This window comes from Lederbergia graminis (assembly GCF_042655485.1).
Classification (GTDB): Bacteria; Bacillota; Bacilli; order Bacillales; family Bacillaceae_C; genus Lederbergia; species Lederbergia graminis.
Window position 1 is genome coordinate 1 of sequence record NZ_JBHSMC010000014.1, and the last position, 115343, is coordinate 115343.

The 115343-nt window shown below is 36.3% G+C and carries 104 protein-coding genes, 8 tRNA genes, 1 rRNA gene and 1 pseudogene (1 of these 114 running past the window's edge); 86 read left to right on the forward strand and 28 right to left on the reverse strand.

Annotated features, from left to right (window positions below):
* Window positions 1-742: 742 nt before the first annotated feature.
* The 4 genes from ACFPM4_RS10165 to ACFPM4_RS10180 all read right to left on the reverse strand — a co-directional run bounded on the left by ACFPM4_RS10165 (window position 743) and on the right by ACFPM4_RS10180 (window position 5545).
* On the reverse strand, window positions 743-2137 hold the full coding sequence (locus ACFPM4_RS10165; RefSeq protein WP_382351002.1) for an amidase: 1395 nt from the start codon (window positions 2135-2137) through the stop codon (window positions 743-745).
* Window positions 2134-2319 carry a hypothetical protein gene (locus tag ACFPM4_RS10170; RefSeq protein WP_144924403.1) on the reverse strand — a complete coding sequence of 62 codons (186 nt, stop codon included), beginning with the start codon at window positions 2317-2319 and terminating at the stop codon, window positions 2134-2136. Before ACFPM4_RS10170 ends, ACFPM4_RS10165 begins: the two co-directional genes overlap by 4 nt.
* 71 nt (window positions 2320-2390) lie before the next feature.
* A complete protein-coding gene (locus ACFPM4_RS10175) occupies window positions 2391-4448 on the reverse strand; it encodes a catalase (protein WP_382351005.1) in 2058 nt (685 codons plus the stop codon).
* Between the two features lie 113 nt (window positions 4449-4561).
* The gene (locus ACFPM4_RS10180; protein ID WP_382351008.1) at window positions 4562-5545 is read right to left on the reverse strand and encodes an aldo/keto reductase; all 984 of its coding nucleotides are present in this window, start codon (window positions 5543-5545) and stop codon (window positions 4562-4564) included.
* Window positions 5546-5686: 141 nt separating this feature from the next.
* Here ACFPM4_RS10180 and ACFPM4_RS10185 point away from each other — a divergent pair, with 141 nt between their 5' ends.
* From ACFPM4_RS10185 to ACFPM4_RS10230, 10 genes are all read left to right on the forward strand, one after another.
* Window positions 5687-7750: a catalase gene (locus ACFPM4_RS10185; protein ID WP_382351011.1), complete on the forward strand. Its 2064-nt coding sequence runs from the start codon at window positions 5687-5689 to the stop codon at window positions 7748-7750.
* A 147-nt stretch (window positions 7751-7897) separates the two neighbouring features.
* Window positions 7898-9034 carry a betaine/proline/choline family ABC transporter ATP-binding protein gene (locus ACFPM4_RS10190; RefSeq protein ID WP_382351014.1) on the forward strand — a complete coding sequence of 379 codons (1137 nt, stop codon included), beginning with the start codon at window positions 7898-7900 and terminating at the stop codon, window positions 9032-9034.
* Window positions 9027-9680, forward strand: a complete 654-nt coding sequence (locus tag ACFPM4_RS10195; protein WP_382351017.1) for an ABC transporter permease — start codon at window positions 9027-9029, stop codon at window positions 9678-9680. The genes ACFPM4_RS10190 and ACFPM4_RS10195 overlap by 8 nt, the downstream gene beginning before the upstream one ends.
* Complete coding sequence (locus ACFPM4_RS10200; RefSeq protein WP_382351020.1) at window positions 9681-10577, forward strand: glycine betaine ABC transporter substrate-binding protein; 897 nt, start codon at window positions 9681-9683, stop codon at window positions 10575-10577.
* Window positions 10578-10756: 179 nt separating this feature from the next.
* Complete coding sequence (locus ACFPM4_RS10205; RefSeq protein WP_382352035.1) at window positions 10757-11626, forward strand: AEC family transporter; 870 nt, start codon at window positions 10757-10759, stop codon at window positions 11624-11626.
* A 130-nt stretch (window positions 11627-11756) separates the two neighbouring features.
* Entirely contained in the window at window positions 11757-13433 is a 1677-nt protein-coding gene (locus ACFPM4_RS10210; protein ID WP_382351023.1) for an ankyrin repeat domain-containing protein, read from the forward strand.
* A gap of 264 nt (window positions 13434-13697) precedes the next feature.
* Window positions 13698-15134 carry a PTS system trehalose-specific EIIBC component gene (gene treP / locus ACFPM4_RS10215; RefSeq protein ID WP_382351026.1) on the forward strand — a complete coding sequence of 479 codons (1437 nt, stop codon included), beginning with the start codon at window positions 13698-13700 and terminating at the stop codon, window positions 15132-15134.
* A gap of 111 nt (window positions 15135-15245) precedes the next feature.
* Window positions 15246-16928 (forward strand): alpha,alpha-phosphotrehalase, encoded by a 1683-nt coding sequence (gene treC / locus ACFPM4_RS10220; protein WP_382351029.1) that lies wholly within the window; start codon window positions 15246-15248, stop codon window positions 16926-16928.
* A gap of 14 nt (window positions 16929-16942) precedes the next feature.
* Window positions 16943-17659: a trehalose operon repressor gene (gene treR / locus ACFPM4_RS10225; RefSeq protein ID WP_144922928.1), complete on the forward strand. Its 717-nt coding sequence runs from the start codon at window positions 16943-16945 to the stop codon at window positions 17657-17659.
* Between the two features lie 39 nt (window positions 17660-17698).
* On the forward strand, window positions 17699-19420 hold the full coding sequence (locus tag ACFPM4_RS10230) for a putative bifunctional diguanylate cyclase/phosphodiesterase (RefSeq protein ID WP_382351032.1): 1722 nt from the start codon (window positions 17699-17701) through the stop codon (window positions 19418-19420).
* 67 nt (window positions 19421-19487) lie between these two features.
* Here ACFPM4_RS10230 and pflA read toward each other — a convergent pair whose 3' ends face one another.
* The 3 genes from pflA to ACFPM4_RS10245 form a co-directional block, all read right to left on the reverse strand.
* Window positions 19488-20237 (reverse strand): pyruvate formate-lyase-activating protein, encoded by a 750-nt coding sequence (pflA, locus tag ACFPM4_RS10235; RefSeq protein WP_382351035.1) that lies wholly within the window; start codon window positions 20235-20237, stop codon window positions 19488-19490.
* Between the two features lie 328 nt (window positions 20238-20565).
* Window positions 20566-22794, reverse strand: coding sequence for a formate C-acetyltransferase (pflB, locus tag ACFPM4_RS10240; RefSeq protein WP_382351038.1), 2229 nt, complete (start codon window positions 22792-22794; stop codon window positions 20566-20568).
* A gap of 210 nt (window positions 22795-23004) precedes the next feature.
* A complete protein-coding gene (locus ACFPM4_RS10245) occupies window positions 23005-23691 on the reverse strand; it encodes a hypothetical protein (RefSeq protein ID WP_382351041.1) in 687 nt (228 codons plus the stop codon).
* 137 nt (window positions 23692-23828) lie between these two features.
* Here ACFPM4_RS10245 and ACFPM4_RS10250 point away from each other — a divergent pair, with 137 nt between their 5' ends.
* The 3 genes from ACFPM4_RS10250 to ACFPM4_RS10260 all read left to right on the forward strand — a co-directional run bounded on the left by ACFPM4_RS10250 (window position 23829) and on the right by ACFPM4_RS10260 (window position 26267).
* Window positions 23829-24272 (forward strand): DUF2521 family protein, encoded by a 444-nt coding sequence (locus ACFPM4_RS10250; protein WP_382351044.1) that lies wholly within the window; start codon window positions 23829-23831, stop codon window positions 24270-24272.
* A 93-nt stretch (window positions 24273-24365) separates the two neighbouring features.
* Window positions 24366-25076, forward strand: coding sequence for an N-acetylmuramoyl-L-alanine amidase CwlD (cwlD, locus tag ACFPM4_RS10255; RefSeq protein WP_144922906.1), 711 nt, complete (start codon window positions 24366-24368; stop codon window positions 25074-25076).
* A 135-nt stretch (window positions 25077-25211) separates the two neighbouring features.
* On the forward strand, window positions 25212-26267 hold the full coding sequence (locus ACFPM4_RS10260; protein WP_382351048.1) for a P-loop NTPase: 1056 nt from the start codon (window positions 25212-25214) through the stop codon (window positions 26265-26267).
* A 54-nt stretch (window positions 26268-26321) separates the two neighbouring features.
* Here the strand turns inward: ACFPM4_RS10260 and gerD are convergent, their stop codons facing one another.
* Entirely contained in the window at window positions 26322-26960 is a 639-nt protein-coding gene (gerD, locus tag ACFPM4_RS10265; RefSeq protein ID WP_382351051.1) for a spore germination lipoprotein GerD, read from the reverse strand.
* 210 nt (window positions 26961-27170) lie between these two features.
* On the opposite strand from gerD, the gene ACFPM4_RS10270 reads away from it, so the two are divergent.
* A complete protein-coding gene (locus tag ACFPM4_RS10270) occupies window positions 27171-27869 on the forward strand; it encodes a KinB-signaling pathway activation protein (protein WP_382351054.1) in 699 nt (232 codons plus the stop codon).
* Between the two features lie 43 nt (window positions 27870-27912).
* On the opposite strand, the gene ACFPM4_RS10275 is transcribed toward ACFPM4_RS10270, so the two are convergent.
* A complete protein-coding gene (locus ACFPM4_RS10275) occupies window positions 27913-28662 on the reverse strand; it encodes a polysaccharide deacetylase family protein (RefSeq protein WP_144922894.1) in 750 nt (249 codons plus the stop codon).
* A gap of 159 nt (window positions 28663-28821) precedes the next feature.
* Between ACFPM4_RS10275 and ACFPM4_RS10280 the strand changes: the two genes are divergently transcribed.
* From ACFPM4_RS10280 to ACFPM4_RS10325, 10 genes are all read left to right on the forward strand, one after another.
* Complete coding sequence (locus tag ACFPM4_RS10280) at window positions 28822-29073, forward strand: hypothetical protein (protein WP_144922891.1); 252 nt, start codon at window positions 28822-28824, stop codon at window positions 29071-29073.
* A gap of 120 nt (window positions 29074-29193) precedes the next feature.
* Window positions 29194-29308: ribosomal RNA gene (rrf, locus tag ACFPM4_RS10285) — 5S ribosomal RNA — on the forward strand.
* A gap of 31 nt (window positions 29309-29339) precedes the next feature.
* A tRNA-Asn gene (locus ACFPM4_RS10290) sits at window positions 29340-29414 on the forward strand.
* 1 nt (window position 29415) lies between these two features.
* A tRNA-Thr gene (locus ACFPM4_RS10295) sits at window positions 29416-29488 on the forward strand.
* A 24-nt stretch (window positions 29489-29512) separates the two neighbouring features.
* Window positions 29513-29587, forward strand: a tRNA-Glu gene (locus ACFPM4_RS10300).
* A gap of 231 nt (window positions 29588-29818) precedes the next feature.
* Window positions 29819-29891, forward strand: a tRNA-Val gene (locus tag ACFPM4_RS10305).
* 23 nt (window positions 29892-29914) lie between these two features.
* A tRNA-Thr gene (locus tag ACFPM4_RS10310) sits at window positions 29915-29990 on the forward strand.
* A 13-nt stretch (window positions 29991-30003) separates the two neighbouring features.
* Window positions 30004-30088 (forward strand) — tRNA-Tyr (locus ACFPM4_RS10315).
* A 127-nt stretch (window positions 30089-30215) separates the two neighbouring features.
* Window positions 30216-30290: transfer RNA gene (locus ACFPM4_RS10320), tRNA-Gln, on the forward strand.
* A gap of 1 nt (window position 30291) precedes the next feature.
* Window positions 30292-30364: transfer RNA gene (locus ACFPM4_RS10325), tRNA-Lys, on the forward strand.
* A gap of 115 nt (window positions 30365-30479) precedes the next feature.
* Here the strand turns inward: ACFPM4_RS10325 and ACFPM4_RS10330 are convergent.
* Window positions 30480-30659 (reverse strand): aspartyl-phosphate phosphatase Spo0E family protein, encoded by a 180-nt coding sequence (locus ACFPM4_RS10330; RefSeq protein ID WP_144922887.1) that lies wholly within the window; start codon window positions 30657-30659, stop codon window positions 30480-30482.
* A gap of 197 nt (window positions 30660-30856) precedes the next feature.
* Between ACFPM4_RS10330 and sigW the strand changes: the two genes are divergently transcribed.
* The 17 genes from sigW to speG all read left to right on the forward strand — a co-directional run bounded on the left by sigW (window position 30857) and on the right by speG (window position 50658).
* Window positions 30857-31420, forward strand: coding sequence for an RNA polymerase sigma factor SigW (gene sigW, locus ACFPM4_RS10335; RefSeq protein WP_144922884.1), 564 nt, complete (start codon window positions 30857-30859; stop codon window positions 31418-31420).
* Between the two features lie 17 nt (window positions 31421-31437).
* On the forward strand, window positions 31438-32055 hold the full coding sequence (locus ACFPM4_RS10340) for a zf-HC2 domain-containing protein (RefSeq protein ID WP_382351059.1): 618 nt from the start codon (window positions 31438-31440) through the stop codon (window positions 32053-32055).
* Window positions 32056-32312: 257 nt separating this feature from the next.
* The gene (gene cdaA, locus ACFPM4_RS10345; RefSeq protein ID WP_144922878.1) at window positions 32313-33146 is read left to right on the forward strand and encodes a diadenylate cyclase CdaA; all 834 of its coding nucleotides are present in this window, start codon (window positions 32313-32315) and stop codon (window positions 33144-33146) included.
* Window positions 33136-34398, forward strand: coding sequence for a CdaR family protein (locus tag ACFPM4_RS10350; RefSeq protein ID WP_382351063.1), 1263 nt, complete (start codon window positions 33136-33138; stop codon window positions 34396-34398). The genes cdaA and ACFPM4_RS10350 overlap by 11 nt, the downstream gene beginning before the upstream one ends.
* Window positions 34399-34429: 31 nt before the next feature.
* Window positions 34430-35782, forward strand: coding sequence for a phosphoglucosamine mutase (glmM, locus tag ACFPM4_RS10355; protein ID WP_382351066.1), 1353 nt, complete (start codon window positions 34430-34432; stop codon window positions 35780-35782).
* Window positions 35783-36726: 944 nt separating this feature from the next.
* Window positions 36727-38529 (forward strand): glutamine--fructose-6-phosphate transaminase (isomerizing), encoded by a 1803-nt coding sequence (gene glmS, locus ACFPM4_RS10360; RefSeq protein WP_382351069.1) that lies wholly within the window; start codon window positions 36727-36729, stop codon window positions 38527-38529.
* Between the two features lie 138 nt (window positions 38530-38667).
* A complete protein-coding gene (locus ACFPM4_RS10365; RefSeq protein ID WP_382351072.1) occupies window positions 38668-39045 on the forward strand; it encodes a hypothetical protein in 378 nt (125 codons plus the stop codon).
* Between the two features lie 322 nt (window positions 39046-39367).
* Window positions 39368-40177, forward strand: coding sequence for a pyrroline-5-carboxylate reductase (gene proC, locus ACFPM4_RS10370; RefSeq protein WP_382351075.1), 810 nt, complete (start codon window positions 39368-39370; stop codon window positions 40175-40177).
* Window positions 40178-40387: 210 nt separating this feature from the next.
* Complete coding sequence (gene licT, locus ACFPM4_RS10375) at window positions 40388-41236, forward strand: BglG family transcription antiterminator LicT (protein WP_382351078.1); 849 nt, start codon at window positions 40388-40390, stop codon at window positions 41234-41236.
* Window positions 41237-41557: 321 nt separating this feature from the next.
* Window positions 41558-43483, forward strand: a complete 1926-nt coding sequence (locus ACFPM4_RS10380; RefSeq protein ID WP_382351081.1) for a beta-glucoside-specific PTS transporter subunit IIABC — start codon at window positions 41558-41560, stop codon at window positions 43481-43483.
* A gap of 86 nt (window positions 43484-43569) precedes the next feature.
* Entirely contained in the window at window positions 43570-45003 is a 1434-nt protein-coding gene (locus ACFPM4_RS10385) for a glycoside hydrolase family 1 protein (RefSeq protein ID WP_382351083.1), read from the forward strand.
* An 82-nt stretch (window positions 45004-45085) separates the two neighbouring features.
* Window positions 45086-45898, forward strand: a complete 813-nt coding sequence (locus ACFPM4_RS10390) for an HAD family hydrolase (protein ID WP_382351085.1) — start codon at window positions 45086-45088, stop codon at window positions 45896-45898.
* A gap of 226 nt (window positions 45899-46124) precedes the next feature.
* Window positions 46125-46391: a phosphocarrier protein HPr gene (locus tag ACFPM4_RS10395; RefSeq protein WP_382351088.1), complete on the forward strand. Its 267-nt coding sequence runs from the start codon at window positions 46125-46127 to the stop codon at window positions 46389-46391.
* On the forward strand, window positions 46391-48106 hold the full coding sequence (ptsP, locus tag ACFPM4_RS10400; RefSeq protein WP_382351091.1) for a phosphoenolpyruvate--protein phosphotransferase: 1716 nt from the start codon (window positions 46391-46393) through the stop codon (window positions 48104-48106). The genes ACFPM4_RS10395 and ptsP overlap by 1 nt, the downstream gene beginning before the upstream one ends.
* A 259-nt stretch (window positions 48107-48365) precedes the next feature.
* Window positions 48366-48875, forward strand: coding sequence for a YfiT family bacillithiol transferase (locus ACFPM4_RS10405; RefSeq protein ID WP_382351094.1), 510 nt, complete (start codon window positions 48366-48368; stop codon window positions 48873-48875).
* 661 nt (window positions 48876-49536) lie between these two features.
* Window positions 49537-49983 (forward strand): protein-tyrosine phosphatase family protein, encoded by a 447-nt coding sequence (locus tag ACFPM4_RS10410; RefSeq protein ID WP_382351097.1) that lies wholly within the window; start codon window positions 49537-49539, stop codon window positions 49981-49983.
* A 159-nt stretch (window positions 49984-50142) separates the two neighbouring features.
* The gene (gene speG, locus ACFPM4_RS10415) at window positions 50143-50658 is read left to right on the forward strand and encodes a spermidine N1-acetyltransferase (protein WP_382352038.1); all 516 of its coding nucleotides are present in this window, start codon (window positions 50143-50145) and stop codon (window positions 50656-50658) included.
* A gap of 818 nt (window positions 50659-51476) precedes the next feature.
* Here the strand turns inward: speG and ACFPM4_RS10420 are convergent.
* The gene (locus ACFPM4_RS10420; RefSeq protein WP_382351100.1) at window positions 51477-52289 is read right to left on the reverse strand and encodes a cytochrome c oxidase assembly protein; all 813 of its coding nucleotides are present in this window, start codon (window positions 52287-52289) and stop codon (window positions 51477-51479) included.
* Window positions 52286-52759 carry a DUF2243 domain-containing protein gene (locus ACFPM4_RS10425; protein ID WP_382351103.1) on the reverse strand — a complete coding sequence of 158 codons (474 nt, stop codon included), beginning with the start codon at window positions 52757-52759 and terminating at the stop codon, window positions 52286-52288. The genes ACFPM4_RS10420 and ACFPM4_RS10425 overlap by 4 nt, the downstream gene beginning before the upstream one ends.
* Window positions 52760-53164: 405 nt before the next feature.
* Here ACFPM4_RS10425 and ACFPM4_RS10430 point away from each other — a divergent pair, with 405 nt between their 5' ends.
* The 7 genes from ACFPM4_RS10430 to ACFPM4_RS10460 all read left to right on the forward strand — a co-directional run bounded on the left by ACFPM4_RS10430 (window position 53165) and on the right by ACFPM4_RS10460 (window position 59637).
* Window positions 53165-54406 (forward strand): MFS transporter, encoded by a 1242-nt coding sequence (locus tag ACFPM4_RS10430; protein WP_382351106.1) that lies wholly within the window; start codon window positions 53165-53167, stop codon window positions 54404-54406.
* A 158-nt stretch (window positions 54407-54564) separates the two neighbouring features.
* The gene (locus ACFPM4_RS10435; protein ID WP_382351109.1) at window positions 54565-55149 is read left to right on the forward strand and encodes a hypothetical protein; all 585 of its coding nucleotides are present in this window, start codon (window positions 54565-54567) and stop codon (window positions 55147-55149) included.
* 24 nt (window positions 55150-55173) lie between these two features.
* The gene (locus tag ACFPM4_RS10440; RefSeq protein ID WP_382351112.1) at window positions 55174-55863 is read left to right on the forward strand and encodes a response regulator transcription factor; all 690 of its coding nucleotides are present in this window, start codon (window positions 55174-55176) and stop codon (window positions 55861-55863) included.
* A gap of 81 nt (window positions 55864-55944) precedes the next feature.
* Entirely contained in the window at window positions 55945-56871 is a 927-nt protein-coding gene (locus ACFPM4_RS10445) for an ABC transporter ATP-binding protein (RefSeq protein ID WP_382351115.1), read from the forward strand.
* Window positions 56864-57631, forward strand: coding sequence for an ABC transporter permease (locus tag ACFPM4_RS10450; RefSeq protein ID WP_382351118.1), 768 nt, complete (start codon window positions 56864-56866; stop codon window positions 57629-57631). The genes ACFPM4_RS10445 and ACFPM4_RS10450 overlap by 8 nt, the downstream gene beginning before the upstream one ends.
* A 17-nt stretch (window positions 57632-57648) precedes the next feature.
* A complete protein-coding gene (locus ACFPM4_RS10455) occupies window positions 57649-58551 on the forward strand; it encodes a sensor histidine kinase (RefSeq protein WP_144922817.1) in 903 nt (300 codons plus the stop codon).
* A 120-nt stretch (window positions 58552-58671) separates the two neighbouring features.
* Window positions 58672-59637, forward strand: a complete 966-nt coding sequence (locus tag ACFPM4_RS10460; RefSeq protein ID WP_382351122.1) for a DUF3994 domain-containing protein — start codon at window positions 58672-58674, stop codon at window positions 59635-59637.
* A 30-nt stretch (window positions 59638-59667) separates the two neighbouring features.
* Here ACFPM4_RS10460 and ACFPM4_RS10465 read toward each other — a convergent pair whose 3' ends face one another.
* From ACFPM4_RS10465 to ACFPM4_RS10475, 3 genes are all read right to left on the reverse strand, one after another.
* Window positions 59668-60930 (reverse strand): MFS transporter, encoded by a 1263-nt coding sequence (locus ACFPM4_RS10465; protein ID WP_144922811.1) that lies wholly within the window; start codon window positions 60928-60930, stop codon window positions 59668-59670.
* 121 nt (window positions 60931-61051) lie between these two features.
* Window positions 61052-62284, reverse strand: a complete 1233-nt coding sequence (locus ACFPM4_RS10470) for a peptidase U32 family protein (protein WP_382351126.1) — start codon at window positions 62282-62284, stop codon at window positions 61052-61054.
* Window positions 62285-62297: 13 nt separating this feature from the next.
* Entirely contained in the window at window positions 62298-63209 is a 912-nt protein-coding gene (locus tag ACFPM4_RS10475; protein ID WP_382351129.1) for a peptidase U32 family protein, read from the reverse strand.
* Between the two features lie 518 nt (window positions 63210-63727).
* On the opposite strand from ACFPM4_RS10475, the gene ACFPM4_RS10480 reads away from it, so the two are divergent.
* On the forward strand, window positions 63728-64495 hold the full coding sequence (locus tag ACFPM4_RS10480) for a TerC family protein (RefSeq protein ID WP_382351132.1): 768 nt from the start codon (window positions 63728-63730) through the stop codon (window positions 64493-64495).
* On the opposite strand, the gene ACFPM4_RS10485 is transcribed toward ACFPM4_RS10480, so the two are convergent.
* Both ACFPM4_RS10485 and ACFPM4_RS10490 read right to left on the reverse strand, forming a co-directional pair.
* A complete protein-coding gene (locus tag ACFPM4_RS10485) occupies window positions 64485-65330 on the reverse strand; it encodes a hypothetical protein (protein ID WP_382351135.1) in 846 nt (281 codons plus the stop codon). The two genes, ACFPM4_RS10480 and ACFPM4_RS10485, sit on opposite strands and share 11 nt — an antisense overlap.
* Window positions 65331-65434: 104 nt before the next feature.
* The gene (locus ACFPM4_RS10490; protein ID WP_382352041.1) at window positions 65435-66277 is read right to left on the reverse strand and encodes an aldo/keto reductase; all 843 of its coding nucleotides are present in this window, start codon (window positions 66275-66277) and stop codon (window positions 65435-65437) included.
* A gap of 191 nt (window positions 66278-66468) precedes the next feature.
* Between ACFPM4_RS10490 and ACFPM4_RS10495 the strand changes: the two genes are divergently transcribed.
* From ACFPM4_RS10495 to ACFPM4_RS10510, 4 genes are all read left to right on the forward strand, one after another.
* Window positions 66469-67539, forward strand: coding sequence for a sensor histidine kinase (locus ACFPM4_RS10495; RefSeq protein WP_382351138.1), 1071 nt, complete (start codon window positions 66469-66471; stop codon window positions 67537-67539).
* On the forward strand, window positions 67536-68219 hold the full coding sequence (locus tag ACFPM4_RS10500; RefSeq protein WP_382351141.1) for a response regulator transcription factor: 684 nt from the start codon (window positions 67536-67538) through the stop codon (window positions 68217-68219). Before ACFPM4_RS10495 ends, ACFPM4_RS10500 begins: the two co-directional genes overlap by 4 nt.
* Before the next feature lie 325 nt (window positions 68220-68544).
* Window positions 68545-68958: a DUF6220 domain-containing protein gene (locus ACFPM4_RS10505; protein WP_382351144.1), complete on the forward strand. Its 414-nt coding sequence runs from the start codon at window positions 68545-68547 to the stop codon at window positions 68956-68958.
* Between the two features lies 1 nt (window position 68959).
* On the forward strand, window positions 68960-69166 hold the full coding sequence (locus ACFPM4_RS10510) for a DUF5957 family protein (RefSeq protein WP_382351147.1): 207 nt from the start codon (window positions 68960-68962) through the stop codon (window positions 69164-69166).
* A 51-nt stretch (window positions 69167-69217) separates the two neighbouring features.
* Here ACFPM4_RS10510 and ACFPM4_RS10515 read toward each other — a convergent pair whose 3' ends face one another.
* Window positions 69218-70480 carry an alpha-galactosidase gene (locus tag ACFPM4_RS10515; protein WP_382351150.1) on the reverse strand — a complete coding sequence of 421 codons (1263 nt, stop codon included), beginning with the start codon at window positions 70478-70480 and terminating at the stop codon, window positions 69218-69220.
* Between the two features lie 141 nt (window positions 70481-70621).
* Between ACFPM4_RS10515 and ACFPM4_RS10520 the strand changes: the two genes are divergently transcribed.
* Window positions 70622-71488, forward strand: coding sequence for a helix-turn-helix domain-containing protein (locus ACFPM4_RS10520; RefSeq protein WP_382351153.1), 867 nt, complete (start codon window positions 70622-70624; stop codon window positions 71486-71488).
* Window positions 71489-71686: 198 nt separating this feature from the next.
* Window positions 71687-73651, forward strand: a complete 1965-nt coding sequence (locus ACFPM4_RS10525; RefSeq protein ID WP_382351156.1) for a hypothetical protein — start codon at window positions 71687-71689, stop codon at window positions 73649-73651.
* Window positions 73652-73678: 27 nt separating this feature from the next.
* Here the strand turns inward: ACFPM4_RS10525 and ACFPM4_RS10530 are convergent, their stop codons facing one another.
* Window positions 73679-74227 carry a hypothetical protein gene (locus ACFPM4_RS10530; protein WP_382351159.1) on the reverse strand — a complete coding sequence of 183 codons (549 nt, stop codon included), beginning with the start codon at window positions 74225-74227 and terminating at the stop codon, window positions 73679-73681.
* Between the two features lie 221 nt (window positions 74228-74448).
* Entirely contained in the window at window positions 74449-75282 is an 834-nt protein-coding gene (locus ACFPM4_RS10535; protein ID WP_382351162.1) for a TetR/AcrR family transcriptional regulator, read from the reverse strand.
* Window positions 75283-75377: 95 nt separating this feature from the next.
* On the opposite strand from ACFPM4_RS10535, the gene ACFPM4_RS10540 reads away from it, so the two are divergent.
* Window positions 75378-78467 (forward strand): efflux RND transporter permease subunit, encoded by a 3090-nt coding sequence (locus ACFPM4_RS10540; RefSeq protein ID WP_382352044.1) that lies wholly within the window; start codon window positions 75378-75380, stop codon window positions 78465-78467.
* A 154-nt stretch (window positions 78468-78621) separates the two neighbouring features.
* Here the strand turns inward: ACFPM4_RS10540 and ACFPM4_RS10545 are convergent, their stop codons facing one another.
* Complete coding sequence (locus ACFPM4_RS10545) at window positions 78622-79569, reverse strand: aldo/keto reductase family protein (protein ID WP_382351165.1); 948 nt, start codon at window positions 79567-79569, stop codon at window positions 78622-78624.
* A gap of 150 nt (window positions 79570-79719) precedes the next feature.
* Here ACFPM4_RS10545 and ACFPM4_RS10550 point away from each other — a divergent pair, with 150 nt between their 5' ends.
* Entirely contained in the window at window positions 79720-80412 is a 693-nt protein-coding gene (locus ACFPM4_RS10550; RefSeq protein WP_382351168.1) for an AIM24 family protein, read from the forward strand.
* A 42-nt stretch (window positions 80413-80454) separates the two neighbouring features.
* Here the strand turns inward: ACFPM4_RS10550 and ACFPM4_RS10555 are convergent, their stop codons facing one another.
* A complete protein-coding gene (locus ACFPM4_RS10555; protein ID WP_382351171.1) occupies window positions 80455-80940 on the reverse strand; it encodes a hypothetical protein in 486 nt (161 codons plus the stop codon).
* Between the two features lie 444 nt (window positions 80941-81384).
* On the opposite strand from ACFPM4_RS10555, the gene ACFPM4_RS10560 reads away from it, so the two are divergent.
* Window positions 81385-82233: a DUF72 domain-containing protein gene (locus ACFPM4_RS10560; protein ID WP_382351174.1), complete on the forward strand. Its 849-nt coding sequence runs from the start codon at window positions 81385-81387 to the stop codon at window positions 82231-82233.
* A gap of 71 nt (window positions 82234-82304) precedes the next feature.
* Here ACFPM4_RS10560 and ACFPM4_RS10565 read toward each other — a convergent pair whose 3' ends face one another.
* Window positions 82305-83465, reverse strand: a complete 1161-nt coding sequence (locus ACFPM4_RS10565) for a serine hydrolase domain-containing protein (RefSeq protein ID WP_382351177.1) — start codon at window positions 83463-83465, stop codon at window positions 82305-82307.
* A gap of 227 nt (window positions 83466-83692) precedes the next feature.
* Here ACFPM4_RS10565 and ACFPM4_RS10570 point away from each other — a divergent pair, with 227 nt between their 5' ends.
* The 6 genes from ACFPM4_RS10570 to yicI all read left to right on the forward strand — a co-directional run bounded on the left by ACFPM4_RS10570 (window position 83693) and on the right by yicI (window position 91698).
* On the forward strand, window positions 83693-84226 hold the full coding sequence (locus ACFPM4_RS10570) for a sigma-70 family RNA polymerase sigma factor (RefSeq protein ID WP_382351180.1): 534 nt from the start codon (window positions 83693-83695) through the stop codon (window positions 84224-84226).
* Window positions 84219-85505, forward strand: a complete 1287-nt coding sequence (locus ACFPM4_RS10575) for a DUF4179 domain-containing protein (RefSeq protein ID WP_382351183.1) — start codon at window positions 84219-84221, stop codon at window positions 85503-85505. The genes ACFPM4_RS10570 and ACFPM4_RS10575 overlap by 8 nt, the downstream gene beginning before the upstream one ends.
* 248 nt (window positions 85506-85753) lie before the next feature.
* Window positions 85754-86689: an ABC transporter permease gene (locus ACFPM4_RS10580; protein ID WP_382352047.1), complete on the forward strand. Its 936-nt coding sequence runs from the start codon at window positions 85754-85756 to the stop codon at window positions 86687-86689.
* Between the two features lie 12 nt (window positions 86690-86701).
* The gene (locus tag ACFPM4_RS10585; protein ID WP_318281153.1) at window positions 86702-87607 is read left to right on the forward strand and encodes a carbohydrate ABC transporter permease; all 906 of its coding nucleotides are present in this window, start codon (window positions 86702-86704) and stop codon (window positions 87605-87607) included.
* A 33-nt stretch (window positions 87608-87640) separates the two neighbouring features.
* Window positions 87641-89296 carry an ABC transporter substrate-binding protein gene (locus ACFPM4_RS10590; protein ID WP_382351187.1) on the forward strand — a complete coding sequence of 552 codons (1656 nt, stop codon included), beginning with the start codon at window positions 87641-87643 and terminating at the stop codon, window positions 89294-89296.
* Window positions 89297-89376: 80 nt separating this feature from the next.
* A complete protein-coding gene (yicI, locus tag ACFPM4_RS10595; protein ID WP_382351190.1) occupies window positions 89377-91698 on the forward strand; it encodes an alpha-xylosidase in 2322 nt (773 codons plus the stop codon).
* Window positions 91699-91743: 45 nt separating this feature from the next.
* Here the strand turns inward: yicI and ACFPM4_RS10600 are convergent, their stop codons facing one another.
* Window positions 91744-92436 (reverse strand): YesL family protein, encoded by a 693-nt coding sequence (locus ACFPM4_RS10600; protein ID WP_382351195.1) that lies wholly within the window; start codon window positions 92434-92436, stop codon window positions 91744-91746.
* Between the two features lie 429 nt (window positions 92437-92865).
* Between ACFPM4_RS10600 and ACFPM4_RS10605 the strand changes: the two genes are divergently transcribed.
* The 3 genes from ACFPM4_RS10605 (at window position 92866) to ACFPM4_RS10615 (ending at window position 97539) form a co-directional block, all read left to right on the forward strand.
* Entirely contained in the window at window positions 92866-94644 is a 1779-nt protein-coding gene (locus tag ACFPM4_RS10605) for a cache domain-containing sensor histidine kinase (RefSeq protein WP_382351197.1), read from the forward strand.
* The gene (locus tag ACFPM4_RS10610) at window positions 94637-96190 is read left to right on the forward strand and encodes a response regulator transcription factor (RefSeq protein ID WP_382351200.1); all 1554 of its coding nucleotides are present in this window, start codon (window positions 94637-94639) and stop codon (window positions 96188-96190) included. The genes ACFPM4_RS10605 and ACFPM4_RS10610 overlap by 8 nt, the downstream gene beginning before the upstream one ends.
* A gap of 260 nt (window positions 96191-96450) precedes the next feature.
* Complete coding sequence (locus tag ACFPM4_RS10615; RefSeq protein WP_382351203.1) at window positions 96451-97539, forward strand: 5-methyltetrahydropteroyltriglutamate--homocysteine S-methyltransferase; 1089 nt, start codon at window positions 96451-96453, stop codon at window positions 97537-97539.
* A gap of 65 nt (window positions 97540-97604) precedes the next feature.
* Here ACFPM4_RS10615 and ACFPM4_RS10620 read toward each other — a convergent pair whose 3' ends face one another.
* The gene (locus ACFPM4_RS10620) at window positions 97605-99581 is read right to left on the reverse strand and encodes a DUF2207 domain-containing protein (protein ID WP_382351205.1); all 1977 of its coding nucleotides are present in this window, start codon (window positions 99579-99581) and stop codon (window positions 97605-97607) included.
* Window positions 99582-99756: 175 nt separating this feature from the next.
* Between ACFPM4_RS10620 and ACFPM4_RS10625 the strand changes: the two genes are divergently transcribed.
* From ACFPM4_RS10625 to ACFPM4_RS10715, 19 genes and pseudogenes are all read left to right on the forward strand, one after another.
* Window positions 99757-100095: a zinc ribbon domain-containing protein YjdM gene (locus ACFPM4_RS10625; protein WP_144928573.1), complete on the forward strand. Its 339-nt coding sequence runs from the start codon at window positions 99757-99759 to the stop codon at window positions 100093-100095.
* Between the two features lie 154 nt (window positions 100096-100249).
* Window positions 100250-101398 carry a PrsW family glutamic-type intramembrane protease gene (locus ACFPM4_RS10630; RefSeq protein WP_186324889.1) on the forward strand — a complete coding sequence of 383 codons (1149 nt, stop codon included), beginning with the start codon at window positions 100250-100252 and terminating at the stop codon, window positions 101396-101398.
* A gap of 117 nt (window positions 101399-101515) precedes the next feature.
* A complete protein-coding gene (locus ACFPM4_RS10635) occupies window positions 101516-102778 on the forward strand; it encodes a hypothetical protein (RefSeq protein WP_382351209.1) in 1263 nt (420 codons plus the stop codon).
* A gap of 17 nt (window positions 102779-102795) precedes the next feature.
* The gene (locus ACFPM4_RS10640; RefSeq protein ID WP_382351212.1) at window positions 102796-103440 is read left to right on the forward strand and encodes a rhamnogalacturonan acetylesterase; all 645 of its coding nucleotides are present in this window, start codon (window positions 102796-102798) and stop codon (window positions 103438-103440) included.
* A 283-nt stretch (window positions 103441-103723) separates the two neighbouring features.
* Window positions 103724-104356, forward strand: coding sequence for an SAM-dependent methyltransferase (locus ACFPM4_RS10645; RefSeq protein WP_382352050.1), 633 nt, complete (start codon window positions 103724-103726; stop codon window positions 104354-104356).
* Between the two features lie 13 nt (window positions 104357-104369).
* Window positions 104370-104723, forward strand: a complete 354-nt coding sequence (locus tag ACFPM4_RS10650; RefSeq protein WP_382351215.1) for a VOC family protein — start codon at window positions 104370-104372, stop codon at window positions 104721-104723.
* A gap of 22 nt (window positions 104724-104745) precedes the next feature.
* Complete coding sequence (locus ACFPM4_RS10655) at window positions 104746-105291, forward strand: GNAT family N-acetyltransferase (protein ID WP_382352053.1); 546 nt, start codon at window positions 104746-104748, stop codon at window positions 105289-105291.
* Window positions 105292-105305: 14 nt separating this feature from the next.
* Complete coding sequence (locus tag ACFPM4_RS10660; protein ID WP_382351218.1) at window positions 105306-105797, forward strand: DinB family protein; 492 nt, start codon at window positions 105306-105308, stop codon at window positions 105795-105797.
* Between the two features lie 89 nt (window positions 105798-105886).
* Window positions 105887-106513: an HAD family hydrolase gene (locus ACFPM4_RS10665; RefSeq protein WP_382351221.1), complete on the forward strand. Its 627-nt coding sequence runs from the start codon at window positions 105887-105889 to the stop codon at window positions 106511-106513.
* Window positions 106491-107072: a histidine phosphatase family protein gene (locus ACFPM4_RS10670; protein WP_382352056.1), complete on the forward strand. Its 582-nt coding sequence runs from the start codon at window positions 106491-106493 to the stop codon at window positions 107070-107072. Before ACFPM4_RS10665 ends, ACFPM4_RS10670 begins: the two co-directional genes overlap by 23 nt.
* A gap of 35 nt (window positions 107073-107107) precedes the next feature.
* A complete protein-coding gene (locus ACFPM4_RS10675) occupies window positions 107108-107560 on the forward strand; it encodes an NUDIX hydrolase (protein ID WP_382351224.1) in 453 nt (150 codons plus the stop codon).
* A 51-nt stretch (window positions 107561-107611) separates the two neighbouring features.
* Window positions 107612-108169 (forward strand): DEAD/DEAH box helicase family protein, encoded by a 558-nt coding sequence (locus tag ACFPM4_RS10680; protein WP_382351227.1) that lies wholly within the window; start codon window positions 107612-107614, stop codon window positions 108167-108169.
* A 62-nt stretch (window positions 108170-108231) separates the two neighbouring features.
* The gene (locus ACFPM4_RS10685; RefSeq protein WP_382352059.1) at window positions 108232-108804 is read left to right on the forward strand and encodes a histidine phosphatase family protein; all 573 of its coding nucleotides are present in this window, start codon (window positions 108232-108234) and stop codon (window positions 108802-108804) included.
* Window positions 108805-108836: 32 nt separating this feature from the next.
* Window positions 108837-109913, forward strand: a complete 1077-nt coding sequence (locus tag ACFPM4_RS10690; protein WP_382351230.1) for a metallophosphoesterase family protein — start codon at window positions 108837-108839, stop codon at window positions 109911-109913.
* Window positions 109910-110575: a ribose-5-phosphate isomerase RpiA gene (rpiA, locus tag ACFPM4_RS10695; RefSeq protein WP_382351233.1), complete on the forward strand. Its 666-nt coding sequence runs from the start codon at window positions 109910-109912 to the stop codon at window positions 110573-110575. The genes ACFPM4_RS10690 and rpiA overlap by 4 nt, the downstream gene beginning before the upstream one ends.
* Before the next feature lie 230 nt (window positions 110576-110805).
* On the forward strand, window positions 110806-111873 hold the full coding sequence (gene desA / locus ACFPM4_RS10700) for a Delta(5) desaturase DesA (RefSeq protein ID WP_144928656.1): 1068 nt from the start codon (window positions 110806-110808) through the stop codon (window positions 111871-111873).
* 27 nt (window positions 111874-111900) lie between these two features.
* A pseudogene (locus ACFPM4_RS10705) lies at window positions 111901-112323 on the forward strand (response regulator); the annotation flags it as partial.
* Between the two features lie 235 nt (window positions 112324-112558).
* The gene (locus ACFPM4_RS10710) at window positions 112559-112729 is read left to right on the forward strand and encodes a hypothetical protein (protein ID WP_382351237.1); all 171 of its coding nucleotides are present in this window, start codon (window positions 112559-112561) and stop codon (window positions 112727-112729) included.
* A gap of 226 nt (window positions 112730-112955) precedes the next feature.
* Window positions 112956-113576, forward strand: a complete 621-nt coding sequence (locus ACFPM4_RS10715) for an SGNH/GDSL hydrolase family protein (protein WP_382351240.1) — start codon at window positions 112956-112958, stop codon at window positions 113574-113576.
* Window positions 113577-113688: 112 nt separating this feature from the next.
* Here ACFPM4_RS10715 and ACFPM4_RS10720 read toward each other — a convergent pair whose 3' ends face one another.
* The 3 genes from ACFPM4_RS10720 to ACFPM4_RS10730 form a co-directional block, all read right to left on the reverse strand.
* Window positions 113689-114096, reverse strand: coding sequence for a GNAT family N-acetyltransferase (locus ACFPM4_RS10720; RefSeq protein WP_382351243.1), 408 nt, complete (start codon window positions 114094-114096; stop codon window positions 113689-113691).
* A gap of 115 nt (window positions 114097-114211) precedes the next feature.
* Window positions 114212-114631, reverse strand: a complete 420-nt coding sequence (locus ACFPM4_RS10725) for a universal stress protein (RefSeq protein WP_144928646.1) — start codon at window positions 114629-114631, stop codon at window positions 114212-114214.
* Window positions 114632-114653: 22 nt separating this feature from the next.
* Window positions 114654-115343, reverse strand: partial view of a SulP family inorganic anion transporter gene (locus ACFPM4_RS10730; protein WP_382352062.1) — the end only. The gene runs 762 nt beyond the window's last position; only the last 690 of its 1452 coding nucleotides appear in the window; the start codon falls outside the window, past its right edge; the stop codon is at window positions 114654-114656.

A 115343-nucleotide genomic window follows, 5' to 3' on the forward strand; every position in this document is an offset into this window, starting at 1 on the left:
GCTCTGATTTGGTTTTTGTTTATTTAACCACTAAACATTCTTACCAAAATAACCTACGAATTTACGAGTAAGGAGCTAGTTTCGTTCATGATAACTCGGCGCTAATCGCCTGTCTAGCTTAGGCTCCTAGCGGCTAGCGAACGATCCAATCCTTTCCCTACGATAAGTCAACATCGGCTCGTTCCCTCGCCGTGTTTCCTTTATCTCAGTACAAGATTGGCTCCCGTTCGTAGGCCGCTGATCAGCCGCCTTCGCTTTTCTGTCTGCGGGGTCTCATCGAGGCCTTTATTCCCGCAGTCAACCATGAATCCAAAAATACACCACAGGGAATGGAAATGTGCTAGGGTAGGTCTATACGATGCATGTATAAGCTAGATTTAACTTTTTGGCTCTGTTAAAGTTCATTGTTGTTAACAACTTAGTTGATTGTAGCGGATGTACTCGAGACTCCTGCGGGAACAGCACGAGCCGAAGATCCACTTGGCAAAGCGGTTTTCTTTGCCAAGTTAGCTGAGGCCGTGCCCGCGGAAAGCGAGTGTACAGGAGCGAAAATCACAACAGAGTTTAACAGAGCTAACTTTTTAAAGCTTTATTTCCATGGCAGGAGTCTCCGTGTATTTCCTCCGCTGGTAACTATAAAATTTTTGTAATTGAAAAGGTGACCGAACTATCTTGTTTTGAAACAAGTTATAGTTCGGTTTTTATTTGCATCCATATACCTCTGTCCCAGCCCTTTTCGTAGCTATTGTGTCTTTATTTGAAACTGAAAAGGATTTACTTGTTCCCATGCATACCCTACTTGAAGTAGCTGATGTTCAGAAAGGTGATTTCCGATAAATTGCATCCCGACAGGCATACCTCTTTGATCTAATCCCATTGGTACAGCAAGACTTGGTGTCCCTGTTAAATTAACTGGAACAGTAAAAGGCATACAGCGTTTTATCAAATCTAAATTTTGTTCCACCCAATTCTGTGAAAATGCAGGTGTAGTAATCGGGATTGTTGGACCAAGTAATATATCAACATTCTTAAAGGCGAGGTCAAATGCTTCTACCATCATTCTTCGTGCTTGTTGTGATTTGTCATATTGAATCGCAGTTGTAAAAGTACCTGCTAAAAGAAATATACGATTGTCTGCTGCATAATCTTCAGGACGAGTTTGTAGCCAATTGAAATGGAAGGAAGAGGCTTCTCCTGTAACAATACTATAGCCTGCAAAGGTAGCCATCGTAAGTTCTGGAATGGAAATTTCTCTAACCTCCGCTCCTAGACCTCTTAGTGTTGCAAGGGCATTAACAAATAGCTTTTCAACTTCGGGATCCAATCCTTCTAAATAGTACGTAGGAATACCAATTCTTAATCCTTTTATTCCTATATTCAAATTCTCAACATAATTAGGAATAGGTACACGAAGACTTCCAGGATCATTTGGATCATATCCTGCCATCTCATTAAGCATCAATGCTAAATCAGAAACAGATCTTGCCATTGGCCCAGCATGATCTAATGATCTCGCAGAAGGAAACATTCCATAAGTGCTTATAAGTCCATATGTGGGCTTTAATCCATAAATCCCACACATAGCAGCAGGTAAACGAATAGAACCAAATGTGTCAGATCCTGTTGCAAGAGTAGTAAGCCCAGCTGCTAGAGCGGCACTGCTCCCACCACTGGAACCTCCAGGCATGTAAGAAGTGTTCCATGGATTCCGGGTAGTTCCAAAGGTAAGATCTGTCCCGCTAGAGCCTAGAGCAAGTTCATGCATATTGAGCTTACCTAACATAATCGTACCAGCAGCTAATAGTTTTTTGGCTGCTGTGGCTGTTTTTTTCGGAATGAAATTAGCAAAAAGCTTTGATCCATCTGTTGTTCGTATTCCTTTTGTATAGTAATTATCCTTAATTCCAGTTGGAATTCCGTGGAGCGGTCCTTTGTAATTCCCATGTAGAATACTATTTTCTGCTGCTTTTGCTTGTTTTAGAGCAAGGTCATGTAGAGGTGTAATATAAGATTTAATAGTGGGATCAATTGTATCGATGCGGTTTAACATATGTTTCGTCAGTTCTACGGGGGATAATTGCTTTGACTTAATTAATGGAGCTAGTTCAGAGGCAGTTAAAAATGCAAGATCTGTCATTGCATCAACCTCTTATCTACTATTGTAATTGGAACCTTTTTATTTAACTGTGGAAATAAATGTAGACTGCTACTAGCGTGGTTAATAGTAGAAAGAATGTTATAAATATGGGGAATATCTGCTTCATGGATAGGTAAACCTTGCATAGACAATTTTTGCTTGATAAAGCTATCATCGTTCATTACAATACCTCCCAGTATGAGAGTATAAGTTAATAGGGAAATAACAATTTGTTATTTCCCTATTATATTGATTACTGCCTATTCCAGAAACGTTGTTGGGCAATAGCAGAAACAAAATCCCTTCCAAAATTAGCATTATTTGCAGCAAAAACAACACCAGCTAAGTTATTCTTTTCGGTTGGCTGAATAAAGGATTGCCCAGTTGATGCAACACCAATTGGTTTATAATTCTTATAAGCCACATGTACAAAGTTTGTAATAGCCGTATTAAATTTCGGTTGTCTTTTTGCTTGCCCTCCAACGACATAAAGTGCATCGACTAAATAAGGGCTAGCTGTTAGAATTGTATGGTCTACCTTGAGTTGAGTACCATCATCACCTGTAACAGGAGCAAGTGTTTCACTAATAATCCAGTAAAATACTCCATTTTGATTAAGAGTATTAATGACACTCGTTACCTCTCTACTATTAAATCCATTTCCAACCAGAATCCCTACTTTTAGCGTTTGTGCGTAACGAGGTGTACTATATTGGCTAAGAGATGGATATTTTGTTTCAACAGATACTGGAGTAGTTGAAGGAGGGTTTACTCCAATATTTTCAGCAACAATGGTTGCAAGTTCCGTATCAATATTTCCTAACAACTCAACATTTTGCTGTCTTACAGAGGCGCTTTTCACTCTACCGAGCTGATAGCTAAACCCTTCAATAGTGTGCTCCTTCTCAATCGGTGTCAAGCTATTCCAAAAAATCCTTGGTTGTGTATAGAAATCGAAGAACGACTTACTTCGTGCACGAATAACATGACCTTCCACTTTCTTTGGATAATGCTCATAGCCACCTTCTTCTGGTGGAGTCGTGAAAGGGGTATTATTTGCAAGTGAATTATTATGGTAATTTACCTTATCAACGTCAATTCTATATCTCATTGGACCACGACGCGTATTGTTATGGAATGGACAAAGTGATTTATTGATAGGTAATTCCTGATGATTAACACCGATACGGTGGTATTGCGCACTCTGATATGCAATTAATCGTCCTTGTAATACCGGGTCATTGGAAAAATCTATTCCAGGTACAACATTTGCAGGGTTAAATGCTACTTGTTCAGATTCTGTATGATAATTATCAATATTTCTGTTTAAGGTCATCTTACCAATGATTTGAACGGGTACAAGTTCTTCCGGCCAAAACTTTGCGGGGTCGAGAATATCAAAATCAAATTTGAATTCATCTTCCAAAGGAATTAATTGAACACCTAACTCATATTCAGGATAGAATCCTTTGTCAATTGCCTCCCGTAAGTCACGGCGGTGAAAGTCAGGGTCTAATCCACCAATCTTTAAGGCCTCTTCCTGCAGCAATGAATGCGTTCCAAGTACTGCCTTCCACACAAAGCGAACAAAGGTAGCCACACCTTTTGCATTTACAAATAAATACGTGTTTATGGACCATGAATCCATCATGCGGTAACTTCTTACAATCCCTCGATCAGACATTACCCACATGACCATATGAATCGATTCCTGATTATTTGCTACATAATCCCAAAATCTGTCGTGTGCTCCAGTAGCAGTAGGAATATCATCTTCCTGTTTCGCCTGATACGCATGGATCATATCTGGAAACTTCATCGGGTCATTATTAATTAACACAGGCATATCAATAGTTGTTAAGTCATAATTACCCTCTTCTGTATAAAACTTTACACCTTGACAGCGTAGATCACGCGCCGTATCATAAGAGCCCCTAGGACCTTGTACGGTAGAAAAACGAATGGTTAAAGGAGTCTTCTTCCCAGGTTCTTGAAGGAATCCTGCTTTTGTTACATGGCTCATAGACTGGTAACATTCAAATTCTCCATGAGCACTATACCCTCGAGCATGTACAACCCTTTCTGGTTGTTCTTCTTTCACGAAGTGTGTCATTTTTTCAAAATACCAGTAATCCTGCAGTAACCCAGGTCCACGCACACCCGCTGTTAAGATTTCCTCATCATTTGCAATTTTAATTCCTTCATTCGTAGTCATTGGTTTTCCAGTGTTTTGTATACGATATTGGTCTAATTGTTGCTGTTTTTTATCAGTTGGAACAGGTTTTTTATTTCTTGGTGTTTTATCATCCATGTAATCACCTATCCTTCATTACTATTTTTTCCTCCATGATATAATACGTGTTAATTTAATAATTATTCATGAATTTAGAGGATATAGAAATAAAGTAGGTGTTGAATTAATGTTTAATATGGACCACGAATAAGATGTTGAACATTTTCTAAGTAAAAGGTTATTAATCTTTCTTTTTCCTCATTCGTAAAAGGTTTAGTAGACAATGCTTGTAAGTTACTATCTATTTGTTTTGTATTTTTGAACCCAGGAATAACACAGGATACTTCTTTTTGGTCGAGTATCCAACGAAGTGCAGCACTTGCCATGGAAGGCCTTTCATTAGCTATCCACTTTACTTGTTCAGCTAATTTCACTCCATTCTGAAAACCTAGTCCTGCAAAAGTTTCACCTACATTAAAAGCCTCACCATTCTCATTAAAATTACGGTGGTCTGATTCTTCAAACGTATGATCTTCTGTATATTTCCCTGTTAATAAACCACTAGCAAGTGGGACTCTTGCAAGGATACCAACACCATTTTCATATGCTTTTGGAAAGAGTTCATTTAAAGGTTTTTGTCTAAAAATATTAAAAATTACTTGTAGCGTTTTTACATTCGGATGTTCTAGACAGATCAGGCCCTCTTCCACTGTCTCCACACTAACACCGTAGTTTCTTATTTTTCCTTCTGCTTGTAATCGGTCTAAAACATCAAACACTTGGCCACTTCTTAGTATATCTGTAGCTGGGCAATGAATTTGATATAAGTCTATTGCATCGCGATTAAGACGTTTTAGGCTAGCTTCACAATAAGCACGTACAGATTCATATGAATATGTATTAGGATTATGAATATCTCCTTGGCGACAAAACTTTGTAGCAATAAAAACTTCATCCTCTAACCCTTTAGTCGCTTTTCCTAATAACTCCTCACTATGACCGCCTCCATACACATCAGCAGTATCGAAGAAGTTAACTCCATGATCAATTGCATGCTGAATCGACTTTAATGAATCATCATCGCGAACCGTTCCCCAGTCACCGCCGATTGCCCATGCACCAAAACTAACTTCACTTACTTTTATCCCAGTTTTTCCTAGATCACGATATTGCATAATTCCATCCCCTTTTATGATTGAATAGTAAAATAAAACGCTTACTTCTATATTAAGATTATTTTCTTAATTTTCATAGTAATAGATAGTTTCTATATGAGATCGGGATAAAAAATAATTTCCCTTCATATCTTTAAACGAATGGGGGGAAGGATTGTGAGCAAGAAGCGTAATGTAGATGGTAATAGCAAAAATGACCAATTAGAGCAATTTCGCGTCGATGATAAAGGGAAGGCGTTAACGACAAATCAAGGGTTGAAAATGTCCGAGGATGAATTTTCGTTAAAAGCTGGTGAGCGAGGTCCTACTTTGATGGAGGACTTTCACTTTCGGGAAAAATTGACCCATTTTGACCATGAACGTATTCCCGAACGTGTTGTCCATGCACGGGGCTTTGCTGCTCATGGAGAGTTCGAATTATATGAGAGTATGAAACCTTACACTAGAGCAAAATTTTTGAATGACACAACGAAAAAAACACCTGTATTTGTGCGGTTTTCAACAGTAGTAGGGTCACGCGGATCGGCAGATACTGTAAGGGATGTACGGGGATTTGCAACAAAGTTTTACACGGAGGAAGGAAATTATGATTTAGTTGCAAACAACATACCCGTCTTTTTTATTCAAGATGGAATCAAATTTCCTGATATTGTTCATGCGATAAAACCTGAGCCTCATAACGAAATGCCTCAAGCGTCATCAGCCCATGATACGTATTGGGATTTCGTAGCAAACAATCAAGAATCTGCACATATGACGATGTGGTTAATGTCGGATCGAGCGATACCAAGAAGCTTTCGGATGATGGAAGGTTTCGGCGTTCATACGTTTCGTTATGTGAATGAACAAGGGAAAGCGCACTTTGTAAAAATTCATTGGAAACCAAAGCTAGGAGTCCATTCGCTTGTATGGGATGAAGCACAAATAATTTCCGGAAAGGATCCTGACTTTCATCGTCGTGATTTATGGGAAAATATTGAAAAAGGGAATTATCCTGAATTTGAGCTAGGAGTGCAAATTATCGATGAATCAGATGAATTCAAATTTGATTTTGATATTTTAGATGCAACAAAGATATGGCCAGAAGAGGATGTACCAGTAAAAATTATTGGAAAAATGACCTTGAATCGCAATGTGGATAATGCCTTTGCAGAAATAGAACAAGTTGCTTTCCATCCAGGTCATGTCGTTCCAGGAATAGATTTTACGAATGATCCGTTGTTACAAGGGAGGCTGTTCTCTTACACAGATACTCAACTCATTCGTTTAGGTGGCCCTAATTTTCATGAAATCCCGATTAATCGACCAGTATGCCCTTTTCATAACAATCAACGGGAAGGATATCATAGGCAAACGATTAATGTGGGTAAAGTAAGTTATCATCGGAATTCCTTAGCTGGCAATACACCGGCCCCTGTAAGTGAGAGTGAAGGCGGATTTGCACACTACCAAGAGAAAGTAGAAGGACGGAAAGTACGGGCTAGAAGTGAAAGCTTTAAAGATCACTTCTCTCAGGCTACATTATTTTGGAACAGTATGAGTAAACCCGAAAGGCATCACATCATAGATGCCTTTAGTTTTGAGCTTGGTAAAGTACAGAGTGAATCTGTGAAACAGCAGGTTGTCGATATGTTCGCCCATGTGAATCTAGAATTAGCGAGAGTTATTGCGAAAAATATTGGCGTAAAACCACCTAAGAGCGGAGGTTCGACCATAACGAAATCATCTCCAGCCCTTAGCCAAGAAAATACGAAATTTAAACCCGATACTCGAAAAGTTGCTGTAATCATAACGGAAGGTTTTAACGGCGCAGACGTGGTATCTATATTGGATGGATTGAAGAATAGTGGTGTTCAACCAGAAATAATTAGTGAACAACTGGGGAAGATAAGAGGATTTGATGGAGTAGAGATAACGGTAGACCATACCTTCTTAACTACAGATTCAGTCCTGTTTGATGCTGTGTATGTTGTAAGAGGAAGTAGTAAAAGCAGAAAGTTTAACAAGCAAGCAGGTGACTTTGTATACGAAGCATTTTCTCACTATAAGCCGATTGGAGCGAGTCATGATGGGAAGGGCTGGTTGGATAGTGATGATATTGGCAAAAGCGCTGGTGTGATTTTAGAGGATGATTTAAACGAATTTGTGAATAAATTTGTAAATGCTATTTCTACCCATCGATTTTGGAATCGTAATGTACTGTAAATCCTTCATTAGAAAGCTCTTTTCACTTTTGTGGAAAGGGTTTTTTATCGTAGATAAGCAGTAATCACCAACCATAAAGTGTCAAAAAAGCATAAAAATTCAGAATATGTTATAATATAAAAGTCGTTAAAAAAATAGGAGGTACATATGATTAAGTTTGCAAATGTAACAAAAGAGTATGATGATGGATTTCAAGCTGTGAAGTCTCTTAGCTTTGAAATCGAGAAAGGAGAACTGCTAGTACTAATTGGGCCGAGTGGTTCAGGGAAATCAACCACAATGAAAATGATTAACCGCATCATTCCTCATTCGAGTGGAACAATCACAATAGGTGGTAAAGACATCAAATCTTATAAGGTTTCTGAACTAAGACGAAATATCGGTTATGTTATTCAGCAAATTGGTTTATTCCCACATTACACAATCGAAAAGAATATCGCGATTGTCCCGCAGCTTAAAGGTTGGGATAAAGAAGATATTAAAGTACGGGTAATAGAATTACTTGAAATGGTTGGGCTTGATCCGGAAGTTCATATGAATCGTTATCCGAAAGAACTCTCAGGTGGACAACAACAACGAGTCGGAATTGCAAGAGCACTTGCTTCAAATCCGGAAATCATTTTAATGGATGAACCATTCAGTGCCTTAGATCCACTTACACGCGAACAGCTACAAGCTGAACTAATCACATTACACAAAAAACTTAAAAAGACGATTGTATTTGTAACGCATGATATTGATGAAGCTTTAAAAATGGGTGACCGCATCGCAATAATGAAAGATGGTAAAATACTTCAATTGGACACACCAGAAAAATTACTTCATGATCCAGCTCATGGATTTGTGGAAGAATTTACGGGTAAACACCGCATTATTCAAAACCCCAACCTGATGCCAGTCACAGAGATAATGGCAGAAACAATTGTCACATCTCTCCCGCATCGTTCTCCGGAAAAAGCAATTTCACTTATTCGTCAACGTAAAATCACTAATCTTTTTATTCAAGATGATGAAAAAAAGTTGCTAGGTATCGTATCTGCATATGACCTAATCAAAAAGCTGAAGACGATCAAAACAATTGATGAAATTATGGAACCTGTAAATCAATACTTACTGGATACTGCAACCGCTGAGGATGCGATTGTCCTTATTGATGATGTTCCTTATGGAATGATTCCTGTTGTTGACAAAGAACATAAAATTGTGGGGCTTGTCACACGTGGTTCCTTGCTCTCTGCGATGTCTAGCAAGTGGATAGAGATGGAGGAAAATCTAGATGAATAATATGAATATATGGCAACAACTCGTTGAGCAAACACAGTTACGTTGGGGAGAAGTACTTGAATCCACGTTTGTTCATATTCAACTCGTATTCTTCTCCATGATAATAGCTACTATTCTAGCAGTTACACTTGGAATTGTAGTGACGCGCGTACCTTGGTTAAAGACAATAGTACTTGGTGGGACAGGCGTACTGCAGACTGTACCAAGTTTAGCGTTGCTTGGTTTTATGATTCCCATTTTTGGTATAGGTGTAAATACCGCTATAGCTGCTCTATTTCTATATTCCTTACTTCCTATAATGCGAAACACTTATACCGGCATAAAAGATGTGGATAGTGCAACAATTGAGGCTGCAAGAGGAGTCGGGATGACAAATATGCAAATCTTGTTTAAAGTGGAGCTCCCTCTCGCGATTCCTGTTATTATGGCTGGTATCCGTACTGCCGCTGTCATTAATGTGGGGAATGCCACCCTCGCCGCCTTTATTGGGGCAGGTGGTCTAGGAGACTTTATTTTCCTAGGTATTACTCGTGGAATTGATGGATTGATTTTGCTTGGTGCAATTCCAGCTACACTTCTAGCAATTATCCTTGAAACGTTCTTCAGTTCTATTGAACGCTGGACAACGCCGGAAGGATTGAAATAAATGAAGACGAAAAACAAATTTGTTCTACTAATTCACACTTTAATTATTACAAGCCTTTTATCTGGATGTATTTTCATCGAAAAAGATGCACTCCGGCTTGGCTCTAGAAACAATACGGAAAGTATTATTTTATCGCAAATCATGGGACAATTAATAGAGGATAAACTGGATATTGAAGTAATTTATAAAGAGAATCTTGGTGGTTCAAACGTGGTTTGGAACGCAATGACAAATGGACATATCGATGTAATCCCAGACTATACAGGAACAATAGTCGTTACTTATTACCATGAAGATCCGGGAACAGCGGATGAAACGTTAGAAACTACGAAAAAGCTTGTTGAAACAGACGGTATTGTTGCACTAGATCCATTTGGTTTTAACAACACTTATACACTTGCATTTGATGAGGAAAAAGCAGAAGAACTTGGTGTTGTAACGTTTAGCGACTTCACAAAACATTCCCAGGATTTCGTATTAGGAGCAGTATTTGAGTTTATTGATAGACCAGATGGGATGCCAGGATTCCAGAAGGAATATGATATTGAATTCAAAGATGTGAAGGGGATGGACCACGGTATGATGTATCGCTCTATTAGTGCAAATGAAGTAGATGTGATTAACTCATACACAACGGATGGACAGCTTCAAATATATGATTTGCGTGTACTAGAAGATGACAAATCTTACTTTCCACCGTACCATGCGCTTCCCCTTGTACGAGAAGAAATACTTAATGAATATCCAGAGCTTGCAGAGATATTAGGACTTCTAGAAGGAGCCATTGATGAAGAGGCAATGCAAATAATGAATGGAAAAGTCGATAATGATGGCATGATGGTTGAACGAGTTGCACAAGAATTCCTTATAGAATCGGGATTAATCGAAGCAAAATAACAGCAAAGCATGGGGCTACTAAAAGTCCCATGTTTTTAATTACTGTAAACAAACACCTTAGTATGAGACCATGTGATAAAATATTAAAAAACGATATATATACTAAATAAGTAAAGGTGGGATCATCTACGGAACTATTTATTATTTTAAAAGATATAATTTTACCGGTTTTTGTGATTATGGCGATTGGTTTTTGGATGGAGCGGAAATTCCAACTTAATGTACAAACGTTAGCAAAGTTAAATATATACTTCCTAGTCCCAGGCTTTATTTTTGTGAAGTTGTACAGTACTAGTTTCTCCTTTCGTTTATTTGGTAAGGTATTAATCTTCTTCATTATATATATTATAATTCTTTATCTATTAGCAGTTATTATTTCGAAAGTTAGAAAATCCGATAGAGGTGAAAAAACGGCATTTTCCAACAGTGTGATGTTCTTTAACTCTGGTAACTATGGTGTACCCGTGAATGACCTTGTTTTTAAAAGTGATCCATTTGCAATGTCTATTCAAGTAATCATGCTAACTCTGCAAAATATATTCCTATTTTCATATGGGATTTTTTCACTTCAATCGATTAATATAGGGAAACTACAGGCAGCACTTGCTTACTTTAAAATGCCAGTTTTATATGCATTATTATCAGGAATTATCTTAAATATTTTCAATGTACCTGTCCCTACATTCATATGGGTGCCAGCAAATTACATAGCAGAGGCAATGATTGCGATAGCTCTATTAACGTTAGGTGCACAAGTTGCCCAAATCAAGTTCACCAAAAATATGGGAACCGTTTATTTAAGCTTACTGATTCGACTTATCATAGGGCCGCTAGCAGCATTAGGAATGATATATGCCTTTGGCTTTGATGGCATAACAGCTCAAGCACTCTTAATTGCATCAGCAATGCCCACTTCCGTGAATAGTGCCGTGATTGCACAGGAATATAATAATCATCCTAACTTTGCAGCACAGACCGTACTATTCTCGACTATTTTAAGTGCTTTAACAGTGTCTATGGTCATTTACTTAGCTAGAATTTTATTTTGAAATTAGTAGAGTGTGGAAATAAATGTCCATGCTCTTTTTTTTGAAAGTAAATAAGGCTTGAAGTTAACCTTACGTCACCTCTTATAATCAAATTAGACGGAGCTTCATGATGGAAAGGAGGTAATAATTCTTGGGAAGAATTAAGTATTATCGAACTGGAGAATTTGCTAGAAAGGCAGGGGTTACAAAACGGGCATTAAGATACTATGACCGAATCGGACTTTTACATCCATCTTATCGTACGGAAACAGATCACCGTTTATATTCGGATGAAGACTTTATCAAGCTTCAACAAATAGTTACTTTAAAGTTTATTGGCTTTTCACTTGATCAAATTAAACACATCATTACAGCGAAGGATGTGGATGTCGAGTCCCTTCTACGCATGCAAAGAGAATGGTTAGAAGGTAAACTTCAAGATACTCAATTAGCTATCAGTGCCATTAAAGAGGCGGAAAGAGCTGTTCAGTTTGGAGAAAAGGATTATTTATTCGAAAAGATTCAAAATATTATAGGGGTGATTGAGATGCAAAGTAATCGCAATTGGTTAAATGAATTTCTAGAAGCTGCAGTATCAGGAAGAGTAGATAAAGCAAACACTATTTTACTTGCAAACCCTGAAATAGAAGATTTGAATATTTACTCAGCTGTTGTATTAGGAAAGGCAGATACAGTCCGTTCTATGTTGAAGACAGATCCTTCATTAGCAATTCAACAAGGGGGACCGAAGCAATGGGAGCCAATTCTTTATTTAGCATATTCAAGTTATTTAAGAGATATTGAGAATAGTGATCGCTTTGTTGAAACTGCAAGAATTCTTCTGGAAGCTGGCGCTAATCCAAACGCGTTTTATATAGTAAATGGACCATTCGAGCAACGATTCTCTGCATTATATGGTGTGATTGGAATTGCTAATAATGATGAAGTTGCTGAACTGCTTCTGGAAGCTGGAGCTAATCCAAACGATGGAGAATCATTTTATCATGCAGTTGAATTCCGTAATATCAAGTCTTTAGATTTGCTTTACAAATACGGAGTTGATATCAATGGGGGTAATGCCTTTTTTCATAAACTAGATTATGAGGATCCAGAAGGTATTTTGTGGTTTTTAGAGAATGGGGTAGATTTAAATATTACGATTGGAAATGGAAATACTCCACTCCATTGGGCGATTTATCGAAGAAGATCGATAAAAACGATTAAACTAATAATAGAATATGGTGCTAATATTAATGCGGAAAGATCCGACAATAAAACTCCATATGCAATAGCAATTAGATTTGGATATTTAGAAGCGGCTGAATTACTTCGTGAAAAAGGGGCAAATGTAGAAATTGATATAATAGATCAGTTTTTAGGTGCTTGCGCTACCGAGGATAAAGTGAAGGCAGATTTAATTTTCCAAGAGAATCCCAACTTACTATCGAACTTAACTCAAGCAGATAAGGAAATGTTAATTGAGTTTGCACAGCTAAATATGAAAGAAACAGTACGGATGTTACTACATTATGGTTTTGATAAACAAACAAAGATGTTTGGAGGAACAGCACTTCATTATGCTACATGGTTAGGGATGGCCGACATGGTTAATCTCTTATTAGAATATGGGTTCTCCGTTGAAGAAAAAAATGGATACGGAGGTACTGCGTTGGGAAGTGCTATCCATGGATCCATTCATAGTAATGCGGATGGTGATTTTGGTGCTGTAGTGAAGGCATTAATAGATGCTGGTGCAGAAGTCCCGGCAAAAGCAGATGGAAGCAAAGAGGTATTTAAAATACTTTTAGAGCATGGTGCAGAAGAATAAGGCTACAATTAAAAAAATAAAATCTTAAAGAGACCTCAACATTGTGATGATGTGAGGTCTTTTTTCATTATTTATAGGAATAGTTTCCCTTATAAAGGGTATTGATAAAATGGATAAATTATAGCCTTTGTAATGGTAAATTTTACATAAATAAATTGATTGACACACATGTATATACAAGATAGAATGAAACCGTAATCATAACTTGTATATACAAGAATAATATTAGAGTAGAAAGATAATTTCTATGAGGAGGAGAAACATATGAGTAAGTTTACCGAACCAGCAAAAGAGTTACTCGAGCATGTAGGCGGTAGCGATAATATTTCCGTTGTAACGCACTGTGTAACAAGAATGCGGTTTGTTTTAAAAGATCCGAAAAAAGCGGATGTGGAAGAGATTGAAAAGATTAATCTCGTGAAAGGAACATTTACACAGGCAGGACAATTCCAAGTAATTGTCGGAAATGATGTTTCTTCGTTTTATAACGAGTTCACCAAAATTGCTGGCGTTAATGATACATCTAAAGATGAAGCGAAGGAAGCAGCAAAGCAAAATATGAATCCTTTGCAAAGATTAATATCTCATTTAGCAGATATTTTTACTCCCCTTATTCCAGCACTTGTTGTCGGTGGTTTAATTCTCGGTTTTAGAAATGTAATTGGCGAAATAGAGATGCTGGACGGTGGCACAAAAACGCTCGTTGAAGTTTCTCAGTTTTGGAAAGGGACAAATGACTTCTTGTGGTTAATTGGTGAGGCTATATTCCACTTCTTACCGGTCGGGATAACATGGGCTGTTGCGAGGAAGATGGGAGCTACTCCGATATTGGGAATTGTTCTAGGGATAACCCTCGTTTCTCCACAGTTGCTTAATGCCTATGGTGTTGCTGAGGCGGATGCAATCCCATTTTGGGACTTTGGCTTTGCACAAGTAGATATGATTGGATATCAAGCACAAGTTATCCCAGCGATATTAGCAGGTCTTTTATTATCTTTCTTAGAAATAAATTTACGTAAAGTTGTTCCGAATGCAATATCGATGATTGTCGTTCCATTCTTTGCACTAGTTCCTACTGTTTTATTAGCACATATTGTTTTAGGTCCAATTGGTTGGGAAATAGGTTCTTGGATTTCTGATATTGTATATTCAGGACTAACATCTGGATTTGGTTGGTTGTTTGCAGCTATTTTTGGATTTGCCTATGCTCCACTAGTTATAACAGGTTTACACCATATGACTAATGCGATTGATCTTCAATTAATGAGTGAACTTGGAGGAACTAACCTCTGGCCAATGATTGCTTTATCTAACATTGCTCAAGGGTCAGCTGTTCTTGCGATGATCTATATTAATAGAAGAAATGAGCAAGAGAAACAAGTTTCTATTCCAGCTGCGATTTCCTGTTATTTAGGAGTAACAGAGCCAGCGATGTTTGGTATTAACTTAAAGTATGGATTCCCGTTTTTGGCGGCAATGATAGGGTCCTTAGTAGCAGCAGTTGTTTCTGTTGGTAGTAATGTAATGGCAAATTCAATTGGTGTTGGTGGACTGCCAGGAATACTCTCCATCCAGGCGAAGCATATGCCAATGTTTGCAATTGCTATGGTAGTTGCAATTGTAATACCTTTCCTATTAACGTTAGTCTTTTCGAAAATGAATATGGGAAAAGTTGCTTTTACAAGAAATCGTGCTAAATAAGGCACTGTAATACAAAAGGGGGACAATTATTTGTCCCCTTTTGTTCATCTTATGGAATGATTTAATGATTTGCATATACATCAAGAAATAACTACAGGTAGGTGTTCTGAAATGACGAAACAATGGTGGCAAAATGCAGTAGTATATCAAATATATCCAAAAAGTTTTAAAGATACGACCGGAAGTGGTACTGGTGATATTCAAGGAATTATTGAAAAACTTGATTATTTGCAGGAACTGGGTGTCGATGTATTGTGGTTAACTCCAATTTATAAATCCCCACAGCGCGATAATGGCTATGATATTAGTGATTATTATCAAATTTATAAAGAATATGGAACAATGGAAGATTTTGATCGATTATTGGCAGAAGCACATAAACGAAATCTGAAAATTATTATGGATATAGTGGTAAATCACACTTCTACAGAACATGAATGGTTTCAAGATGCACTAACTTCCAAAAACAGTCGTTACCGTGACTTTTACATTTGGAAAGATGGACAACCAGGACAGCCTCCAACTAATTGGCAGTCGAAATTTGGTGGTTCTGCATGGGAATATGATCAGAAGTCAGGACAATATTATTTACACTTATTCGATGTAACTCAGGCAGACTTGAATTGGGAGAATGAGGAAGTTCGCAATTCGGTTTATGAAATGATGAGATTCTGGTTAGATAAAGGTGTAGATGGATTTCGTCTCGATGTTATCAATCTCATTTCCAAGGATCAGCGCTTCTTAGATGATGATGGTTCTGTACCACCAGGTGATGGTCGTAAATTCTATACGGACGGTCCACGAGTGCATGAATTTATGCATGAGATGAATACAGAGGTGTTTTCTAAGTATGACATAATGACTGTTGGAGAAATGTCTTCCACCACCATTGATCATTGTATACTGTACACTCGCCCTGATCGCAAGGAATTGAGTATGACATTTAATTTTCATCATTTAAAGGTTGATTATCCAAATGGTGAAAAGTGGACGAAGGCGGACTTTGACTTCCTACAATTAAAGGAAATACTCTCGAAGTGGCAAGTGGAAATGACAAATGGTGGGGGATGGAATGCACTGTTTTGGTGTAATCATGACCAGCCACGTGTTGTTTCTAGATTTGGTGATGATGGGAAATATCATCGTGAATCTGCAAAAATGCTGGCAACAACAATTCATATGATGCGTGGAACACCTTATATATATCAAGGCGAAGAATTTGGCATGACAAATCCAAACTTCCAACATATATCAGATTACCGTGATGTTGAATCATTAAATATGTTTCAGATTATGAAAGATGAAGGTATGTCAGAGGAAGAAATTATAGATATATTGCAACAAAAATCAAGGGACAACTCTAGAACGCCTGTACAATGGGATGACAGCGAACATGCAGGGTTTACAACTGGAACTCCATGGATTAGCGAAGCGAACAATTATAAAGAGATTAACGCTAAAGCTGCATTACAGGACAAAAATTCGATTTTTTATCATTACCAAAAACTAAATCATTTAAGAAAAGAATTCGATATTATTGTTCACGGAAGTTATCAATTGATTTTAGCTAACCATGATGCTATTTTTGCTTATATACGAGAATATAAAGACGAAAAATTGTTAGTCATAAATAACTTCTATTCGAAAGAAACATTGTTTACTCTTCCTAAAGAATATAACTTTAGTGAATATAGCAGTAGAATTTTACTTTCGAACTATCAAGATTCCTCTAATGAGTTTCAGGAGATTCTGCTAAGACCATATGAGTCAGTCGTATATTATTTACAAAAATAGATGGAGTTTTTAGGATGATAAATAAGTATCTAATGATTCATAATGAAATAGCAACAAAAATCGAGGCAGGAGATTACACAACTAATTCTCTCCTGCCTTCTGAGCATGAGTTAAAAGAACAGTACGGTACATCTAGAGAAACCATTAGAAAAGCATTGAATTTGCTAGCTCAAAATGGCTATATTCAGAAGATTAGAGGGAAAGGCTCTGTTGTAATTAAAAATTCGAAACTCGATTTTCCTGTTTCAGGTCTAGTTAGTTTTCATGAATTAGCCGAGAAAATGAAGGAAAAACCAAGAACGATTGTACAGAAGTTCTCTTTAGAAAAGCCTAACGAATATATTAGGCAACAGCTGAATGTAAAAGCAAAAGATGCTGTTTGGCATGTGAACAGAATTCGAGAAATAAATGGAGAGCGGATTATATTAGATAAAGATTACCTCAATAAGAGCATTGTGCCTCACCTGACAAAAGAAATCTGTGAACATTCTATTTTTCATTATTTAGAGAACGAACTCAATTTGGTCATTAGTTTTGCCAAAAAAGAAATTGTTGTGGAAGAACCGACAGACGAGGATAAGGAACTCCTTGATTTAGAAGGATTTCACAGCATCGTTATTATCAAAAACTATGTATATCTGGAGGATGCTAGTCTCTTTCAATATACGGAATCGAGGCATCGCCCTGATAAATTTAGATTCGTCGATTTTGCTCGTAGAAATCAAACCTAATCGATTCAAGATGAATGGTAAATAGAGGTGCCCTTTCGCATGAGTAATAAACAAACAAACAATAGTTCAATACCACCATTAGTAAGTAAAGACGATTTAAACGAACTCAGGGATATTAAGTATGCTTTAGATCAGTCTGCAATTGTTGCTATTACCGATAGAACAGGGAAAATTATATATGTAAATGATTTATTATGTAATATTTCTCAATATGATCGAGATGAATTAATAGGACAAGATCACCGTATACTTAATTCAAGTTATCATCCAAAGGACTTCTTTAAACAAATGTGGAAACAAATTGGTACAGGTAACATATGGCGTGGCGAGATACGGAATAAGGCAAAGGATGGTTCTTATTATTGGGTAGACACTACAATTGTTCCATTTTTGAATGAGAAGGGAATACCTTATCAATATATTTCCATCCGTTATGATATTACGAGAAGAAAGCAGATGGAAGATAGAATATACTATTTGGCTTATCATGACGCACTTACTGACATTGCGAATCGGCCTTATTTTATGAATCGTCTGCGGGACGAAATTATACAAGCAATGGATACATCTTCATTGATTGTACTTATGTATATTGATATAGATTGTTTTAAGGATATTAATGATACATGGGGACATGATACAGGTGATCGAATTTTAATAGAAACTGCAAAACGTATAAACTCTGTTATAAAGCCAACCGATGTTGTTGCCAGGTTAAGTGGCGATGAGTTCGTCGTTATGGTAAACAATGTGGAGAATCAGAATGAAATCCGTAACCTTGCAGAAATGATGATTAATAGTATCCAGAAGCCTATTATACTGTTTGATCATTCTATCTCAATTTCATGCAGCATCGGTATATCCATCTTTCCAAACAACGGTAGTAATGCAGATAAGCTTCTAACTCGTGCAGATACAGCACTTTATCATGTGAAAAGTAACGGAAAGAATGGTTTTGCATTCTTTCAAAAAGATATGGAAAAACGTTCATTGGAGAGGATTCTACTTGAAAATGAATTAAGAAAGGCAATTGATTTGAATCAATTTGACCTCCATTACCAGCCAAAAATGGATTTACATCAATTGAAAATTGTAGGAATGGAAGCACTTATAAGATGGAAGCATCCTGAATTAGGGCTTGTGTCTCCGGGAGATTTTATTCCACTAGCAGAGGAAACAAAATTAATTATTAAAATTGGAGAATGGGTACTAAGATCAGCTTGTGAGAAAGTAAAGGAATGGCAAGATAAAGGTTTTGAACCGATATTGCTATCTGTAAATATTTCTGTTTATCAGCTAGAAGACGCTAATTTCATTCAAATGGTCAAATCAATATTAAAGGAAACAGGATTAGATCCATGTTGGTTAGAATTAGAAGTGACAGAAAGTGTATTTGTTGATATAGAGAATGCGATGCATATTTTACAAGAATTAAAGCAAATAGGAATAAAAGTTTCACTAGATGATTTTGGTACTGGATATAGTTCATTTAGTTATTTGAAGGATTTGCCAATCCATACATTGAAAGTAGATGCTGCATTTATTAAAGATATCCATACAAATCCTAATAGTAGGGCCATTGTTAATGCAATTATAACAGTTGCAAATACATTAGGGATGAATGTTATAGCAGAAGGTATTGAGTTAAAGGAACAACATGAAATTTTAAGTGAAGATGGATGTAATCAAGGACAAGGCTATTATTTTAGTAAGCCATTATCAGCAATAGAATTTGAGAAATTTTTAATTGAAAAGAGCTAGGAATCCCAAAAGGATCCTAGCTCTTTTATTTAATGATTTTACAAAATGTAGATATTGAAGAAGTATATCAGATACACACTGTTTGTGTTAAAAGGCTGTGTGCCCAATGGACTCTTTCTTCAGCAGGTGTTTTTACATTTTTTAAAGGGTATTCGATTCCTAAAGCTTCATATTTATAGACTCCTAACTGATGATAAGGGAGGACTTCAACTTTCTCAACATTTGATAGGGTACTTATATAAGCTCCTAATCTTTTTAAGTCCACCTCATTATCTGTGAAACCTGGAACAAGCACATGCCTTATCCAAACAGGTTTTTTCTTTTCTTCAAGGTATTTAGCGAAGTCAAGTATATGTCTATTGGAGACCGAAGTTAGTTCCCGGTGCTTTTTATCATCAATTTGTTTTAAATCAAGAAGTACTAGGTCGGTGAGCTCCATTAATTTATCTAACGATGTAATAAAACGCTCTTTCCGTGTAAAGCAACCACCAGAACTATCAATTGCTGTGTGGATACCTAACCTTTTGCATTCCGTAAAAAGCTCTATAAGAAAATCGAGATGTAATAAAGGTTCACCACCACTAACGGTTACTCCTCCATTTGAAGCTTGCAAAAATGGCAAATAGTCTTTAATATCCTTCATTAACTCAGAGACAGAGACTTCTTTTCCTTCCCCTTTTCCAAATGCCCAAGTATCTGGATTATGGCAATATAAGCAGCGCAGGAGACAGCCTTGTGTAAAAATAATATATCTTAGTCCTGGCCCATCCACAGTACCACATGACTCTACGGAATGAATCCTTGTTTGTATTTTCATCGCCTCAACTCCTTTCTTTGTCACAGAACATTTGCTTGTCGCAGGCCCGCACGATGCGGGTCAGGAAGACGTTGCAAAAGGATGTTGCGCTCTTAGTCTTCCTTCAATTACAACCGCCTTCCGCTTTTCTTTGTCTAGCTGCAGCTCCTAGCGACTAGCAAATTTACGATTTCTTCCTACGATAAGTCAACATCGCTAATAGGAACGTCGACTAAAATCGGCACGTCCTGTGCCAACGTCGACGTGACCTACATCCTGTAGGCCTCCTTTATCTCGTCAGAAATCTTTAAATTTGTACGTCGCTGAACAGTCGCTTCCGCTTTTCGTGTTACATAGTTTCGTGGAAGGTGCGGTTGATGACGTCGATTTGTTGTTCTCTTGTCAGTTTGATGAAGTTGACTGCGTATCCAGAAACTCGAATGGTCAGTTGTGGGTATTCTTCTGGACGTTCCATTGCATCTAGTAATGTCTCTCTATTGAAGACATTTATATTTAAATGATGTCCGTCTTTTTTCATATACCCATCAAGAATCGCTGCAAGGTTCGTAATCTGAGTTTCCTCTTCTCTTCCAAGTGCTTTTGGTACGATAGAGAATGTATTAGAGATTCCATCAAGGGCGTAGTCGTATGGAAGCTTTGCAACAGAGCTTAAAGATGCTATCGCTCCTTTTTGATCACGACCATGTAGTGGGTTAGCTCCTGGAGCGAAAGGTTCACCTTTTCTTCTACCATCAGGGGTGTTACCAGTCTTTTTACCATACACGACATTTGATGTTATCGTTAATACAGATAATGTTGGTGTTGCACCACGATAGGCAGGATGTTTTTGGAATTTATTCATAAACGTTTTTACAAGATCAACTGCTATCTTATCCACTCTGTCGTCATTATTACCGTATTTTGGAAAGTCCCCTTCTATTTCAAAATCAATTGCTATTCCATTTTCATCTCTAATCGGTTTTACTTTTGCATATTTAATTGCACTTAGGGAGTCTGCTACAACAGATAACCCAGCAATCCCTCCAGCCATTGTTCGTACTACGTTTCTATCATGTAGAGCCATCTCAATCCGTTCGTAGCTATATTTATCATGCATATAATGAATAACATTTAACGTATTCATATATAAACCTGCTAACCATTCCATCACTTGATCGAACTTTTCCATCACTTCTTCATACTTCAATACGTCTGAAGTAATTGGTGCAAATTTCGGTGCTACTTGGATCTTTTTCATTTCATCTACGCCTCCATTTATTGCGTAGAGTAATGCTTTAGCTAAATTTGCTCTCGCCCCAAAAAATTGCATTTGCTTTCCGATTTTCATTGCAGATACACAACAAGCTATTCCATAATCATCACCATAGATCGGGCGCATTAGATCGTCATTTTCATATTGAATAGAGCTTGTTTTGATAGACATATATGAACAATACTTTTTAAACTCCTCTGGCAATTGTGTGGACCAAAGGACAGTTAAGTTAGGCTCAGGAGAAGGACCAAGGTTATCTAAAGTATGCAAAAATCGAAAAGAATTCTTTGTAACTAGTGGTTTACCTTCTAAACTAATCCCAGCAATTGATTCTGTAACCCAAGTAGGATCTCCACTAAATAATTCATTGTACTCGGGAGTTCTAGCAAACTTAACAAGTCTTAATTTCATAACAAAATGATCGACGAGTTCTTGTGCTTCTTTTTCGGTCAAGATACCATTTTGTAGATCTCTTTCTATATAAATATCAAGGAATGTTGATACTCTACCCAAACTCATAGCAGCGCCATTTTGTTCTTTAATAGCTGCTAGATAGGCAAAGTATAACCATTGAAACGCTTCATTGGCATTACTTGCTGGTTTTGAAATATCAAATCCGTACATTTTACCAAGTTCTTTTAGTTCGTGCAGTGCACGTATTTGTTCTGCTATTTCTTCACGGTTACGAATGACATCTTCGGTCATTGTTCCGTTTCCGACAAGTTCTAAGTCTCTTTGCTTTTGCTGTATTAAGAAGTCAACTCCATACAGAGCAACACGACGATAGTCACCAATTATTCGTCCTCGACCATATGCATCAGGAAGACCAGTGATGATGCCCGCAGATCGTGCTAATCTCATTTCAGGGGTATATGCATCAAAGACACCTTGGTTATGCGTTTTTCGGTATTTCGTAAAAATCTCATTTACTTCATCCTCGACCTCATATCCATATGATTCTGCAGCAGCAGTAGCCATGCGAATACCACCATAAGGTTGTAATGACCTTTTAAAAGGTTTGTCCGTTTGAATACCTACGATTTTCTCTAAATCTTTATTTAAATAACCAGGACCGTGAGATGTAATGGAAGATACTATTCTTGTGTCCATATCCAGGACACCACCATTTTCACGCTCAGCTTGAGATAATTTCATTACTTGGGTCCAAAGCCTATTCGTTTCTGCTGTAGGACCTTCTAAAAAATCACCATTCCCATTGTATAATGTGAAATTATTCACAATAAAGTCCCGAACATTTACTTCCTCCTGCCAACTACCTTCTACGAAACCTTTCCAATGATTCATGATGGAAAAATCCCCCTTTACTATTTTCAATTAGTATGTCAACGATGAAGATATTGTGAAGTAATGAGCATAAGAGCGTATGATTTGTGAAATAGTGAGCAATATCTTCAGTTTTATTATATCATGGTCCTCGGTATTATAATAGCGATTTCATAAAAAATTATAAAAATATCCCTATTCAAATAAAGGGAACAGGGATAGTAGTACTTTTTATGATATATCGGTCATTAGATCTTCATTAATATCAAAAAATAAATTTAGTTCATCAGAAAATATATGAACATTATGTTGGTTCAAAAAATAACGCTCACCATCATAAAAAATTTTATATTTTCCAGCAAATGGTGTTGAAGTATATAAGATAATGAAAAAAGACTGTATGTCATCTTGCGAATAGCTCACCTGATCAGTGACATTTCCTAATTGAAAAACGCGAATTATTTCATTTAATACTTGAGAATCTGTTATTTCCTTTTTTATTTCATCATTATATAGTTCAATTTTTGATATTTTCCTTTTGGTAAAGACAGGGAAGTCAAGAAAGTCGGTACTCTCACGAGAAAAAATTTTATAGCCATTGATTGCGCTTTTATCTTTTACTGCGATTAAATGGGGATGATTAATTACGGAGTACAACTTAGTTCCAACTTCTAAATATGCTGCATCACCGTCTTTTGATTCATAATCTGGATCATGTATGTTTCCGTTAAGAGTATGCTTAATCACACCAATTACTTCTCCAATGAAAGCAGTATCTGATAGTTCTGCACGCAAGTCTGAGCTATATTTTCCTCCATTAAATTGAAGAAAATCATTCCATTCAATCTTGGTCTGCTCCATTTTATTACATCCACTTAATATAAAGACTAAACATGCAAGTGGTAACCAGATTCTCATGAAAACACCTCCCCATTTAATAGACGAAAAAATGAAGAAAATGTTTCACTTAGGAAATAAAACCAAGAGTCAAAATCTCCTATGCGTGCATGAGTTTTTCAACATAGTTGGAAACTAGATATAGGAGGTTGAAGCAAATGATGACTGTTTTAACATCTTTTGAAGACAGGAAAAAAGAAAAGCAATTAGCCTATGAACGCAAATTATTACGTGATTTGCCAGTTCAAGAATTGAAAAAAAGTGTTATGCTCCATTTTAATCAAATCAGAAAACAAATTGGTCCGATGGACGAGGATGTAGAAGAAGTATGCTTTGATGTGGCAGTTGAAGCTTTTTTAATAGGTGGGGAGTATAGTCGATTTTCAATGCATGGTGAAACCATTCATATGGCAAAGAAAAGATGTACACAATCTATTGATGAATTTATTGATACATTATTTCATTTTTGGCTTTATTGGAATTTAGATAAAGAAAGGATAAGAGAAGATAGTATATATAGCTCTTGTGAAAAATTTGTGGATTATTGGTGGAAGAAAGGTTTTCTGAAGGGGGAGCGTCGCTACAAGTTAAGGTTACATTAGAGTGATTGTATACAATTACATGAACCATTTTTGTTCTAAAATAGCTACTTGTCCCATATTCTTTTACGAGGATAGGGAGAAGGGGAAGATGCAATGAGGAAATATTGGAAATGGTTCATAGTTTTTGCTGGGGCAGTAGCACTGTTTCTTCTTTTTCAACAGCAGTTAAAAACGAAGGAAACATTTGAGGCATGGAATCTCCCGCTTTCAGGGAAGATTATTTATCTAGACCCTGGACATGGTGGTCCTGACGGAGGGGCAGGAGACTCAGATGCGCTCGAGAAGGATATTGCATTAGAAGTATCGAAAAAACTTCGTGATTATTTGCAGCAACAAGGTGCATTAGTGTTAATGACACGAGAAAAAGATACTGATTTAGCAGATCCAGAGACGAGTAAGTTACGCCATCGAAAGTCAGAAGATCTTAGGACAAGGTTAAAGCTTATTAATGAGTCAGAAGCGGATTTATTTCTTAGTATTCACTTAAATTCTATCCCTTCTCCTCGGTGGAGTGGGGCACAAACTTTTTTTGCACCACATAATGCAGATAACAAACGGATAGCCAAGTTTATCCAAGCTGAATTAGTGCGTAATCTGGAAAATACAGATAGGGAAGCAAAAATTATTAATAATGTTTTTCTCATGAAAAACGCTGAAAAAACAGGTGCATTAGTAGAAATTGGGTTTCTATCTAATCCTACTGAGCGCAACAATCTTAAACAAGACGAGTACCAAGAAAAAGTTGCAGCATCCATATATAAAGGTGTAATGCGCTTCTTCACAAACGAAGCTACAATAGAATAAAACATTTTTCATAGGACTGAGCCATTCGAGGCACGGTCCTAATTTCGTGATTGGAAGCGTATAACATTTTGATTTGTGCCTATTATGGTATACTGGGAAAGAAGGGTAAATCCATTTTGAGGAAGGTGTAATATTTTGATTACAGAGCAAAAAGCATTGGAAATTTTGAATAAGATGGAAGATCCATTATTACATAAACCTCTTGCAGATACGAACGGTGTTCTCGAGGTAAAAGTGAAAGAAGAAAAGGCACATATAAGTGTTAAAATTGCTGTTGCAAAAACAGGAACACCTGAACAAATGCAACTACAAACAAAGATTGTAGAGAAGCTAAAGGAAGCAGGAGCAGCCACAGTCGGTATCCGTTTTGCAACACTATCAGAAGAAGAACTTGCAAAACATCGTGCTTCAGGTGACCTCCCGAGTGAAGGTGGGTTACTTGCACCTGATAGTAAAACGACTTTTATTGCGATAGCAAGTGGGAAAGGTGGAGTTGGTAAATCTACTGTATCTGTTAACCTTGCAATTGCTTTAGCTCGACAAGGAAAAAAGGTAGGTCTCATAGATGCAGACATTTATGGATTCAGTGTACCGGATATGATGGGAATTATTAATCGTCCTCAAGTAAAAGGTAATCATATTATCCCTGTAGAGCGTTTTGGTGTAAAAGTTATATCAATGGGCTTCTTTGTAGAAGACAATTCTCCAGTTATTTGGCGCGGGCCAATGCTAGGAAAAATGCTCAATAACTTCTTCAAAGAAGTAGAATGGGGCGATTTAGATTATCTATTACTCGATTTACCACCAGGTACAGGCGATGTTGCCCTTGATGTACATACAATGCTACCAAGTTGCAAAGAAATAATTGTCACAACTCCGCATCCAACAGCTGCATTTGTTGCAGCACGTGCAGGTGCTATGGCACTTCGTACAAACCATGAAATCCTTGGTGTTATCGAGAATATGTCCTACTTTGAAAGCCAACTAACAGGCGAGAGAGAGTATGTCTTTGGTAAAGGTGGAGGGGACAAGCTAGCAGAAGAATTACGTACAGAATTATTAGGAAGACTTCCATTACAACAGCCAGACTGGAATGAAGAAGACTTTGCACCTTCTGTCTATGATGCAGACCATCGAATTGGGAGAATCTACACAGACATTGCAGGGAAAATAGTCGATTTATTATCATAAAATAAATACGGCCATATGCGTCACGAATACATGTGATTGCAAATGGCCGTATTTTTATTTAGGTTCTTCTCCGCCGCCTTCTTCTTTACTACCGCTATCTTCGCTTTTACCTTCTTCCTCACTTTTTCCTTGACTTCCACCACCGCCACTGCCCATTTCTTCTGCAGCTTTTAGTAACAAGTCTTGTATTTTTGCTTTGTATAAAGGACTTTCGAATGTTTCTGTCATTACCTTTTGTAAATGTTCACGAAACTCTTTGCTTTTAAGAGCTTTCGCGATATCCTTTTGTAATTCAGGATCATGGAAAATATCGATAAGCATGCCTTGATATTCTGGATCTTTCATTAAATCCTTTAATAATGCCTCATTTTCTGATTTCATACTTTTCGCTACTGATTCAGCGAATTTCGGATCCTCATACATCTTTTTCCAAAATTCTGTGCCTTTTTCAGAAGTGAGTGTTTGTTGAATCGTTTCCTTTACAATATCTTGATTCATAATTAATTTTTGCTTTATTTCTTCATCACTCATTAGGTCTTGAATTGCCTTTTTTCCTTCATCAGTCTTTAAAATATCAACAATCATTTTTTTGGTTTGCTCGTAATCTAGTGTGGATTCCTTTGATTCACCAGCAGAACAAGAAGCTAGGATGAAAATAGCCATAAATGGGAGCAAAAAAGTCCTTTTAAGCATGCATAAAGCTCCTTTCTTATGTAGTAATGAGTATCCAATAGATTTGTGGGAATAAGAACACATTACTTCACTTTCCTAATACAATTTCTCCTACCTTTAATATGAGAAATTGTGAAGAATTTATGCACAACACCTACAATCATAGATTTTTAATGAAAAGATTGTTAAAATTTGTGGATAGGTATATAAAAATGATGGAGGAATTTGTCGGTGACAATTAGAAATTTAATAAAATTTTTATTTAATTCACTCATGTTGGGTGGACTACTTACAGGAATATTGGGTTTTGTAATTCGATGGGATGAATTTCAACCATACTTTATAGATGTGAAAATTGGTGCGATTTTATCGACATTTATATGGCTTGTTGGAGTAGGATTTATTTTTGCAGTGGTAAGCCAAGTTGGTTTCTTTGCATATCTATTCATTCATCAATTTGGTTTAGGACTATTCCGTTCAAAATCATTATGGAATGCAGTACAAATTGTACTCGTAATATTTGTGCTATTCGACCTCATTTATTTCCGTTTTACGGCTTTTGCAGGTGAGGATGAAAGCATACTTCCTTATATTGGAATAGCGGTGTTTATCCTAGCTGTTGCGCTTGTGACAGCATATTTTAAGGCTAAGACTACTAATCGTAGTACATTCGTATCAGCTTTATTCTTCATGGTGGTTGTTACGATTTTAGAATGGTTACCAGTGTTACGACCAAATGATGAGAACTGGATCTACTTAATGATTTTTCCGTTACTAGCATGTAATGCATACCAACTATTAATGTTACCAAAATATAATAGGTTATCAGCTGAAGAAAGAGCAAAGAAACAACCAAAGCAGGAGCCAAAACAGGTATCAGAAAAAAAAGCAAATAAGAAAAATAGTACTAGCAAAAAAGCGAATCGATGACGATTCGCTTTTTGTTTTGCCGATAAGGGATGCATGTCTATATTTAGGGGACTAGTTTAGTATCCACCTTACCGTTTGAAATTAGTACAGAAATAGTGACGAGATCATGGTTTTCCCGCAGATTATTAATAATTGTTGGTAATGCATCAGCAGTTTGTACTGCAGAATCTGAAGCATGCAATAAAATAATATCACCTTTCTTTGCTTTATTAACTTGTTCTATTATTTTATCGACTCCTGGATTTTTCCAATCTTGAGAATTTAGGCTCCAATGTACCACTGTCAAGCCTAGTTGTTCCGCGATTTTGAGTGTCTTCTCATCAAAATGTCCTGTTGGTGAACGGAGCAGTTTAATATCTGTTACTCCTAACTTTTTAAAGACATCGATGGATCTTAAAATATCCCTTCTGACTTTCTTTTCATCGATTTCGGTGTAATCTTCGTATGCATAGCCTAAAGATCCGATTTCAAAACCAAGATCTTTAATACGTTTAACTGTATCTGGATGCTTTTCAGCCCAGGATCCGGATAAAAAGAATGTTGCAGAACGAACATCGCTTTCTTCAAGTACATCCAATATAGGTTCAGCTTGGATGTCGCCCCAACCGATATTAAATGTAAGACTAATTCCTTTTTCCCCCTTATAAATTGCTCTAGGACCATCATTTGAACTTAATACTGGAATGTGTAGAGTGGATTGGGAGAAAAAAAGTACTGCAGTAAAAAAAGAAACTAGAACTAAGAAAAATCCTTGTTTTACTTTACGTCCGTTTAATGTAATGAAAAAGTTCATTTAATCCCTCCTCCAAATGCCCGTCCGCTAATATACTATGCTTGACCGATAGCTTTATATGAATGAAAAAGTAAATTGTGGTTTTTTTTTCAAAAGACATTCATAAATATCTCAATTATTGGAAATAGCTATGTATACTGAAATAAGCGAGGTGCGCATATGCTAGGTTTATTATTAAAACATCAAGAGAAAGAAGAAATTATATATCTCTTGAAGAGAGAGATGGATGAAATTTTATTTGACCTAAATGATTCAAGAATTGAAACAATTGTCAAAATATCAATGGAAGAGAGATATAAAACACTTTTTTCACTATTTACAAGAATAGCTTCTACCCAGGATTGTATGAAATATATGCTCCCATCTAAAAAAAGAAACGGATCAAACGGAAAAAAAGAAAATTACCATTGACACTTACAAAGAATCTTGATATAGTATAAAACGTTGTTGAAAAAAACTTGATATAAAGAAAAAATATTTTTCTTAAAAAAACACTTGAAATTATTGCGAAATTGATTATAATAAAGTTTGTCTGGTGACGATGGCGAAGAGGTCACACCCGTTCCCATCCCGAACACGGAAGTTAAGCTCTTCAGCGCCGATGGTAGTGAGGGTTCGCCCTTGTGAGAGTAGGACGTTGCCAGGCAAGCAATATAAGCTTGATAGTGACATATCATTCCGCAGTAGCTCAGTGGTAGAGCTATCGGCTGTTAACCGATCGGTCGTAGGTTCGAATCCTACCTGCGGAGCCATGCTTCCATAGCTCAGTTGGTAGAGTGCTTCCATGGTAAGGAAGAGGTCACCGGTTCAAGCCCGGTTGGAAGCTTCCAATCGAGATAATAATAAAAAAGGCCCCTTGGTCAAGCGGTTAAGACACCGCCCTTTCACGGCGGTAACACGGGTTCGAATCCCGTAGGGGTCACCATTCTTAAAATGTACAAGCTGTACATGAAGGAGCGTACAAAAACGTACGTGACTAACTGTACGAGTGAAGCCTTATGCAGTAATGCGCCGCTCATCCAATTTTTAAAAAATTGGGAGGAGTAAGCAGAACAAGGAAGCGATGGAGAGAAGGAAGGAGCGTACAACGCGTACGTGACTGACTGAACGAGTGAAGCTGACGCAGTAATGCGCCGCTCATCACAATTTTTAATACGGAGGATTAGCTCAGCTGGGAGAGCATCTGCCTTACAAGCAGAGGGTCGGCGGTTCGATCCCGTCATCCTCCATTTTTTATTTCTATAAATAATATGCCGGCCTAGCTCAATTGGTAGAGCAACTGACTTGTAATCAGTAGGTTGGGGGTTCAAGTCCTCTGGCCGGCACCATTATTTTTACGATGGTGGGGTAGCGAAGTGGCTAAACGCGGCGGACTGTAAATCCGCTCCCTCCGGGTTCGGCGGTTCGAATCCGTCCCCCACCACCATTTAATATTTATTGCATATATTTCTGATTAAAGGGAATTATACATAATAACATTACTAGCTTCAGATGCCATCGACAAAGGGTATTGGTTGCTAAAAGGAATAGCTTTATGCTTTTCTTAATTTCGATGGGCTATAGCCAAGTGGTAAGGCAACGGACTTTGACTCCGTCATTCGTTGGTTCGAATCCAGCTAGCCCAGCCATGAGCCATTAGCTCAGTCGGTAGAGCATCTGACTTTTAATCAGAGGGTCGAAGGTTCGAATCCTTCATGGCTCATTTCATAACTCGTAACGGTAGTCTTGATGTTTCAAGGCTTCTTTTATTTGTAACAAGAAAAAAAGAGCGGTAGCTCCATATAGGGACTACGGCTCTTTTGTTTACTCCAATTTATTTATAATTGTTGAAGAGTTAATTCAGAGTTTGAAATTAACATTTGATATTTATTTAACAGTTTATCTAGCGTATCACTAATCATTACAACTCTTTCATCTACAAACGAAGAAGACATACCGAGTTCTATCATCATTTGACGCTTTTCTTCTATTTCTATTAATAAAAGATCTGGATTCATAACTAAATAAGTCCCCTTTCGTTTAAGGCTATTACTAATGTATTTCCCTTTTCATCAAATTTTAAACAAGAGAGAGGAAAACTTTGGTAAGATAGTGGTAATGTGAAAAAAATTATTGTTGAAAAAAATAAATTGAAACTTTTTTTCTTAAAGAACGTATGATTAGATAACCGCATAGAGCGGGGGGTAAAGAGAGAATGGATGCACTAGTTAATCAAAGAATTAAACAGGTACTTCGAGGCGATCAAGAAGCATTTGGTGAAATTGTAGAATTGTTTAAAGACAAAGTATTCCATTTGTGCTATCGAATGCTCGGGAACAGACATGAAGCAGAGGATATTGCACAAGAGGCTTTTGTTAGGGCATATGTGAATATTCATAGCTTTAATCAAAAGCGAAAATTTTCTACATGGCTCTATAGAATTGCGACTAATTTATGCATCGATCGAATTAGAAAGAAGAAACCTGACTATTTTTTAGATGCAGAGGTTGCGGGTACTGATGGGTTAACGATGTATTCACAAATTGCTGCAGAAGGAAAATCACCCGATTCTGAAGTGGAGACATTAGAACTTCAAGAAATTGTTCAACGCGAAATTTTGCGCTTACCTGATAAATACAGGGTAGTAATTATTTTAAGATATATCGACGATCTTTCATTAAACGAGATTAGTGAAGTTCTCGATATGCCTTTAGGAACAGTAAAAACACGCATACATCGTGGGAGAGAGGCGCTCCGAAAGCAACTGAGCAATTTGTAGGAAAGGTGAGAAGGAAATTGAAGGCTTGTCCAGAAGAGATTGTTCTTTACATGCAAGAACATTTAGATGGAGACTTGTCTTGGGAAAAGGAACAGGTATTAAAAGAGCACTTGCAAAAGTGTACGGCCTGTCAAGAATATTTTCAAGAATTAAAAAGAACAATTGCATATATACAAAGTACATCACATATCCAAACTCCAGAGAATTTTACTATGAATGTAATGGCGCGTTTGCCGAAAGAAAAAAGAAGTGAAGGGGTAAGAAGGTGGTTAAGACATCACCCACTTCTTGCAGCAGCATCTTTATTTATTATCCTCATGGGTGCAAGTTTGTTTAGTGGATGGAATGATGATAATCAATTCTCCGTAACGGCCCAACCTAACCTTGTCGTGGAAAACGGAGTAGTCGTTGTTCCTGAGGGAGAAGTTGTAGAGGGGGATATTACCGTGAAAAATGGTGATATCCGTATCGAAGGAGAAGTAAATGGTGATGTGACCGTAATTAATGGTGAAAAATATATGGCTTCTGCTGGTAATGTTACTGGTGATATTGAGGAAATAAACCAAATGTTTGAATGGCTATGGTTCGAAATTAAGAATTTAGGAAAGCAAGTAGTAAACTTCTTTGGTGAATAATATAAGGCTGTCTAAGGACAGTCTTTTTATTATGTCTTATAATGTGAGAATTGGCGATTTTTATCATTACCTGCTATTCTAAAATGCATGGCAGTAACTAATTTTGATGGATAACGAAATCTTCATTATAATAACGCTGATACTACAGTGCATTCTTGACAAGTAGAAGTATAATAATTATATGTGTTATAATGGATGAGTTATTATCCATAAAATAGAAATAAATGTTTTGTGAATAAATAGATGGAGGAAAGATAATGCCGTTTGCAGACTTTGCTATTTTGGACTATTTGTCCTACATAGTAGACATTTTCCTCGTTTGGTATGTTATATACAAACTAATAATGATCATTCGTGGCACAAAAGCTGTACAGTTATTAAAAGGTATCTTTGTTATTATAATTGTGTGGGTTTTGAGTGATTTCCTCAATTTACATACATTAAATAAGTTGATGGAAACAGTTATTTATTGGGGATTCCTTGCAATTATTATTATTTTCCAACCTGAACTAAGAAGAGCCCTAGAACAACTAGGTCGTGGTAAGTTCTTTACAAGAAGTGGAATTCATGAAGAAGAAGAACAAAAGCAACGAGTTGAGGCAATTGTTGATGCTGTTAACTATATGGCCAAACGGAGGATTGGAGCTCTTATTTCCATTGAACGAGAAACTGGAATGGGAGACTATATTGAAACTGGGATTCCTCTCCAATCGAAATTAACATACGAGCTATTGGTTAATATTTTTATTCCTAACACTCCATTACATGATGGTGCAGTAATCATACAAAAATCACAAATTGCCGCAGCGGCATGTTACTTACCATTGTCAGAAAGTCCATTTATTTCGAAGGAATTAGGAACAAGGCATCGTGCCGCATTAGGTATAAGTGAAGTTACAGATAGTTTAACAATTGTTGTATCAGAAGAAACAGGTAGTGTATCTGTAACGAAAAATGGCGAATTACTTCGTGACTTACCAATTGATAAATTTAAACAAGTTTTAGCTAAAGAACTTATGGATGATAGTAAAGAGAAGCAGTCTTCCTCATCACTATGGAAAAGAAGGGAGAAGACAAAGAATGGACAATAAAATGGATAAATTTATGGAGAACCCTTGGTTCGTCAGAATAATAGCCATGATTTTAACCGCCATACTATTCTTCTCGTTTAATGGGTTCTTTGATAAGGATAATGGAACAACGCCAAATGATATGGAAGATGAAAATGTAGAAACTCTTACAAATGTTCCTGTTGAAGTATATTATGATGCTGAAAACTTAGTGGTTAGTGGTGTTCCAAAAACAGTTACAGTACGTTTACAAGGTCAAAAACGATTTTTGGAAGCCGCAAAAAGACAACGTGATTTTACCATATTTGTTGACCTTTCGGATGTTGAAATAGGGAATCATCGCGTTCCTGTTCAACATAAGGATATTTCAAATAAACTGCAAGTTCGAATTGATCCAACCTATGTGGATATTTCTCTCCAAGAAAAAGTAACAGAGGAATTTAAAGTAGAAGCAGAATTTAATCGAAGTATTCTAGCTGAGGGATTTGAAGCACAGCAACCTGAAATAGAACCAAGAACGGTAAAAATTACTGGAGCTAAAGATATCGTTGACAAAATTACTTATGTAAAAGCAACAATTGATGCAAGTGGCTTAATCAGTGACACGATTGTACGTCAAGCAGCTGTCACTGTGCTTGACCGAGAATTGAACAAGCTTGATGTAGAGGTGGAGCCAAAAACGGTATCTGTAGAAATACCAGTTAAAAATCCAAGGAAAAATGTACCGATTAAAATAAATACAACGGGTACACCACCAGATGATATTGTCATCAAAACGGTAAGTACTACTACACCAGAAGTATTAATTTATGGTAGGACAACCGTTCTTCAGGATATTGATGAACTTAATGTCTCCGTGGATGTAAGTAATATTCGGGAGGATACGGAGCTAGAGGTTCCAATTCAATATCCAATAGGTGTCAATAAAATTTCACCGAATAAAGTGGTTGTAAAAATCACTGCCGAAAAGAAAGTAACAGAAAAAACTTTTGACAAGATTAAAATAGATACAAAGCAGTTAGAACCAAACTTGAATCTTGAATTCTTGTCACCTCCTTCAGGAGAGCTTTCCCTCAAACTATCTGGGGAAAAAGCGAAAATCGACAATGTAGAGGAATCTGACTTCGAGGTTTTTGTTAATCTAGAGAATCTAAATGCAGGGGAACATGAAGTACAAGTCGAAGTAGCTGGACCTGAAGATGTAGATTGGGAAACTTCTATTAAGACCGTTAAGGTGAGGTTAACAGAAGAACAAGAAGAGGAAACAACATAAAACAGAGATTTTTGAAGGAGTGAGCAATTCAATGGGTAAATACTTTGGAACTGATGGTGTGAGAGGTGTAGCAAATTCAGAACTTACACCTGAATTAGCATTTAGATTAGGTAGATTTGGTGGTTATATATTAACAAAAAATGCGGAACGGCCTAAAGTTTTAATAGGCCGTGACACACGTATTTCCGGTCATATGTTGGAGAGTGCACTTGTGGCAGGATTACTATCCATTGGAGCGGAAGTAATGCGTCTAGGAGTCATTTCAACACCTGGGGTTTCTTATTTAACAAAGGTTCTAGGCGCCCAAGCTGGTGTCATGATTTCCGCATCTCATAATCCGGTAGCAGATAATGGAATCAAATTCTTCGGTCCAGATGGTTATAAGCTGTCTGATGAACAAGAGGAAGAAATTGAGAGCTTACTCGATGCAGAAACGGATGACTTACCAAGACCAGTAGGTGGAGAACTTGGAACGTTAAATGATTATTTTGAGGGTGGACAAAAGTATTTGCAATTCCTTAAACAAACAGTGGATGAGGACTTCTCTGGAATTCATGTTGCACTTGATTGTGCTCACGGAGCAACCTCATCACTTGCAACGCACCTATTTGCTGACTTGGATGCAGATATTTCTACGATGGGTTCATCGCCAAATGGCTTAAATATTAACGAAGGTGTGGGCTCTACTCACCCTGAAGTACTAGCTGAATTTGTAAAAGAAAAAGGCGCTGATGTTGGACTAGCTTTTGATGGTGATGGTGACCGTTTAATTGCTATTGATGAGAATGGAAATATTGTGGATGGCGACCAAATTATGTACATATGTGGGAAGTTTATGAATGAAGAAGGACGTCTTGTTCAGTCTACTATCGTGTCCACAGTTATGAGTAATTTAGGCTTCTATAAAGCGTTAGAAGAAGCTGGCATAAAAAGTGCACAGACAGCTGTAGGAGACCGCTATGTAGTAGAAGAAATGAAAAAACACGGATATAACCTAGGTGGAGAACAATCTGGTCATATTATTTTCAGAGATTATAGTACTACTGGTGACGGACTACTTACAGGTGTACAGTTGTTAAATATTATGAAAATAACAGGTAAGCCACTTTCAGAACTTGCAAAAGGAATGAAAACTTACCCGCAAAAATTAGTGAACATACGAGTAACAGATAAACATCATGTAACCGAAAATGAGAAAGTGAAAGCTGTTATTCAAGAAGTAGAGGCAGAAATGAATGGTAACGGTCGTATTTTAGTGCGTCCTTCTGGTACAGAGCCACTTGTTCGTGTCATGGCAGAAGCTGTTACAGAGGAAGTATGTTCAGAATATGTGGATCGTATTGCGAATGTAGTCATTGAAGAAATGGGTTTAGATAAAGAATAATATAATTGGCAGCACAAATCAATTTAAGGTTTGTGCTGCTATTTTATTGGGAATGGAAAGGTAGTTATGGGGATGCCAGGGGTAAAGAAGGCTTCTAATCGACATATGGATGATGGAGCAAGGGGAATACCTCGAATAGTAGCGTTCTAATGACATTTGGATAGTGGTTCGTGCTAAAAATGTCTAATAGGGGTGATCTAATGGACATTTGGATAGTGGTTCGTGCTTAAAATGTCTAATAGGGATGATCTAATGGACATTTGAATGGTGGTTCGAGTTTGAAATGTCTAATAGAAGTGTTCTAATGGACATTTGGATAGTGGTTCGTGCTTAAAATGTCTAATAGACTTGCTCTAATGAACATTTCGCCTGTGATTTATGATCCAAATGTCGAATAAACACGTTCAAACCTACACTTCACTGCTGTTTTTTCCGCCAAAATGTCAAATAGAAAATCACAAATCATTATTTCACTAATCCTCACCTCTTCAAATTTCCACTTCTTTGAATGAAATCCAGGAAAATGTCGATTGGAAGGCCTCTATGAATGCTTTACCAAAGCTCGCTATAAAGTATAAAAATCAAATTTTATACACAGAAGTTTCTCTAATTGCATATTTTTTATTGACGGCATTTTTTATTATGTAGTATGATGGCAATGCTGTTATTTTTTTTTTTGAAAGGAGCATAGGAAGGTAGAATAACAACTAAAGCGCCAGAACTTATCTTGATCGAAACAAAGATAAGTTGACGAGGTGGAGGTTTATCGAATTGTTCGGCGGGTGCCTCCCGGCTATGTCACAGGTCGTAGCTCTTTCTCAAAACATTCGAGGTGACTCGATGGACAAAGGAAAGCGCATGTGCACATATAAAAATACAAACAGAGATAAGGGGGCAAGTAGGCCCCTGAGCTAGCTTGCCTCCTTATAAGGAGGAATTGGAATATGTGCGGAATAACTGGATATATTGGAATGAATGATGCGAAGGAAGTCTTGCTTAAAGGATTGGAAAAACTGGAATACAGAGGATATGACTCGGCAGGTATTGCTGTTAGAAATGAAGATGGCATTCATATCTTCAAAGAAAAAGGACGTATCGCTGATTTGAGAGCGGAAGTTGACAGAGATGTTGTTGCTTCTGTTGGGATTGGCCATACTAGATGGGCAACACATGGTGTTCCTAGTAAAAGCAATGCCCACCCTCATCAAAGTACTTCCGGTCGCTTTACAATCGTTCATAACGGGGTTATTGAGAACTATTCGTTACTAAAGCAGGAATTTCTGAATGACATTGCTTTTGAAAGTGACACAGATACGGAAGTAATTGTTCAACTAATAGAGAAATTTTCAAGAGACGGATTAGATGCAGAAGCTGCATTCATCAAAACTTTGAAATTATTAATTGGCTCATATGCAATTGCAATGCTTGATACAGAAACACCTGACACCATTTTCGTTGCGAAAAATAAAAGCCCGTTGCTTGTAGGTGTTGGGGATGATTTTAATGTTGTAGCAAGTGATGCAATGGCAATGATTCAAGTAACAGATTCTTTTGTTGAATTGATGGATAAAGAAATTGTAATAGTAAAAAAAGACAGTATTGTACTGAAGAATCTCCAAGGTACTATTATCAATAGAAAACCTTATGTAGCAGAGATTGATGCTAGTGATATTGAAAAAGGCACATATCCTCATTACATGCTAAAAGAAATTGATGAACAACCACTTGTTATGCGTAAAATCATTCAAGCATATCAAGATAAACAAGGAAATCTTGAAGTAGCTGCAGATATTACTGCAGCTGTGCGCGAAGCTGACCGTATTTATATTGTAGCGTGCGGAACAAGTTATCACGCTGGGCTTGTAGGTAAGCAATTTATTGAAACGATGGCTAAAGTTCCAGTAGAAGTTCATGTAGCAAGTGAATTTGTATATAACATGCCACTTCTATCGGAGAAACCATTATTTATCTTTATTTCTCAAAGTGGAGAAACTGCTGATAGCCGAGCAGTTCTCGTGAAAATAAAGGAAATGGGATATAAAGCACTGACAATTACCAATGTGCCAGGATCTACTCTTTCTAGAGAAGCAGATTATACATTGTTATTGCATGCTGGCCCAGAAATTGCAGTAGCATCTACAAAAGCTTATACAGCTCAAATTGCGGTTCTAGCAATTTTAGCAAATGTGACAGCACAATCAAAAGCGATTAAACTAAATTTCGACCTTATTCAGGAGCTTGGAATTGTTGCGAATGCAATGGAAGTACTATGTGACTCAAAAGAAGAGTTTGAAAAAATTGCTAGTCAGTACTTGCCGTTTACACGCAACTGCTTCTTCATTGGTCGTTCATTAGATTATTTTGTTTGTTTAGAAGGAGCTCTTAAATTAAAAGAAATCTCCTATATTCAAGCAGAAGGTTTTGCTGGTGGAGAATTGAAACATGGTACAATTGCTTTAATTGAAGAAGGTACACCTGTCATTGCATTAGCAACTCAAGAAAATGTCAACTGGAGTATTCGTGGCAATGTAAAAGAAGTTGCTGCACGTGGTGCAAACCCATGTATCATCTCTATGAATGGTCTTGACACAGACGAAGACAGATTTGTTTTACCTGAAGTACACGAATTATTAACACCACTTATCTCTGTAGTACCACTACAACTCATTGCTTACTACGCGTCTATACACCGTGGCTGTGACGTTGATAAGCCAAGAAACTTAGCAAAGAGTGTAACAGTAGAGTAACATCTTTTATCTAAAATTAAAATAAGATCTATGAAAGAAACTTCTCTTAATCCGAAGGTATACCAGTACTTCTCATGGTTCACCTTCGGGTTTTTTACTATATATTATTTTGGAGTTGTTGAAGGGAGAATGGATATTGTGATAAAGAGAAAAATATTATCTGCGATTATTAGTAGTTTATTATTTGCATTGTTTTTTTCGATACCTGAAATGGACACGAATTTACTATTAAATTTGTATTATATTAACTTTATGTTAGTAGTTACATATGGGGTTATTGTATCGTCTATCAGCGACTGGATTAGTAAGAAGATGTTTAAATCAACATATGCTCGAGAAATCACCTCTTTTTTATTTCATTGTTTGTTTGGTATAGTGTTTATGCTATTTAGTTTAGTGTCTGCCATTCTATTTTTCTGTACCGATCGTTTATTACAAAGAATAAAACTTAATTGGTGGGTAGTATTGCTAGGATTATTAATAGTAGTGGCAGTATTTTTTATTAATATAATATAAATTTTTTTTAAAAATAAGCTCTGTTAAACTCTGTTGTTGATTTTCGCTCCTGTACACTCTCTTTCTGCGGGCACGGCCTTAGCTAACTTGGCAAAGAAAACCGCTTTGCCAAGTGGATCTTCGGCTCGTGCTGTTCCAGCAGGAGTCTCGTGTACATCCGCTACAATCAACTAAGTTGTTAACAACAATGAACTTTAACAGAGCCTTAAAATAAAACGAATCGAATCATTTTTTATAATAAAATTCCCTCCCTTGTTTTGGTTTCCACAATAGAACTGATAAACTAGTATAGGTCAACATAATGTATTAGGATGTGTTTTATATGAGTAAACAAATAGGGTTTATTGGCTGCGGAAAAATGGGGCAGGCAATGGTGTTAGGAATGATTACTGCTGGAGTAGTAGCGGCTGATTCAATAATGGTAAGTACAAGAACAGAAGATACGTTACAAGTTGTGAAAGAAACGCTACATGTTCAAGGAACGTTAAATAATAAGGAGATTGCCCGCTTTGCAGATATTTTATTTTTGGCAGTTGAACCATCCAGTTATGTGAAGGTTATTGATGAAATTAAGCATGATGTGAAGGAAGATACTGTTATTATCGTGATGGCAGCAGGTATCTCCATTCAAACGGTGGAAAATGCTTTTGGCATGCCTGTAAAAATAGTGCGTACGATGCCAAATACACCTTCACTTGTAAGAGAGGGAATGACGGTCTTTTCTATTAATGAATTAATGACAGAGATAGATTTGGCCAATGTAGTTGAACTCTTAAATTCGTTCGGAAAAACAGAACTTATAGAAGAAGAACTAATGGATGCAGTGCCTGCAATTAGTGGTTCATCGCCAGCATATGTATATATGTTAATAGAAGCAATGGCCGATGGTGGAGTAAGAGATGGTATTCCGAGAAAACAAGCGTACAAACTGGCGGCACAAGCTGTACTCGGAGCTGCGAAAATGGTACTTGAAACGGAAAAGCATCCAGGAAGTTTAAAAGACGATGTATGTACTCCAGGTGGTTCCACTATTCGTGCAGTAGCTGCATTGGAAGAAAGTAATTTCAGATCATCTATCTTGAATGCGATGAAAGCATGTACTAGGAAAAGTAAAGGGTTAGATGCTGAATAAATATAATAATTCTTTTTCATCATTATACTTTTAAATTCTTGATAAGGTATGTTAAAATACTTTTAAGACGCTTACATTTATATAAAAGGATTGTTACTGCAATGCAGGCAAAACCTAAATTTGTTATAGAATATCGATAATGTTATTCTTATATACGAATTTGGGTTTTTTAATTTTGCTTCAAATTCTTAATTATGATAGAGGTGCAAAATGAGAATTGAGAAGGTTCTAAATAATAATGTAGTGATGACCACTAATAAAGATAATCAGGAAATGGTCGTTATGGGTAAGGGTTTAGCTTTCCAAAAAAAGGTTGGGCAAGCTATCGATGATACAAAAATAGAAAAGACATTTGTACTAAAAAAACAAGGGGTTTCCGATAAGCTCGCTTTATTGCTTAAAGATACCTCCGAACTTTACTTGAATATTTCGTCCAGAATTTTAGATTTTGCACAATCTCAACTTTCATATAAATTGGATGAATATTTATACGTTGCCTTAACTGATCATATTAGTTTTGCAATTAGTAGATACAATCAAGGAATCGAACTGAAAAATCCACTGCTATGGGAAATCCGTAAATACTATAAACCGGAGTTCCAAGTTGCTTTAAAGGCACTTGAGATAATTGAGAGTGAAACAGGTATTGCATTAGGGGAGGATGAAGCAGCTTCCATTGCACTACATTTAGTTAATAGTCAGTTATCCGGCGAAAATATGGAGGTAGCTGTACAAACTACCGAGATGGTTAACTCTATTCTAAATATAGTAAAATACCATTTTAAAATGGACTTAGATGAGAATTCGGTTAATTACGGACGGTTTTTGACCCATCTGCGCTTCTTTTCAATTCGGTTTGCACGCAAAGAAAAATTAGAGGAAACTGTAGATTCATTTTTCTATGAACAGATAATGTTAAAGTACCCTGATGCTTATGCATGCACAAAAAAGATTACTACTTATTTAGAGAACCAATTTAAATGGAGCCTAACGAAGGATGAAGAAGTCTATTTAACTGTGCATATTCACCGTGTAACCAATCGCCATAAATTGAAATGAAAATTTTGTCGAAAAATCATTGACATCTTTTGAAAGCGTGTGCTAAACTGCAATTAACAAATTAATAATAATCTTAACTAGGATTGTTACTGATATGCAGGCAAAACCTAAATTGATGCGTCGTATTTTATGGCGTGCAATTTAGGTTTTTTGGTTTTTAGGGGGGTTCTTTAATACGTATTATCAAATTAATATATATAACTAAAGGAATGTTACCTTATTGGGCATAACCTGAATTGACTTTTAACATGCTATCAGTGTGTTTTAGGCCAGTTCAGGTTTTTTATTTGAAAAAATCTAATGAAGGAAGAAGGGCCTTTTATGAAGTATGAAAAACTAGCCAAAGACATAATTGAAAATGTCGGGGGAAAAGAAAATGTTAACAGTCTTGTCCATTGTATTACCCGTCTCCGCTTCAAGTTAAAGGATGAAGGAAAGGCAAATACAGATGTATTAAAAAATATGGATGGCGTTGTTACGGTTATGAAAAGTGGTGGACAGTATCAGGTTGTAATTGGAAATCATGTACCTGATGTCTATAAAGCAGTCGTGGCAGAAGGTGGATTCCAGTCTTCAAGCCCCGTTGAAGCAACAGAAGAGGAAAAGAAAAAAGGAAATATATTAAATAGCTTTATAGACATGATCTCCGGTATCTTTACTCCTATTCTTGGGGTATTAGCAGCATCAGGTATGATTAAAGGCTTTAATGCATTATTTGTAGGAATTGGCTGGCTAGATGATACTGGTGGAACATATCAGATCTTAAATGCTATTGGGGATGCACTATTTTACTTCTTACCAATCTTATTAGGCTATACAGCAATGAAAAAGTTCGGTGGTACACCATTCGTAGGTATGGTTATTGCTATGGCTCTCGTTTATCCTGCACTTGCAGGAATTCCAAATGCAGGAGAACCTTTATATACATTATTTGCAGGTACTATGTTTGAATCACCTGTTTACATTGAGTTCTTTGGTATTCCAGTTATCTTAATGACGTACGCTATGTCTGTTATTCCTATTATCGTCTCTGCATTCTTTGCAGCGAAGTTAGAAAAGTTCTTGACGAAAGTAATTCCGGATGTTGTAAAGCTATTCTTAGTTCCAATGTTTACTTTATTAATCATTATTCCATTAACTTTTATTGTAATTGGTCCAATTGCAACATGGGCAAGCCAGCTATTAGGACAAGCTACTACATGGATATATGATTTAAGTCCAATAATTGCAGGAGCATTTGTTGGTGGATTTTGGTTAGTATTTGTTATGTTTGGGCTTCACTGGGGTCTTGTTCCGATTGCAATTAACAACTTTGCTAGTCAAGGTTGGGATCCAATATTAGCAGCGATGTTCGTTCATTCATTCGCGCTTGCGGGTGCTATCTTAGCTGTCTGGATTAAAACAAAAAGTTCTAAAACAAAAACACTTAGCGCACCTGCATTTATCTCTGCATTATTTGGTGTTACCGAGCCTGGTATGTACGGTATTGCCCTACCACTAAAAAAACCATTTATCTTTACAATCATATCATCCGCTATCGGTGGAGCGATGTTAGGAGGATTTGGTACGGTAGGATATGTCATGGGTGGATTAGGTGTCTTCCAAATTCCTAGCTTTATACCGGAATCTGGTATAGATATGTCAGTTATCGGTGCAATAATTGCAGCAATTGTTGGATTCGTTCTAGCATTCGCATTATCTTACTTCTTTGGTGGAATTAATAAAAATCAAGAAAAGTCATTAGTAAATGAAAAGAAAGTGGAAGAAAAAGCGCTCGAAAACGAAAACACAAAGGTTGAAACAATTGTTAGCCCACTCAGTGGTGAAGTGAAAAACTTAGCTGACATTGAAGACGCGGCATTTGCTTCAGGTGCATTGGGACAAGGGGTTGCAATTGAGCCAATAGAAGGTAAACTTTTTGCACCTGTATCAGGTACAGTAACTGCTTTGTTCCCTACAAATCACGCTATAGGTATTACATCCGATGAAGGAGCAGAAATATTAATTCACATAGGTATGGACACTGTTCAATTAGAGGGAAAACATTTTACTTCTCATACGTCACAAGGTAGTCGTGTAGAACAAGGTCAATTACTAATTGAATTTGATATAGAAGGAATTAAAGAAGCAGGTTTTCCATTAACAACTCCTGTTGTAGTAACAAACTATATGAATTATGAGGTTTTACCAATTTCTAATGTAGTAGTTAAGTCGCAAGAGGAATTGTTACAAGTAAAACCAAAATAATATTGAATTAATTTTTAACAAAGGCAGGCATCTGCTGAAATTGTAAGTGGATGCCTTAGCCAAATTAAAACTGAGGAGGAATAATCATGGCGAAACAATTTCCAGAAGGATTCTTATGGGGTGGAGCAACAGCTGCCAATCAATTTGAAGGTGGTTATAAAGAAGGCGGAAAAGGTTTAAATCTTGCAGACGTACTACCAGGTGGAAAAGTAAGATTACAAATAATATCACAACCAGGGTTTAACTATGAAATTGATCATACGAAATATACGTATCCGAATCATGAGGGCATAGATTTCTACCATCGCTATAAAGAAGATATTGCTTTATTTGCAGAGATGGGCTTCAAAGTATTCCGTATGAGTATCGCGTGGAGTCGTATTTTCCCTAATGGTGACGAGCTTGAGCCAAATGAAGAAGGTCTTGCATTTTATGACCGTGTCTTTGATGAGCTACACAAACATGGTATTGAGCCATTGGTTACCCTAGCTCACTATGAAACACCTCTACATTTGATTAAAGAATATGGTGGATGGAGAAATCGTAAATTAGTAGAGTTCTTTGAGCGTTATGTAAGAACCGTCTTTACTCGGTATAAAGATAAAGTGAAATACTGGTTAACATTTAACGAAATTAATGGTGCAACACATATGCCATTAATTGGACTAGGTTTTTCCCCTGAAAGTGAAGAAACACGATTACAAGATAGTTTCCAGGGGCTACATCACCAATTCGTTGCAAGTGCACAAGCAGTTAAAATTGGTCATGAGATTATTCCTGGTTCACAAATTGGATGTATGTTAATTTATGCACCAGTATATTCATTCGATTCTAATCCTGATAATGTGATGTATGCAAGACAGGAAGCAGATATCTTCAACTTCTTCTGTGGAGATATACAAGTGCGTGGTGAATATCCATATTTTGCGAAGCGTTATTTCAAAGAGAATAATATTGAATTAGATATCCGAGAAGGAGATTTAGAAACAATTAAAGAAGGTACGGTAGACTTCATTTCCTTTAGTTACTACATGTCACGCACGGATAAAAAGGAAAAGACACCAGAAGAGGTTGGTGTTGGTAATCTAATTGGTGGAATAAAAAATCCATTCTTAAAAGCAAGTGAGTGGGGTTGGGAAATTGATCCAGTTGGTTTAAGAATTGCGTTAAATGAACTGTATGGTCGCTACCAAAAGCCATTAATGATTGTTGAAAACGGTCTTGGTGCTTATGACAAAGTAGAAGAAGATGGTAGCATCAATGATGACTATCGAATTGAATACATGCGTGACCATATTAAACAAATGGGTGAAGCAATTGAAGATGGTGTAGACCTGATTGGTTACACAAGTTGGGGTTGTATTGATTTAGTAAGTATGTCTACTGGTCAATACTCAAAACGTTACGGATTTATTTATGTAGACAAGCATGATGACGGTAGCGGTACATTAGAACGTAAACGTAAGAAATCATTTTTCTGGTATAAAGATGTTATTTCTTCCAATGGAGAGGTACTTTAAATTTCTATCAGTATAGGAAAGGATAAATGACCAAACAAATATTGATTTGGTCATTTATTTTTTTGCAAAGGGGAAGAGAAGGATGAAGTTTATATTTTTAGATATCGATGGTACGTTAGTTGATTATTCAGGAAAGCTACCAGAATCAGCATCTACTGCGGTTAAAGAAGCTAGAAAAAATGGCCATAAAATATATATCACAACTGGTAGAAGTAAGGCAGAAATATATCCTTATTTATGGGATGTTGGCTTGGATGGCATGATTGGGGGAAATGGTATGTACATTGAACACAATGGGGTCGTCATTCAAGACAAAAAGTTGGATAAGGAAATAGTTACGCAAGTGGTAGATTGGTTAAATGAAAGAGGACTCGGTTTTTATTTAGAGAGCAAAAATGGTTTGTTTGCAAATGAATATTTTCTACCAAAGGCTGCTTCTGTTTACGGTGAGAATACTATCGAAAATCAAGAGCGGATCCGTAGTATATTTCCAGAAATGATATATGATGCACAACTTTATCGGGATGATGTCGCGAAAATAAGCTTTGTTTTAGAATCAAATTCTCTTGAAATAGCAGAGAGAGATTTTGGTAATAAATTAAAAGTTAGCAGTTGGACTGCAACAGGGAAAAGAAGAGAGTTTGGTGAATTTGCACTTTTAGGGGTAGATAAGGTAAATGCAGTTCATACTCTCTTAGAATATTTGAATGGGGATATAAAAGATACCCTTGCTTTTGGTGATGCAGAAAATGATGTAAAAATGGTGAGAAATTGTGGAATTGGAGTCGCCATGGGGAATGCTGAACGTATTTTAAAAGAAGAAGCAGATTATATTACGGATGATGTGGAACAGAACGGATTATTTAATGCATTTAAGCATTTTGGTTTAATATAAATAATTTTGGTACAATAGTATTGTTCAACTAGTCCACTTTTATTATAATAAGTATTATGTAGATAATATTTTTAAAGGATTGTTACTGATTAGCAGGCAAAACCTAAATAAGTGTTCCTTATTTTTTTGTATAAGGAAACGCTTATTTAGGTTTTTTGTTTTTTGGGGTCTTTTAAAAATTTATCAACAAATTTTTATTATGAAAATAAAGGAGATTATATATATTATGGTAGAACAAAAGTTTACAGTTATTGATCAAACAGGTATCCACGCACGTCCTGCGACAATTTTGGTGCAAACTGCAAGTAAATTTAATTCTGAGATCCAATTAGCATATAACGGTAAATCAGTGAACATGAAATCAATAATGGCGGTCATGTCATTAGGAGTTGGAAAAGACGCTGAAATAAAAATTAGTGCTGATGGAAATGATGAGCAAGACGCATTGAGTACTTTACAAGGAATTTTAAATCAAGAAGGGTTGGCTAAGTAATGAATGTGATAAAAGGAATTGCTGCCTCAAATGGAATAGCGATTGCTAAAGCATATCGGTTAGTAGAACCAGATCTTTCCTTTGAAAAGAAAACAATAGAAGATCTTTCATTAGAAATTACTCGGTTTAAGGATGCACTAAATACTTCTAAAATAGAACTAGAGGCTATTCGCGACAAAGCGAATTCAGAGCTCGGTGCTGATAAGGCAGCTATTTTCGAAGCGCATTTACTTGTCTTAAGTGACCCAGAGTTAATATCCCAAATTGAGGATAAAATTAGCTCAGAACGAGTAAATGCAGAACAAGCATTAAAAGAAGTTGCAGATATGTTTATTATGATGTTTGAGCAAATGGATAATGATTATATGAAAGAGCGTGCGGCAGACATAAGAGATGTGACGAAGCGAGTTCTTTCTCATCTACTTGGTGTTGAATTAGTTAACCCGAGTATGATTTCTAGTGAGGTAATCATCGTTGCGGAAGATTTAACTCCTTCCGATACTGCTCAATTAAACCGTCAATTTGTTAAGGGATTTACAACGAATATCGGTGGACGTACTTCTCATTCTGCTATCATGGCACGTTCTATGGAAATACCAGCTGTAGTTGGAACTAAATCCGCAACAGAAGATATCAAAAATGGAGACTTAGTCATCATTGACGGTTTAAAAGGTGAAGTATATATTAATCCCACATCCGAAGTAATTGCTCAATACGAAAAGGAACATATTCGTTATGAAGAACAAAAGGCGGAGTGGGCAAAGCTTGTAAATGAAAAAACGATTTCCATTGATGGTCACCAAGTTGAGTTAGCAGCAAATATTGGAACACCTAATGACCTAGAAGGCGTCATTAATAATGGTGGAGAAGGTATTGGTCTATACAGAACTGAATTTTTATATATGGGGCGTAATGAACTTCCGACCGAAGAGGAACAGTTTGAATCATATAAGGCGGTTCTAGAAGGCATGAATGGAAAGCCTGTTGTGGTTAGAACATTAGATATTGGTGGAGATAAAGAGCTCCCTTATTTAGAACTACCGAAAGAAATGAATCCTTTTCTTGGCTTCAGAGCAATTCGTCTTTGCTTAACAGAACAAGATTTGTTTCGTACCCAATTACGTGCTTTGTTACGAGCAAGCACATATGGAAATTTAAAGATTATGTTTCCAATGATTGCAACCTTAGATGAATTCCGTGAGGCAAAAACGATTTTAGAAGAAGAAAAGCAAAAGTTAGTTACGGAAGGAATTGCGGTTGCAGAGAATATTGAACTTGGGATCATGGTCGAAATTCCGTCAACAGCAGTTATGGCGGACCAATTTGCTAAAGAGGTAGACTTCTTTAGTATTGGAACAAATGATTTAATTCAGTACACTATGGCTGCTGACCGTATGAACGAGCGGGTTTCCTATTTATATCAACCATATTCACCTGCTATTTTACGCTTAGTAAAAATGGTAATTGATGCTGCTCATCATGAAGGCAAATGGGTTGGCATGTGTGGAGAAATGGCTGGAGACGAAACTGCTATTCCGTTATTGCTAGGTCTCGGTCTAGATGAATTCTCTATGAGTGCGACTTCCATTCTAAAAGCACGCTCGCAAATTGCTCATCTTTCCAAAAAAGAGATGGAGGATTTAGCAGATAAAGCCTTGAGAATGAGCACAACAAAAGAAGTCATAGAGGCAGTTAAAGCAGGAACTAGCAATTAATAAATGTACAAGATGAATGATCGTATTAGTGATATAGCTTATCGGAGTCCGATAAGCTATTTTATATTATCTTGGAATAAAGCCCAAAACATAGGATGCTTGATATTATATTTCCTTCATTTTAGCACCTATGCTTAAAAGTGGGTCTCTTTTAATTTATTGTAGATATAGGCACAGACGGAGATTGATTTGTTTACAATACTTATACCAGTTGATATATTAAGCGTTAATATTGAATTAAACAGAGAGGGGTTTGAAGATGGATGTAAGGTACCCAATTGGTAAACTACAAGTACCGGAGAAAGTAACGTCTGAAAATATTCAAGAGTGGCTAAAAGAAATTGAAACTTACACGATGCGACTAAGGGAAACTGTTGATTCATTAAATGATGAGGAATTAAGCAGAACGTATCGTGATGGTAGCTGGAATGTTCGACAACTTGTGCATCACATTGCAGACTCTCAATTGAACATGTATCAACGTTTGAAACTGGCTTTAACGGATGAGAATCCAACAGTACCAGGCTTTGATGAAGAGAAGTGGGCAATTCAACCTGATACAAAGCTTCCTGTAGAAAGTTCTATTAAAATGCTTGAAGGAATTAATGAGCGGATTGTTGCTTTAGGACAAAATTTAACAGAAGAACAATTAAATCGAGTATTTACCCACCAAACAAACGGTGAAATAACAGTAGCAGCAAAGGTTGCAAAACTATCTTGGCACGAAGAACATCACTTAGCCCATATAAAAATAGCATTATCCAAATAAAATTTTACATAAAAGTGGCTTATCTAGTGATGATAAGCCATTTTTTACTGAACAACCTGATCATATAGGTCGACCTTCAAATCCAATTGGAAAGCCATTTTGATTAAATTTCACTCTGTACTGAAAAAGATTTTCTAGAGAATCTCCATATGTAAAGTCGATTGTAAAACCTAATAACTGGAAGCCTTCGAGATTTAGAATCGAACTAAAGGTTATCTCATCTAAACTATAATCTTCGGATTCATGATTTAGGAAAAATTCACTTAAGTAACTAATAGATATGTCGAGGTACTTTGAGAACTTTGGAATGGTTTGTAATGCGAACTGAAGACATTCATTATCGGGCCCTTCTTCATTTCCTTCAATATCTCTACATCCTCATGTTCGGCAATATCAAAGCTGTGAAACCAATAGCAAGAAATATAATTATTTTTAAGGTGACTTAACATAAGATTATCTAATAAAACTTCCTGCATATTAAGCTGTGTATCAGTTAAATTTATGCGTTTCATTTAAACAGCTCAGAATAAGTCTGTGCTTGAAATGGTACAGTAGTTGAAACAACACTTATATACTAGCATCCTAGTATAATAAAAATGTGCTGTCTATAGTGAAAAATACTCAGGATATAAGCCCGTCTTATTCCGTAGGAGTGGATAAATTGGTACCAATAAAATTTAATAATTGGTTGTTAGAAGTAGACCTTCATAAAACAAAGGAATTTTACCGGAAAGATGTGGAGCTGTGCAACTGCATATATTGTGAAAATTATATAAAAGTATGTAAGCAATTAGGTAAACCCTTAATAGATGTATTTGCAACCTTTGGAATTAATCCCACAAAACCAAGTCACTTATCTGAATTTGGTGCAGAAGAAGATGGCTTAAGACTATACATAGGTAGTTATCACTTCGTTGGAAAATTAATCAATGGAGTATATTGTTCAGATTCTAATTGGAATGCCGGTAATACAGTAAAAGTTGAAAATTTCACGTTTGGATTTAGTGAAGAGTTACAATTTGTACATAAAGAGTTAGAGCATCCTGTATTACAATTAGATTTTGAAGCCCGTATTCCATGGATATTGAATCAAGGCCCAGAAGAATAAAAATTTTTACAAAAATCTAATGTAATGGAAGCCTAATCCTGAAAAATGGATAAACTAGTATAAAATAAAGTGTTCGTTTATCACTATGTTGATAATTGTAGAAGAGAGAACATTTAATATATGCACCCTTAATAAATAGGGGTACGGAGGATGAAAGTAATGACGAATGTACGATTAAGGCCACTAGAAAGAGTGGATTTAGGATTTGTTCATAAGTTAAATATTAATGCAAACATCATGTCCTATTGGTTCGAGGAGCCATATGAGTCTTTTGTGGAATTACAGGACTTGTATGATAAGCATATCCACGATCAAGGTGAGCGTAGATTTATTGTAGAGAAGGGTACTGAAATGGTTGGTCTCGTGGAATTGGTGGAGATTGACTATATTCACCGTCGAGCAGAATTCCAAATTATCATTGATCCGGCTTACCAAGGTAACGGCTATGCGAAGTCTGCTACGTATCTTGCAATGGACTATGCATTTTCTGTATTAAATTTATATAAGTTATATTTGATAGTCGATAAAACAAACGAAGTAGCAATTCATATCTACAAAAAACTCGGTTTTCAATTCGAAGGTGAATTAATCGATGAGTTTTTTGTGGATGGTGAATATCATAATGCAATCAGAATGTGCATGTTTCAACATCAATATTTTAAAAGGAATGCGTGAATAATTATATGACTGCTGGAAATCAGATGGAGATAGATCTGACTTTCAGCAGTTTTTTTATTAGGAGGGAGATAATAGGGAGTAGTTCGTGCCTTCTTCTGAGAAAAATGTTGTTAGTTGATCACAATGGAAGGTGTAGCGCGCCCTCATCTTAGAAAAAAGCCACAAGGAGGTCACGCAAGAACGTTCAACGTGCCCGCCTGCGAGAAAAAAGCTACGAGGAGGTCACGCAAGAGAGTTCAACGTGCCCGCTTCCGAGAAAAAAGCTAGGAGGAGGTCACGCAAGAGAGTTCAACGTGCCCTCTTCCGAGAAAAAGCTAGGAGGAGGTCACGCAAGAGAGTTCAACGTGCCCGCTTGCGAGAAAAAAGCCACGAGGAGGTCACGCAAGAGAGTTCAACGTGCCCTCTTCCGAGAAAAAAGCTAGGAGGAGGTCACGCAAGAGAGTTCAACGTGCCCGCTTGCGAGAAAAAAGCCACGAGGAGGTCACGCAAGAGAGTTCAACGTGCCCGCTTGCGAGAAAAAAGCCACAAGGAGGTCACGCAAGAGAGTTTAACGTGCCCTCCTGCGAGAAAAAAGCCACGAGGAGGTCACGCTGGAACATTTAACGTGCCCCCTCCGATAAAAAACACCTCCCGAAGGTTACGCTGGATTCCGCAGCAAGCCCTCCTCCATGAAAAATTCCTCTCAGCGGTCCTACAGCCCAGCGCCACGTGGCAGATTCATTTAATCTAAGTATAAAATAAATAGGTCCCCTCTAATTGGTTCTGAATTAGGGGACCATTTTTATTCGGCTACTAATAAAACAGATAATTTATTTCTAGTTCATCGCGAGTCCTTTCCGTGGTCGTGTAGCTCTATACCAATGGAGGCAAAGGATACAGATGATTACAATGTCAATTATATCTCCTCCGTAGTACATCACCATACTCCCAATTTCCGCTTGTTTCGGAGCTACTCCAACAGGTGGATTAGCGTAGATAAATTTTGATAATATTCCGTGCCATGCTAAGGAAATGACGAGTGCTAATGCACGCTCTACAAAGGGAACGCGGTGAGAAATGGGATCAAAATAGATAATCGATATTGTGAATAAATAACCCGCTAAAAAGACGTGTAAGTGGACAATTACAAATAACAGGAGATACTCGTGCATAAACGAGTACAGATTTGTTGTATATAACACCCATAATCCACCAACATTTAAGAAAGAAGTAATAAAAGGATTAGTATAAAACCGCATCGGTCTACTTCTCAGTATCTTTGAGATTTTTCTTGCTAAAGGAACACTTAATGTCCTCAGGATTAGCGTCATGGGAGCGGAAACCGCCAAAAGCAATGGAGCAAGCATTCCTAATAGTAAATGCCCAATCATATGTGCTTTGAAATCTGTATGGGAGAGGGTAGCAAGTGGACCAGCAACGGCAGTTATTGCTAAGATAACTCCTAATGACCAACAAATAGTACGATGGAGTGGCCATTGCTTGAATCGTCTGCTTGAATAATGGGCTGCCATTATATATGCAATTAATCCCAATAAAAAGGGTAATGCTAAAAGGATCTGTGGAAGTAACCCATCAACAGGATGGATATTCATGACTTCAGATTGAATTGGGTGGTTATGATTATTCATTTAAAGCCAACCTCTCCCTTTCGTGCACGAACTATGAGCATGAAACCAATTAATAATAACAATATAGCAATCAAGTTCCATATGACATCATATATAAAAATGTTCTCTACATAACGAATCTGATGTACTCGCATTAATTTGTGTTGGATTGTACCATCATATAATTGAAAGAAGCCAGTACCTAAAAAGACTCCACCCCACCATTTTTGAAGCCATAAACCATTTCGACGTCGCAGGTCAGCAAACAAAAACAACCCACCTATTGTTGCAAACCAACTAAATGCATGAAAAAGTCCGTCAGATATTAAGCCAATTTCTGTTGTCGACTTGTCATAAAAGTGATGCCATCTCAATATTTGATGGAATACGACTTCGTCTATAAAAGCGGCAAAACCTATGCCAAATAGCAATCCTGATAGTAGATTCCGTTTCGAATATTTGGAGACAGCATTTTGCGCGTTTTCATTCATATTTGCAATTACTCCTGTTAGTCATATTAATATTACTTCTTCACCAAGTATTTCCTCTGTTGTTTACAAATAAACCCAAAAATTGTACTAATTAGGTAAAATATCCACAATTATGATTGAACTGATACCCCACCTTTGCTATGATAAGAAAGGTAATAAATAAATGGAGGTTTTCCTAGTGACAGCATCAATGAGATTACGATTCCCAAGTATCAATCGCTAATTGAATACGTTTGAAGGCTCTGTTTATATACAGGGTGCTGGGATTGGTCTGTCTATTTTAAGGGAACCTATATTTTTTGGTTATTTAGAAGAGGAACGCAGATTCGCTCTTTTTTTGTTGCCTTAAAATGCTACAGAGCAGTTCATTCAAAGGAAAATTTATTTGAAATGAGAGGTTTGCTCGTGAATAATGTAAAAGATATCAGTAAAGAAAATTGGTTAAAAAATATCATTCTTTTTCTAAGTAGCCAAACAATATCATTATTTGGCTCATCTATTGTTCAATATGCCATTATGTGGCATATCACTTTAACAACGGAATCAGGATTAATGATGACGTTATATATCATATGTGGGTTTGTACCAACCTTTATTTTGTCACCAGTTGCAGGGGTTTGGGCAGATCGATATAACCGTAAAATGCTGATTATTTCAGCAGATGGATTGATTGCAATAGCGACATTGATCCTTGCTATTCTATTTATAATGGGCTTTGATTCCATCTGGCTGCTATTTGGGATTGCAGCTGTACGTGCTTTTGGATCTGGGATTCAAATGCCAGCAGTTGGAGCTATATTACCGCAAATTGTTCCGAAAGATAAGCTAACAAAAGTAAACGGAGCAAATGGTAGTATTCAAGCAATCATTATGTTTGTTTCTCCAATGGTCAGTGCAGCACTATTGAGCATGACAACACTGGAAATGATACTATTTGTGGATGTCATCACGGCAGCAATTGCGATTGTTACGCTATTTGCATTAAAGGTTGCAGTACATGAAAAAGCAGCTGTGAAGCAAACAACAGGCTATTTTAGTGACTTTAAAGAAGGATTACAATATGTGAATAACCACAGTTTTCTAAAGGTGTTTTTCCTGTTTTTGGCGGTGTTCTTTGTACTGATGGCACCAGCGTCCTTTTTGACACCACTTCAAGTTACACGGAGCTTTGGTGATGATGAGTGGCGTCTTGCAGCAATTGAAATTGCCTTCTCCATAGGGATGATGGTAGGGGGAGGAATTATTGCTTCTTGGGGCGGTTTCTCGAATAAAATAAAAACCATTGGATTCTCCAGTGTTATTATGGGTGTTTGTACATTAGCACTCGGTATTGTACCAATGTTTTGGTTTTACTTAGCCTTTATGGCATTATTTGGTGTTGCCATGCCAATACTCAACACACCCGCAACTGTTTTATTACAGGAGAAAGTAGAAGAGCAATATTTAGGAAGAGTATTTGGAGTCATGGGAATGATTTCAACGTCAATGATGCCACTAGGTATGTTGATATTTGGTCCAATAGCAGATTATATTGAGATAGAATATTTATTAATTGGAACCGGAATTTTTATTATTGTATTGGCCATCTTCCTAAGCAGAAACAAAGTACTAATCGAAGCAGGAAAACCTGCGGTAGAAGAATCATAAAATATAAAAAGACTGAATCATTATGGTTCAGTCTTTTTATGTTAGGAATAAATCTTAAGCTTTTCTTAAGAAATCATTTAAGTTCTTCTTATGTATTTCACAGTAAATTGATGGTAGAGCAATTTACGGAGATAAATACGGAGAAGAGGAGAATGATGATGGGAGAAAAAAAGGTTTATATTCTATTAACAGATACGGGTACAATACTAACAAAGTTAATTAAGCTATATACAAAAAAACCATATAATCATGCATCTATCTCGTTCGACTCTGATTTATCTAAGGTTTATAGTTTTGGTAGGAAATCTGTCAATAATCCGTTTATTGGTGGGTTTGTACAGGAAGATGTGTCGAGTGAATTGTTCGAACACGCTGACTGTGCTATTTATTCCTTAACTGTTACAGAAGAAGATATGGAAAAAATGAAACGATATATCGAAACAATAGCAAAGCATGAGGAGCAATATCGTTATCATTTTTTAGGATTGTTCGGTTTCCTTTTTAATAAGCCAATTGAAAGACGAAATGCATTTTTTTGTTCACAATTTGTCGCGTCTGTATTAAAGAAATGTAAATCAGTAGATTTTGAAAAGCCGATGGCACTAATAGCACCTGACGATTTTAAAAAGCAATCTAATATGCAACTAGTGTATGAAGGAAAGTTAAAAGCTTATCAGCATAAAAAAGTTACTAGAAGATGGGATTTTAATAGCGAATTTGTTTCTAATGTGTTGCCAATATAATTAGATTTGAAGGGAGAGTGTACAGTGAATCAAAACGCAAATATTTTAGTTGTAGAAGATGATAATGATATTAATCGTTTATTATGTCAAATAGTGAGAAAAAGTGAGTACCATGCACAGCCTGCTTATTCTGGGACAGAAGCAATGCTTTACTTGGAGCAGCAACATTGGGATCTCGTTTTGCTAGACTTAATGCTGCCTGGTATGACAGGAGAAGAAATACTGGAGAAAATAGTAGAAAAGAGTTCGATACCTGTTATCATTATATCGGCAAAAAACGAGCAACATACGAAAATATCTAGTTTACGAATTGGTGCAGATGATTTCATTTCGAAACCTTTTGATGTGGAAGAAGTATCGGCTCGTATTGAATCTGTACTGCGAAGATACAAACGTTCAAACGAAATGCCTAAGCAAGTATTAACCTATAAAGATATCGAAATTGATTTAGATGCGAAGACTGTATTTGTAAATAATAAACATATCTCCTTAACAGTACGTGAATATGCAATACTTGAACTCCTTATGTCATCACCGAAAAAGATATTTTCCAAGTCTAATGTATTTGAAAGTGTTTGGAAAGAGCCCTTTTATGGGGATGACAATACAATCAATGTTCACATGAGTAATTTAAGAAGTAAGCTCGCTAATGCCAATCGTGGAGAAGAGTATATTGAAACTATTTGGGGAATGGGCTACAGAATGAAATCTTAATGTTTTCTTAAGGTATCTCTTAAGTCTATCTTATGATTTCTATCTCATAATGAAATCATAGTAAACAAGGAGGTAACTTGAATGAGTGAATATATATTAAGAACCTATAATCTTTCTAAAAAGTTTAAAAACACCACTGCACTTCATGACATAAATTTATCTATTAAAAAAGGAGAGATATATGGGTTTATTGGCCAAAACGGGGCTGGTAAATCAACTTTATTACGAATTATTACTGGACTTTCTTTTCCTACAGCTGGATCTGTGGAGTTATTTGGTGAGGATAATCCACGAATGTTAACAGACGCACAGAAAAGAACAGGAGCAATTATTGAAAGTCCAGCTTTATTCCCAAATATGACTGCATATGAGAATTTAGAAGTCCATCGCTTGCAAAAAGGTATTCCGGGGAAGGAATGTATAAACAAAACACTGGAATTTGTCGGCCTCACGAATACGGGTAAGAAGAAGGCAAAAAATTTCTCGCTCGGTATGAAACAAAGACTTGGTTTAGCGATTGCGTTATTAAGTGATCCCGAATTTTTAATTCTTGATGAACCAACAAATGGGCTGGATCCAATGGGAATCGTGGAATTAAGAGAACTAATTAAGAAACTCAATCGTGAAAAGGGGCTAACGATTCTTATATCCAGTCATATTTTAAGTGAGCTTCATCAATTAGCTACTAGCTATGGGATTATTCATGAAGGAAAGCTGTTAGAGGAGCTCTCAGCAAAAGAGTTAGATGAAAAATGTAAGCAACATTTACGAATAAAAGTGGATCAAACAACAAAAGGTACGACAGTTTTAGAATCCCAATTATTAACGAAAGATTTTGAAGTGCTGTCAGATGGTACGATTAAGCTTTATCGCTATTTAGATGATGTGCGGAAAGTGTCTCGCACACTTACGGATAACAATCTTGTGATTGAACATTTATCTCTAAGTGGGGATAGCCTAGAAAACTATTTTTCAAAGCTTATAGGAGGGGTTCAGGCACATGATTAATCAACTCAGAACAGAATTTTACAAATTACAAAGGAATAGAGCCTTTTGGACAATTATATTAACGATTGCATGTGTAAGTGCCTTGCTCCATTATTTAGTGATTATTGATTGGTGGCATATGAGTGGAACTCCTTTTGAGCATGCAAATTTAAAAGAGTTTAACGCTATCTCTACATTTACTGCCCCTATTTTTTTCAATCTTATCATTAGTCCATTGGCAGGGTTTTATATATCGAATGAATTCTCACATAGTAGTGTAATAAAAAATCAAATACTAAGTGGCAGTAAAAGAAGTCATATTTATCTATCGAAATACATTGTCTTCACTTTAGGGTCAATGATAGTAACGATTATGATTCCAATTTTAACAGCAGTAATAGAGATTTTTTTACTAGGACATGGAGAAATATTTACTACTTCTAGTATGATGTATTTATTTAGAGCTTACGGATTATTTATGCTTCAATTTATGGGATATACAGCAATACTTGTTATTTTAGCAATTGTGACTCAAGATAATGGTAAAACAATCATTTTCTCTATAATTTTTACAATCGTTATGTACGTTATCGAGATGGCACCGGAACTACCGATTGTCGGAACTATATATAAGAACTCCATCTTTTATCAATTCAGTGCGGTTTTTGAGAGTTCAATGACGAGTGGTGAAATAATGAAAGCAATTATCATAGCCTTATTAACATTCATCATCCTTTTATCATGTGGACTAATGGTATTTAGTAAAAAAGAAGTCAAATAATAAGATGGTGAAAAAACATGCTATTTCTATCTTTAGGTGTAATCTCTATCATTGCTGCAATATACTTTTTCATTCGTTTACTCGTTTTTAAGAAAGAAGTAAAAAAAATGAGTGAGCAATTACGTAACTATAATAAGCAAAGCACAAATAAAAAGCTAGACATGGCACTTTTAGATAAGAATATGGAAGCAATGGGAGTAGAGATTAATGAGCTAATAGATTTGCATATGAATGAAAAAAGAGACAGAATCCGTTTTGAAACGGAATTAAAGCAAACGATTACGAATATGTCTCATGATTTAAGAACTCCTTTAACATCTATTTTAGGATATATTCAATTGGCTGAATCTGAAGATACACCTAAATCGAAACGGATGGAATATATTTCAATTGCAAAGGAACGGGCGAAAAGGCTTGAAGCATTATTACATGATTTCTTCGAGCTTTCACTTATTGAGTCTACTGAATACCAGCTTAAATCGGAAAGCTTTAGTATGAAGAACTTAATAATTGATGTGCTTATGAGCTTTTTTGATCGATTTAATGAAAGAGGTTGGGAGCCGGAAATTCAGATGCCGGAGAATGATGTGATCATCAATGCCGATAAATCTGCTGTAACGAGGATTATTGAGAATCTAATTTCCAATGCAATAAATCATTCAGATGGAAACATTAGCATTTCCCTTCAAGAAGGAGCATCTACAGTGAGGTTAGAGGTTATGAATGATGCTTATCGTTTAACAGAACACGATGTCGATCACTTTTTCGATCGTTTTTATAAGGCGGATCCATCACGTTCAGGAAAAAGTACTGGTTTAGGCTTATCCATCGTGAAAAGCTTCATGCAAAAGATGAATGGTAAAGTGACTGCAACATTAAAGGATGGTAAATTAGCCATAACATGTGAGTGGAAAGTATAAAAAGGGAGCGGAGTCTATAGGATTTCGCTCCTATTTGTTTTTGAGCCGTTTTAACTATGTAATATTTGTCACAATCTCTAGTATGATAAAGGAACATCATAAAATACTGGAGATGAAGGCATGAAAGTAAAAGCAAAATGGATTTTTGGATTAATCATTTTTATGGTACTTCTAAGTGGCTGTACAAGTGGTAATAAGGAAAACAAATCGAAAGCAGATAAATCATCGAAAACAACTGAACAAAATGAAGATGTAAAGCAATTGTCATTTGAAGATTATACAACAGAAGCAGTAAGATTACGTTCTGAGTTTTCTGCAGCAATCAAAGCATATGGAGAAGTTCGTCAAACTCCAGGAACAGATGAGGAGGAGTGGAGCAAACAGTCTTCTGAAAAAATAAATGACATTCGAAAGGTATTGAATGAAATTGCTATGATTGCACCCCCAGATGATTATAAAGAAATAGGAGAAGCGCCTTCGGCTGCAATAGAGGAGTACCATAAAGCATTAGATTTATTTGAAGAATCCGTAGAGAAAAGGGACGGTCAACTCGACATTAAAGGTTTAGATCATCTACAAACTGGCCAAGACTATTGGAATTATGCTTTCCGTTTACTCTCGATTAATAATCCACTTCCAGTTGAAGGCAGTGACGGTACAATTGATTCTCAGGATTTGAAGGATTTAGACTTAAATGCTGGAATTGATCGTGATAGTGTTCTGATGAATGTTTCAAAGGATGGAAAAGAATTAATTGGTCATTGGGGATTCTTGAATGAGGATGGATCACCTAATATCAGTATTGTATTGCATGCAGATGGAAGTTATGAGGGATACGGAAATGGGCAATTCCCTAGCAAAGATAATGCATTTGAAGGTTCTTGGGAGTGGAATTATATTAAGGGCATTCTCACTTTTCATCATGATGCACGTTATAATAATGGGGAGAAATTAAAAATAGGCGAGTATCGTGAAAAAATGACGATGGAGCTCCAGCGCTATGACGAGAAAGGCATTCAACTTTTTGACTTAGAATCAATGGCTACCTTTGCCTATCAAAATTTAGATGATAAGGTAGAAAACTAGAAAGCAGATGGGGGCCTAAATAAGCCCCCATTATGCTGCTTGTGTTTCTTCTTGAGGCTGTTCTTTTATTAGAACCCCTCCGATTAAGCCAATTAAAGAAAAAATTGCAGGGATGATGAGACCATAATGATAGCCCACAATGCTTGGTTCATGTTGAAAATGGTCTAATACTTTTCCAAAAATGCTTGGTAGCAGTACTGCACTTAAAAATCCTCCGGTATTTGCAAACCCTGACACAACGCCAACGACCTTCAGATCAAAAGACTTGCGCACGACCGCAAATGTTAGAGAACTTGCTCCATTCCCATAGCCAATCAATAAAAAAAGAATAAGAAGTAGGTAAAATGGTGGTTTGCCTTCAAATAAAAATAAGACAACCCAGCTGATAAAAATAATGACATGTACAGTAACGTAAGGGCGTTTAATAGATCCTAAACGGCCTGAAATCCATGTTGTTAAAGGTGCACCAATAAGGGCGCCTACAAGTCCAATCATAATTAGCTGACTTGCATTAGAACGAGACATGTCATATACATGCATTCCATACGGAACCGCCCATGAGCCGATAAATCCAACATATGTACCTACTAGTCCAAAATGGCAGAAAAATGTTGCCCATGCTTGCCGGTTAGAAAAAATACGCTTCAATAATACAAAAGTTTTTTCGCGATTGCCATCTGAAGTATCGACAGCAATAACTTGGTAATTAGGAATAAATTGTTTTGGCTTTCTGACTAACACGAAATAAAGGAGACAGCCACAAAGACATAAGATGATTCCTACTGTAAAAAAGCTTGCTCTCCAACCTGTTAAGTCTATCCATAGCGAAAAAGGAACGGTCGCCATTAAGAAACCAAGACTCCCAGACATTCCAGCTAGCCCAAGTAATCCAATAAACTCCTTTACCTTGAACCATTGGCTTAAAATTAATACTAAGTTAACCCAAATGGTCGCATCGCCAATTCCTACTAATAATCTAGCGACAAGTAGTACATATTCATTTGGTGCCATACTATATATTAACGTTCCTATCCCATTCAGTAATGTCCCGATAATTAAAAATAAGTTTGGACCATACCGATCAGACAAAATTCCAATTGGAATTTGTAAGCTAGCATAAGCTAAAAATTGAATGCTTGTGAGCAAACCAATCGTAGAAGCAGTAACTTGAAAGTCTGACATCAATTGATTTGTAATTAAACCAGGAGCTGTTCTTTGCGTTACGATTAAGAAATATGTAAATAATACCGTCGCAAAAACAACCCACCTATACCTACTATTTTGTTTTTCCATCCATAATTCTCCTGTACAATAAACTCCTATATAGTATACTCCTTAATTAAACGAAAGAAATAAAAAAGATAGGCATGGCTTATATTTCCATCCTATCTTGTTTTGGTGCCAGGCACCTGTTTTATTTTCTTTTTCGTATCATGTCAAATGGTTTTACGGGAGCATTGACTTTCATTTTCACTGTCATCATGGCCCTTGGAGCACGGTCTATAGGGTTTCCATCTTCATCCCATAAGGAATCAATTGTTTGATATAGATGTGTAAATCCAGGGCCATAAAATTCAATGTCGTCCCCGATTCCAAAATTATTTCGTTGTTGTATTGTGGCTATTTGTGTTTCTTCATTATAATCTAACACTTGGCCAATGAAGGTATATGCTGGTATTTTTCGACGTTCTCCAAATAACTGCTCTTCTTCTGTTGGTGTCCCATAATAGAATCCAACTGCTAATTCACGCTGGGCTACTTTCCAGAGCTCGTCTTCCCATTCTTGTTGGAATTCATAGTTATCAGGATCATTGCAGTAAGTATCAATTGCTTGGCGGTAGACGTTAGTGACAGTTGAAACATAATGTATCGATTTCATACGTCCTTCAATTTTCAAACTATCTATGCCATTCTCTACTAGATCAGGAATATGACGGATCATCGACATATCAACTGCACTCATGGAAAAGGCTTCTTCAGGTTCACCAGCTAGTACCGAATTCCGTACATCTGGCAAAGGCATTTCAAATAGACCGTATTTCCAACGACATGATTGTGAGCATCCACCCCGATTGGCATCACGCGCAGACATATGGTTCGATAATGTGCAACGACCAGAATAGGATATACACATTGCACCGTGAATAAACGCTTCAATTTCTACATCCGTTTTTTGACGAATTTCTTTAATTTCTTCCATGCTTACTTCTCGCGCTAAAACAACACGTTCTAGTCCTTCAGAATGCCAAAAGTTTAGAGTCTCATAATTAGTGGCAGAAGCTTGTGTCGATAAATGGATTGGCAATCCCGGTGCTTCCATCGCGCATATTTCTATAAGGGCAGGGTCAGAAACAATCACTGCGTTAATACCAATATCTCTTAGTGTTTTAAAAAATTCACCAGCACCATCTTCATCGCCTTCGTGTGTTACCATATTTGCTGCTACATATACTTTAGCATGATGTTTTTTGGCAAATGCTACTCCTTCACGCATCTCATCGAACGTAAAATTGCCAGCGCGGCTTCGTAGTCCGTATTGATTACCACCAATATAAACAGCATCTGCACCATAGATTATTGCGGTTTTTAATTTTTCTAGTGTTCCTGCAGGAGCTAAAACTTCTGGTTTTTTCATTATCTTCCTCATTATTATCCCCTCACTATTGAACATCCTCTGGATTCTTTAAGAAAAACCCTTCGTCCAACGATCTTTCCTTTGGATGAAGAGTGATAAGTCGATCGTTTAAACGCTGCATGAAGTCTGTTGACCACTTGCCATTCTGTATAGCTTGTTTTGCTTGTACAAAAAGTTCAGCAATTTCAACAAACGCTTCTCCACGAGTAAAAATTCCATCGAGCTTCCATTGTGTGATCCCAGCTTCTGTTAAATCCGTTAAGTGTGGCATAAGATTTATATCATTTGTTGCAAATATATGCGTTCCATTCATATCTTCATAAATAGAATAGTGTGTGTCTGGTTGCTTAGGTTCTGATATAAAGAGACTTTTTGATGGTTCTTCTGTTTTTGTGAAATTAAAATAATTTTTCACGAGCGGCCGTTTTGAATGATGGATACAAGTAGCACCATATACTAATATTTCAACAGGAACTGTCACTTGTGCTCCGATTGCTTTTAATTCCTCAAATGTAATTTCTCTTGCTAGAACAGCACCGAGGGCTCCACGTTTTGCCCAAAAGTTCACCTGTTTTGCACTTGTAACCAATGTATGCCCATCATAAATGTATGGAATTTTTAGATGGTATTTTTGAAGTAAATGAATAACCCCAGGGTCGCCAACCGTAATTTCGTCAACTCCTATTTCCTGTAAAAAATGCAGGTATGGAACAACTTTTTCAATCCTATCGTTATGTATTAATCCATTCACTGCCACACAAACGCGTTTATTTTGTTCATGTGCAAAATCAGTAATTGCGATTATTTCTTCCCGCGAAAATGATGTAGGCAGCCTCAAACCAAATTCATCTTCCCCAATATATAAAGTATCAACACCGGCCATGACCAAAGCCTTCGCTTGCTCAACCGACTCAGCAGTCACAATCAACTCAACCATTCCAATACCTCCTCAATCATGGTGCCAGGCACCCGAACAACTCCAATACAATTCAGAATATTTCTGGTGCCAGGCACCAAAACAATTCGGAATATTCTAGGTGCCTGGCACACAGGTTTAAGCTATCATAATTTGTGTTTTTTTAATGTGATTTTTGTCACTTGTAGTGGGTTGGATTGGTAGGACTTGTTATGGGTATAAGCATAGTAAAAGGCCATATTGAATATTCAATATGGCGGTTGGGATAAGATGGTTTTTGCAAAATGATGCTTGTTGAATTTTTTTCCTCATGGGTGTTCATTGGCAAGCTTTCTCCCTACTAAATGAATAGAGGAAATTGCTTATATTGTCATAATGATGATTAATATTCATTTGAAATGGTATAAATTAAACAACAATACTCTACTGAAGTTATGTAATAATATATTTTTTTACAATTATTATCTAGAATTACAACGTGCTAAACAGTATACTCTAAAATTGAACAGAGTTTTTATATAAGAGATTGGAGAGATTTGATGGATTCAATTTTGCTCGAATATGGTTGGGCATTGTTGATATTAATTGGACTAGAAGGATTATTATCAGCAGACAATGCCCTTGTCTTAGCAGTCATCGCAAAACATTTACCAGAAGATCAGAAAAAGAAAGCGATTAATTACGGGATTATGATGGCTTTTGCTTTTAGATTCATCGCTCTTTTTGCAATTTCTTTCATTGCAAATGTTTGGCAGATACAAGCGATAGGAGCTGCATATTTACTTTACCTTGGATTAAAGCACATTATTCAAGGACGATTAGGTAAAGGAAAAGAGAAGCCTCATGAAGAAGAAGAAAAAGAAGCTGCTGGTAAAGGTTTTTGGCCTACAGTAGGTAAAATCGCATTAGCTGACCTTGCTTTTGCAATTGACTCCATATTAGCTGCGGTTGCTCTTGCACTAGGTCTACCAGACTCACCACTAGGCGATTTTGGTGGCATGGATGGTGGTAAATTTATCGTTGTGCTCTTAGGCGGAGTTGCAGGTCTTATCTTAATAAAATTTGCTGCAACTTGGTTTGTACAGCTACTTGCAAAACGACCAGCATTGGAAACAACTGCTTATGCAATTGTTGCCTGGGTAGGAGTAAAACTAGCAGTAATTACTCTTGCCCATGAGGATATTGCTGTCTTGGATCATGATTTTCCTCATGGTACTACTTGGACATTAATCTTTTACGGTGTATTGGTAGCTATCGCATTATTAGGTTGGTTTGCACCTAGCAATAAAAAGAATGCTATTGACTAGGAACTTGCAGTAAAAGTTTGTTCATGTATTTTAGTATAAATAATTCGATTACTTGGATGCCAAAAATTAAGCCGAGAACCCAGCTGTTAGACAGCTTAAGTATGCCGATGTGATAAAACCAATAGTTAATACAAAATAGGCTAAAAATGAACAGGGCCTGCCAAAACCAATGGACCCTTTTAACAACGAGTAAACTATAAATAATCGAATCGATGAAAAAGTATAAAGTGATGAAAGCAAAATGTCCTCTTATTGGATCTTCAAACCAATTAACATTGAAAATAAACAGTTCGAACAATGCAGCTAAGTAAAAAGTCAATGTGCCTTGGATGGCAACATTAGTGAAATAAAGTATGGAAAAACGTAGTTGAAACCAGTCAAGATGGTTTTGAATCAAACGCCATATCCATTTGCCAAGATAGAAGTTGATCAACAAGCCAATAGAGGTATAGATTGTTTTCCACCAAAAATGTTGATATATATCAAGATGTAAAAATAACTCTTCTATACATGCAAAACCAAGGATGATGAATATAATCCACCAAAAACCTAAGTTGAATACTGCTATCAATACCGCAACAGATGGTACAATGAATCCATTTGATATATTTGCGCCGAGAATATTGTCAAAGTAGTTGTTACTAAATATTTCTGGATAATACTCATAACTTTTGAAAATAACCAAAATCACATACTCGAACAAAAAAATTAATCCAATGATGCATAGGAAAAATGGGACAACCCTTTTATTGGAAGCTTTTACCCATGAAATGATAAAGATTATGATGCTAATAACCACGAGCGCAAGGAATGGAAGAAAGTTCGGAATAACCATTCACCCTTTCAATTCATAAGGTAAATTTTCCTTGTATATGTAATATGTACAAAAAATATACTGTTTATGTAGAATAGTGTGGGTGCCAGGCACCCACACTATTCTTAATATTCTTCATATGTGGCCGGGTTTTGGTTGTTTATTCTTCCTTCTATACGTGTTAATTCATTTATTTGATGCATTTCATTTTCATCTAGTGCAAAATCAAAAATTGATATATTTTCAAGTTGTCTAGAAGGAGTCGCTGATTTTGGTATGGATACTGCTCCAAGCTGGTAATGCCAACGCAAAACAACTTGTGTTACTGTTTTATGATGTCGTTCAGCTATCCCTTGAATTATCTCATTTTCGAGAATGGCATTTGCTCTAGCTAATGGACTCCATGATTGTGTGACGATATTATTTTCTTGATGCCATTTTCTTTGTTGTTCTTGATTAAAGAATGGGTGTAATTCTATTTGATTGATGCTAGGCATTACCCCTGTTTCTTTCTCTAAGCGTTCCAGATGTTCCGGTAAGAAATTGCTAACACCAATGGAACGAATCAATCCCCATTTCCTCGCATCAATCAATGCTTGCCATGCCTCCACATAAAGATCTTGCTTTGGATTTGGCCAATGAATAATGTATAAATCATAATAATCTAGATTTGCACGGTATAAGGACTCTTGGATGGTTGTCACTGCTTTATCATAGGAATGATACCGTCCTGGTAACTTGGAAGTAATCGTTAATTGATCTCGTGGAATTGAACTCCTTCGTATCGCCTCACCAACAGTTCCTTCATTTTCATAATTGTAAGCTGAGTCAATTAAACGATAACCGATATCAATGGCATGTTTAATAGCAGTAGCTCCCGCATTTCCCTTCATGCTATATGTTCCTAGCCCTATCGCTGGTATAGTATAGCCGTCATTAAGGGTCATTTCTGGAATAGATGTATTCATCAACAAAATCACTCCTCTCATTTACTAAAAGGTTACCATAAATAGGAACTAACTTCCTGAATCATGCTGTTAGTGAAATTAAGAAAAACTTAATAATTATATTTGATTCTGTTAATATTACCCTATCATAATAGTACCTGGCTAAATGTGAGAGGGTAGTGATAGATGTGTCTATAAAAAAACGACTGCTGATGTCTAATATCGCCATGATCGTAATACCCGTAATAGCATTTTTTTTCATCGAAATAATTATGGGTTATTTGCTATTCGTTGCTTTTAATGGTGATACAGAAGGAGAACATTTTGAACTGTTTTTGCGCCTAAGGTTTATTGGGATGCTAGTTGTATTAGTTATAACGAATGGTTTATTAACATATTTCGTAGCAAGGAGTATCATTAAGCCGATTCAACAATTATCAGAGGCAGCGAATAAAATATCAGAGGGAAATTTGAACTTTGAGCTTACTGTAAAAGGGAAGGATGAAATTAGCCAATTAGCTCTTATGTTTGAAACGATGCGAAAAAGGCTAAAGCAGACGGAAGAACTGAATCAACAATATGAAAATAATCGGAAAGAGTTAATAACGAGTATTTCTCATGATTTAAAAACCCCTATTACTTCCATAAAAGGATATGTAGATGGTATTAGGGATGGCGTTGCAAATACCCCAGAAAAAATGGAGAAGTATATGGATACTATTTATTCCAAAGCAAATACCCTCGATCATATGATTGAAGAACTATTTATGTATTCAAAGCTAGATTTGAAAAAAGTACCTTTTCACTTTGAAAATATGGATTTGAGGTCGTATTTAGAGGATTTTATGGAGGAACTCCGTTTTGACATGGAAGACAAAGGTGGATCCGTCCATTTTCATGTGGAGGAAGATAAAAAGTACATCATAAAAGCGGATCGAGATAAAATAAATCGGGTGATTACTAATATAATTGAAAATAGTTTAAAATACATGAACAAAGATAGACCAGAAATTAACATTTTTCTAAAATCAGAGCAAAATTTTGTCAAAGTGCAAATAAAAGATAATGGAAGTGGCATTGATCAACAATCCATCTCTCGTATTTTTGAACAATTTTACCGTACAGATAATTCTAGGAATTCATCAACAGGTGGAAGTGGAATTGGTTTAGCTATTGTAAAACAAATTATGGAGGGACATAACGGTGAAGTGTGGGCTGAAAGTGAAGAGGGAATAGGTACGAGTGTGTTTTTTACACTTCCTAAAGCAGGTGAAAATGAATGAAGAAAATATTAATCATTGAAGATGAAGAAAGTATTGCTGAATTAGAAAGGGATTATCTTGAAGTAAATGGCTTTGAAAGTGATATTGTTACGACAGGAGAACAAGGGCTTCAAAAAGCTATTACTCAGGAATATGATTTAATATTACTTGATTTAATGTTACCAGGAATTGATGGATTTGAAATTTGCAAACAGATACGGAAAGTAAAAGATATTCCGATTTTAATGGTAACAGCAAGAAAAGAAGATATTGATATCATTAGAGGATTTGATCGTGGTGCAGATGATTATATTGAAAAACCATTTAATCCGAATGAACTAGTAGCTCGTGTAAAGGCACACTTGGCAAGGTATGAACGACTAGTCAATCGAAATCAGCCAAAGCAGGAAATTCAAGTAAAAGGATTGTGTATTGATCAGGAGTCAAGGAGAGTATTTTTAAATGGTGAAGAAAAAATTCTAACAGCAAAGGAGTTTGATTTATTAACCTTCTTAGCATTACATCCAAATAAAGTCTTTAGTAAAGAACATTTATTTGAACGAATATGGGGAATTGATTCGATAGGAGATATAACGACTGTAACTGTCCATATTCGAAAAATTAGAGAGAAAATAGAACAAGATCCCTCCAAACCTGAATTTATCGAAACAATATGGGGTGTTGGTTACCGCTTTAAATAAGTCCACTTTTCGTGGGCTTTTTATTTTTTTGGCTCTGTTAAAGTTCATTGTTGTTAAAAACTTAGTTGATTGTAGCGGATGTACACGAGAATCCTGCGGGAACAGCACGAGCCAAAGATCCACTTGGCAAAGCGGTATTCTTTGCCAAGTTAGCTGAGGCCGTGCCCGCGGAAAGCGAGTGTACAGGAGCGAAAATCAACAACAGAGTTTAACAGAGCTATTTTTTTAGAGTTACTTAATAATTTTTTAAGAAATAGCTAAGAGGTAGTTTAGAAAGGGAGAGTAATCTATAGACAGTGATAGAGATAACAAGGAGTTGAAAAAAATGAATAAGCACATGGTTTCAAAAGGAAATCAATTTGGACGAATCATATATTTTATCTTGCTGAGTGTTTTCTTCTTAACTGTCGTGACTCAATTCTTTCTCGCTGGTTTAGCGATTTTTGTAGATCCAATCAATTGGTCAAGGCACACGACACTCATTCATTTAGTAGGGTTTAATATTCCACTATTTTTATTATTGTTTGCATTTATAGGTAAGCTACCACGATGGGCGTACTGGAATATTTTTGGCTTACTGGTGGGGGTGTTTGGGATGTATTTTACAGCCAACATTACTGCTTCTATCCGGTGGCTAGGTGCGCTTCATCCTGTACTAGCGATTTTATTATTTATAATCTCGTATCAAGGTATAAAGAAAACAATTAAATTAATGTTTATAAAAAAGGGAGAGGAATAAAATGAGAATATTTTTAGCAATTATTATCGGTTTAATAGGTGGATTTGTGATAGGAATAGCTTTGTCCAGTATGATTGGAATTATCGGCATGACCATATTTAATGAACCAATCGGAATTAAATATTTATCGTACTACACAGCAATTCTCTGTGCGATTATACTACCAATTGTCGACCATAAAGGAAGAGTGAAATTTGAAAACCAATGATGTGAGTTGTGTGGGTGCCTGGCACCCACACAACTCCTAAACAATTCAGAATTATAATTTAATTAGTAATGCTCCGTGTGCAGGTAGTGTTTGATTGGATAGGGTGATTTTTTCGTTTTCCCAAAGGTTTAGTACTTCTTCTTCGAGCGGTACGATGTTACTCATTATGCTCGCATCGACTTGCTTTTCTTCATCGGATGTATTGAATATAGCAACGTACTGATCTGTTTCACTCTTTGCTTTCCAAACAACCCATGTACGATCCCGGTACACTTGACGTTGGTAATTCAGTTCCTTATACATTTTTAATACTTGTTCATTCGTTATTAATTTTAACGTCCATGGGTCTAAGTCAGTTAATTCCCCGCCGAACATTAATGGTGACTGCATGATCGTCCATAAAGACATTAAAGTAATTTGTTCGTCGTGTGTAAAACGAGTCCAGTTATCGCCACCACCACCATCAACAGCTCTAATACCAATATGTCCTAGTGGTAACATATCGCAATCTGGCCAGTTACCTGGTCGAACAAATGGAGCCCATTTAGCTGCCCGTTCAAACATTGCGTATAAAGATCTCCAATGATCCCAGAAATCATCCGTCATCCGCCACATATTCGCATTATCTTGAAGAAAAGCACCATCTCCAATTGCAGCTGGTCCTGGCGACAAGGATAATACAATTTCTCTGCCTGTTTTATCAATTGCTTTGCGAATAGCTGCTATTTCTTTATGGTGTGCACTTTTGTAAAGTTTTGAATCCGCAATATCATCGACCTTAATAAAGTCTACACCCCAAGAAGCATATAACTCTAATAATGAATCATAGTATAGCTGTCCTTCAGGCATATCTACATTGACACCATACATATCGGAGTTCCATGGGCAAATATTGTTCAGTGCAATATCCCGAGCTCGCTTATCTGTTCCTTTAAGGGCCGTGTTTTGATGGACTGCTTGTCTAGGAATACCTCGCATAATATGAATCCCGAATTTTAAACCTAAGCTATGAATATAGTCACCTAATTCTTTGAAGCCTTTTCCGTTAGCTGAACTAGGAAATCTGTTTTCGGCAGGAATTAACCGTGAATACTCGTCCATACAGAGTGGAACGAAAGGATGGTATCTTGTAGAATCTGCAGTAGGCTCAGACCATTGAATATCGACAACTATATATTCCCAACCAAACTCTTTCATATTTTTTGCCATATAATCGGCGTTTCCTTTAACTTCTGCTTCTGTAACGGATGCCCCGTAACTGTCCCAACTATTCCAACCCATTGGTGGTGTTTTTGCAAAATCTAAAAATGACATATAATAATTCATTCCTTTCTATACTTTTCATGTAAGCTACTGTCATATATTCTATATTTAATAGGAAAGTCATGTGTAAAATGAAAAATCATTAAGTAAGCATATGTCATAAAAAGACGCATTTTTTTGGAGGAGACCTTCATGGCTTCAAAATATGATTACATAACAGTTGATGCATACTATAGTTTAAAGTTCGATTTTTATCATATGGAGTATCACCAACATAATAGTTTCGAGTTAATGTATGTGGTGAATGGTGGATGCTATGTGGACGTGAAAGGTGATTCTAGCATTTTATCAAAAGGTGAATGTATTTTTATTGATCGGAATATTCCTCATCGGTTAATTGTGAAGGAAGGTAATCCTTGTGAAATTATTAATGTTGAGTTTCGGTTCATCTCAAATGAAAAGCTAATGCTCAATTTTTCCGAGTTAATTAAACGGGTAGGAATAGTACGTGATTTATTTGTGGTACTTAAAGATTTTTTAGTGATAAAAGACAACGGTAAGCTGGATTATGCTCTAAAAGAGTTGATACTAGAATTAGAGATGAATAGTCCTCATCATAACTCTTATATCATTCATTTGTTATTAGCTAAAATGTTAATTGAATTGGCTCGTAGCTATGAGGGAGCGCACACCAGCATATCTTATGTACGAAAAGCACAAGAGTACATACAACATTATTTAGATGAGGACCCGAGCATAGTGGATGTAGCTAAACATGTCGGTATTCACAAATCTTATTTACAAAAGATATTCAAGCAGCAAGTACACTTAGGATTAGTGGAATATAAAAATCAGTTACGGATTAATAAAGCAAAACATTTGCTACGGAATTCTAAGCTCTCGATCATGGATATTGCCTTTGAAGTTGGTTTTAATAGTCGGCAGCATTTCTATTATGTTTTTGAAAAAACACAAGGTGTTAGTCCACGTGAGTATAGGGAAAAATATGCTTTTCTACAAGAAGTAGATACAGAAAGCTTTAAGTTTTTTAGGGAATAATTCAAAAAATCTTCCATGTAGATGCCTTTTATACGGACATCTATAAGACTTTCTTCTTATAGAAGGTGATAATTGCTAAGTTGATTCTCGGCCTTTCTAACCAATTTACATGTATCTAATCGAAAAGCGCTAGGCAGTAGCGTATACTTTACAAAAGTTAATGATAAATTCAAAGATAATGTAAATGGGAGGGATTAGATGAAGAGTTTTCTACGCAAGCTCGGCAAATTCCTTTTATTTGTTGTAACCTTTTTGGCAATTTGCGCAACAATTATCATTGCGTGGAATTGGGGTAATCGATTATATGATGATTATAAACTAGGAAAATACTTAAAGTCCTTGCCCGAGGACCCTACAATTTCAACAGATATGATGGTTGAACTACATGGAGATGAAAAAATCGGCAAGGACAAAATGACGATCAAGGAAAAAGTAGAAGCCGGTTTAAATCCATATAAGCTGGATACTTCAGGTAATGGGATTTCAGATTGGGATGCCATTCATACGTACAAAACAGATCCTAAGAAATTTTCAACTGCTGATGATGGTATTAGTGATTTGGCCAAAATTAAGGAAGGTCTAGATCCAACAAAACCAATAAAGAAGAAAGATATTGAGAATTTTACAATAGAGAATGAAGAATTAGCAGTGGCCATACATACGAATGATTTGAATGTAAAATACCATACTTTTATTGAACCTTATGATCACGCTGAACTTAACGCAATTTATGAGCCAGTTCGCCAACCTGTTCAATTTTTTAATTTTAAAGGTGAGGTACAGCTATCCTTACCGGAAGATGTGAAAAACAAAGAGCGGTTGAAAGCTTATTATTTTGATTTTAATAATGAAGATTTTGTGGAGATTAAGAAACAACATATTAAGGGAAACACAATATATGCAACAATTAATGATTCTTTTCCAGTTTACATACTGGATCCTGATACGTATGAACGGATAGAAAAATACTATTACTTTCGGGTTTCCGGCTTCCACTTTAGCCGCATCGTTTCCGGATATGATCATAAAGTATTTATTTTCAAGCGATCATGGCGTGATAGTGATCAGTTTGTAGAGGACAAATATGAACATGAAGAATATGGAATTACAGAGTTATCGATTGGGAAAATTGGTCCGATTTCCGCAAAGTTTCTTGATGGAGTTTTTGCATTATTAGATAAAATCTTTAAGCCGCTTGATAACGTAGATGGAACGTTGAAGGATGTACTTCTTGATTATGGAACTGTAATGGGAACTCCGGAATATGTGAAAAAGTATGCGATGCCATGGTTATTTGATGAGGAGTTTAATCAAGAAGAGGTGTATTCTGCAAAAGTAATTGATACTGGATTTCTTTCGAATCAACATGCATTTCGATTTGGAAATATGTTGACACCACTTGGTGATGGTGGGATATGTGCAGGGATTGTTCGTGTAATTGAGCGTATTTTTAACCAGGAGGAGATTGAGAAACAGTTATCTTATAAACCAGAGACGTTAAAATCATGGTTACGTGAATACTTATTAGGAGCAGGCTACAAATCTTTATCTTATGATTTAGAGCCGCAGATCGATAAGTACCCATTTTTAGAAGATCGTTATCTATATTCGTATCGTTTCACAGACGAGGAAATAAAGCATATTGGAGTAAAGAAATTCGTAGATGATATTATCATTGACCCGAGTTCCATATCTGATCCAGATAGTACGCTTGTGAAAATGTTAGAAACACAGTGGATATATGCAAACGAGTTTATTAATTATAAAACGAAACCATATGATTCAGCCAACATATCCATTTTAGACGAAGTAGAAGAAGCGCTTGCGAATGGGAATATAGTATATGCCTCGTTGCACAAAGAGTCTGGTGGCCATGCAGTGAACGTTTATAAAATGGAATATGATAAATTTGATCCTGACTTAATTAGGCTCTATGTATATGATTCTAATTTTCCTTATGGACGTTTAAAAGAGGAACAAAAAAGAGAACTGTTTATGAATATTTATAAGCGGAAAAAGACTACAACAGAGGGTGTAGAGGAGTATTTTGAGTTTGATTACACACCATTTGCAAGGCAGCGGAAAAATTACTCTTATAACAATGTAGAACAAAATCATGAGATCCGTTTTTTCCTAAATGATCAAGCGTTGAAAGGAGAATAGGGGAGGGCAATAAGCCATCCCCTATTTTTATATTTCTTGCGCCTCTTCATAGAAAGATTGTAACGATATGCGAAAATTATTAATAAATTCTACGTGTAAATTGTGGTATAGGATTTCCTTCTCTTTCTTTGAATGTTGGGAGCTCGTCAGTTCAACGATCATGTCTTCAATGGTTAACCAGCTTTTGATATTCATTTTTAAGAAGTCCTTAGCATACTTGGAATAATTTTCTTCAAACGCTAGTTCCAGCATCGTATTTCTAGCGCTCTTTACCTCTTTCAACATTTCTTCCAGATCAGAAGCTTTTATCTTCACAGCATCCTTACTCGTTAACCATTCTTGTTCATATACTGGTAGAACATATTGTAAACGGTGGGATGCTAAGTCACGTGTACTTCCGATATTATTAATTTCTTTAAAGTTATGTAAGTCTTCCATAAACTCCTCAACTATTACATCATCAGCATTATAAGCAAATGTCTTATTCTCCCCAAACATTGAATGTGGATATAACCAAATAACTGTCAATAAACAAAGTACAACTACACCAAAACTAATGAGTGTACTCTTTTTCAAAAGATAACCCCCCTATGGAATTTATTACCTAATTACATTATACAAAGGTAGAAATAGCTTTAAAAGAAAATTTGTCATTTTTTTCTGATTTTTCACTCGGCTAATCAGCTTGTTTCGATAATATTTTTCCTGGTGTAGAGGAAAGATAATTAGGAAGTACATTTGTTGGTTTGATAAATAATAGGCACCAAAACGATAAGTATCGTTTCAGTACCCTATTTTTACAGTTTAAAATAACTACGAAGTAAATATGTTATCCATTTACAATGTGGGTGATTTCTTATATTTTCTAGTAATCCATTTACTAATACGGGAGCTAGTGTCGGGCTTGACACTTCTTGTTTTAAGAGGATTAGGGATTCTTTTTCAATAGACATATCCATTTCTTCCAGTTTTTGATCTATCATTTCCAGTATATCTTTTTTCGTTAACTCTACTTCATTTACTTGTTTTTTATATGCTTGATAAAATTCATGTGAAATAAAAGGGATTGTCATATGCTTTGCTATTAAATTTGTTTTCTCTACTAAAGATTGGACAAGCAATGGGATATCCATCTGAAAATTATAGTAGAAAAATAACTCAGAATACATCCCCATAAATTTTTTTATACAATAGCCTAGATCGTATTTAATTTCTTGAGTTTCTTCTCCATATAGACGTTCTATCATGGATAGAATGATTTCATCGAATAATCTATCGAAATAACGTATTTTTTCAATAAACTCTTCGTTAAAAGATTGGATTTGTTCTTTAATAAAAACTTTTGCAAAATCAGAGTGCTGTAGGAAAAAGCTATATGAAGTATAATAAAAATCATATAAAAGTTCGTCTGTGTTTGAGTTTTTGACCACATAGTCAATATCGGATGTGAACTGCATCATAAACTGATTAATTAATGCCATTATCAATTCATCCTTAGACTTAAAAGAAAGATAAAAGGCTCCTTTAGATATGCCGCAATGTTCTGTGATTTGTTGTACAGATGTTGCTTCAAATCCTTGCTTGGCAAACAGTTCTAATGCTTTCTCCATAATTAATTGTTTCTTTACCATATTTTTCGCTCCCAATTCTAATCATTGACAAATGACTAATTAGTCATTAGTATAGGATAATGAGTTTATTAAGTCAATTAGGGGTAGGTGTAATAGTGAAAGGTTTAGTTAACTTTGTACTGAAGAATAAATTAGCAGTTTGGTTACTTACGATTATTATTACGGCATCTGGTATATATTCTGGTACACAAATGAAAACAGAAACGATTCCAGATATTTCGATACCGTATTTAATGGTAATGGGTGTATATCCAGGAGCAACTCCTGAGCAAGTAATGGAGGATGTCTCCATGCCGTTAGAGAAAGCGGCAGAGAATCTTGAACATGTAAAAGCAGTCTATTCTAATTCATATTCTAATATGTCTAGTATCCAAGTTGAATATGAATATGGAATTAATATGGATGAGGCAAAACGAGAACTACAATCTGCCTTAGATAATGTGACGCTTCCTGAGGGCGCACAGGAACCAATGATCACAGCAATTAGCATGAACATGATGCCAGTTGTTGCATTGAGTGTAAGTAGTGAGACAGAAGATATTGTCGAATTAACTTCGACAGTTGAGGATGTCATTTTACCAAAGCTTCAAAAGATTGATGGTGTTGCATCTGCAACGATTACAGGTCAGCATATTGAAGAAATAGAACTAACGTATAATGAGGCGAAAATGGCCGAGCTTGATATCACAGAAGATACTGTGAAACAAATGATTCAAGCGAGTGACTTAGCTGTTTCTTTAGGTCTTTACGAATTTGAAGAAGGAGAACAAGCTGTAGCGATTGACGGCAAGTTCATGACAGAAGATGAATTAAGAGGAATGCTTATCCCTGTCACACCTTCTGAAACAAATCCAACGCCATTTGTGCCACTAAGTGAAATTGCTACAGTAGAAGTAGTAGGTAAGGTACAATCTGTATCTCGGACAAATGGTAGTGATGCAATTGCGATTCAAATAGTTAAAGGACAACAAGCTAATACAGTAGATGTTGTGAATAGCGTAAAAGAGTTAATTGAAGAAGAAGAGAAAAATATTGACGGGCTTGTTATCGATGTTTCGCTTGACCAAGGTGAGCCTATCGAAGAATCAATTGGAACAATGGTGGAAAAGGCGCTATTTGGTGGTCTGATTGCTGTATTGATTATCCTTTTGTTCCTACGTGATTTTAAATCCACGATTATTTCAATAGTATCCATCCCGGTATCTGTCTTTATGGCATTCTTGTTATTGAACTGGTTGGATATAACATTAAATATGATGACGCTTGGTGCAGTAACCGTAGCTATTGGACGGGTAATTGATGACTCGATCGTCGTTGTTGAAAATATTTATCGACGGCTGCATTTAAAAGAAGAGAAATTAAATGGTCGCGCACTAATTCGTGAAGCAACGATTGAAATGTTTAGACCGATTTTATCTTCTACATTAGTAACGGTAGCGGTATTTGCTCCACTAATTTTCGTAGGTGGAATGGTTGGAGAATTGTTCGTTCCGTTCGCATTAACAATGACATTTGCGTTAGGTGCATCATTATTAGTTGCGATTACAGTTGTGCCGGCTTTATCGCACACATTATTTAAAAAGAAATTATATGGTAAAAAGGAAGAAAGCCAACATAAAGAGGTTGGAAAACTTGCTACATGGTACAAAGGTATACTGAAATGGACCTTAAACCATAAAATTATCACTTCTACTATAGCAGTTGTAATGTTAGTAGGAAGCTTGGCATTAACGCCATTGATCGGTTTTAGTTTCTTAGGTAGTGAAGAAGAAAAAGTTATGTACTTAACGTACACACCTGCTACTGGAGAACTAATGGAAGATACGCTAGCAAATGTTACTGCTGTTGAAGAAGAATTGTTGAAGAGAAAGGACATTGATATCCTTCAACTTTCGATTACTGACAGTGACAATGCAGATATGATGACAGCGATGATGGGTGGAGGATCTGGTGGTGCACTTATGTACGTCATCTTTGATCCAGAAATGGAAAATTTCCCTGAAGTCCGAGATGAAATTGAAGAGTATGTATTCAACATTGGCCAATCTGGTGAGTGGAAGAGTCAAGACTTTAGCTCGATGGGAATGTCTTCAAACGAATTAAGCTATACGTTCTACAGTGAAGATTTAAATAAACTAAATGAAGCTGTAACAATGGTTGAAGATGTGATGAAAGAGAATAAAGGATTAGAGGATGTTTCTTCTAGTGCTGAAGATGCTTACGTTGAATACACATTCAAAGTAGAACAAGATCAATTGCTTCAATATGGATTAACAGCTGGTCAACTTGTAATGATGTTAAATCCAATGGAGTCAAAAGAAGTATTAACAACAATTGAAAAAGATGGAAATGCACTAGAAGTTATTGTACAGCAAGAACAAGCTGCTCAACCTAAGTCTATTGATGATATTTTGGCAACACAAATACCGACAGCACTTGGTACGACAATGCCACTTTCTGAATTAGTCACAGTAGAGAAGGGAACAACTTTAAACACACTTGCTCGTAGTAAAGGTGAGTATTATGCAACAGTTTCAGGAACAATCCTTGGTAGCGATATATCAAAAGCGACATCTGAAGTAGATAAAGCGATTGATGAATTAGATTTACCTAAAGGTGTTACAGTGGGTGTTGCTGGGGTAGCTGCAGACATGCAAGAAACGTTTACACAGCTTGGTGTTGCGATGATTGCTGCAGTAGCAATTGTATACTTCATTCTTGTAGTTACATTTGGAGAAGGAGTTGCACCATTCTCGATCCTATTCTCCTTGCCATTTGCAGTAATTGGTTCATTTGTAGGCTTATTGATTGCTGGGGAAACAATCTCCGTACAAGTAATGATGGGACTATTGATGTTAATTGGTATTATCGTTACAAACGCAATCGTACTCGTAGACCGTATTGTACGTATGGAGCGCGAAGGCTTAACAATGCGTGAAGCTGTATTGGAAGCAGGAGCTACACGTCTACGTCCAATCTTAATGACAGCAATTGCAACAATTGGAGCTTTAGTTCCACTTGCATTAGGAAATGGCGGCGGTGGTATGATCTCTAAGGGTCTTGCCATTACAGTTATCGGTGGTCTAGCAAGCTCTACATTACTAACGCTAATTATCGTACCAATCGTATACGAAATCCTTTCAAAAATGTTCAAGAAAAACCGAAAAGAAGTAATAGAAAATTAAAAAAACCTCCCTGCAAGCACCAACTTGCAGGGAGGTTTTTGGTTTGTTGGGTGCCAGGCACCCGAACAATTCAAAATCGTTTGAGTGCCTGGCACCCATTCAATTCAAAACAATTGGAATCGTTCTGGTGCCAGGCACCGGATCAGGCACCGGATCAATTTGAGAGTATTTCTTCGATTTGTTGTAGGGTATCATTGTTTAGTTTTACCCCGGAAGCTTTGACGTTTTCCTCGAGTTGTTCAGGACGGCTTGCTCCAACGAGTGCACTTGCAACGTTTGGTTGTCGTAGGATCCAAGCTAAAGCTAGTTGGGATAGAGTTAAGTTTTCATTCTCTGCAATTGTTTTTAGGTTTTCCACCTTATCAAGGTTTCTTTCATTTAGAACACCATGAAGGTTTCCAAGGTTCTGTTGAGCTGCACGACTACCTTCTGGAGCGGCTTCTCCCTTCTTATACTTACCAGTAAGCACACCTTGTGCCAATGGAGAAAATACAACTTGTCCAATCCCATGCTTTTCACTAACAGGGATAACTTCCTTTTCTATGTAGCGTTGTAACATACTATAATTTGGTTGATTCACCACGATGCGGTCTAGTAATTTTTTATCAGCTAGATGGACTGCTTCTGAAATTTGCTCGGCTGTCCATTCACTAACACCGATATAAAGGACTTTTCCTTGTCTGACGAGATCATCTAGTGCACGCAATGTTTCATCCAGAGGTGTTTCCTTATGAAAGCGGTGGCAATAGTAGATATCCACATAGTCAGTTCCAAGTCTTTTTAAGCTTGCATGACATTGTTCCATTATATGTTTACGAGAAAGACCAGAATCGTTAGGGCCATCTCCCATTTGTCCGAATACCTTAGTAGCTAAAACATATGAGCTTCTATCATACTTACTAAGAGCTTTTCCAACTACTTTTTCTGCTTCTCCACGCATATACACATTCGCAGTGTCGAAGAAGTTAATTCCGAGTTCATAAGCTTTATCGATGGAAGCAGTAGCTTTCTGTTCCTCTACATATCCTGCATATGTTAACCAACTTCCAAGACTTATTTCACTTACTTTTAGGCCAGTATTTCCGAGACGACGATACTCCATTCTAACAGCTCCTTTTTCCAAAAAAATACTATACTAATACTTTACCATTTTTTCGGAGATTTTCTGAAAAAATAATTAGGCAAATATCGACATGTCCTGCAAATAATTTATAGTATGATAAATGGAAGAACATTAAAGGGTGTGGGAGCAGTGACGAAGTATTCAATTACGGAGTTTTTGAAACAAACCGAGCAAGTGGACAAGGGGCAGGGGCTGTTTGAACTAGAGACACCACGTATGTTGGAAATCAATCTAACAGATAAAATATGGGCAAAAGCTGGCTCGATGATTGCGTATAATGGAAAAATTAAATTTGAACGGGAAGGCATCTTTGAGCATGGGATCGGAAAAGTATTTAAAAAGGCATTGACTGGCGAAGGTACCTCATTAATGAAAGCAACAGGGAAAGGTAAATTGTATCTTGCGGATGCAGGAAAAAAGATTACAATATTACACCTGCAAAATGATGTTATATTTGTTAACGGTAATGATTTACTTGCTTTCGAACCAAGTATTAATTGGGATATAAAACTAATGAGACGGGTTGCGGGAATGATGGCTGGTGGATTATTCAATGTAAGGTGTGAAGGTACGGGAATGATAGCAATAACTACACATTACGAACCACTTACATTGAAAGTAACCCCTGAAAATCCAGTTATTACAGATCCAAATGCAACTGTTGCTTGGTCAGGTAGCCTCCAACCTGAGTTTCAAACAGACATAACGTTAAAAACATTTTTTGGTCGTGGAAGTGGCGAATCCATTCAAATGAGATTTGAGGGAGAAGGATTCGTAGTCGTTCAACCATTTGAAGAAGTTTATATGAATCCGAATAGCTAAAAGTAGCCCTGCTCTAAATTTACGGAGTAGGGCTCGTTTTGATCAATCGATTCTTTGTTGGGCAAGTTCCCATATTTTATATGCGTCAATGCCATCACCATAAAGCAAATAATTTGTACCTTCAAAAGTAATTCTCCTCGTTTTGTTATCAATATAAATAGTAGTATATTCATTAGATTGCTTAAACACTATCGACAGCATTACTCCTGCAGGCTGATTAGGCTCATTAAAAGTATACTTTGGAGGGAAAACTTCTACTCTCATGGAATGGTTTCTAAAATAAGAAAGAACATCTTCAATAAATTTTTTATCTGTAATATTATTTTCCGAATATGTTTTAGAAGTTAAACTATTTTTATAAAAGTGATATGGAATTGATAGGTTTATAAAAGCAATATCCTCTATCGAAACATCTTTAATCCCCATCTTTTTCTCTAAATCTCGAGGAAAATAAATATATGTTAAAACAAGAATTAATACGAAAACAAGGCTGCTAAGCAACCACTTTTCTTTTATCCATCGGAACATACTCCATCTCCTTAAGAATGAATGATATAAGTAATCTTATTCCATGTGGTGCGAAGATTGCAACAATTCAAATTAATCTTAGGAAACCTGGTGTGATTTTGTTGTCTCATTCTTTTATAACGAAGGCTCTGTTAAAGTTCATTGTTGTTAACAACTTAGTTGATTGTAGCGGATGTACACGAGACTCCTGCGGGAACAGCACGAGCCGAAGATCCACTTGGCAAAGCGGTTTTCTTTGCCAAGTTAGCTGAGGCCGTGCCCGCGGAAAGCGAGTGTACTGGAGCGAAAATCAACAACAGAGTTTAACAGAGCTATAACGAAAAAATGAATACGAGGTAACCAATACTCAAGAAAATAAAAATCAAAAAAATGTCTTTTTGCCTATATAATCTCCACAGCATTTCTAGCCACCTTTATGCTATTATAATCGCAGGAGGGATTCCGTTGATTTACATAGGTGTAACAGGATGGGGAGATCACGTCTCTTTATACCCTGATCATATAAAATCTCAGGATAAACTAGCAGAATACAGTGCGCATTTTCCAGTGGTAGAAGTGGATACCTCTTTTTATGCGATTCAACCTACAAGAAATGCTTCCAAATGGGTGAGAGATACACCTGATAATTTTCTGTTTGTAGTGAAGGCTTATCAAGGAATGACTGGTCATCAACGTGGTGAGGATTCTACTTTTTCATCTAAAAAGGAAATGTTTGAAGCATTTAAGGAGTCATTGAAACCTTACCAGGATGCTAATAAACTAGCACTAGTCTTATTTCAATTTCCACCATGGTTTGATTGTAAAAAGGAAAATGTACAGTACCTTCGCTATTGTAAACAAATGATGGGCGATATCCCAGTTGCCTTGGAATTTAGAAATCAGTCATGGTTTAGAGAAAAGTTTCGTGAAGACACACTTGCTTTTATGAAAGAGGAAGGGTGGATCCATTCTATCGCTGATGAACCTCAAGCAGGAGAAGGATCCATCCCAATTGTGCCAGTTGCAACGGATGTTAATTTAACGCTAATTCGCATGCATGGTAGAAATCTTCATGGATGGAACAAATCCAATAATGCCAATTGGCGTGATGTGCGCTATTTATATAAATATAATCGAACGGAACTGTTAGAATGGAAAGAGCGAATCGCTACAATTTCAAAAGATACGAAGGATATTATTGTTTTGTTTAATAATAATTCTGGTGGAGATGCTGCAGGAAATGCAAAAGACTTTCAACAATTGTTGGGAATCGAATATGAGGGCCTTGCTCCGAGACAACTAGACTTGTTTTAAAGAATGCACCTTCGCTAACAAAAATGAAGAACCCCCTGCATTAAATAGAGGGGGTTCTTTTTCAACAGTATCTACAAAGCACCATATGCTGCGGCTCGTACTCTTAAATGATGATATTCTTCCATATTCGGGAACATTTGGTGCATATAGACGACTGCTACCTTTTCGCTTGGATCAATCGATACCCATGTTCCAGCTGCACCTGTCCAGCCAAATTCACCAACAGATGTGTTGGCATGACCTTTAGCAATATCCATCATTGTTCGTACACCTAAGCCGTACCCGTAGCCAGAAACATAAGAGAAGGTGAAGTCACGGAGTTGTGCATCATCTAAATGATTGCTGCGCATTAAATCAATTGTTTTTCTGCCTAGAATTCGAGCTCCTTTATATTCGCCACCATTCGCAAGCATTTGTGCAAATTTTAAATAGTCTGATAGAGTTGAATAAAGCCCTGCGCCACCACTTTCATAAATGGCATCAGGCTGGTGATACGCATCCAGGAAACCTTGGCTTTCTGTTAACTTTCCATCCTCTGATCGATGATAAACTGTTGCCATACGGTCCTCTATATCATCACGGAATCGATAGCCAGTATCTTTCATTCCAAGTGGACCAAAGATTTCTTCTTGAAGAAATTCCCCTAATTTCTTACCGGAAACTACTTCTATTAATCCAGCAACTAAGTCATGCCCATAACCGTATAACCAATGAGTTCCTGGTTCAAATGCCAATGGTACTTTAGCAAATGCTTTAATTTCAGTTAATAAATCATATTTTCCATGCTTTTCTCTTAATTCATTTCGTACTCTAACCAACTCACGTCCAGTTGGGGATTCACCGCCAGCATAAGGAATACCAGCAGTCATCATAAATGCATCCTTAATTAATATTGGCCTTTTTGCCTTTTCCACGTACACACTACCATTTGGAGCTGTTTTATACACACTAATATCTTTAAATTCTGGAATGTATTCATGTAATGGTTCATTTAGTAAAAATTTCCCGCGTTCATACAAAATTAACGCTGCTGTACATACGACTACTTTTGTCATCGAAAATAATCTAAATACGGTATCTGGAGTAATGAGCTTCTCTGTTTCTAGATTAGCATATCCATGATATCCCTCGTACAGAATATCCTCTCCTTGCGCTACAGCACAAGCACACCCAGCTGGTCCATTTTTACTAAAATCAACGAGAAGTGAATCTAGTGCATCAAACTTTTCCATTATATCTTCCCCTTTATACATTATTCATCCATTTATGTACGTACAAGTTGTTGGTTTAGAATGCGCTTACAAACTGATTATATCAAACTTCCATATGGTAAGCGATTATTTTCTTTTATCTTTTAAACTCTGTATACTTATTCCCGAATAATTACATAGAGAAAATATTTTTAAAAAAATGAACTTTTCCTAATCCGCAATACTCATATTGTTAGAGAGGTGAAGAAATGGGTGTTTCTCGGTTAGTAAAAAAAGCAAAAAAAGGGAACAAAGAAGCATTATTGAAATTAATTATGGATCAAAAAGACGATTATTATAGATTGGCATACACCTATATGGGGAATGAGCATGACGCGATGGACGCAATGGAAGATATGATTGTTCGTTTATATGAAAATATCCACCAGCTTAGAGGTGACAATGCCTTCTATAGTTGGAGTAAGACAATTCTTGTAAATAGCTGCAAGTTATTATTAAAACAACGTAAAAAGGTTGTCTTTGTAGAGGATTGGGATGTGCAAATAAAAGATGAGCATGTCCATGAACCATCCATTATTAGTGATCAGCAACTAGATATTCAGCAATTATTAACAACAATCAATGAACACCAAGCGGAAGCAATAAAGTTAAAGTATTTCCATGACTTGGATTATCAATCTATTTCTGAAATTACAAATACGCCGGTTGGTACAGTCAAGTCTAGAATCTTTGAAGGTCTAAGAAAACTTAGGTCCCGATATGGAGGGGATATCGATGGATAACATTGAGAAAAAGTTAATAGAAGAGAAGAGACGAATGGATAAACTTGAGGCACCATTGGAATTGGAGAGTCGTTTGCGTCATGCACTACAAAAAAAAAGTAAACGAAATTGGAGATATAAAAAATTTCCGACCCTTGTTGCTAGTTTGTTACTAATAGTATTTGTTAGCTATCATTTTAATGCATTTGCATATTACGGAAAGAAAATTCTTGGTTTTGATGAAGTATTATCAGGTACGTTACAGGATCTAAATGATGCTGGAAAGGGACAAATCATAGAAAAGACATATCCACTAGGAAGTGGTGCAGAGTTAACCATTAACGGGATTATGTCGGACGAAAATCGCATGATTCTTTACTATACGGTTTTTAATCCAAATGGTCTAAGTGAGCCGTATAACGATATCTTTCAACCGGAGAAAATTACAGGGTTCTTCACTAGCTCTGACTTTAAGAGTAGTAATGGAGTAATCAATGACGAAGATACGGAATTAAAAGGGACGATGGATTTCGAAACACCTAGTCCATTTTCTAAGCAGTTGACATTACATTATCAACAATACTTAGAAAATGGTGAAGTCAAAGCGGGGAAAGTAACATTCCCTTATGATCCAAACAAAGCGATGCAGACAAATATTAAACAAGACATAAAGAAAACGGTAAAGGTCGATAAGGGAAAGATTACATTTAATTCTATTGTTGCCTCTCCAACCCTAACAGTTATTAAGGGCAAATTAGATGTAGATAATTTAGATAAAGTTCATTTAGACTTACATGGAATTGAATTAATAGCGAATGGACAGCAAGTGGACATCATGGGAAGTGGGCACGGAACAACCTTATTAGGAGGTAAAGAATTTGATGTTCGCTTTGATGCTTTGCCTCTACCATTAGACTCTTTAGTATTAAATGTAAAAGAGTTTGTAGGTTATAAAGAAATTGATCAGGCTGTATCTTTACAAAAAATGGATGATGAACCGATTAATTTAGATGGAGAAAAGCTTTGGATAAAGGATATCGCCGTTTCAACCAATGGTCTGGAAGTGACAATAGTAACGGATGAGTCAACACTTCTTGATGGAGTTTATGTAGAATCAAAAATTAAAAAAACGCCATTAGAAAAAACGATAAACCAAACATTATTAAAGGAAAGTGGCCAACTATTGAATGAACGTACACTTGTTTTTAACACAAGGGAGATACCTGAAACACTCTTTATCAGTGGAATACACTATATGAAAGAATATAAAGAGAAAATAGAGATTCCGGTAAAAAAATAAGGCCCACCAATATAATCGTTCAAAAATAATAAAACAACACCCTACTAACACTCGTTTTGGTAGGGTTTTTCTTATTTAAATAACAATGGTTAAACAGCAAAACCTCTCCTTCTCAAATTATCACATGATTTCTGTATTAATTTTTTAGGTGTTATAAATTGGATAATTTCGATATTATCAAACTACAGAGCAGAGAGGAGGTTAAGATGAAAACGGATACACTATCAACCTACCAAAAGAAAACAAATATGGGAACACCTACGCCAAAAAAGAAAGTTAGCTTTTGGAAAGTGTTCTTACAGCAAAGATATTTGTATTTGATGTCCATTCCTTTTGTAATTTTAGTCATCATTTTCAATTATTTCCCTTTATGGGGTTGGACAATGGCTTTTCAAAATTATAAGCCTGGTTTTCCAATTATGGAACAGGAATGGGTTGGCTTAAAACATTTCATTGAGCTGTTTTCAGATGACCGCTTTTATCGAGTACTTCGGAATACGCTCGCAATGAGCATTATGGGATTGTCTATTGGATTTGTTGTCCCAATTATATTCGCCGTGTTATTAAATGAGGTGCGACTATCCTTTTTCAAACGGATAGTGCAAACTATTACGTATTTACCACATTTCGTGTCATGGGTTGTTGTTGCTGGAATCGTAATAAAAATGCTGTCTATTGATGGCGGTATCGTGAATGACCTTCTAGTTGGCTTAGGGATAATTGATAAACCGATTCAATTCATGGCAAAAGGTGAGTATTTTTGGATTATAGTCGTCCTTTCAGAACTATGGAAGGAGATGGGCTGGAATGCCATCATATTTTTAGCTGCGATTGCGGGTATTGATCCCCAACTTTATGAAGCAGCTAAGGTAGACGGTGCGGGAAGGTTGAGAAGGATATGGCATGTCACTCTTCCAGGTATACGTCCAACAATTTTAGTTCTACTAATCTTATCAATCGGCCATTTAACTTCCATTGGTTTTGAAAAACAATTCCTGCTTGGGAATAACCTTGTCGTAGATTATTCAGAGGTATTAGACCTCTATGCATTAAACTATGGAATTGGACTTAATCGATTCTCATATGGAACAGCCATTGGAATTTTTAACTCAATTGTAAGCATTATTCTATTATTTATTGCGAACGGTATTTTCAAACGATTTAGCAATCAAAGTGTAATGTAAGGGGGGACATCATTGTCTAAAACATTTAGTGAGCAGAAACATCGTGATCGTATATTTGACATAGCAAACTATGTGCTATTAACCATTCTAATGATTATCACCCTTTACCCCTTTTTGAATGTACTAGCCATTTCATTAAACCAATCATTAGATACGGTTAGAGGTGGCATTCATATTTGGCCAAGGGAATTTACATTTGATAATTACCGCGAAATTTTTAAATACGACAACTTAGTTACCGGCTTCATGAACTCGACAATTCGTACTGTTATTGGTACCATCCTCGGTGTTTTATCATCGGCAATGGTTGCCTTTACGTTAAGTCGGGCTGATTTTCAAGGGAGACGAATGGTATCTACCATATTAGTATTAACGATGTATTTTTCAGGTGGCCTAATACCGGGGTTCATGTTGATAAGAGATTTAGGTATGATCAACACATTTTGGGTGTACCTCATCCCTGGAATTGTAAATGCTTTCAATATTATTATCGTCCGTTCCTATATGGATGGACTACCATATTCATTACAAGAATCGGCAAAAATGGATGGCGCTAATGACTTCACTATCTTTTGGAGAATTATCATGCCGCTCTGTAGGCCGGTGCTAGCAACAATTGCTTTGTTTGTAGCAGTTGGTCATTGGAACTCCTGGTTTGATACGTATTTATATAATAGTCAAAACCCTGCCTTAACGACCTTGCAATACGAATTAATGAAAGTATTGCAAAATACTACTATGGGAAGCTCCGACCCAAATGCATGGCGGGATGCACAGGGACAAACAGCGAGGATGATATCTCCAGAATCTATTAAAATGGCAATCTCGATTGTAACAATCGTACCTATTTTACTTGTATATCCTTTCGTGCAAAAGCACTTTGTACAAGGAATGACCATTGGTGCAGTGAAGAGCTAACTGAATAAGTTATTTAAAAAGAGGGGGAGTATCATGAGTAAAAAGGCAAATAAGTGGTTGTTATTATTGGCTCTTAGTTTTGTAATTATTTTGACAGGATGTAAAAAAGATTCAAAGGAAGTTACGAGAAATGAAGACGGACTAATCGAGTTTACATTGTTTAGTGCAGATCCACATTCTCAATGGGATAACATGGATAGTCCTGTAAGTAAAGTGGTGGAAGAAAAAACGGGTGTTACATTGAAGCCTGAATTCGATGTAGATGGTGGTACACAAAAAATCGCATTAATGGTAGCGGGCGGTAAGTATCCGGATTTAATTGTTCCTAAAGGAAGTGCCGGAACACTTGTGGATGCTGGTGCACTCATTGATCTTACTGACTTGATAGAAGAGCATGCTCCGAACTTAAAGAAAATATATGGTGACTATTTAAGTCGCTTAAAGTGGAGTAATGATGATGAAGCCATTTATGTTCTACCAACAAGTCCGATTGACACAGAGTACTTTTCTCCAGGGCATGGCGTTGGATTACAACATGCTGTTGTGAAGGAGCTAGGATATCCAAAAATAGAAACATTGAAGGATTTTGAAAATGCCATAAAAGAATATAAAGAAAAGAATCCAACTATTGATGGACAACCGACGATTGGATTATCTTTACTAGCAGATGATTGGCGCATAATGATTTCGACGACAAATCCAGCATTCTGGTCAACAGGTGCTCCGGATGATGGGGAGTACTATATTGACCCAGAAACATATGAGGCAACAATGCACTATAAACGTCCAGAAGAAAGAGAGTATTTCCGTTGGCTGAACCATATGAATGATATTGGTTTATTGGATCCTGAAAGTTTTGTACAGAAGTATGACCAGTATTTAGCGAAATTATCTTCCGGTCGTGTTCTAGGGATTATTGATGATGATTGGGAATTTGCTGATGCCCAACGTGCCCTAAGAGATCAAGGTTTAGAGGAAAGGATGTATGGTTTATACCCTGCACAACTTACAACAGAAACGAAACATGCCGGCTTCCAACAAACAGGTTATTTAGCAGGATGGGGAATTAGTATTTCGAAAGATTGTAAAGACCCAGTAGCAGCAATTAAATTTATTGATTTCTTAGCTTCAGAAGAGGGGCAAATCCTGCAAAACTGGGGAATTGAAGGCGAACATTATGAAATAGTAGATGGAAAACGTGTTATCTCAGAGGAAGAAATGCAAGAACGTAATACAAATGCAAACTATTCGAAGAAAACAGGTATAGGGGTACTAAAAGGCTTTACACCGGTTTATGGTGATGGCGTTTTAGATTCAACTGGCCAAACATATACAATTGCTTCTCCGGAACAAATTAAAGATTCTTATACAGATGTTGAAAAAGAAGTGTTGTCAAATTATGGAGTGGAGATGTGGAAAGAATTATATCCTTCAGAAGAAGAATTCCCAGTGAAGCCTTGGGGAGTTTCCTATAATCTTCAAATTCCAGCTAACTCCGATTTAGCTTTAATTGAACAAAAAGCGTTAGATGTAGTAAAGAAACGTATACCAGAAGCCATTTTGGCCGATCCTGCCGATTTTGACAAAATCTACGATACTCTATTGAAGGAACTGGATGAAGCAGGAGTGGAAGAAGCGGAAAAAGAACGTACGAAACTAATTAAAGAAAGAGTTGAACTCTGGAACTAACAGCATGAAAGGGATGTCTTAAAAAGGGTCCTTCCCTACTATTTGAGACATCCCTTTTTAAAATAGAGGTGGATTGGAAAATGAAATTTACTGATGGAAATTGGATGATACGCGAAGGCTTAGAACTTATAACTGGGACACAGTTTTTTAAAGCTTATAAACTGGATAATGTATTAAAGGTGTTAGTTGCACCGAGGGATATTTCTCACCGTGGAATGCAATTGGATACACCTTTATTAACAGTGGAGTTCTATGCTCCACAAGAAAATAGTATCTGTGTGAAGGTATATCATCATAAAGGAACAAAAAAGCGCGGACCAGAATTTCAAATAAATGATCAGCAAACTCAAGTCAGTATGGAAGAAAATGAACACTATATTACTTTTATAAGTGGAAAAACAAGTGCCAAGATAGGCAAACAAGCGTGGGGAATAGAGTATTTTTACGACGGCAAAAAAATTACAAGTAGTAAAAACAGAGCAATCGCTCATATTACAGATGCTGATAAAAATACGTATATGCGCGAGGAGCTTAATCTTGGTGTAGGAGAATATATTTACGGATTAGGAGAAAGGTTTACATCTTTCGTAAAAAATGGACAGACAGTTGATATTTGGAACGAAGATGGTGGTACAAGCTCTGAACAAGCCTATAAGAATATTCCATTCTACCTTTCTAATAAGGGATATGGTGTTTTTGTAAACCACCTAGAGAATGTATCTTATGAAATTGGTTCAGAGAAAGTATCGAAAGTTCAATTCAGTGTGAAAGGTGAATCACTTGAATACATTTTAATTGGTGGGGATACACCGAAAGAGGTAATTCGAGATTATACGAACTTAACAGGGAAACCTGCACTTCCACCTGCGTGGTCATTTGGTTTATGGTTATCGACTTCCTTTACGACGAATTATGATGAACAAACAGTAAACAGCTTTGTAGATGGAATGCGAGAAAGAGAAATCCCATTGTCGGTTTTCCATTATGATTGTTTCTGGATGGAGGCACTGCATTGGACGGACTTTGAGTGGGATAAGGAAATGTTCCCAGATCCGGAAGGTATGCTGGCGCGAATGAAGGATAAAGGTTTGAAAATATGTGTTTGGATTAATCCGTATATTGCGCAAGAGTCCCGCCTTTTTGATGAAGCAGTTGAAAATGGTTATCTATTGAAGAAGGAAAGTGGCGATGTATGGCAATGGGATAAATGGCAACCGGGCATGGGAATTGTAGATTTCACAAATCCAGCAGCATGTGAATGGTTTGCTGGTCACTTACATCGATTAGTAGACATGGGAGTGGACTCCTTCAAGACAGATTTTGGGGAGCGGATTCCGACAGATGTTGTTTACTTTGATGGCTCCGATCCTGATAAAATGCATAACTACTATACATTCCTTTATAACAAGCTCGTATTCGACGTATTAAAAGATAGACTAGGAGAAGGGGAAGCAACGCTTTTTGCCCGTTCAGCAACTGCAGGAGGACAACAATTTCCGGTTCATTGGGGTGGTGACTGTGATGCAACATATGAATCGATGGCAGAAAGTATTCGTGGTGGACTATCATTAGGTATTAGTGGATTTGGCTTCTGGAGTCACGATATAGGTGGTTTTGAGAGTACATCACCGGCAGATATTTTTAAACGATGGGTTGCTTTTGGTCTACTTTCTAGTCATAGTCGACTTCATGGTAGTAAGTCATATCGTGTCCCATGGGCATATGATGAGGAAGCCTCAGATGTTACAAAGTATTTTACTAATTTAAAATGTCAGCTTATGCCGTATATTTTTAATGCAGCCAATGAATCTGCTGAAGTAGGACTCCCAATGATGAGGGCAATGTTATTGGAATTTCCAGACGACCCGGCAGTTGAAACACTTGACCGTCAATACATGTTTGGTGATTCTCTACTTGTCGCTCCTATTTTAAACGATGAAGGAAAGGGTTCTTTTTACTTACCAAAAGGGAAATGGACTCATTTATTATCCAATAAACAAGTAGATGGTGGTACATGGATGCTAGAAGAGTATGATTATTATAGTCTTCCAATATATGTTCGACCTAATTCCATTATAGCTTTAGGAGGAGTAGATACACAGCCAGATTATGATTATGCTTACGGTGTGGAGCTTCATTTGTTTGAATTAGAGTCTGGGAAAACCGCAAAAGCAACGGTACGGAATCGAAAATCAGAAGTGGATTTGGAAGTATCTGCTTCTTGCATGGGGAACTTGATTACAGTCACAACAGCTATGGATACTAGTAAGAATTGGAGTTTTGTTTTGCGAGGGATTCATGAATGTAAAGAGGTAACAGGGGGGACGGTAGAATCTACAGATGTTGGTATGAAAGTAACCCCTGATTATAGTACAGAAGAAATTAGGATTGTATTAGATTAATAATTGAAAGGAAAAGGCCCTTGTCTCCAAGGGCCTTTATGTTGTCTAATTTATTGTTTCTGGTTCTTGTAATGCGACTACTTGATTGAATACTTTATAGTAGCCTAAAAATGAGATAAAGGCGATAAGGGAACCGGAGAAAAACGGTAATAAAAATGTAAGATATTGTATGCTTATATAGAGGATTGCGATATTAATAATGGCAATTCCGAACGAAAAAATTGGATTTACAATTGCTAATACAAATGCATTTCTCATACTTTGCTTAAGCTTTGCTTCGGTATGTACTGTATTCGCGCAAAAATAAACAGTAAAAACAAACAGACATATTAAAAGTAAAATAAATATATAGCTTACAAGCGGAATGCTAGTTTGAAAATAGTAATAGTCAAAACCTATAATTACCCAGAGTAAAGAAATAATAAGTCCGCCAATCATACTTGCTTTATAGTTTTCCTTATAATACTTCCAATAAAAGCGCATTAGACTTACATCGTCTTTCATTACCCATTTCCGCACTACACCAAACATAGCGATTGTAGCAGGAAAGAAAATAAATGGTGCTAGCACAGCAATTGTAATCATGATCATCATTGCCTGTGAAGTATTCTCGACAAATAAGAGAGACATTGTTAAATATACAATTGGAAAATTGAATAAAACCCATAATAGATTGGTTCCGGCAAATTTCATTATCCACTCAAAGATGGTATTTATTCTTACAAACAGATTATCCACAACTTACACCCCTCCATAAAAGCGTTTTCAGTAAAAATTATAGCATAAAGCCATTTGTTGGTAGATGACTATTTTTATATTTAATTTCTGGTATCTAGGAAAATAGCTCTTTTTTAAACATTATCTCTAATTATATATGGAAAACTGTACTAATAATTTGGGTACTTTTTTAGTGAAAGTCAATGATACATTTAGTATAAAACGGAAAACAGCGAAAAATGATATACTACTAGAAATGATTGTAACCGCTTTCTGATGATTTTTTTATCAAGTAGAGACCATGATGTTCCATCGCGAAGTGCACCTTATTCTATTAATTAGGTACCATAGCATATTAAAGACGAGTTAAATCTAATGTATACTTTTTATGAATGGGTACAAATCCATTGTTAATATCCTCATGGCGGTGACCCAAAGTTGAAATCCCTTATGAAAAAGTTTAACGACATGAAAATCCAGTCCAAACTTGTATTCTCCTTTTTTATTGCAGTAATTATTCCTCTTTTTATAGTTGGTTTTTTTCTTACACAAGAGTTGCGAACAAAGGCATTAAATGATGCGATTGAACAATCTTCAGCAAATATCGAAAGGGTGAAAAACAGGACAGCTGAAACATTAGAATCTGCCATTTATATTGCAAATAACTTAACGTTAGATCAACATTTGAAAAATATTGTAAATACCGAGTATTCTTCTGGGGTTGAGATCCTTCGTGCATACAGGGAATATAGCGAATTTAGAAGTTCACTCCAAACATTCGATGAAATATCAAATATTCGCCTATATGTCGAAAATCCGACGATGTTGGATAACTGGGAATTTAGGCCGACAACAGATGCCATAAGGAATACGTTTTGGTATCAGTCTGCATTAGAGACGAATGGGTTAAATGGTTGGTTTTTCATACCAGACGAAACTAAAAATAATCGGAAGTATTTAAGTTTAGTTCGTAGCATTAATTATCCTGATTATAAATCAAGTTCTGTATTAGTCATCAATATAAACACTGAAAATCTAAATACAATCTTAAATCAAGAACAATCACCCATCATGATAATTGATGATAATAATTATGTAGTTGTCTCTAATCGCAAAGATTTCGTCGGTAAGAAATTAAACGATATTATCGAGACAGATCAAAAATTAGTAGAGGTGAATGGAACTGTTACAGGAAAGGTAAATGGCGAGCAGTCCGAAATATTAGTTGATTTACTGTTGCCTAATACTAGCCAAAATGAGTTGAAATTCGTATCTGTTATCCCTAATCAAGTCATCATGGCGGATGCAAATCGATTTGTGCAACTAGGATTCATTGTTATTTGCGCCAGTTTTGTAATCGCTCTCATTCTAATTTATATGTTTTCGCGTCTTATCTCGAAAAGAATTATTTTGATTAGTGACCAAATTAATACTGTTGCGGAAGGAAATTTAGATGCGCAAATAAAAGTAGAAGGAACAGATGAGATTGGAAAGTTATCCAAGCAATTAAATTATATGGTGCAAAATTTACAAGATCTTATAGCTAGATTGGAATCGATGCATGTCGAGAAAAATATTTTACAGAAGCGACAACAGGAAATTAAATTGAAAATGTTAGCAAGCCAAATAAACCCTCACTTTTTATTCAATGCACTGGAATCAATACGAATGAAAGCACATCTTAGAGGGGAAAAAGATATTTCAAGCGTTGTAAAGCAGTTAGGTAAGCTAATGCGAAAAAGCATAGAAGTTACCGGAGAACTAATTTTACTTAAAAATGAAATAGAAACGGTGGAGTTGTATTTAAAAATTCAACAGTTTCGTTATGAAGACCGACTGACTTATGAATTGGATATCGATCCGTTATCAGAAGGTATTTATATTCATCCGCTAATTATCCAACCGTTAGTAGAAAATGCGGTAATTCATGGATTGGAGTTTAAAGAAAAAGGTGGAAAAGTAACCGTAAAAACGTGTGTTACCAATCATCAGCTCTACGTATCCGTTATGGATAACGGTGTCGGTATAAGTGAAGAGAAGCAGCAAGCCATTCTAAAAACATTTAACGATATCGAGAATAGCCAAGAAAATAGGATAGGCTTAATGAATGTTCATCAAAGATTAAAAATAACATTTGGTGAAAATAGTGGGCTGAATCTAAAGAGTGAGCTGGGTAAGGGTACGTGTATTTCATTCAGCATACCAATTAGGGGGAATGAAAATGTATAATGTGTTAATTGTTGATGATGAGCCAATGATTAGAGACGGTTTGAAAACCATTATTCCATGGACGAGCTATGGATTCCAGGTTGTTGATACAGCAGCTGATGCTGTGGATGCATTAAAAAAATATAAAGCACATCAAATCGACTTAATGCTGATGGATATACGGATGCCCGGGATGGATGGGTTGCAATTAATGAGTGAAATACGGAATACCGATACTAGAATACATTTTATTATTTTGAGTGGGTATTCGGAGTTCGAATATGCGAAAAGGGCAATCAATGCTAATGTTACAGGTTACCTCTTGAAACCAGTAGATGAGGATGAGCTAATTCAATATTTAGAAATAGTAAGGACGAAATTACAGCAGGAAAAGGGAATCGAATTATTAGAAAAGGATACCCTCACTTTTCAAAAAGATCATTTACTTCAAACGTTAATACATTTAAATAAAGACGAGCAGGAAGCAATAACAGAGGAAAGCCTGACATTGTTTATAGATTGGGTAAAATACCGTTTGATAGTGATGGAGCTAATATCCAAGCGGGAAGTTGAAAACAAGCTATTATTCGATATGAAACAACGGTTAAAAGAGATTTTTGAGCCAGAAAAAGGCTATGTTTTTATGTATGAACAAAAGATTAGTATTTTATTAAAAGATCATGCAATTACAGAAGAGAAATTAGTGGATTTATATCAGAAAGTTACAGAAGTAATGATAGGTGATCATTCAGTATGTTGCAGTATAAGTAAAGAATTTACTAACATAAAAGCCATTAATAAAGCCTACCATGAAGTTAAAAGTTTACTAGATAGGAAGTTTTTTTATCATGAAAATGGATTTATTCAGAGCGATTCTCAACCTACCTTTCAAACGCGTAAAAACATTGAATATGTTAATAAAGAATTCCCTTTGCATTCATTCGCCGAGAAGCTGTACTATGCCATAGATATCGCAAATCAAATGGCCATTAAAGACACCCTTCAAGAAGCTGCTCAAGTAATGGTTGACTTACAATTTTGTGAAGAAAAAATGAAGAAAAGTTTTGTACAGTTAATGACTGCAATACTAAGTAAATGTTCCGCTACGAAGCCAGAGTTGCAATCAGAAATAACAACAATTACGGGAAATATAGGCGAAATTCACTATCAACATAATATCAAACAATTAATTAACTATCTCTATACATCTTTAAGGAAAGTAATTGAGAACCTTGATATTGGAGATCAAACAATACAAATAAAGAAACTAATTGATTTCATACACCGGAATTATCATGAAAATCTTAAGCTAGAAGCATTAGCGGAATTATTTAATTATAATAGTGCTTATTTAGGAAAATTATTTAAAAATTATACGGGCCAATACTTTAACACATATCTTGATCAAGTGAGAATGGAAAATGCGAAAACGTATTTAACCCAGGGTTTGAAGGTATATCGTGTTGCTGAGCGTGTAGGATATTCGAATGTTGACTATTTCCATCATAAATTTAAGAAATATGTAGGCATGTCACCTTCTAAATTTCGAAAGAGTAGAGTGAAATAACTGTGAGAGAGGAAACTATCTCAACTCCGATTTCTATGAGGAGAGAAAAGTGGAGAGAGGTTGCGAACATGACGGGGCGATTCGTAAAGTTGGATTTCTACAATCATCATTAGCCGAAATCTCATTGGGGTTTCGGCTTTATGAGTGTTGGTATAGCTAAAAGCTATATCAGTGCATATTTTTTATGTGTTACCTTATATAGTTTTGTGTGTGTTACACTTTTTTTAAGTTATTAATCGAATAGAAAGAAGGAATAAACGATGACAGTTACAAAAGTGAAAGCACCATTTAGAGCAGATCAAGTCGGAAGTTTATTACGTACAGAAACGTTAAAGCAAGCGAAGAAAGATTTTAAAGAAGGAAAAATTAACGCAGAACAACTTCGTGAAGTAGAACTTCAAGAGATTAAAAAGATTGTAGATAAGCAAATTGAAGCAGGACTACAAGTTGTAACAGAAGGGGAGTTTGGCCGTGATTGGTGGCACTCCACTTTCATGGAGCATTTATTAGGAGCGGAAGGGTATATTCCTGAACAAGGTTATAATTTTGCTAGTCAAGAAACAGATCCTTATGATGTCAGATTAGTAGGGAAGGTTGCTTATAATCCTAATCATCCATTCTTCCAACAGGCGAAAGATTTATTAGAAATTGTTGGAGACAGAGCGGTTGCGAAGTTTACCATTCCAAGTCCAAACCAATTCTTCCATCCAGATATTCTAAATGGACAATACAAGGATTTTGACGAGTTTGCACCGGATATTATTGCAGCATATCGTGAGACAATCCAAGAGTTTTACCGCATTGGAGTTCGGTATCTTCAACTAGATGACGTGTACCTAGCTGTGATTGCAACGGCACCATTCTCTCCTGAAGAGAAGAAATATCGAGCAGAGCTAGCTGTTCATGTTGTAAACAGTATTTTAGAAGGAAAACCTGAAGACTTAACAGTTACAACTCATGTATGTCGCGGAAATTACCGTTCAGACTACTCATTTGCAGGAGGCTATGATGATATTGCTCCAATTATCTTTGCGAATGAGAAAGTAGATGGTTTCTTCCTAGAGTATGATGATGAGCGTTCAGGATCATTTGAACCTCTCAAATATATTCCAAAAGGTGGTCCAAGAGTAGTTTTAGGATTAGTCACTTCTAAAACTGGTAAATTAGAAAACAAAGAAACGATCAAAGCACGAGTAGAAGAAGCATCACAATATGTTCCACTAGAACAACTATGCATCAGCCCACAATGTGGCTTTGCATCCACACACCATGGAAACATCCTAACCGAAGAAGAACAATGGGCGAAACTAAAATTCGTAGCCGAAACAGCAAAAGAAATCTGGGGGTAATAGAGTGCCAGGCACCGGAACAATTCGTAACTTTCGCAATTGTCCGGGTGCCAGGCACCATTTTTTTAGTCGGCTCCTGCGCCGCCGCCACCGTCTCCACCACCGCTATCGCTGCTGCTATATGAGCTACCACCATCGCCACTATTACTGTTACTCCCGGAACTGGAGCTATTCCAGAATCTTGCCTCCGAAACTTCGCTCCACTTCCATGTTTTAAATAAATATTGCATTGGATCTTCATCATAAATAACAAGTGCTGATAAAGGTGCTATTTTTACTAGCTCGTCAAAAGACTGATTAAGCTCTTTAGTACGTAAGCTAAACTTTCTAACATTTAATAACAACGCACGGATCAGCCATTTATCTAACTCATCGACATCTACCCCAGAGGGAATTCCTTCTTGGCTAATTATCCTACGGAAACTACGAATCTTCGCTTTCGCTTCAGCTGCTTCTCTAGAAAGGAAAAAGCGTGGTAGAGCTAAGTAAAAGACGATGATTACGGGATGAAAGGCTAAGTAAGATGGAATAAGAGCCTTTTCATCAAGTGCTATCCAACCTAACAGGGATGTAATAAGAAAAAAGGAAATTACTTTTTTTCGGGATAATGATGACCACGCATTTCGCCATAGTAATGTGGAAATCCCAAAATAGACTATTATTCCATATCCTGATGCAGCCCCTATGATATAAGTAATAATCGTACATAATAAAACAAGTATCATGGACGCACGGGTTGCGATTGGATATAGCTTCCCATTCAATGTCTTGTTCTCTATTAATTGGTCGATTACACCACGATACCAAAGATCTTCATGTAATCTCCGTTTCTTTAGCCTGCGATGATAGCTGTGCACCTTTTTAGCTTCTTTCTCTTCTTTGGTTGCCCCATATATACTATTAAATGAAAAAGTGCGTATGTTTAACTTCCTTTTTCTTGTAAAAAGCCACTCTATTAACTGTTTTTCATTATCATTTAGTGCTCTAGAAGTAGGTTGATAGCTGAAAGTAAGAGTCTTTTTCGGTGCATCTGTTTCTGTTTGAAAGCGAGTTAGTGTATTAGTTGTTTCTACTTTTACATTCCCTTTTTCCACAAGAGAATAAATACCAGCCAAAAAGGCATAATTGTCTTTTACACCACCACGATTCATCATATATAGATAAAGTGGATCATCATGTAATAAATCTTGAGGTTGTATATTTCTCCGTAAAATCCGTTGAGGTAGAAGAAGTAATATTATTATTGCAACCCCAAATATACAGGATAGTACAGTTAAAATGGTGCTATAGCTGTTAGTTTTTTTTGTATTTGTACTAAGTTGTTCTGTCTTTTTTTCTTCTTCATTTAATACCTGTTCTAAAGTTTTGGGAGCAGAGTTTTTTTGCTGTTGTCCCATGATTGTCGAGGGAAACAAAATGCGAGTTTCCGTCAATTTCCTCGCTTTAGAAACAGGTGTAAAGAAGCGTACCACTTCACTAGATTTTTGAACAACCCACCCTTTTTCATCATGGAAAAATGCATGGTATTGATTCGGCTCTAGTGGCTCTGGAAATACAAAATCAATTGTTACATTATTCAAATCCGAATTATGGTTTTGTCCAGTTCCGAAAAAGGGTACTGTTATATCACTGTATGTGTTATAAGACTTCACAGCATTTTCTAAAATGTATACAAAAACAATCTTTTTTGTTGTATCTGTCACATGCATTTTTGCCATATAATCATTAGCGCTTTTACTTACTTCAAGCTGTCGTAGGTCATTTTTCTCCATAAAACCAAGAACAGCTTCGTCATTCATTAATTCATATGCCTCAAAATCTTTCACACCTTGGTGGTGCTCGTTATGTATCGATCGCCTTACTTCTTCATAACTGCCGTCAAATGTATATGTAAACATTTCATTGATAAGTAGGTTTCCATCAGGAGAAATATAAGCACGAATATGGACATCATCAATCGAAAAGGAACGTGCATCAGCCTGTGTAGTAAAGAAAGTGAAAAAAGATAAGGTAAATAGTAAAAAAGTAAATAATCTTTTCAATCTGTCACCCCTAAACAGAAGTTTCCATAGAATCATAGCTTTTATATGGGGAGAAATCCATAGGGATAATGACTTAGGGTAGAAGTAACAATGAATGGAAGCTGATTCGGTTGTCAATCCGAGCAACCTATGCCAGTATATAAAGACAGATGAAAATAAAATGGAGGTATATTAGTTGTCAAATTTACCAAATTGTCCCAAATGTGGTTCAGAATATACATATGAGGATGGAATACTTTTTATATGTCCAGAATGTGCTCACGAATGGACTGCAGAATCTGAAAGTGAGAGTACGGATACAAAAGTAATTAAAGATGCCAATGGAAATGTATTAAACGATGGCGACACTGTTACAGTAATTAAAGATTTAAAAGTAAAAGGAAGTTCATCCGTACTGAAAATGGGAACCAAAGTGAAAAACATCCGTCTAGTAGAAGGCGACCACGACATCGACTGCAAAATCGACGGCTTCGGACCAATGAAACTAAAATCAGAATTCGTAAAAAAAATATAAAAAACCGGTGCCTGGCACCCAAACAATTGGGAAAGTTACGAATTGTTCGGGTGCCAGGCACTTACTTTTTTGACATAAACATATTCGATGGTAAATATATTGTACTTAGTTAGTATGGAGAGAATATCATTTTCATATGTAGGAGGGAGACTATGTGTTTTGCTCGAATTGCGGGAATAAATTAGAGGATGAGAGCAAATTTTGTTCAACTTGTGGAGCAAAGGTGAACTATCCAGCAGAAACCACGAATGAGATAGCACGGGTATCGTCGGATACTACTCCTACCACAGCAGAAACATCAAAAACCTTCCAAGCTCAAGTAAAAGATACTTTCTTAAATGCAACGGGAAAAATTAATGCGATGCTAGGTGAAACTGGTCATATCGAATTAAACTTAAAAGATGTATTTTCTGATGTATTAAAAAAGCACTCAAAAGATGACGGTGAAGCACTTTTTATTACTGGCACGAAACATACGACACCTCCAGAAGACCAAATATCGACATCATGGCCAAAACCATGGCTATTTTCTAGAGTATTTCTCTTCTTCGCCATCACGTATATCCTCCTGTATATTTCTACTTACTCCTTTCAAAATATAAATGCACTTCCTGGGTTTATTATTATCGGTTCTTTTGCAGTCCCTGTCTCCTTATTAATTTTCTTTTGGGAAACAAACGCTCCGCGAAATATAAGCTTTTATGAAATCTCTAAAATGTTATTTATAGGTGGTGCTAGTTCACTCGTTGTAACCTTATTTCTATTTTCCTTTTTACCTGTCCATGAACTAGATTTTGCTGGAGCAATTATCGTTGGTGTAGTGGAGGAAGTTGGAAAATTAATTATTATTCTTTATTTTATTAAAAACTTAAATCCAAAATATATTCTAAATGGGCTACTTATTGGAGCGGCTATAGGAGCTGGGTTTGCTGCCTTTGAATCTGCAGGATATGCACTGCGCTTTGGGCTAATGTATGGGAATTCCACGATGCTCGATGTTATTTTTTTGCGTGCATGGACAGCAATTGGTACTCATACTATCTGGTCAGCTATATCAGGAGCTGCACTTGTCTATGTAAAAGGGAACAATCCACTTAAATCTGATCACCTATTTAACGCAAATTTTCTAAAGTTATTCGCAGTCCCTGTCATCTTACACGCAATCTGGGATATGCCCCTATATTTTCTTCATAAATTTAACTTGCTGTTCATCATCATCATCGTCATTGGCTGGGTATTCATATTCTCCTTTATCCATGTAGGACTAAAACAAATCGGTGCCAGGCACCTGAACAATTCATAATACACTGAATTGTTTCAGAGTTGTTTGGGTGCCAGGCACCCGAAAAAAAGAGGTTTATTGGTTTGTGTCTAGAATTAGTATTTTGGATGGTTATTTTTTGAGGGGGCGAATGAAAGTATGACGGTGAATATGGATCCATATCTGTTAGGAGAAATTGATATAAGTGCTGCAGGTACACGCTGCAAGATGCTTGTAGGGGATCTCGACAGTGATGGAAGAATGGAAATTGTAATGGTACAAGCAGACGGTGATATTGATGATCGCTATGTTCCGCACCAAGTAATATGTTTAACTGCTTATGATGTCGAAGGAAATGTACTATGGCAAGTAGGGGAGCCGGATGAAAATGCGGGTGGTCCTGGTTCCGATTATCCGGCACAAATATATGATATTGATGGCGATGGGTACAATGAAGTTCTTTGTGTAATGGACAAGAAGTTTCTTATTTTAAATGGACAAACTGGAGAATTGAAGCGTTCCTTTGATTTACCAAACCCGGAAGCACATGATTGTATAATAATTGCAAACTTATCTGGAAATCCATTTCCTCAAGATATTATCTTAAAAGACCGTTACAAGCAAATGTGGGCATTAGATAAAGACTTTAATCTGCTATGGGAGCATAAAGGGAATATTGGACACTTTCCTTGGGTGTACGATTTCGATCAAGATGGCCACGATGAAGTGATGGCTGGTTACGATTACCTCGATCATAATGGAAAAATTTTATGGTCATGTCAAAATTTAGATGATCATGCTGATTGTATTTGGTTAGGTCATGTAGATCCTACATTATCTGCTGATGATCCTGTCAATATCGTTGTTGGTGGTAGTGTAACCGTCATGTACGATACAAAAGGAAATGAGCTCTGGCGTTATGATGGTTCGATTGAATCTCAGCACATTGCTTTGGGGAAATTTCGGGAGGACTTACCTGGCTTACAAATTGCAGGTCTAGATCGTATAATTCGCGGGGATGTACAGACAAACAGCGGTAAAGACGGAATGTTTCTACTAGATGCAAATGGAAAAGAAATCGCAAAAGAAGAGCGCAAAACGAATGGTTGGTTGACCATTATTGAAACAATCAGCAACTGGGATGATCATTCATTAGATTATATTTTGGCATATCGTCGAGGTGGGGGTGTGAACCCAACCTTATATGATGGATATTTAAATCCCATTGTTACATTTCCTGTTGACGGCTATGTAGTTCATGCGGACCTGTTCGGTGAAGGAAAAGAACAAGTAATAATTTATAACGATCAACGAGCTACAATCTTTTCTAATGAGACTAGAAACCTACAAAGCAATGGGAAAGTTAAGGGTCAACCAAAACGTTTGTACAGTTCAACGCTATATCCTGGTGGAGAATATTAACAGGGGGAGGGGAAGGAATGATAGATGTTTTTTTAGCAGGGGATTCCACTATGCAGACATATGATAGCAGTTTTGCTCCACAAGCTGGGTGGGGTCAATTTATTGCAAAATATTTTTCAAGTGATATTACCTTTCATAACCATGCAATGGGCGGAAGAAGTTCCAAAACATTTATCACAGAAGGTAGATTAGCTGCAATCCTAGCGGAGATAAAGCAAGGTGATTATCTTTTCATTCAAATGGGACATAACGATTCAACAAAATCTCGACCAGAGCGCTATACAGAGGCCTATGATGATTATAAAAAATACTTAAAACAATATGTTGAGGGTGCGAGAGAAAAAGGTGCAATCCCTATTCTATTTACTCCTGTCGGTAGGCTCCACTATGTAAATGGTGAGTTTCTTGCTGATTTTGGTGATTACTGCAACGCTATGAAGGAAGTAGCGGAAGATCAAAATGTATTATTAGTAGATTTAAATAAAAAGAGTATTGAATACTTTTCCGCAATAGGCTATGACCAAGCATTTGAGCTTTTTATGATTTCTGTAAATGGTACCGATTGCACTCATTTCACTGAAAAAGGCGCTAATGAAATAGCGAAAATTGTAAGTGAGGGAATCAAGGAATTAGAGCTAGAGTTATCAGGTTATCTCAAATAAAATCAAAATTAATAATAAAATGCATTTATTGATAAAATCCTGTCCACTACAGTGCAGGATTTTTTTACTTCTTAGGATTAAAAAACCTACTTTAATAAGGACCTATGTTTTAGTTTCTGGAATTTAAATGAATTTTTGAAGGGAAATATCACCTCAGTAGAGAATAATACGATAAATGTATCTTGATCGTTCTGAATAGAGATGAGGTGATGTAGTGCAAGGTAATAAATTAGCACTAGAGCGAATTGTTTTTCTAGGGAGAACCTTTGATGAGTATGTACACATGTTTTCGCTTTCTGATGAAGTGTTAAAAGGCAAGAATATTCTCGATTGTCCAGCTGGTGCTTGTTCCATTACTGCAATTGGTAACCAAAAGGGCTTGGATATAACTGCATGTGATATTGCCTATTATCATTCAGTGAGAGAGCTGGAACATAAAGGAATAGAAGATATTAACCATGCGATGTTTCAGATGGAAAAGGTGAAAGAGAAGTATAAATGGAGTTTTTTCAAGACAATAGAAGGGCTAAGAAAACATCGAAAGAGTGCGTTGCATAATTGTGTAGCTGATATGGTTACCCATCCGGAAAGGTATATTCCTGTTACATTGCCAAGCATGCCATTCAAAGATAATGAGTTTGATATCTTGCTGTCTGCGCATTTTTTGTTTATGTATGCTGATAGATTGGATTACGATTTCCATCTATCTACTATAAAAGAAATGCTTCGTGTTACAAAAGAAGAGATTCGTATATTCCCAATTGTTGATTTAGAAGGTAACCGCTATGAGCACTTAGATCGGTTATATACTTTTCTTCATGAGCGTGGATGTTCAGTCGAAGAGAAGGTCGTTCGATATGAATTTCAGGAGAATGCGAATACGATGTTGGTGATAAAAAAGAACAAGCCGATTTAGAAGGAGTATAGTGATGTCAATTAAGCTAAACCTAGTTGTTATTCAATCAAGTAATCTGGAGAATTCAGTTTCCTTTTATCAGAATTTTGGACTTGTCTTTCATAAAGAACAGCATGGTAATGGTCCTGTTCATTTTGCTTGTGAGATTGAAAATATTGTATTTGAGATATATCCAAGTTCGACTGGAAGAGTAGATATGGGGACACGTATTGGGTTTAATGTTATCGATTTAAATCAAATCGTAGATACTCTTCGTGTAAAAGGGTATGCCATTATTTCAGAGCCAAAAGTTAGCCCTTGGGGAAAACGAGCTGTTGTGCAAGATCCAGATGGACATAAAGTTGAGTTGTTGGAAGTAGAGACCTGACCTTTAGGAGGAAAATACATAGATCATAGCCTTAAAATACTTCAAACAATCAGATTATGCTCAACTAATCCAATGGATAGATTCACCTGAATTTTTGCTGCAATGGGGTGGACCGGGCTTTAATTTTCCATTAGATGAGCAACAGTTAGATACATATGTTAGTAATGCAAATCATCATAATGCGGAAACCCTGATATATAAAGTAGTGGAGAAAGAACTTGGAAATGTTATTGGTCATATTTCATTAGGAAAAATTGATAGAAAAAATATGAATGCAAGAATTGGGAAAGTGTTAGTTGGAAATGCAGATGCAAGAGGTAAAGGCATTGGACAACAAATGATAAAAGCGACTCTAAAGATTGCTTTTGATGAACTTTATTTACATAGGGTGAGTCTTGGTGTTTTTGATTTCAATTCATCTGCAATTGCTTGCTATGAAAAAGTTGGATTTCAAAGAGAAGGTATACTTAGAGATTATAGAAAAATAGGTAATAAATATTGGAATCTCATAGAAATGAGTATGTTGGAGCATGAGTGGAGAGTAATTCAAAAAACCAAAACTATTTAATAAGGAGGAGACATATGCAAAGTAAAGAAGAATTATTAAATGAATTTTCAGCATTAATTTCATTTGTAAAATCGATAAGGGATTTAGACGATGAAACATGGGTTAGTCCAATTGCAGAAGGAAAGTGGACAACTAGAGATATTATCGCACACATCATGCTTTGGGATAAATATTTTCTTGAAAATGCGATAGAAAGAATAACAAATCGGAAAGTCATCTCAGCAAAGCACCTTGATTTTGACGAGTTTAATAAAGAAGCTGTCGAGTATGCAAAAGAAACTAGTAAAGAGGAAATTTTAGATAAGACAATCTATTATCGTAATCAATTAATACGTCATATTAATGAGATGTCAGATGCTGAATTTCTAGGAGAACATATGGATGGTGATGGAAACAAATTTTCCGCATATCATTATTTAATCGGCTTTATACCGCATGATGAGCATCATATTAGACAGATAAAGGAATTCTTAGGTGACTCATTACTTGTAAAAAGTAGTGAATAACAAATTGGTAATATTAGAAAATACTGCTTGATTTGCGGTTGGATAAAAAGACACAAAACAAAAGTTAAAAAATGAAGTGAGATAATGAAATGATATCGAAAAAACCTGAACTAATTCTAAATATAGCCGGAGTCTTAATAACGAATTTTTCACAATCCTTTTGGAGGAATTTATCAGAAGAATCAAATGAACTACTAAAAGAGTTATTAATTTTTAAAAATGAAATTCGTAAAGATTTGTGGACTGGGAATATATCAGAAGATGATTTTTGGTTATTGCTTAAAGAACAATTTCCGATTGTTAACATTAAAAATGCTCAATCCCTCTTATTAAATACAATAAAGCCTTTGCCAGCTATTGAGATTATCCCTATTTGGAGCCAATATGCAAATATCCATTTATTAAGTAATCATCGGTCTGAGTGGGTATATCCCATATTTAAACCGTATATGGATTTTATAACGAGTATAACTGTTTCTGATCAAGTTGGTTATTGTAAACCTGAACCAAAAATATACGAGGTAGTTAACTCATGTATAACCAATAGTGAGTCTGTTTTGTATGTTGAAGATCAAGAAAAAAATTTAATACCAGCAAAAGAACTTGGTTGGAGAACGATGTTAGCTGATAACTATTGTAAATGGGTAAATCAGATTATGCCAATGTTAAAGGAAATGATAGGAGGAGATGACGATCACGACCATTTGTTTGATTAGGCATGGAGAGACGGATTGGAATGCAGAAGGCAGAATTCAAGGGAGGACGGATGTCCCACTTAATCAAAATGGACTAAATCAAGCAAAGAAATGTAGAGATTTTCTGAAAAACTCAGAATGGGATGTCATTATCACAAGTCCTTTGAAAAGGGCTCAGCAAACAGCAGAGATTATCAATGAAGCATTGAATCTACCTATCATAATAATGGATGATTTCATAGAAAGGTCCTATGGAGATGCAGAGGGAATGTTGTTAGAGGTGAGGAGGAAATTCTATCCTGATGGTAGTTATCCTAATCAAGAAGAGAGAGAAACACTAAATAATAGGGTAATTGCTGGGGTTGAAAGAATTAAACAGAAGTATGATGGTACTAAGGTGATAATTGTTGCACATGGTGCTGTTATTAATACTTTACTAGCAACTTTTTCGAATGGAGAGATTGGTTCAGGTAAAACAAGACTTGGGAATGCCTGTATTAGTCATATTCATTTTCAAAATGGAATTTGGGTTATAAAAGACTATAATCAAATAAACCATTTAACAAAAAGTAATATATAAAGAAGCTTCCCCTTATTTCATGAAAGAGTGATTGTATGCAACTAAATATTTTCGGTGAAAAGATAGAGGGCATAACCTATCAGAAAAGATTGGGGGTATATGCAGTAATATTTAACTTTAAAAAGGATAGGGTAGCAGCCGTTAAAACAACCAATGGGCATTATTTTTTGCCTGGAGGCGGAATAGAAAAAGACGAAAAGTTTGAAGAGTGCCTTAGAAGAGAAGTTCTTGAGGAAATAGGTTATGAAATCTCAATTCGTACATATATAGGGAATGCAATGATGCATTTTATTTCGACAAAAAATGAGCCTATATTAAGTAATTCTTATTTTTTCACAGCTCAATTAGGTGAGAAAATATTAGAACCGATAGAAGAGGATCACTTTTTTGAATGGATAACGATGGAGGAAATAGAAAAAAGATTAGTTCACGACCATCATATTTGGGGAGTGAAAGAGGGTTTAAAAATATATAACGTAGAAGATTAATTGTTTACTAAAAGTCTTTTACCAATTTTAAAAAATGAAGGGGGTATACATATGAAATTCGTTCTAATATTTGGTCCACAAGCTGTTGGGAAGATGACAGTAGGACAAGAGTTGTCCAAGGTTACTGATTTAAAACTCCTTCATAATCATATGACGATAGAATTGCTTCAACCATTTTTTGGCTTCAGTTCTGAGATGTGGCGCTTATCCACCTTATTTAGAGAAGAAATTTTTAAAGCTGTAGCGAAAAGTGATTTATACGGGATGGTATTCACTTTTGTTTGGGCTTTTAATCAAGAAGAGGATTGGCGAGAGGTTGAGAAAGTATGTAACATATTTGAGTCTGAAGGGGGAGAAGTATATTTCGTTGAATTAGAGGCTAACCTCGAAGTAAGGCTAAAACGGAATGTGACACCGAATAGACTTGAACATAAGCCGTCAAAACGAAATATCCAAAAATCAGAAGAGAATGTAAAAGAGTTTATGGAAAGATTCAGGATGAACTCCCTTGAAGGCGAAATTGATCGAAAGAACTATATGAGAATCGATAATTCAAACTTGAGCCCAGCTGAGGTAGCGCAAATGATTAAGAGCAAATTTCAATTGTAAAGTATAATAAAGAAAGGCAGCCCCTCAACAAGCAACCGTATAAAGCACATGAGGTGATAAACATTACTACGATTTGTTTAATAAGACACGGTGAGACTGATTGGAATGCCCAAAGAAGAATTCAAGGAAGGACTGATATCCCACTTAACGAGAAAGGAATCCAACAAGCGAGAGAATGTAGGGACTTCTTGAAAAACTCCGAATGGGATGTCATTATTACAAGTCCGCTGAATCGGGCAAAACAAACTGCAGAGATAATTAATGAGGCACTAAATATTGATGTTATTGAAATGGATGATTTTATCGAAAAATCTTTTGGTGATGTTGAGGGGATGACATTACAGGAGAGACGGTCCGCATATCCCGATCGAAATTATCCTAACCAGGAAGATGATGAATCATTTTCTAGTCGCATACAAAAAGGGATAGAAAAAATTCAAGAAAAGTATGAACATGGCAAAGTAATTCTTGTTGCACATGGAGCAGTGATTAGTACGTTACTAGCGATTCTTTCCGACGGGAAAATTGGAACAGGTAAGACTAGACTTGGAAATGCCTGTATAAGTAATATTCATTTCCATGAAGGAATGTGGTTGATAAAAGATTATAACCAAATATCCCATCTTTCGAATTAATATGTAAGAAGATAATGGAGGGGGAGAGACGATTGGCAATCTTGGAAAAACCCGAGTTAACTATTTTCTTAACGTCAGATATTCATTTGAAAAACAAGGAAGATGAAACAAAACTAGCACAAATACTACATCATATATCGGAGTATGAGGATGCTGTTTTTATTTGCTCAGGAGACTTAACGGAAGCTGGAGTAGAGTCTCAATTTAGCTCTTTCTACAAAGTCTTGGAGGAAAATTGTTCTTTGCCAAGAGAAAATATTCTCTTATCATTAGGAAATCATGATGTTCGTGGTCCAAGTCGAGCAGATTGGTCGAACAATGCAAAGGATACTCCTTCTTGGTATGAGAATGCTAGAAAGTCATATTTAACACGAAACTATATGTATAGTGGCGCAACAACCAATGTGTATTTTTCTAATACTATTAAGGGCTATAAGTTTATCGTATTAAATACGGAAAAAAGCTTGAAAGATAGTTGCTACATAACTGACAATCAATTGGAGTGGCTTGAAAAGGAATTGCAGTCTGTACCAGAAGGAAAAGTTAGTTTTATCATTAATCACCAGCCGCTGAGAGATACGCATTGGAGATCTAACGATTTAGAAGGATTTGGTGTACAAGATGGAAAGGTAAAGCGAATTCTACTAAAATATCCAAATGTGTTTTTTGTTTCTGGACATGTCCACAATGGGTTTGGTAGTGCTGAAATCATCGATAAACCATATGGTACCATGGTCGATGTTCCGTCTCTTTTTCATACGGCTAATGGTATAAACACGGACGGGGTAGCATACAAAATGTTGCTCTACAAGAATCGTGCTGAGTTTAAAGCGGTTAATTTACTTACGAAGGAAGAATACGATAATTATCATCTAGAAGTACATTTTCCATTACTATCCGAACTTTACAATAAAAAACAGCAACTTGTTGATAAACAAAAAGATGATGTTATGTTTTTAGATTTTTGCCAAGATGTCTTTAGCCCCCAATATGATCAACAACAGTTTGAAATAACTCCGATGTTTAGTAGTGAAAAACAAGAAAAAAACCTTTTCGGATCTGATTATCGTATTAAAGTTGAAGAAATGAAAAAGGTAGGGGTCAAATGAATAGTAAAAAACTAGCAGGAGAAAAAGCGGTTCAATATGTTAAAGACGGTATGATCATAGGACTAGGAACAGGTTCTACCGTGTATTGGACAATTAAGAAGCTTGGTGAACTTGTTAGAGATGGGTTAGATATCCGTGGTATTCCTACATCAAAAAACACGGAGGAACTCGCTATAGAAGAAGGAATACCATTAATCTCTTTATCGGAAATAGGCCAATTAGATATTACGATTGATGGTGCAGATGAAGTAAATCCTGATCTGCAGTTAATAAAAGGCGGCGGTGGTGCATTATTAAGAGAAAAATTAATTGCATCTATTTCTAAGCGCCTTGTTATTGTCGTTGATGAATCAAAATGTGTCTCTAGATTAGGCAGGTTTCCACTTCCTGTTGAGGTAACCCCTTTTGGTGTCGAGATAACTAGTAAACAATTACAAGTATTAGGTTGTACACCAAAACTAAGAACTAAAAAAGATATTCCCTATAAAACAGATAATGGTAACTATATATTAGACTGTTCTTTTTCGAGTATATCAGAACCAATAGAACTAACGAATAAGATAAATATGTTACCAGGTGTTGTAGAAAATGGCCTATTTGTAAATATGGCTGAGATAATAGTTGTCGCTAAAAAAGATGGTCATATAGATTACTTGCAATAATTTTTTTGAAAAAAAAGCTTAAAATCAGCAAAAGTTAATTTTTAACAAAAGTCCCCTAAAGTCTGATTGGCTTTGGGTTTTTCCATTTGTTCCTGCATGAGCAGTAAAGCAAGTTTTATTAAAAAAATGCTAAAACCATTATATTTGTCATGTATTATACTATACGTTTATGTCTATTCTTCCATGCGGTAATGTTTTACGATTAGTTTATCGCAATTAAGGAGGAAGACATGAGTAAACAAAAAATAGCAGAGTTAAGAAAGAAAGTCGCTCCGTATGAAGGTCCAGAAATAAAGGCTAGTATTCGCCAAATGATTAATACATTTCTTCCATTTATCCTACTCTGGTTCGCCGCATATCAAAGCTTATCCATCTCGTATTGGTTATCGTTAGTATTCGCTATTATTGCTTCAGGTTTCGTTATTCGTATATTTATCATTTTTCATGATTGTTGTCACCAGTCCTTTTTCAAAGGGAAAAAAGCAAATAAAATTGTTGGAACAATTAGCGGGATTATTACGATGTTTCCGTATGAAAAATGGAAAAGAAGTCATTCTATTCACCACGCCACAAGTAGTAATTTAGACAAAAGGGGTGAAGGTGATATTTGGATAATGACCGTAGAAGAATATGTGGAAGCATCATTCTGGGGAAGATTAGCATACAGGTTTTACCGCAATCCACTTGTAATGTTCGGTTTAGGTCCAATTTATTTGTTCTTTGTAGAAAATCGTATAAATAGAAGAGGAGCAAAGCGTAAGGAACGCTTCAATACGTATCTTACAAATGCTTCGATAGTAGCTTTATATGCTTTATTATGCTGGTTGATTGGCTGGCAGGCATTTCTTTTAATTCAAGCACCGATACTTTTTATCGCTGGTTCATTAGGAATCTGGTTATTTTACGTACAACATCAATTCGAGGATTCTTATTTTGAGAATGAATCGGAGTGGGATTACGTAAAAGCAGCAGTTGATGGAAGTTCTTACTATAAATTGCCGAAAATTTTACAATGGGTAACAGGAAATATTGGGTATCACCATGTTCACCATCTAGTTCCAAGAGTTCCTAATTACAATTTGGAAAAAGCTCATGAATCGACACCACCATTGCAAAAGGCAACAACGATTACGTTAGGAACTAGCTTACAATCTCTTCGTTTCCGATTGTTTGATCAAGAAAATAAACAGTTTGTTAACTTTAAGGAGATAAAGCATTTACTACAACAGCAAAAGGTAAAACCAAATACAAATCCAAAGCCGAAGCCGAGTAATAAGTATAGCTTTCAAGAAAAGTAATGCTCGGATATAAGGGAGAAAAAATAAATGATTAACATTGTAGTTGCCGAGGATCAGCAGATGCTTCTTACAACTTTAGTATCCCTCCTTAATTTAGAGGAGAATATAGAGGTTGTTGGTAAGGCAGGTAATGGAATAGAGGCAATGTCCCTCGTGCAACAGCATCAACCAGATCTTTGCATTATGGATTTGGAAATGCCACTTAAGACCGGATTAGACGTTGCAGAGGAGTTAAAAACATATAATTGTAAAACAATCATTTTAACAACTTTTGCTCGCCCAGGTTATTTCGAACGAGTTCAAAAAGCAGAAGTAGAAGGCTTCTTATTAAAGGATAGTCCAAGTGAGGAATTAATAAATTCCATTCATTATATAATGGCTGGTGGGAGAATATACGCTCCGGAGCTTGTTGATGATAAGTCTGTAGTTACTCAGCCATTCCTAGCTAGAAGTATTCGATGATCAATTAGGAAATGAATTGAAATTTGACCAAACCTTTATAAATTTAACTACATGCTCATTTAATCGATAGCCTCCTGTGAGATTGACATTGATGAGAATATAGGAAGTGTTTTTCACCATATTTTGTAAAACCCAAATAAATACTTGAATAATATCAAGTATTTGTTTGGCTTTTCTTTCCAACTATATTTGTATTAACATAATAGTGTGGGGGTGAAAACAAATGAATTGTAAAAATTGTGGAGGAAATTCATTTATACAAGCTACCGATCATATTAATCTACGACCTTTAGAGAAGAAAATGGCGATTGGTTCGGAGAAAGTATATACCGTTTGCTCGGATTGCGGTGAAGTAGTATCAATAAAAATAAAGAACCCTGATAGATTAAAATAAAATATTTACATATATTCCAACTACTATAATGGATATCATTTTTCGAGATTATGTATTATGCATTCAAAATTGGTGTATTTCAAGTAGCACTCCCAAATTAGTGGGAGTGCTTTTTGAAGTTTAATGATATAGATAATTCACTATAAAATAATATTTATTGGAAGGAATAATAAGATTGCTGAAGAATTTATGTATATGTATGAGCAAATATATAGGGGGAAAAAACATGGGATTTCAACAAAACGATAAAGTGCTAATGATAGGTGACAGTATTACAGACTGTGGAAGAAGAGAAGATCCAGAACAAATGGGTGACGGTTATGTTCGTTTAATTCGAGACTATTATTGGACAACACAACCGGAGAAAAATATTGAGTTTATTAATAAAGGAATCGGTGGTAACCGCGTAACGGATCTTGCTGCTCGTTGGCAGGAGGATGTTATTGATCAACAACCAGATTGGGTATCTATTTCCATAGGCATCAATGATGTTTGGAGACAACTAGATAGCCCTGGAATTGTCCAAGTATATCCAGAGGAATTTGAGAAAGTTTATGATGATTTATTGACTCAAGTGAAGGAAAAAACAAATGCAAAAATTATATTGATGGAGCCTACAGTCATTGATGAAGATGTAAAGTCTAAAGGGAATCAATTACTGGTCGCATATGTTGAGGCTGTACATCGATTAAGAGATAAATATGATGCAGTGCTTGTTCCAACACATGAGGCATTCATTCAGTATTTGAAAGCAGATTCTGGGAAAAAGCTCACTACTGATGGTGTACATATGAATACAGCTGGAAATATGTTGATGGCGGTTACTTGGATAAAGGCGTTAAGTTAAAAAACAATCAATAATTATAAGAAAGTAAAAGCGTATATAGATTAAATCTACTCTCGCTTTTACTTTTTTGATTTTTTAAAGGGTAATTACGGTTGTAATGCATGCTTCTTCGTTATTGTTTTCTAGGAATAATAAACCCATTCTGAATTGTATCGAAGCCAAGTTGAGGGTAGTATTCCATTGCAGTAGGTGCAGATAGTAGAATTAATGCAACTTCCTCGCCTATTTTCTCCTGAAGTAAATGGACTAATTCTTTTCCAATCCCTTGCTTTTGATATTCGATATCTACAGCTAAATCAGATAAATAACAGCAGTAACTATAATCGGTAATAGCTCGGGCGATTCCAACGAGTTTCTCCTCATCCCAAGCAGTAATAATAATATCTGCATGTTCGATCATTTTTTGAATCCGATCTAAATCGTCATAAGGTCTTTTAATAGTAGATGCTTTATATAAATTTGATAATTGCTCTGCTGTAATTAGTGCATTGTGTTTATAGGTAAGGTGATGTTTCACCATGTCAATTCCCCCAAATATTCTAAAAGATTAATAAATTATTATAGCACACCGTTTGCCTAAAAAATAAAAAAGTTTGTAAAAAAAAGGTTATCCTAAAATCAGGATAACCCTCCAGTTATTTCACTACTAACACGGGGCAATTTACTCTCTTTACGACTTTATGACTCACACTTCCAAGAACCATTTCTTGAAAGCTATTTAACCCGCGGCTACCAATAATCACTAAGTCAAAGGATCGTTTATTTGCATATTCCACAATAGTAGGCCCTGGTTCCCCATGTAAAATATGAATCTCGTAGTTAATATTATTTGTTTTGAACAATTCCTCGATAGGGAAAAGACGCTTCCTTCGTGTTAGTTCCAAATCTTCTTTACCAGAAGAATGAAGTACTTCGCTTTTCGTTTTGGAATAATCCGCAACCATGATTACATCTACTTTACTTCCATTAACTAAAGTGGCAATATTAACTGCTTCCTGTGTCGCTCGAATTGAGTGATTTGAACCATCGACCGCTAACAAAATGCTTTTATACATATTATCAACTCCAGGGAAGGGATTAGTGTGCTGCTACATTCGCGTTAGGATTATTATGCACTGCTAATTTGTCGATAATTTTTTTACTAGATGAATTTAACCCAGTTATTGTTACTTTATTATTATTCTTGCGGTATTTTAAAATTACTTTATCAATTGCTCCTACTGCGGAGTCATCCCAAATATGTGAGTCTGAAAAATCAATTGTAATATTCGTTTTTTCTACTGAGTAATCAAAGGATTTGATAAAGCTATCTACTGAAGCAAAGAACAATGGACCTTGTACCTCGAATACAGTGTTCCCTTTGTTTTCGCGTTCTGTTACATGGATTTTAGAAATCTTAGCTACGAAGAATATCGCGCTTAATAAGACTCCAGCAATGACACCTTTTGATAAGTCATTTGTCGCGAGTACGATTGCCATTGTTACGACCATCACTACTGCATCAGCTTTCGGTGCTTTCACTAAATACTTAAAGGAAGACCAGTCAAATGTTCCGACAGAAACCATAATCATAATTCCAACAAGGACAGGCATTGGAATTTGAACAACAAGATCGCCAAAGACAATAATCAAAATCATTAAGAATGCTCCAGCTACGAAAGTGGATAGGCGTCCTCGTCCTCCAGACCTGACATTAATACCAGATTGGCCAATCATTGCACAACCAGCCATTCCACCAAAGAATCCTGTAACGAAGTTGGCAATACC

Bases quoted from the DNA above. Each gene is read 5' to 3' on its own strand.
- ACFPM4_RS10680 (WP_382351227.1), top strand. From the start codon at position 107,612: ATGAAATTCGTTCTAATATTTGGTCCACAAGCTGTTGGGAAGATGACA.
- ACFPM4_RS10580 (WP_382352047.1), top strand. From the start codon at position 85,754: ATGGGAACACCTACGCCAAAAAAGAAAGTTAGCTTTTGGAAAGTGTTC.
- gerD (WP_382351051.1), bottom strand. From the start codon at position 26,960: ATGCTTAAAAGGACTTTTTTGCTCCCATTTATGGCTATTTTCATCCTA.
- ACFPM4_RS10385 (WP_382351083.1), top strand. From the start codon at position 43,570: ATGGCGAAACAATTTCCAGAAGGATTCTTATGGGGTGGAGCAACAGCT.
- ACFPM4_RS10535 (WP_382351162.1), bottom strand. From the start codon at position 75,282: ATGGTAAAGAAACAATTAATTATGGAGAAAGCATTAGAACTGTTTGCC.
- ACFPM4_RS10205 (WP_382352035.1), top strand. From the start codon at position 10,757: ATGGCGATTGGTTTTTGGATGGAGCGGAAATTCCAACTTAATGTACAA.
- ACFPM4_RS10330 (WP_144922887.1), bottom strand. From the start codon at position 30,659: ATGAATCCAGATCTTTTATTAATAGAAATAGAAGAAAAGCGTCAAATG.
- ACFPM4_RS10250 (WP_382351044.1), top strand. From the start codon at position 23,829: ATGATGACTGTTTTAACATCTTTTGAAGACAGGAAAAAAGAAAAGCAA.
- ACFPM4_RS10605 (WP_382351197.1), top strand. From the start codon at position 92,866: ATGAAAAAGTTTAACGACATGAAAATCCAGTCCAAACTTGTATTCTCC.
- proC (WP_382351075.1), top strand. From the start codon at position 39,368: ATGAGTAAACAAATAGGGTTTATTGGCTGCGGAAAAATGGGGCAGGCA.
- ACFPM4_RS10200 (WP_382351020.1), top strand. From the start codon at position 9,681: ATGAAGACGAAAAACAAATTTGTTCTACTAATTCACACTTTAATTATT.
- pflB (WP_382351038.1), bottom strand. From the start codon at position 22,794: ATGAATCATTGGAAAGGTTTCGTAGAAGGTAGTTGGCAGGAGGAAGTA.
- ACFPM4_RS10245 (WP_382351041.1), bottom strand. From the start codon at position 23,691: ATGAGAATCTGGTTACCACTTGCATGTTTAGTCTTTATATTAAGTGGA.
- ACFPM4_RS10495 (WP_382351138.1), top strand. From the start codon at position 66,469: ATGTCTAATATCGCCATGATCGTAATACCCGTAATAGCATTTTTTTTC.
- ACFPM4_RS10510 (WP_382351147.1), top strand. From the start codon at position 68,960: ATGAGAATATTTTTAGCAATTATTATCGGTTTAATAGGTGGATTTGTG.
- ACFPM4_RS10185 (WP_382351011.1), top strand. From the start codon at position 5,687: ATGGGGGGAAGGATTGTGAGCAAGAAGCGTAATGTAGATGGTAATAGC.
- ACFPM4_RS10520 (WP_382351153.1), top strand. From the start codon at position 70,622: ATGGCTTCAAAATATGATTACATAACAGTTGATGCATACTATAGTTTA.
- cwlD (WP_144922906.1), top strand. From the start codon at position 24,366: ATGAGGAAATATTGGAAATGGTTCATAGTTTTTGCTGGGGCAGTAGCA.
- ACFPM4_RS10180 (WP_382351008.1), bottom strand. From the start codon at position 5,545: ATGCAATATCGTGATCTAGGAAAAACTGGGATAAAAGTAAGTGAAGTT.
- ACFPM4_RS10725 (WP_144928646.1), bottom strand. From the start codon at position 114,631: ATGTATAAAAGCATTTTGTTAGCGGTCGATGGTTCAAATCACTCAATT.
- glmS (WP_382351069.1), top strand. From the start codon at position 36,727: ATGTGCGGAATAACTGGATATATTGGAATGAATGATGCGAAGGAAGTC.
- ACFPM4_RS10275 (WP_144922894.1), bottom strand. From the start codon at position 28,662: ATGAACTTTTTCATTACATTAAACGGACGTAAAGTAAAACAAGGATTT.
- ACFPM4_RS10480 (WP_382351132.1), top strand. From the start codon at position 63,728: ATGGATTCAATTTTGCTCGAATATGGTTGGGCATTGTTGATATTAATT.
- cdaA (WP_144922878.1), top strand. From the start codon at position 32,313: ATGCCGTTTGCAGACTTTGCTATTTTGGACTATTTGTCCTACATAGTA.
- ACFPM4_RS10490 (WP_382352041.1), bottom strand. From the start codon at position 66,277: ATGAATACATCTATTCCAGAAATGACCCTTAATGACGGCTATACTATA.
- ACFPM4_RS10470 (WP_382351126.1), bottom strand. From the start codon at position 62,284: ATGAGGAAGATAATGAAAAAACCAGAAGTTTTAGCTCCTGCAGGAACA.
- ACFPM4_RS10500 (WP_382351141.1), top strand. From the start codon at position 67,536: ATGAAGAAAATATTAATCATTGAAGATGAAGAAAGTATTGCTGAATTA.
- glmM (WP_382351066.1), top strand. From the start codon at position 34,430: ATGGGTAAATACTTTGGAACTGATGGTGTGAGAGGTGTAGCAAATTCA.
- ACFPM4_RS10380 (WP_382351081.1), top strand. From the start codon at position 41,558: ATGAAGTATGAAAAACTAGCCAAAGACATAATTGAAAATGTCGGGGGA.
- ACFPM4_RS10390 (WP_382351085.1), top strand. From the start codon at position 45,086: ATGAAGTTTATATTTTTAGATATCGATGGTACGTTAGTTGATTATTCA.
- ACFPM4_RS10350 (WP_382351063.1), top strand. From the start codon at position 33,136: ATGGACAATAAAATGGATAAATTTATGGAGAACCCTTGGTTCGTCAGA.
- ACFPM4_RS10175 (WP_382351005.1), bottom strand. From the start codon at position 4,448: ATGGATGATAAAACACCAAGAAATAAAAAACCTGTTCCAACTGATAAA.
- ACFPM4_RS10635 (WP_382351209.1), top strand. From the start codon at position 101,516: ATGACGGTGAATATGGATCCATATCTGTTAGGAGAAATTGATATAAGT.
- ACFPM4_RS10565 (WP_382351177.1), bottom strand. From the start codon at position 83,465: ATGGAAAAGTTTGATGCACTAGATTCACTTCTCGTTGATTTTAGTAAA.
- ACFPM4_RS10455 (WP_144922817.1), top strand. From the start codon at position 57,649: ATGCTATTTCTATCTTTAGGTGTAATCTCTATCATTGCTGCAATATAC.
- ACFPM4_RS10555 (WP_382351171.1), bottom strand. From the start codon at position 80,940: ATGTTCCGATGGATAAAAGAAAAGTGGTTGCTTAGCAGCCTTGTTTTC.
- ACFPM4_RS10435 (WP_382351109.1), top strand. From the start codon at position 54,565: ATGGGAGAAAAAAAGGTTTATATTCTATTAACAGATACGGGTACAATA.
- ACFPM4_RS10575 (WP_382351183.1), top strand. From the start codon at position 84,219: ATGGATAACATTGAGAAAAAGTTAATAGAAGAGAAGAGACGAATGGAT.
- ACFPM4_RS10475 (WP_382351129.1), bottom strand. From the start codon at position 63,209: ATGGTTGAGTTGATTGTGACTGCTGAGTCGGTTGAGCAAGCGAAGGCT.
- ACFPM4_RS10665 (WP_382351221.1), top strand. From the start codon at position 105,887: ATGATATCGAAAAAACCTGAACTAATTCTAAATATAGCCGGAGTCTTA.
- ACFPM4_RS10505 (WP_382351144.1), top strand. From the start codon at position 68,545: ATGAATAAGCACATGGTTTCAAAAGGAAATCAATTTGGACGAATCATA.
- ACFPM4_RS10450 (WP_382351118.1), top strand. From the start codon at position 56,864: ATGATTAATCAACTCAGAACAGAATTTTACAAATTACAAAGGAATAGA.
- ACFPM4_RS10165 (WP_382351002.1), bottom strand. From the start codon at position 2,137: ATGACAGATCTTGCATTTTTAACTGCCTCTGAACTAGCTCCATTAATT.
- ACFPM4_RS10525 (WP_382351156.1), top strand. From the start codon at position 71,687: ATGAAGAGTTTTCTACGCAAGCTCGGCAAATTCCTTTTATTTGTTGTA.
- desA (WP_144928656.1), top strand. From the start codon at position 110,806: ATGAGTAAACAAAAAATAGCAGAGTTAAGAAAGAAAGTCGCTCCGTAT.
- treR (WP_144922928.1), top strand. From the start codon at position 16,943: ATGATAAATAAGTATCTAATGATTCATAATGAAATAGCAACAAAAATC.
- ACFPM4_RS10190 (WP_382351014.1), top strand. From the start codon at position 7,898: ATGATTAAGTTTGCAAATGTAACAAAAGAGTATGATGATGGATTTCAA.
- rpiA (WP_382351233.1), top strand. From the start codon at position 109,910: ATGAATAGTAAAAAACTAGCAGGAGAAAAAGCGGTTCAATATGTTAAA.
- ACFPM4_RS10170 (WP_144924403.1), bottom strand. From the start codon at position 2,319: ATGAACGATGATAGCTTTATCAAGCAAAAATTGTCTATGCAAGGTTTA.
- ACFPM4_RS10645 (WP_382352050.1), top strand. From the start codon at position 103,724: ATGTTTTCGCTTTCTGATGAAGTGTTAAAAGGCAAGAATATTCTCGAT.
- ACFPM4_RS10720 (WP_382351243.1), bottom strand. From the start codon at position 114,096: ATGGTGAAACATCACCTTACCTATAAACACAATGCACTAATTACAGCA.
- treC (WP_382351029.1), top strand. From the start codon at position 15,246: ATGACGAAACAATGGTGGCAAAATGCAGTAGTATATCAAATATATCCA.
- ACFPM4_RS10425 (WP_382351103.1), bottom strand. From the start codon at position 52,759: ATGAATGAAAACGCGCAAAATGCTGTCTCCAAATATTCGAAACGGAAT.
- ACFPM4_RS10715 (WP_382351240.1), top strand. From the start codon at position 112,956: ATGGGATTTCAACAAAACGATAAAGTGCTAATGATAGGTGACAGTATT.
- ACFPM4_RS10570 (WP_382351180.1), top strand. From the start codon at position 83,693: ATGGGTGTTTCTCGGTTAGTAAAAAAAGCAAAAAAAGGGAACAAAGAA.
- ACFPM4_RS10405 (WP_382351094.1), top strand. From the start codon at position 48,366: ATGGATGTAAGGTACCCAATTGGTAAACTACAAGTACCGGAGAAAGTA.
- licT (WP_382351078.1), top strand. From the start codon at position 40,388: ATGAGAATTGAGAAGGTTCTAAATAATAATGTAGTGATGACCACTAAT.
- ACFPM4_RS10515 (WP_382351150.1), bottom strand. From the start codon at position 70,480: ATGTCATTTTTAGATTTTGCAAAAACACCACCAATGGGTTGGAATAGT.
- ACFPM4_RS10445 (WP_382351115.1), top strand. From the start codon at position 55,945: ATGAGTGAATATATATTAAGAACCTATAATCTTTCTAAAAAGTTTAAA.
- ACFPM4_RS10460 (WP_382351122.1), top strand. From the start codon at position 58,672: ATGAAAGTAAAAGCAAAATGGATTTTTGGATTAATCATTTTTATGGTA.
- ACFPM4_RS10230 (WP_382351032.1), top strand. From the start codon at position 17,699: ATGAGTAATAAACAAACAAACAATAGTTCAATACCACCATTAGTAAGT.
- ACFPM4_RS10590 (WP_382351187.1), top strand. From the start codon at position 87,641: ATGAGTAAAAAGGCAAATAAGTGGTTGTTATTATTGGCTCTTAGTTTT.
- yicI (WP_382351190.1), top strand. From the start codon at position 89,377: ATGAAATTTACTGATGGAAATTGGATGATACGCGAAGGCTTAGAACTT.
- ACFPM4_RS10615 (WP_382351203.1), top strand. From the start codon at position 96,451: ATGACAGTTACAAAAGTGAAAGCACCATTTAGAGCAGATCAAGTCGGA.
- ACFPM4_RS10195 (WP_382351017.1), top strand. From the start codon at position 9,027: ATGAATAATATGAATATATGGCAACAACTCGTTGAGCAAACACAGTTA.
- ACFPM4_RS10395 (WP_382351088.1), top strand. From the start codon at position 46,125: ATGGTAGAACAAAAGTTTACAGTTATTGATCAAACAGGTATCCACGCA.
- ACFPM4_RS10650 (WP_382351215.1), top strand. From the start codon at position 104,370: ATGTCAATTAAGCTAAACCTAGTTGTTATTCAATCAAGTAATCTGGAG.
- ACFPM4_RS10545 (WP_382351165.1), bottom strand. From the start codon at position 79,569: ATGGAGTATCGTCGTCTCGGAAATACTGGCCTAAAAGTAAGTGAAATA.
- ACFPM4_RS10420 (WP_382351100.1), bottom strand. From the start codon at position 52,289: ATGAATAATCATAACCACCCAATTCAATCTGAAGTCATGAATATCCAT.
- ACFPM4_RS10465 (WP_144922811.1), bottom strand. From the start codon at position 60,930: ATGGAAAAACAAAATAGTAGGTATAGGTGGGTTGTTTTTGCGACGGTA.
- speG (WP_382352038.1), top strand. From the start codon at position 50,143: ATGACGAATGTACGATTAAGGCCACTAGAAAGAGTGGATTTAGGATTT.
- ptsP (WP_382351091.1), top strand. From the start codon at position 46,391: ATGAATGTGATAAAAGGAATTGCTGCCTCAAATGGAATAGCGATTGCT.
- treP (WP_382351026.1), top strand. From the start codon at position 13,698: ATGAGTAAGTTTACCGAACCAGCAAAAGAGTTACTCGAGCATGTAGGC.
- ACFPM4_RS10610 (WP_382351200.1), top strand. From the start codon at position 94,637: ATGTATAATGTGTTAATTGTTGATGATGAGCCAATGATTAGAGACGGT.
- ACFPM4_RS10280 (WP_144922891.1), top strand. From the start codon at position 28,822: ATGCTAGGTTTATTATTAAAACATCAAGAGAAAGAAGAAATTATATAT.
- ACFPM4_RS10640 (WP_382351212.1), top strand. From the start codon at position 102,796: ATGATAGATGTTTTTTTAGCAGGGGATTCCACTATGCAGACATATGAT.
- ACFPM4_RS10675 (WP_382351224.1), top strand. From the start codon at position 107,108: ATGCAACTAAATATTTTCGGTGAAAAGATAGAGGGCATAACCTATCAG.
- ACFPM4_RS10660 (WP_382351218.1), top strand. From the start codon at position 105,306: ATGCAAAGTAAAGAAGAATTATTAAATGAATTTTCAGCATTAATTTCA.
- sigW (WP_144922884.1), top strand. From the start codon at position 30,857: ATGGATGCACTAGTTAATCAAAGAATTAAACAGGTACTTCGAGGCGAT.
- ACFPM4_RS10710 (WP_382351237.1), top strand. From the start codon at position 112,559: ATGAATTGTAAAAATTGTGGAGGAAATTCATTTATACAAGCTACCGAT.
- ACFPM4_RS10485 (WP_382351135.1), bottom strand. From the start codon at position 65,330: ATGGTTATTCCGAACTTTCTTCCATTCCTTGCGCTCGTGGTTATTAGC.
- pflA (WP_382351035.1), bottom strand. From the start codon at position 20,237: ATGAAAATACAAACAAGGATTCATTCCGTAGAGTCATGTGGTACTGTG.